Source organism: Pontixanthobacter sp. CEM42 (genome assembly GCF_017812015.1).
In the GTDB taxonomy this organism is placed as follows: domain Bacteria; phylum Pseudomonadota; class Alphaproteobacteria; order Sphingomonadales; family Sphingomonadaceae; genus Pontixanthobacter.
The window spans coordinates 623,942-738,448 of record NZ_JADQTN010000002.1 but is presented as its reverse complement, the minus strand read 5'-3'; the positions used below and the strand labels follow the sequence as shown (position 1 = coordinate 738,448).

Annotated in this window: 114 protein-coding genes and 1 pseudogene (2 of these 115 only partly in view); 56 read left to right on the top strand and 59 right to left on the bottom strand. The window is 56.2% G+C overall.

Annotation, left to right across the window (positions count from 1 at the left end):
* Positions 1-923, bottom strand: the 5' portion of a protein-coding gene (locus tag J9777_RS13565) for a glycerophosphodiester phosphodiesterase (protein WP_245228747.1). 109 nt of this gene lie to the left of the window's left edge; only the first 923 of its 1,032 coding nucleotides appear in the window; it begins with the start codon at positions 921-923; its stop codon lies off the left edge, out of view.
* A 26-nt stretch (positions 924-949) separates the two neighbouring features.
* Positions 950-1,297, bottom strand: coding sequence for an ArsC family reductase (locus J9777_RS13560; protein ID WP_209349331.1), 348 nt, complete (start codon positions 1,295-1,297; stop codon positions 950-952).
* 75 nt (positions 1,298-1,372) lie between these two features.
* On the opposite strand from J9777_RS13560, the gene J9777_RS13555 reads away from it, so the two are divergent.
* Positions 1,373-1,792: a hypothetical protein gene (locus J9777_RS13555; RefSeq protein ID WP_209349330.1), complete on the top strand. Its 420-nt coding sequence runs from the start codon at positions 1,373-1,375 to the stop codon at positions 1,790-1,792.
* Positions 1,793-1,806: 14 nt separating this feature from the next.
* Here the strand turns inward: J9777_RS13555 and ruvC are convergent, their stop codons facing one another.
* The 6 genes from ruvC to J9777_RS13525 form a co-directional block, all read right to left on the bottom strand.
* Positions 1,807-2,283, bottom strand: coding sequence for a crossover junction endodeoxyribonuclease RuvC (ruvC, locus tag J9777_RS13550; RefSeq protein ID WP_209349329.1), 477 nt, complete (start codon positions 2,281-2,283; stop codon positions 1,807-1,809).
* An 84-nt stretch (positions 2,284-2,367) separates the two neighbouring features.
* Complete coding sequence (locus tag J9777_RS13545; protein ID WP_209349328.1) at positions 2,368-3,117, bottom strand: YebC/PmpR family DNA-binding transcriptional regulator; 750 nt, start codon at positions 3,115-3,117, stop codon at positions 2,368-2,370.
* A gap of 75 nt (positions 3,118-3,192) precedes the next feature.
* The gene (locus tag J9777_RS13540; RefSeq protein ID WP_348632007.1) at positions 3,193-3,648 is read right to left on the bottom strand and encodes a GNAT family N-acetyltransferase; all 456 of its coding nucleotides are present in this window, start codon (positions 3,646-3,648) and stop codon (positions 3,193-3,195) included.
* Between the two features lie 4 nt (positions 3,649-3,652).
* Positions 3,653-4,000, bottom strand: coding sequence for a heavy metal-binding domain-containing protein (locus J9777_RS13535; protein ID WP_209349327.1), 348 nt, complete (start codon positions 3,998-4,000; stop codon positions 3,653-3,655).
* Between the two features lie 117 nt (positions 4,001-4,117).
* Positions 4,118-6,436 (bottom strand): S41 family peptidase, encoded by a 2,319-nt coding sequence (locus J9777_RS13530; protein ID WP_209349326.1) that lies wholly within the window; start codon positions 6,434-6,436, stop codon positions 4,118-4,120.
* Positions 6,437-6,509: 73 nt separating this feature from the next.
* The gene (locus tag J9777_RS13525; RefSeq protein WP_209349325.1) at positions 6,510-6,746 is read right to left on the bottom strand and encodes a DUF2312 domain-containing protein; all 237 of its coding nucleotides are present in this window, start codon (positions 6,744-6,746) and stop codon (positions 6,510-6,512) included.
* Positions 6,747-6,958: 212 nt separating this feature from the next.
* Between J9777_RS13525 and J9777_RS13520 the strand changes: the two genes are divergently transcribed.
* Complete coding sequence (locus J9777_RS13520; protein WP_209349324.1) at positions 6,959-7,504, top strand: hypothetical protein; 546 nt, start codon at positions 6,959-6,961, stop codon at positions 7,502-7,504.
* 5 nt (positions 7,505-7,509) lie between these two features.
* The gene (locus J9777_RS13515) at positions 7,510-9,087 is read left to right on the top strand and encodes an FAD-binding protein (protein WP_209349323.1); all 1,578 of its coding nucleotides are present in this window, start codon (positions 7,510-7,512) and stop codon (positions 9,085-9,087) included.
* 19 nt (positions 9,088-9,106) lie between these two features.
* Here the strand turns inward: J9777_RS13515 and J9777_RS13510 are convergent, their stop codons facing one another.
* Complete coding sequence (locus J9777_RS13510) at positions 9,107-9,433, bottom strand: DUF1244 domain-containing protein (protein WP_209349322.1); 327 nt, start codon at positions 9,431-9,433, stop codon at positions 9,107-9,109.
* A gap of 59 nt (positions 9,434-9,492) precedes the next feature.
* Between J9777_RS13510 and pyk the strand changes: the two genes are divergently transcribed.
* Both pyk and J9777_RS13500 read left to right on the top strand, forming a co-directional pair.
* On the top strand, positions 9,493-10,962 hold the full coding sequence (gene pyk, locus J9777_RS13505; RefSeq protein WP_209349321.1) for a pyruvate kinase: 1,470 nt from the start codon (positions 9,493-9,495) through the stop codon (positions 10,960-10,962).
* Between the two features lie 9 nt (positions 10,963-10,971).
* Positions 10,972-11,238 (top strand): hypothetical protein, encoded by a 267-nt coding sequence (locus tag J9777_RS13500; RefSeq protein ID WP_209349320.1) that lies wholly within the window; start codon positions 10,972-10,974, stop codon positions 11,236-11,238.
* Here the strand turns inward: J9777_RS13500 and J9777_RS13495 are convergent.
* A complete protein-coding gene (locus J9777_RS13495) occupies positions 11,235-11,612 on the bottom strand; it encodes a nuclear transport factor 2 family protein (RefSeq protein ID WP_209349319.1) in 378 nt (125 codons plus the stop codon). The genes J9777_RS13500 and J9777_RS13495 overlap by 4 nt on opposite strands.
* Positions 11,609-12,973 (bottom strand): glutamate--tRNA ligase, encoded by a 1,365-nt coding sequence (gltX, locus tag J9777_RS13490; protein WP_209349318.1) that lies wholly within the window; start codon positions 12,971-12,973, stop codon positions 11,609-11,611. The genes J9777_RS13495 and gltX overlap by 4 nt, the downstream gene beginning before the upstream one ends.
* A 63-nt stretch (positions 12,974-13,036) precedes the next feature.
* Between gltX and J9777_RS13485 the strand changes: the two genes are divergently transcribed.
* Entirely contained in the window at positions 13,037-14,188 is a 1,152-nt protein-coding gene (locus tag J9777_RS13485) for a serine hydrolase domain-containing protein (protein ID WP_209349317.1), read from the top strand.
* 80 nt (positions 14,189-14,268) lie between these two features.
* Entirely contained in the window at positions 14,269-15,312 is a 1,044-nt protein-coding gene (locus J9777_RS13480; protein ID WP_209349316.1) for a polysaccharide lyase family 7 protein, read from the top strand.
* A gap of 130 nt (positions 15,313-15,442) precedes the next feature.
* Here J9777_RS13480 and J9777_RS13475 read toward each other — a convergent pair whose 3' ends face one another.
* From J9777_RS13475 to rpoB, 5 genes are all read right to left on the bottom strand, one after another.
* Positions 15,443-15,901 carry a hypothetical protein gene (locus J9777_RS13475; protein ID WP_209349315.1) on the bottom strand — a complete coding sequence of 153 codons (459 nt, stop codon included), beginning with the start codon at positions 15,899-15,901 and terminating at the stop codon, positions 15,443-15,445.
* Between the two features lie 197 nt (positions 15,902-16,098).
* Positions 16,099-17,298, bottom strand: a complete 1,200-nt coding sequence (locus tag J9777_RS13470; RefSeq protein WP_209349314.1) for a S41 family peptidase — start codon at positions 17,296-17,298, stop codon at positions 16,099-16,101.
* Between the two features lie 79 nt (positions 17,299-17,377).
* Positions 17,378-18,097: a hypothetical protein gene (locus J9777_RS13465; RefSeq protein ID WP_209349313.1), complete on the bottom strand. Its 720-nt coding sequence runs from the start codon at positions 18,095-18,097 to the stop codon at positions 17,378-17,380.
* 118 nt (positions 18,098-18,215) lie between these two features.
* Positions 18,216-22,568, bottom strand: a complete 4,353-nt coding sequence (gene rpoC, locus J9777_RS13460) for a DNA-directed RNA polymerase subunit beta' (protein WP_209349312.1) — start codon at positions 22,566-22,568, stop codon at positions 18,216-18,218.
* 54 nt (positions 22,569-22,622) lie between these two features.
* Positions 22,623-26,825 carry a DNA-directed RNA polymerase subunit beta gene (gene rpoB / locus J9777_RS13455; protein ID WP_209349311.1) on the bottom strand — a complete coding sequence of 1,401 codons (4,203 nt, stop codon included), beginning with the start codon at positions 26,823-26,825 and terminating at the stop codon, positions 22,623-22,625.
* A 390-nt stretch (positions 26,826-27,215) separates the two neighbouring features.
* Between rpoB and J9777_RS13450 the strand changes: the two genes are divergently transcribed.
* From J9777_RS13450 to J9777_RS13420, 8 genes are all read left to right on the top strand, one after another.
* Complete coding sequence (locus J9777_RS13450) at positions 27,216-28,247, top strand: 50S ribosomal protein L11 methyltransferase (protein WP_209349310.1); 1,032 nt, start codon at positions 27,216-27,218, stop codon at positions 28,245-28,247.
* A 123-nt stretch (positions 28,248-28,370) separates the two neighbouring features.
* Complete coding sequence (locus J9777_RS14765; protein WP_280842205.1) at positions 28,371-28,502, top strand: hypothetical protein; 132 nt, start codon at positions 28,371-28,373, stop codon at positions 28,500-28,502.
* Between the two features lie 26 nt (positions 28,503-28,528).
* Positions 28,529-29,083 (top strand): DUF2975 domain-containing protein, encoded by a 555-nt coding sequence (locus J9777_RS13445; protein WP_209349309.1) that lies wholly within the window; start codon positions 28,529-28,531, stop codon positions 29,081-29,083.
* On the top strand, positions 29,083-29,337 hold the full coding sequence (locus J9777_RS13440; RefSeq protein WP_209349308.1) for a helix-turn-helix transcriptional regulator: 255 nt from the start codon (positions 29,083-29,085) through the stop codon (positions 29,335-29,337). Before J9777_RS13445 ends, J9777_RS13440 begins: the two co-directional genes overlap by 1 nt.
* Positions 29,309-29,995, top strand: a complete 687-nt coding sequence (locus J9777_RS13435; RefSeq protein WP_209349307.1) for a DUF4386 family protein — start codon at positions 29,309-29,311, stop codon at positions 29,993-29,995. The genes J9777_RS13440 and J9777_RS13435 overlap by 29 nt, the downstream gene beginning before the upstream one ends.
* A 280-nt stretch (positions 29,996-30,275) precedes the next feature.
* Positions 30,276-30,791 (top strand): 50S ribosomal protein L10, encoded by a 516-nt coding sequence (rplJ, locus tag J9777_RS13430; protein ID WP_209349306.1) that lies wholly within the window; start codon positions 30,276-30,278, stop codon positions 30,789-30,791.
* A gap of 83 nt (positions 30,792-30,874) precedes the next feature.
* Positions 30,875-31,249 (top strand): 50S ribosomal protein L7/L12, encoded by a 375-nt coding sequence (gene rplL, locus J9777_RS13425; RefSeq protein WP_209349305.1) that lies wholly within the window; start codon positions 30,875-30,877, stop codon positions 31,247-31,249.
* A 181-nt stretch (positions 31,250-31,430) separates the two neighbouring features.
* A complete protein-coding gene (locus J9777_RS13420; RefSeq protein WP_209349304.1) occupies positions 31,431-33,698 on the top strand; it encodes a DUF305 domain-containing protein in 2,268 nt (755 codons plus the stop codon).
* Positions 33,699-33,716: 18 nt separating this feature from the next.
* Here J9777_RS13420 and J9777_RS13415 read toward each other — a convergent pair whose 3' ends face one another.
* Genes J9777_RS13415 through J9777_RS13405 form a run of 3 tightly spaced genes read right to left on the bottom strand, consistent with a single transcriptional unit; the run spans position 33,717 to position 35,136 of the window.
* A complete protein-coding gene (locus J9777_RS13415) occupies positions 33,717-34,205 on the bottom strand; it encodes a hypothetical protein (RefSeq protein ID WP_209349303.1) in 489 nt (162 codons plus the stop codon).
* 53 nt (positions 34,206-34,258) lie between these two features.
* The gene (locus tag J9777_RS13410) at positions 34,259-34,657 is read right to left on the bottom strand and encodes a hypothetical protein (RefSeq protein WP_209349302.1); all 399 of its coding nucleotides are present in this window, start codon (positions 34,655-34,657) and stop codon (positions 34,259-34,261) included.
* A 47-nt stretch (positions 34,658-34,704) separates the two neighbouring features.
* The gene (locus J9777_RS13405) at positions 34,705-35,136 is read right to left on the bottom strand and encodes a c-type cytochrome (protein WP_209349301.1); all 432 of its coding nucleotides are present in this window, start codon (positions 35,134-35,136) and stop codon (positions 34,705-34,707) included.
* A 154-nt stretch (positions 35,137-35,290) separates the two neighbouring features.
* Between J9777_RS13405 and J9777_RS13400 the strand changes: the two genes are divergently transcribed.
* From J9777_RS13400 to J9777_RS13375, 6 genes are all read left to right on the top strand, one after another.
* Positions 35,291-36,712, top strand: coding sequence for an MATE family efflux transporter (locus J9777_RS13400; protein ID WP_209349300.1), 1,422 nt, complete (start codon positions 35,291-35,293; stop codon positions 36,710-36,712).
* 67 nt (positions 36,713-36,779) lie between these two features.
* The gene (locus J9777_RS13395) at positions 36,780-38,108 is read left to right on the top strand and encodes a hypothetical protein (protein WP_209349299.1); all 1,329 of its coding nucleotides are present in this window, start codon (positions 36,780-36,782) and stop codon (positions 38,106-38,108) included.
* Positions 38,109-38,294: 186 nt separating this feature from the next.
* On the top strand, positions 38,295-38,582 hold the full coding sequence (gene groES, locus J9777_RS13390; RefSeq protein ID WP_160612229.1) for a co-chaperone GroES: 288 nt from the start codon (positions 38,295-38,297) through the stop codon (positions 38,580-38,582).
* A gap of 56 nt (positions 38,583-38,638) precedes the next feature.
* Positions 38,639-40,294: a chaperonin GroEL gene (gene groL / locus J9777_RS13385; RefSeq protein ID WP_209349298.1), complete on the top strand. Its 1,656-nt coding sequence runs from the start codon at positions 38,639-38,641 to the stop codon at positions 40,292-40,294.
* 119 nt (positions 40,295-40,413) lie between these two features.
* Positions 40,414-41,205 (top strand): aspartyl/asparaginyl beta-hydroxylase domain-containing protein, encoded by a 792-nt coding sequence (locus J9777_RS13380; RefSeq protein WP_209349297.1) that lies wholly within the window; start codon positions 40,414-40,416, stop codon positions 41,203-41,205.
* Between the two features lie 73 nt (positions 41,206-41,278).
* A complete protein-coding gene (locus J9777_RS13375; RefSeq protein WP_245228746.1) occupies positions 41,279-43,135 on the top strand; it encodes a DUF885 domain-containing protein in 1,857 nt (618 codons plus the stop codon).
* Here the strand turns inward: J9777_RS13375 and J9777_RS13370 are convergent.
* Positions 43,132-43,923: a sterol desaturase family protein gene (locus tag J9777_RS13370; protein ID WP_209349296.1), complete on the bottom strand. Its 792-nt coding sequence runs from the start codon at positions 43,921-43,923 to the stop codon at positions 43,132-43,134. The genes J9777_RS13375 and J9777_RS13370 overlap by 4 nt on opposite strands.
* 53 nt (positions 43,924-43,976) lie before the next feature.
* Here J9777_RS13370 and J9777_RS13365 point away from each other — a divergent pair, with 53 nt between their 5' ends.
* Together J9777_RS13365 and J9777_RS13360 are read left to right on the top strand one after the other, a co-directional pair.
* Positions 43,977-44,555, top strand: coding sequence for a TIGR04282 family arsenosugar biosynthesis glycosyltransferase (locus J9777_RS13365; protein ID WP_209349295.1), 579 nt, complete (start codon positions 43,977-43,979; stop codon positions 44,553-44,555).
* Positions 44,552-45,289: a glycosyltransferase gene (locus tag J9777_RS13360; RefSeq protein ID WP_348632006.1), complete on the top strand. Its 738-nt coding sequence runs from the start codon at positions 44,552-44,554 to the stop codon at positions 45,287-45,289. The genes J9777_RS13365 and J9777_RS13360 overlap by 4 nt, the downstream gene beginning before the upstream one ends.
* A gap of 2 nt (positions 45,290-45,291) precedes the next feature.
* Here J9777_RS13360 and J9777_RS13355 read toward each other — a convergent pair whose 3' ends face one another.
* Positions 45,292-46,335, bottom strand: coding sequence for an SDR family oxidoreductase (locus tag J9777_RS13355; protein WP_245228745.1), 1,044 nt, complete (start codon positions 46,333-46,335; stop codon positions 45,292-45,294).
* Positions 46,332-47,387: a methyltransferase domain-containing protein gene (locus J9777_RS13350; protein WP_209349294.1), complete on the bottom strand. Its 1,056-nt coding sequence runs from the start codon at positions 47,385-47,387 to the stop codon at positions 46,332-46,334. Before J9777_RS13350 ends, J9777_RS13355 begins: the two co-directional genes overlap by 4 nt.
* Before the next feature lie 115 nt (positions 47,388-47,502).
* Here J9777_RS13350 and J9777_RS13345 point away from each other — a divergent pair, with 115 nt between their 5' ends.
* Both J9777_RS13345 and J9777_RS13340 read left to right on the top strand, forming a co-directional pair.
* On the top strand, positions 47,503-48,924 hold the full coding sequence (locus tag J9777_RS13345) for an FAD-dependent oxidoreductase (RefSeq protein WP_209349293.1): 1,422 nt from the start codon (positions 47,503-47,505) through the stop codon (positions 48,922-48,924).
* Positions 48,921-49,928 (top strand): radical SAM protein, encoded by a 1,008-nt coding sequence (locus tag J9777_RS13340; RefSeq protein WP_209349292.1) that lies wholly within the window; start codon positions 48,921-48,923, stop codon positions 49,926-49,928. Before J9777_RS13345 ends, J9777_RS13340 begins: the two co-directional genes overlap by 4 nt.
* Here the strand turns inward: J9777_RS13340 and J9777_RS13335 are convergent, their stop codons facing one another.
* Positions 49,929-50,486, bottom strand: coding sequence for a DUF2061 domain-containing protein (locus J9777_RS13335; protein ID WP_209349291.1), 558 nt, complete (start codon positions 50,484-50,486; stop codon positions 49,929-49,931). It lies immediately after the preceding gene.
* Between the two features lie 135 nt (positions 50,487-50,621).
* On the opposite strand from J9777_RS13335, the gene J9777_RS13330 reads away from it, so the two are divergent.
* A complete protein-coding gene (locus tag J9777_RS13330) occupies positions 50,622-51,143 on the top strand; it encodes a hypothetical protein (RefSeq protein ID WP_209349290.1) in 522 nt (173 codons plus the stop codon).
* Here the strand turns inward: J9777_RS13330 and mtnP are convergent.
* Positions 51,140-52,006, bottom strand: coding sequence for an S-methyl-5'-thioadenosine phosphorylase (gene mtnP / locus J9777_RS13325; protein ID WP_209349289.1), 867 nt, complete (start codon positions 52,004-52,006; stop codon positions 51,140-51,142). The genes J9777_RS13330 and mtnP overlap by 4 nt on opposite strands.
* A 247-nt stretch (positions 52,007-52,253) precedes the next feature.
* Between mtnP and J9777_RS13320 the strand changes: the two genes are divergently transcribed.
* Positions 52,254-53,282, top strand: a complete 1,029-nt coding sequence (locus tag J9777_RS13320; protein WP_348632005.1) for a serine hydrolase — start codon at positions 52,254-52,256, stop codon at positions 53,280-53,282.
* A 106-nt stretch (positions 53,283-53,388) separates the two neighbouring features.
* On the opposite strand, the gene J9777_RS13315 is transcribed toward J9777_RS13320, so the two are convergent.
* On the bottom strand, positions 53,389-53,649 hold the full coding sequence (locus J9777_RS13315) for a hypothetical protein (protein WP_209349287.1): 261 nt from the start codon (positions 53,647-53,649) through the stop codon (positions 53,389-53,391).
* 274 nt (positions 53,650-53,923) lie between these two features.
* Between J9777_RS13315 and polA the strand changes: the two genes are divergently transcribed.
* A complete protein-coding gene (polA, locus tag J9777_RS13310) occupies positions 53,924-56,785 on the top strand; it encodes a DNA polymerase I (RefSeq protein WP_209349286.1) in 2,862 nt (953 codons plus the stop codon).
* Between the two features lie 468 nt (positions 56,786-57,253).
* On the opposite strand, the gene J9777_RS13305 is transcribed toward polA, so the two are convergent.
* Positions 57,254-58,297, bottom strand: a complete 1,044-nt coding sequence (locus J9777_RS13305; RefSeq protein WP_209349285.1) for a copper resistance protein B — start codon at positions 58,295-58,297, stop codon at positions 57,254-57,256.
* A complete protein-coding gene (locus J9777_RS13300) occupies positions 58,294-59,988 on the bottom strand; it encodes a copper resistance system multicopper oxidase (RefSeq protein ID WP_209349284.1) in 1,695 nt (564 codons plus the stop codon). The genes J9777_RS13305 and J9777_RS13300 overlap by 4 nt, the downstream gene beginning before the upstream one ends.
* Positions 59,989-60,065: 77 nt before the next feature.
* Here J9777_RS13300 and J9777_RS13295 point away from each other — a divergent pair, with 77 nt between their 5' ends.
* The 3 genes from J9777_RS13295 (at position 60,066) to J9777_RS13285 (ending at position 62,538) form a co-directional block, all read left to right on the top strand.
* Positions 60,066-60,338 (top strand): metal-sensitive transcriptional regulator, encoded by a 273-nt coding sequence (locus J9777_RS13295; RefSeq protein ID WP_209349283.1) that lies wholly within the window; start codon positions 60,066-60,068, stop codon positions 60,336-60,338.
* A gap of 44 nt (positions 60,339-60,382) precedes the next feature.
* Entirely contained in the window at positions 60,383-61,096 is a 714-nt protein-coding gene (locus tag J9777_RS13290) for a glutaredoxin (protein ID WP_209349582.1), read from the top strand.
* A gap of 362 nt (positions 61,097-61,458) precedes the next feature.
* A complete protein-coding gene (locus tag J9777_RS13285; RefSeq protein WP_209349282.1) occupies positions 61,459-62,538 on the top strand; it encodes a mechanosensitive ion channel domain-containing protein in 1,080 nt (359 codons plus the stop codon).
* Here the strand turns inward: J9777_RS13285 and J9777_RS13280 are convergent, their stop codons facing one another.
* Both J9777_RS13280 and J9777_RS13275 read right to left on the bottom strand, forming a co-directional pair.
* Positions 62,539-64,863, bottom strand: a complete 2,325-nt coding sequence (locus J9777_RS13280) for a CDC48 family AAA ATPase (RefSeq protein WP_209349281.1) — start codon at positions 64,861-64,863, stop codon at positions 62,539-62,541.
* Positions 64,864-65,121: 258 nt separating this feature from the next.
* Entirely contained in the window at positions 65,122-65,862 is a 741-nt protein-coding gene (locus tag J9777_RS13275) for a methyltransferase domain-containing protein (RefSeq protein WP_209349280.1), read from the bottom strand.
* A 199-nt stretch (positions 65,863-66,061) separates the two neighbouring features.
* Here J9777_RS13275 and J9777_RS13270 point away from each other — a divergent pair, with 199 nt between their 5' ends.
* From J9777_RS13270 to J9777_RS13260, 3 genes are read left to right on the top strand one after another with little or no spacing between them, the layout of a single operon-like run.
* Positions 66,062-66,784 (top strand): CoA transferase subunit A, encoded by a 723-nt coding sequence (locus J9777_RS13270; protein ID WP_209349279.1) that lies wholly within the window; start codon positions 66,062-66,064, stop codon positions 66,782-66,784.
* Positions 66,784-67,917, top strand: coding sequence for a hypothetical protein (locus J9777_RS13265; RefSeq protein WP_209349278.1), 1,134 nt, complete (start codon positions 66,784-66,786; stop codon positions 67,915-67,917). The genes J9777_RS13270 and J9777_RS13265 overlap by 1 nt, the downstream gene beginning before the upstream one ends.
* A 24-nt stretch (positions 67,918-67,941) precedes the next feature.
* Positions 67,942-68,592 (top strand): CoA transferase subunit B, encoded by a 651-nt coding sequence (locus J9777_RS13260; protein ID WP_245228744.1) that lies wholly within the window; start codon positions 67,942-67,944, stop codon positions 68,590-68,592.
* 80 nt (positions 68,593-68,672) lie between these two features.
* On the opposite strand, the gene metK is transcribed toward J9777_RS13260, so the two are convergent.
* The 6 genes from metK to hisS form a co-directional block, all read right to left on the bottom strand.
* Entirely contained in the window at positions 68,673-69,884 is a 1,212-nt protein-coding gene (metK, locus tag J9777_RS13255) for a methionine adenosyltransferase (protein WP_209349277.1), read from the bottom strand.
* Between the two features lie 59 nt (positions 69,885-69,943).
* Positions 69,944-71,518 carry an apolipoprotein N-acyltransferase gene (lnt, locus tag J9777_RS13250; protein ID WP_209349276.1) on the bottom strand — a complete coding sequence of 525 codons (1,575 nt, stop codon included), beginning with the start codon at positions 71,516-71,518 and terminating at the stop codon, positions 69,944-69,946.
* Between the two features lie 33 nt (positions 71,519-71,551).
* Complete coding sequence (locus tag J9777_RS13245; protein ID WP_245228743.1) at positions 71,552-72,241, bottom strand: DUF4167 domain-containing protein; 690 nt, start codon at positions 72,239-72,241, stop codon at positions 71,552-71,554.
* 246 nt (positions 72,242-72,487) lie between these two features.
* Positions 72,488-73,309 carry a peptide chain release factor N(5)-glutamine methyltransferase gene (gene prmC / locus J9777_RS13240; protein ID WP_348632004.1) on the bottom strand — a complete coding sequence of 274 codons (822 nt, stop codon included), beginning with the start codon at positions 73,307-73,309 and terminating at the stop codon, positions 72,488-72,490.
* A 10-nt stretch (positions 73,310-73,319) separates the two neighbouring features.
* Positions 73,320-74,387: a peptide chain release factor 1 gene (gene prfA / locus J9777_RS13235; RefSeq protein ID WP_209349274.1), complete on the bottom strand. Its 1,068-nt coding sequence runs from the start codon at positions 74,385-74,387 to the stop codon at positions 73,320-73,322.
* The gene (gene hisS / locus J9777_RS13230) at positions 74,387-75,658 is read right to left on the bottom strand and encodes a histidine--tRNA ligase (protein ID WP_209349273.1); all 1,272 of its coding nucleotides are present in this window, start codon (positions 75,656-75,658) and stop codon (positions 74,387-74,389) included. The genes prfA and hisS overlap by 1 nt, the downstream gene beginning before the upstream one ends.
* Positions 75,659-75,776: 118 nt before the next feature.
* Between hisS and ppa the strand changes: the two genes are divergently transcribed.
* Positions 75,777-76,304, top strand: coding sequence for an inorganic diphosphatase (gene ppa, locus J9777_RS13225; RefSeq protein ID WP_209349272.1), 528 nt, complete (start codon positions 75,777-75,779; stop codon positions 76,302-76,304).
* A 9-nt stretch (positions 76,305-76,313) separates the two neighbouring features.
* Here ppa and J9777_RS13220 read toward each other — a convergent pair whose 3' ends face one another.
* Both J9777_RS13220 and J9777_RS13215 read right to left on the bottom strand, forming a co-directional pair.
* Positions 76,314-77,660, bottom strand: coding sequence for a TldD/PmbA family protein (locus tag J9777_RS13220; RefSeq protein WP_209349271.1), 1,347 nt, complete (start codon positions 77,658-77,660; stop codon positions 76,314-76,316).
* A gap of 89 nt (positions 77,661-77,749) precedes the next feature.
* Positions 77,750-78,049: a hypothetical protein gene (locus J9777_RS13215; RefSeq protein ID WP_245228742.1), complete on the bottom strand. Its 300-nt coding sequence runs from the start codon at positions 78,047-78,049 to the stop codon at positions 77,750-77,752.
* Between the two features lie 242 nt (positions 78,050-78,291).
* Between J9777_RS13215 and lptB the strand changes: the two genes are divergently transcribed.
* From lptB to J9777_RS13185, 6 genes are all read left to right on the top strand, one after another.
* Positions 78,292-79,068, top strand: coding sequence for an LPS export ABC transporter ATP-binding protein (gene lptB / locus J9777_RS13210; RefSeq protein ID WP_245228810.1), 777 nt, complete (start codon positions 78,292-78,294; stop codon positions 79,066-79,068).
* Between the two features lie 26 nt (positions 79,069-79,094).
* Complete coding sequence (gene rpoN, locus J9777_RS13205) at positions 79,095-80,549, top strand: RNA polymerase factor sigma-54 (RefSeq protein WP_209349268.1); 1,455 nt, start codon at positions 79,095-79,097, stop codon at positions 80,547-80,549.
* Between the two features lie 141 nt (positions 80,550-80,690).
* Positions 80,691-81,386: a response regulator transcription factor CtrA gene (locus J9777_RS13200; protein WP_160604897.1), complete on the top strand. Its 696-nt coding sequence runs from the start codon at positions 80,691-80,693 to the stop codon at positions 81,384-81,386.
* A 330-nt stretch (positions 81,387-81,716) separates the two neighbouring features.
* The gene (locus tag J9777_RS13195) at positions 81,717-82,418 is read left to right on the top strand and encodes a tRNA (guanine(46)-N(7))-methyltransferase TrmB (RefSeq protein ID WP_209349267.1); all 702 of its coding nucleotides are present in this window, start codon (positions 81,717-81,719) and stop codon (positions 82,416-82,418) included.
* Between the two features lie 26 nt (positions 82,419-82,444).
* Entirely contained in the window at positions 82,445-83,125 is a 681-nt protein-coding gene (locus J9777_RS13190; protein WP_209349266.1) for a LytTR family DNA-binding domain-containing protein, read from the top strand.
* Positions 83,126-83,155: 30 nt separating this feature from the next.
* Entirely contained in the window at positions 83,156-84,205 is a 1,050-nt protein-coding gene (locus J9777_RS13185) for an alpha/beta hydrolase (protein ID WP_209349265.1), read from the top strand.
* Between the two features lie 2 nt (positions 84,206-84,207).
* On the opposite strand, the gene J9777_RS13180 is transcribed toward J9777_RS13185, so the two are convergent.
* A complete protein-coding gene (locus J9777_RS13180; RefSeq protein WP_209349264.1) occupies positions 84,208-86,469 on the bottom strand; it encodes an NADP-dependent malic enzyme in 2,262 nt (753 codons plus the stop codon).
* Between the two features lie 122 nt (positions 86,470-86,591).
* On the opposite strand from J9777_RS13180, the gene mutS reads away from it, so the two are divergent.
* The 3 genes from mutS to J9777_RS13165 all read left to right on the top strand — a co-directional run bounded on the left by mutS (position 86,592) and on the right by J9777_RS13165 (position 90,103).
* Entirely contained in the window at positions 86,592-89,219 is a 2,628-nt protein-coding gene (gene mutS, locus J9777_RS13175; RefSeq protein WP_209349263.1) for a DNA mismatch repair protein MutS, read from the top strand.
* A gap of 24 nt (positions 89,220-89,243) precedes the next feature.
* Entirely contained in the window at positions 89,244-89,699 is a 456-nt protein-coding gene (locus J9777_RS13170; RefSeq protein ID WP_209349262.1) for a hypothetical protein, read from the top strand.
* A gap of 80 nt (positions 89,700-89,779) precedes the next feature.
* A complete protein-coding gene (locus J9777_RS13165) occupies positions 89,780-90,103 on the top strand; it encodes a DUF202 domain-containing protein (protein ID WP_348632003.1) in 324 nt (107 codons plus the stop codon).
* Positions 90,104-90,112: 9 nt separating this feature from the next.
* Here J9777_RS13165 and J9777_RS13160 read toward each other — a convergent pair whose 3' ends face one another.
* From J9777_RS13160 to gluQRS, 4 genes are all read right to left on the bottom strand, one after another.
* Positions 90,113-90,982: a 3-hydroxyacyl-CoA dehydrogenase NAD-binding domain-containing protein gene (locus tag J9777_RS13160; RefSeq protein WP_209349261.1), complete on the bottom strand. Its 870-nt coding sequence runs from the start codon at positions 90,980-90,982 to the stop codon at positions 90,113-90,115.
* An 81-nt stretch (positions 90,983-91,063) separates the two neighbouring features.
* Entirely contained in the window at positions 91,064-91,648 is a 585-nt protein-coding gene (locus J9777_RS13155) for a cob(I)yrinic acid a,c-diamide adenosyltransferase (RefSeq protein ID WP_209349260.1), read from the bottom strand.
* The gene (locus tag J9777_RS13150; protein ID WP_209349259.1) at positions 91,641-91,877 is read right to left on the bottom strand and encodes an HIG1 domain-containing protein; all 237 of its coding nucleotides are present in this window, start codon (positions 91,875-91,877) and stop codon (positions 91,641-91,643) included. Before J9777_RS13150 ends, J9777_RS13155 begins: the two co-directional genes overlap by 8 nt.
* Before the next feature lie 9 nt (positions 91,878-91,886).
* Complete coding sequence (gene gluQRS, locus J9777_RS13145; protein ID WP_209349258.1) at positions 91,887-92,717, bottom strand: tRNA glutamyl-Q(34) synthetase GluQRS; 831 nt, start codon at positions 92,715-92,717, stop codon at positions 91,887-91,889.
* A gap of 121 nt (positions 92,718-92,838) precedes the next feature.
* Between gluQRS and J9777_RS13140 the strand changes: the two genes are divergently transcribed.
* Positions 92,839-93,444: an HNH endonuclease gene (locus J9777_RS13140; protein WP_209349257.1), complete on the top strand. Its 606-nt coding sequence runs from the start codon at positions 92,839-92,841 to the stop codon at positions 93,442-93,444.
* Between the two features lie 202 nt (positions 93,445-93,646).
* Here J9777_RS13140 and J9777_RS13135 read toward each other — a convergent pair whose 3' ends face one another.
* From J9777_RS13135 to dksA, 8 genes are all read right to left on the bottom strand, one after another.
* On the bottom strand, positions 93,647-94,024 hold the full coding sequence (locus tag J9777_RS13135; RefSeq protein ID WP_209349256.1) for a hypothetical protein: 378 nt from the start codon (positions 94,022-94,024) through the stop codon (positions 93,647-93,649).
* A 37-nt stretch (positions 94,025-94,061) separates the two neighbouring features.
* Positions 94,062-95,285, bottom strand: a complete 1,224-nt coding sequence (kynU, locus tag J9777_RS13130; RefSeq protein ID WP_209349255.1) for a kynureninase — start codon at positions 95,283-95,285, stop codon at positions 94,062-94,064.
* Entirely contained in the window at positions 95,282-95,908 is a 627-nt protein-coding gene (gene kynB / locus J9777_RS13125) for an arylformamidase (protein ID WP_209349254.1), read from the bottom strand. Before kynB ends, kynU begins: the two co-directional genes overlap by 4 nt.
* Entirely contained in the window at positions 95,905-96,696 is a 792-nt protein-coding gene (locus J9777_RS13120) for a tryptophan 2,3-dioxygenase family protein (RefSeq protein WP_209349253.1), read from the bottom strand. The genes kynB and J9777_RS13120 overlap by 4 nt, the downstream gene beginning before the upstream one ends.
* A gap of 49 nt (positions 96,697-96,745) precedes the next feature.
* A complete protein-coding gene (locus J9777_RS13115) occupies positions 96,746-97,135 on the bottom strand; it encodes a DUF4112 domain-containing protein (RefSeq protein WP_209349579.1) in 390 nt (129 codons plus the stop codon).
* Positions 97,136-97,225: 90 nt separating this feature from the next.
* On the bottom strand, positions 97,226-98,689 hold the full coding sequence (locus J9777_RS13110; RefSeq protein ID WP_348632002.1) for an ABC transporter substrate-binding protein: 1,464 nt from the start codon (positions 98,687-98,689) through the stop codon (positions 97,226-97,228).
* An 85-nt stretch (positions 98,690-98,774) separates the two neighbouring features.
* Positions 98,775-99,149, bottom strand: coding sequence for a PilZ domain-containing protein (locus tag J9777_RS13105; RefSeq protein WP_209349251.1), 375 nt, complete (start codon positions 99,147-99,149; stop codon positions 98,775-98,777).
* 135 nt (positions 99,150-99,284) lie between these two features.
* Positions 99,285-99,743, bottom strand: a complete 459-nt coding sequence (gene dksA, locus J9777_RS13100; protein WP_209349250.1) for an RNA polymerase-binding protein DksA — start codon at positions 99,741-99,743, stop codon at positions 99,285-99,287.
* A 314-nt stretch (positions 99,744-100,057) separates the two neighbouring features.
* Here dksA and J9777_RS13095 point away from each other — a divergent pair, with 314 nt between their 5' ends.
* Positions 100,058-100,387, top strand: a complete 330-nt coding sequence (locus J9777_RS13095) for a sel1 repeat family protein (protein WP_209349249.1) — start codon at positions 100,058-100,060, stop codon at positions 100,385-100,387.
* Here J9777_RS13095 and J9777_RS13090 read toward each other — a convergent pair.
* Genes J9777_RS13090 through J9777_RS13070 form a run of 5 tightly spaced genes read right to left on the bottom strand, consistent with a single transcriptional unit; the run spans position 100,384 to position 103,693 of the window.
* Positions 100,384-101,520 carry a GNAT family N-acetyltransferase gene (locus J9777_RS13090; RefSeq protein WP_209349248.1) on the bottom strand — a complete coding sequence of 379 codons (1,137 nt, stop codon included), beginning with the start codon at positions 101,518-101,520 and terminating at the stop codon, positions 100,384-100,386. The genes J9777_RS13095 and J9777_RS13090 overlap by 4 nt on opposite strands.
* Positions 101,517-102,290: a glycerophosphodiester phosphodiesterase family protein gene (locus J9777_RS13085; RefSeq protein ID WP_209349247.1), complete on the bottom strand. Its 774-nt coding sequence runs from the start codon at positions 102,288-102,290 to the stop codon at positions 101,517-101,519. Before J9777_RS13085 ends, J9777_RS13090 begins: the two co-directional genes overlap by 4 nt.
* Entirely contained in the window at positions 102,262-102,723 is a 462-nt protein-coding gene (locus tag J9777_RS13080) for a RidA family protein (RefSeq protein WP_209349246.1), read from the bottom strand. The genes J9777_RS13085 and J9777_RS13080 overlap by 29 nt, the downstream gene beginning before the upstream one ends.
* The gene (locus J9777_RS13075; RefSeq protein WP_209349245.1) at positions 102,720-103,361 is read right to left on the bottom strand and encodes an HAD family hydrolase; all 642 of its coding nucleotides are present in this window, start codon (positions 103,359-103,361) and stop codon (positions 102,720-102,722) included. The genes J9777_RS13080 and J9777_RS13075 overlap by 4 nt, the downstream gene beginning before the upstream one ends.
* A complete protein-coding gene (locus J9777_RS13070) occupies positions 103,358-103,693 on the bottom strand; it encodes a DUF3572 domain-containing protein (RefSeq protein WP_245228739.1) in 336 nt (111 codons plus the stop codon). The genes J9777_RS13075 and J9777_RS13070 overlap by 4 nt, the downstream gene beginning before the upstream one ends.
* Positions 103,694-103,720: 27 nt before the next feature.
* Between J9777_RS13070 and J9777_RS13065 the strand changes: the two genes are divergently transcribed.
* Positions 103,721-104,089 carry a response regulator gene (locus J9777_RS13065; RefSeq protein ID WP_209349244.1) on the top strand — a complete coding sequence of 123 codons (369 nt, stop codon included), beginning with the start codon at positions 103,721-103,723 and terminating at the stop codon, positions 104,087-104,089.
* Here J9777_RS13065 and J9777_RS13060 read toward each other — a convergent pair.
* Positions 104,086-104,655 (bottom strand): Pycsar system effector family protein, encoded by a 570-nt coding sequence (locus tag J9777_RS13060; protein WP_245228738.1) that lies wholly within the window; start codon positions 104,653-104,655, stop codon positions 104,086-104,088. The genes J9777_RS13065 and J9777_RS13060 overlap by 4 nt on opposite strands.
* A gap of 147 nt (positions 104,656-104,802) precedes the next feature.
* On the opposite strand from J9777_RS13060, the gene J9777_RS13055 reads away from it, so the two are divergent.
* The 3 genes from J9777_RS13055 to J9777_RS13045 are packed head-to-tail and all read left to right on the top strand — an operon-like array spanning position 104,803 to position 107,816.
* Positions 104,803-105,042: an acyl carrier protein gene (locus J9777_RS13055; RefSeq protein ID WP_209349243.1), complete on the top strand. Its 240-nt coding sequence runs from the start codon at positions 104,803-104,805 to the stop codon at positions 105,040-105,042.
* Between the two features lie 2 nt (positions 105,043-105,044).
* Positions 105,045-106,286, top strand: a complete 1,242-nt coding sequence (locus J9777_RS13050) for an aminotransferase class I/II-fold pyridoxal phosphate-dependent enzyme (protein ID WP_209349242.1) — start codon at positions 105,045-105,047, stop codon at positions 106,284-106,286.
* A 54-nt stretch (positions 106,287-106,340) separates the two neighbouring features.
* A complete protein-coding gene (locus J9777_RS13045) occupies positions 106,341-107,816 on the top strand; it encodes a PQQ-dependent sugar dehydrogenase (protein ID WP_209349241.1) in 1,476 nt (491 codons plus the stop codon).
* Between the two features lie 26 nt (positions 107,817-107,842).
* On the opposite strand, the gene J9777_RS13040 is transcribed toward J9777_RS13045, so the two are convergent.
* Positions 107,843-108,691 (bottom strand): sterol desaturase family protein, encoded by an 849-nt coding sequence (locus tag J9777_RS13040; protein WP_209349240.1) that lies wholly within the window; start codon positions 108,689-108,691, stop codon positions 107,843-107,845.
* A gap of 52 nt (positions 108,692-108,743) precedes the next feature.
* Between J9777_RS13040 and J9777_RS13035 the strand changes: the two genes are divergently transcribed.
* Together J9777_RS13035 and J9777_RS14760 are read left to right on the top strand one after the other, a co-directional pair.
* Positions 108,744-109,430 (top strand): Crp/Fnr family transcriptional regulator, encoded by a 687-nt coding sequence (locus tag J9777_RS13035; RefSeq protein WP_209349239.1) that lies wholly within the window; start codon positions 108,744-108,746, stop codon positions 109,428-109,430.
* A 75-nt stretch (positions 109,431-109,505) separates the two neighbouring features.
* Complete coding sequence (locus J9777_RS14760; protein ID WP_280842204.1) at positions 109,506-109,631, top strand: hypothetical protein; 126 nt, start codon at positions 109,506-109,508, stop codon at positions 109,629-109,631.
* Between the two features lie 12 nt (positions 109,632-109,643).
* Here J9777_RS14760 and J9777_RS13030 read toward each other — a convergent pair whose 3' ends face one another.
* Positions 109,644-110,294, bottom strand: a complete 651-nt coding sequence (locus J9777_RS13030) for a YqaA family protein (protein ID WP_245228737.1) — start codon at positions 110,292-110,294, stop codon at positions 109,644-109,646.
* A gap of 378 nt (positions 110,295-110,672) precedes the next feature.
* On the opposite strand from J9777_RS13030, the gene J9777_RS13025 reads away from it, so the two are divergent.
* Positions 110,673-111,509, top strand: a complete 837-nt coding sequence (locus tag J9777_RS13025) for a DUF3800 domain-containing protein (RefSeq protein WP_209349238.1) — start codon at positions 110,673-110,675, stop codon at positions 111,507-111,509.
* Between the two features lie 141 nt (positions 111,510-111,650).
* Here J9777_RS13025 and J9777_RS13020 read toward each other — a convergent pair.
* Positions 111,651-112,565 (bottom strand): annotated as a pseudogene (locus tag J9777_RS13020) (IS1595 family transposase).
* Between the two features lie 163 nt (positions 112,566-112,728).
* Here J9777_RS13020 and J9777_RS13015 point away from each other — a divergent pair.
* The 3 genes in view from J9777_RS13015 to J9777_RS13005 are tightly spaced (at most 2 nt apart) and all read left to right on the top strand, a layout consistent with a single transcriptional unit that may run on beyond the window.
* Positions 112,729-113,544: a DUF2163 domain-containing protein gene (locus J9777_RS13015; RefSeq protein WP_209349237.1), complete on the top strand. Its 816-nt coding sequence runs from the start codon at positions 112,729-112,731 to the stop codon at positions 113,542-113,544.
* A complete protein-coding gene (locus tag J9777_RS13010; protein WP_348632001.1) occupies positions 113,451-113,954 on the top strand; it encodes an NlpC/P60 family protein in 504 nt (167 codons plus the stop codon). The genes J9777_RS13015 and J9777_RS13010 overlap by 94 nt, the downstream gene beginning before the upstream one ends.
* 2 nt (positions 113,955-113,956) lie before the next feature.
* On the top strand, positions 113,957-114,507 hold the 5' portion of the coding sequence (locus J9777_RS13005) for a phage tail protein (RefSeq protein WP_209349235.1). Its footprint extends 1,624 nt past the window's final position; the window shows 551 of its 2,175 coding nt (coding positions 1-551); it begins with the start codon at positions 113,957-113,959; its stop codon lies beyond the right edge, outside the window.

Sequence of the window (114,507 nt, the reverse complement as noted above, 5' to 3'; positions counted from 1 at the left end):
GCGCCGACACCGCGCGGGTTATCATTTGTGCGCAGCGCAGGCGGCATAAAGGTATTCTCGCTGCGCAACGTCCACGGATGGACTTTCAGGTCCAATGCATGTGCGTCAGCAACGAACGGCTTCGCGCTGCCATCATCGTTCAAGACAAAGCTATAATGAGGACCAACGCCATCGGCATATTTGGCAATCTCTGCCAGCCCTGTAGGCGTTGCCATTTCCGCATAGCGCATCGATGGCTCGTCAGCCGGGCTCTCATGTTCGGGGTGGATTAATTGCACCAGACGGACATCGGTGAGCTGATCCAGCCGCTGCAGCGGGCCGACTTCAAAGCACTGAATGAAAATCGGATCAGATGCCTTGGTGTAACCTGCTTTCTTGAGCGCTTGCACCAGCAGATCAACGCTATCGATCCCTTCATCTTGCAACAGAAAATTGGGGTGCTTCAGCTCGGGATAAAGGCCGATCCGCTTGCCCAGTTCAGCCTCTTTGGCTTTCACCAGCTCCACAATCTCTTCAAATGTAGGCACTTGGTAGAGACCGTTATACCGCGCATTTTCGGGACGAATATAGGGGAGCCGCTCCTTCGCGCGCAGCGTGCGCAATTCGGCAAGCGTAAAGTCTTCGACAAACCATCCAGCAGTCAATTGCCCGTCGATGGTCTTGCTGCGGCGGCGGTCTTCGAATTCCTCGCGGCTCTCGACATCAGTCGTGCCCGAAATCTCGTTCTCATGCCGTGAAACCAGCACGCCATCCTTGGTCACAACCAGATCGGGTTCGATATAATCGGCACCCTGATCAATTGCGCGTTCATAGGCGGCAAGAGTATGCTCGGGTCGCTCGCCGCTAGCACCGCGATGCGCGATAATCAGCAAATCATTGCCACCATCCTTTTGGGCGTCTTGAGCAACGGCGGGAGTTGTCATTGCGGCACCCATCAAAATCAAAGCACCTAAGAAAAAGCTGCGGACCATTCGTCTTCCTTAAAGCCGACCAGCAAATCGCCATCAAGTTCGACCACCGGCCGTTTGATCATGCTGGGGTTCTGCGTCATCAATGTGACAGCTTTAGCCGCATCGATGTTAGCCTTGTCTGAATCGTCGAGCTTGCGGAACGTCGTGCCGCGCTTGTTGAGCAACACTTCCCAGCCTTTCTTCTCGACCCATTCAGTCAGCTTATCAGCATTGGCGCCTTCCTTCTTGTAGTCGTGGAAGGTGAACGCGACGCCGTTCGCCTCGAGCCATTTGCGAGCCTTTTTCACAGTGTCGCAATTGGGGATGCCGTAAAAGTGCGTGGTCATATGGAAGTGGTCTTTCGGTTGGACGGTAGGGCCGCACTAGGCCATAGCTAACAGTGACGAAAGAGGGGAAACCGCATGTCATTCTGGCAGATCGATCTGACCACGCGCGCAGGCGCACACACGGCAACATCGCAAGGCGCCATCGGCTGCTTTATCTTTGCCGGTTTGGCCATGCTCGGCATGCTAATCCTTGGCGGCGCGGCTGGCTTCACTACAACCGAAGGCATTACTGCAGTGGTCGCTGTCGGCCTCGAAGTCGTTGTTGGTTTGGTTGCGGGTTTTCGCATGAGAGCTGGCAAAGGTGCATTCTGGGGCATCGCCACAGCGGCATTGCTGGCGTTCGAGATGGTTGTGAAGATCGTGACGCTGACCGGGCTTCTCGGCTTGGTCATCAACGGTGTCGTGCTCGTTCTCATCGTCCAAGGTATTCGCGGCGCGCTCGCTCTGCGCGGCGATGCAGTGTTCGACGATGATGATGTTGAGGTGTTCGAGTAAGCTACAGCGGCTATCTACGTGCGCGGCGTAAGATGCGCGTCGGCAATTGCCACGGCGAGCGCATCTGCCGCATCCGCACCCGCTACTTTCGCTCCGGGCAGTAGCACTTTCAGCATGGCTTGAACCTGCGTCTTGTCGGCTGCACCCGTCCCAACAACTGCTTTCTTGACCTTCCGCGCGGCGTGTTCGTTGGCGCTCAAACCCGCCGCACCGCATGCCGCCAGCACCGCTCCGCGAGCCTGCGCCAATTTCAATGTCGATTGCGGGTTCTTATTGACGAAGACTTCCTCGGCCGCCGAGCGATCGGGCCGGTGCTCGGCAATTACTGCTGCAAGACCTGATTGCAAAGCGGCCAGCCGCTCCGCCATAGGCGCTTTCGCATCGGTCTTGATTTGTCCGTTAGCAATATGCGCAATCCGCGAACCCTCCGACCGGATCACGCCCCAGCCGGTGCAGCTAAGCGAAGGATCAAGGCCGAGGATGATGGTCATTGACGATAGCAATCCGTTCGGTTCGAGCGAAGTCGAGAACCGCTAGCATCGTGTCTCGACTTCGCTCGACACGAACGGAAGGGCTTAGTCTGAGTCCAACTTCTCCATCACCTCGTCAGAGATTTCGTAATTGCCCCACACGGTTTGGACATCATCATCATCGTCCAGCGTATCGATCAGCTTGAGCAGAACGCCGGCATCCTTCTCACCCAGATCGACGGTCAGGTTCGGCTTCCACGCCAGCTTGACCTCTTTGGGTTCACCGAGCGATTTTTCGAGTCCGGATGCAACCTCGTGCAAATCTTCCGCGCCGGTCCAGATTTCATGGCCATCATCGCTGGAAGAAATGTCTTCCGCGCCCGCTTCCATTGCCGCTTCGAGCACGGTGTCCTCGTCACCAGCCTCGGATGAATATTCAATATAGCCGAGCCGCTCAAAACCATGCGCAACCGAGCCGGCGGTGCCCAGATTACCGCCATTCTTGGCGAAGGCAGTGCGCACAGCGGTCGCCGTGCGATTGCGGTTGTCTGTCAGTGTCTCAACAATGACTGCGCTGCCGCCGGGGCCGTAGCCTTCATAGCGAACTTCTTCGTAATTCTCGTCATCGCCGGTGCTGGCCTTATCGATAGCGCGCTGGATATTGTCCTTGGGCATCGACTGGCCCTTGGCAGTGTTGACCGCCAAGCGCAGGCGCGGGTTCATATCCGGATCGGGCGTGCCCATTTTCGCCGCAACGGTAATCTCGCGGCTGAGCTTGGAGAAGAGGTTCGACCGCTTCTTATCCTGCGCACCCTTACGGTGCATGATGTTCTTAAATTTGGAATGGCCTGCCATTGGATACTCTTCAAATTGGGCTTAATCGCTGAGGCGAAGCCCTAGCGAATGCGACGGAGCCGGGCAATGCGGCTCTCAAGGCACAATGTCAAAATGATGTGCCTGCAGCTCGCCAGTCGCCAATTTGCGGTAGAGCGCCCGAGCTGGCTCGTCCTCGGGAAAGACATCGGCTTGGACAAACACAGTCCACGCACCGCGCTCACGCGCGATCCGACGTGTTTCCTCAATCATAGCGGTAGCTGCGCCGCGCCGCCGGTAATTTTCATCGACAGCCAAATCGTAAATATACAGCTCGCTACGATCTTGCTCGAATTTGGGCAGCACATATCCGGCAAGAGCACCGACTGCTTTACCATCCGCTTCCGCAATGATCGCAACATTGGTTGAGTTTTCGAGCCAAGCAGCGACGTAGCTGTCATCCGGTTTGGCATCGGCATAATTTTCTGGTTCGCCGAAAACATCAGAGAACACAGCGTTCATGGCGCGGAATTCGGCGATATCGCCAGATACTAAGCGGCGGACTGCGAGCACCGGATCACACCTTTACCGCCGTGCCGCTTGCGCTGACCATCAGCATTGATCCGGTATCGCCGATCACTTCGTAATCGAGATCGATCCCAACCACGGCATTACCGCCGATGGAAGCGCATTCTGCCTGAACTTCTTCGATTGCCTGTTTGCGGGCATCCGCCAAAATACGCTCGTAAGAGCCCGAACGACCGCCCACGATATCGCGAATATTCGCAAACATATCGCGAAACAGGTTCGCACCGACGATCACTTCGCCAGTGACGATGCCGAGATATTGCTGGATCGGCTGCCCCTCCAATGTCGGGGTTGTTGATACAGTAATGCCGCGCGCGTCTTTCCAAGGGCCTGCCATGGAGTTCCTCCAATTGTTATTAGGGTTGGTGTATTACTATGATAGGTTGGTGTATTACTATGATAGGTTGGTGTATTACTATGATAACGCACCAACCCTATCAATTGTTCCCTAGGGTCAGTCTTGTGCCATTTGGCGCTTCACTTCTGCGATTGCCGCGTCGAGCAACTCGTCACGACCCTCTCGCACACCGGCTAGCGTTCGTTCGACGCGGATGTCTGGCTGGATCCCCAGGATATGATGCTGTGTGCCGTCACGATTTTTAACCTGCATGCCAGTCCAGCGCAGTTGGTAACCGCCGGGTATCCGGAAGGTCGTGACATTGCCATTGGCTCCGGCTGTGGGCGTACCGATGATCGTGCCAAGCCCGTTGGCTTTCACTGTGCCCAAGATCGATTCGGAAAAACTGATCGCTCCGCCATCGGTGATGAAAACCACGTTGTCGGTATAGCGCGGCAATGCCGGCGCGATCCGCCAACCACCTTCGCGCCAGCCATCAAACTGCGCATCAGGCAATGTCTGGAATGCAATATTCATTTCAGCCGAACGGATCGGTTCATCGGTCATGTGCGATAGATAGGTATATCGACCTCTCGGATATCCTCTGAGATCGAACACCAGACCCTTCGCAGCTTCCAGCCGAGATTTTCCGTCTGAAAAATGCGTGTCAGTGAGTCGATCGATATCGACATAGACAATGCCCGGTTCCAACTCGCTGGCGACGTCCGGTCGCGGCTCCCTAATCCATGCGTCGTAGCTCTCTATGTTCAGCGGAAGCGTAATTTCGCTTCGCTCCCCTTCCGCATTCTCGATTCGCAATATGCGTTCGCCCGCTTCGTGGGAATATCGCAACTGGGATAACGCCACGAAGGTCTTCCACTGTTCACTGCCCGAGATGAGCGTCTTCTTGGCAGCGATAGCGTCTTCAACGGGCACTCCGTCGATTGCCTTCACCACCATGCCGGGCGCATATCCCGGCGAATCAAGCGCGCCGGTAGGCGCTGCGGTGATCACCAGCTGGTTCTCAATCCATTCCCAGTCGAGCGGTAGTATCGCCTCGCCTTCATCGCGATAATTGACGCCGCCATGACCGTCATCAAGGCCTTCCACCAAGCGTAGCAAAACATCGCGATAGGCAATGTCATCGGATGCTGACGCCGCGTCCTGCAGCATGGGCACGAGCATCGCGTCCCAATCGGTTTCGACGACATCCCAATAGGGATAGAAATGATCAAACATAGCCCAAGCTGAGAGCAGTCCGGCAATCCGCGTTGTGCGGTCGAACCCGGCAGGTACCCAACCCTCGGGCTTTCCGCTCTCGGGCGGTCCTACTTCGCCGAGTGGTAGCGTCTTCCCGACTTCGCCAACCGGTACACTGAGCGGTACATGTATCACCAAGCCACCCGGTAGCGTCTCTGCAAATATCTCCGGAGCCTCTGTTGCGGGGCTCGCCGAGCGCTCGGAGCTGTACGTACGGCTCAGGTCGGACGGAAAACCGCGATATTCCCACCGCACATGTTGTGCAGCGCCCTCGCGTTGTGTCATTGTTGACGGATTATCGCCCATTGCGATCTGCATGGTCGGCGCAACCGGACCAAAAGCCTCGCGCAAGGCCACTGCAAGCTCTGCTGCATCTTTTGCCGCCTCGACCTTCGGGATTGCCCCGATCAGCAAGCGTCCCCAATCGACATCGGCGGCTTGATCGGTTGGATGAAACCAACGCACCAACCCATAGGTTCTGGCCAACGCCTGGAGATTGACGACGCCGCGATCAGAAATCGGCGTTGCAGCGACATCGCCTTCAATCGACGCATAGCGTGTCGGTCCCACGGGTGTCCCGACACCTTCAAAATTGGGCACGTCAATCGGACCTATGTCTTCGACGAGAAAATCATCCACCCAAGCTTTGCCTTCACCGTGCACCAAGAAGCCAAACACGATCTGGCTCGCATCGACGGCGACATCACCTTCAATGCTATAGCTTTGCCATTCGCCCGAAGTGATCGGCCGATTGCCCATATTGTCGAAGAAACCACTCCGACCGCCGGGACGGTCTACGCGCAGCCAAAAGCCCGCATGCCTCGGCACCGGGAGACCGACCCGAGCTTTGCCGGTTAGTCTGATCTTTCGGCCACGTAGCGTCTCTACATTTAAAGCCCGAGTAATTGTCCCGAACTTGCCCGCATCAATCACGCCTTGCGATTCAATCCGCAAACTGGCCGAGCCCGCCGCCGGATTAACTGCGTCGACCATGGCTTTGTAACCGGCCGCCCCTTCATCAGAAGGCAGCATATTACCGCCCCAGCCGGACGGTCTTGAACCGGGCTCAGTCTCCTCGAAGCCGGCGTTGTCGAGTTCAATCGAAGCAGTCTCGTCCTGCGCCACAACAGTGACGGGCGCAAACAACAACGATGCAAAAATCAGTGACTTACGCATACATTCCCTCTCATCCGGATGCCGTGTATCGGCATCGAAGCTGGATGGAGGATGAACGCGCTAAGAACGCATACTAATCGAGTCCTAGCGCGTTCTTATAAGTGTCGAGAACCATTTCCATCTCGTTGCGGTCGTTGGTGTCCATTTTCCGCAAACGAACGACCTGACGCATGATTTTGGGGTCGTAACCGACCGCTTTGGCTTCTGCATAAACATCGCGGATATCATCAGCGATGCCCTTCTTTTCTTCCTCGAGGCGTTCGATGCGCTCGATCAAAAGGCGCAGGCGGTCGTCAGTGGCATCGGCCATGTGTTCACTCCAAAAATCATGAGAATCGTTTGACCGCGCTGATAGCCGCAGGATGATCGTGGGTGAAGCCGCAACGTGGAGATTTCATCAATTGGTAGCCACACTGTCTACCATCACAACCCAACTATGCTGCACCAGTCTCATTTGCGCCGCAAATAAGTATATAATACCTCTACTTAAGAAGCTGTGATGAACCGACTCGGGAGGAAATAATGAAATATCGGGCGATACTGGCCGTTTTAGCGCTGGGATCACTACCAACTCTGTCCTCTTGCTCAAACCACTTGGCGGTTTCGGGCTATCAAGACGGTTACTGTCCGGATGGTAATTGCTCATCCAAGCAGACATCAATCGCCGGTCGATCAGGATTCAACAGCAATGCCGCCAGCGGCCGCGTTGTTAAAGACAAATGCGGTACCGAGCCAATGACTCGAGTCGAGGTTGATCGCGATTTCGGCCAAGGATTGGTCAGCGTTCTCACTCTTGGCATAGTCAATCAGGCAACCATCAAGTTTCAATGCGCCAAGCCCGATACGTCGCAGCCGCATGTCTCATGCACGACAATAGACGGTACCGGTGACGCGGATACGCCAGTCCAGATTACCTGCACCAAGCCCGGCACCAATGGCGGCGAAGTCATCGAGTATGATTGCACCGCAACGGGCACTCCGGGCGAACCGACCAAGCTGGTGAGCTTCACCTGTAGCGACGTCTCCACCAGCTGGTTCTTGGCCGAACCCGCGTCAGGCAGAGGATAAGCGCGATGTCAGATGATCAAACAATGCTGAAACCGGGCGCGGTCAACACATTATGGGAGAACTGGCACGAAACCGTTTCGGGCCAAATCGCGGGTATGGATGCCGTACTCCCGCCCCCTGACGGTCAGGACTATGGCGCTGACATGATCAATCGTTGCACGCGGCAGATCCAGCGCTCTATCGCCAGTGCAAAAGTCCGGCAGATTCCCTACAAGGCAATTGGCCGTGGTTGGTCTTTGTCCGAAGCGCCGCTGACCGACGGGATCATGCTCAACACTGCTGCTCTCACCGGCAAAAAGCGTATTCATCACACCCAAGTCGTCCCCGAATATCGGGGCGACCGAACCGACAAACGCGGCCTCTGTTTGGTCCAATGCGGCAACTACGTTTCAGAGCTCAATCGCTGGCTTGAAAATTCTACGCAGCGTCTTTCGTTCAAGACCACCGGCGCGGCGAATGGTCAGACCATTGTCGGGGCGACAGCTGCAGGCACGCATGGCTCGGTCCTCGATTTCGGGGCGATGCACGACCAGATCGTGAGCATTCATCTGCTGGCGGGTGATACGGCGCAGTTCTGGCTGGAACGTGCCACCTACCCCGTAGTCAAAGAGTCGGTAGCCGCTGCGTTCGGCGCTACACTGATCCGCGATGATGACCTGTTCAACGCCGTGGTCGTTGGACTTGGCGCGTTTGGAGTGATCCACAATGTTGTGATCGAGGCACGTCCGCGCTTTCTCGTCGATGCGCATAATTATGACAAAGACCGCAATGGCAATCCGCTGACCTATCAGGGTGCGATGCGTGACCGTGTGACCCAACTTGATTTCACAACGGACACCTCGCTCGATCCGGCAGCGCGCTCGGGCAAACCCTATTTCTTCCAGCCTATCATCAACCCTAACACTTCGCCGCCCGAGATATTGGTGACGCAGATGTATGAGGACCCGTGGAAGGAAGATCACGTTCCAGACTACACAATTGAAGAGAACAGTTTCGGGCCTGGATATGACTTCATTACTGTCGCTGGCAGGGCGCTTGATCTGTTCCAGCCATTGGTCCCCATGTTCTCTAACCTGGTCGCGAGCCAGATGTTCAGCCTTGGCCGTCAGGAACGCAGCTGGGGCGAGACATTCGGCTACAAATCGCTCCGCACCAAAGTGGCGAGTGGTACGGTCGCGGTACCTCTGGACCGGGCAGACGACACCATCGAACTGCTTCTGCAGCTTAACCGCGATATCGGGCCGGTTCCGCTGGTGTTCGGGTGTCGTTACGTCAAAAAATCATCGGCGCTGCTGGCGTTCAATCGGTGGGATACGACATTCGTGGTCAGCATCGACGGTGTTCACAATGACGACTCAACCGACTTCTTCAACGCAATCCCGACCGCGATGGAAGCTGCAAACATTCCCTTCACCCAGCATTGGGGCAAGACGCATGGATATACGCCGGAACGTGTGCGAGCAGCCTATGGGGACAGCAATGTTGACACATGGCTGGCGGCGCGGCGCGAGCTGCTGCCCAATCCGGCTGACAGGAAGATGTTCGACAATGACTATTTGCGCGGTTGCGGTCTAGCCGAGTGATATTGCCCGGCCTGCGCGGCTAGTCCGCCTTATTCTTCGCCACGCTTTCCTGCATCCGCTGCAGCTGTTCCTCAGTCGCGGGTGATTGGCGCGTCGTCTTCCATTGGTCCTGCGGCATGCCGTGGATGAGTTCGCGCGCGGCGGCTTTATCACCCTCAAACCCGGCATCGCGGATCCAATCGGCTAGGCAATTGCGGCAAAAGCCAGAGAGGCCCATCAGGTCGATATTCTGCGCGTCATGACGATGCTGCAGATGGCGTACGAGCCGCCGGAATGCCTGTGCCGCTACGGCATCGGGTAGTTCATCCAAGGCAACGTCACTGCTACCGGGCGCATTCGTATCCATCACCAATCCTTTTCGTTTCGTCATTGCGTTGCAACGCGGCTCTGCCATAGGCTTTGCACATGGAAAAGCGTCAAATACCGTATCTCGATCCCCGCGGCCGCAAAGTGAAAATTCTGGCGACCGTCGGACCTGCCAGCCGTGACCCGGAAATGCTGCTCAAACTGATCCGTGCCGGGGCCGATGCCTTCCGCGTCAATATGAGCCATGGTGAGCATGCCACGCATGCGGAAACGATCGCCGCGATCCGCACGATCGAGAAGGACTTGAACCGCCCGATTGCAATCTTCTGCGATCTGCAAGGGCCCAAGCTGCGCGTCGGCAAGTTTAAAGACGGCAAGGCGGTAATCCGCCATTCGGGTCACTTCATACTCGACCGCAATCCGGAACCGGGCGACGAGACCCGCGTGGAATTGCCGCACCCTGAATTGTTCGGCCTGCTCGAAAAGGGTCAGCGACTGCTGATCAATGACGGCAAGATTCAACTCAAAGTTATCCGCGCAGATAAGGATGAAATCCTCTGTTCGGCAGTGGTCGGCGGAGTGATTTCAGACCGTAAAGGTGTGAATGTTCCCGATGCGGAAATTCCCATTCCGGCGCTGACAACAAAGGATCGTAAGGACCTCGCATTCGCAGTCGAGCAGAATGCCGACTGGATCGGCCTGAGCTTTGTCCAACGGCCTGAAGATTTGGCTGAGGCGCGCAAGCTGATGGGCGGTCATGGCGCGCTCTGTGCCAAGATTGAAAAGCCAATGGCAGTCCGCCGTCTCGACGAAATTATCGAGATGTCCGACGGCATCATGGTCGCGCGCGGTGATCTGGGTGTCGAATTGAACCCTGAAGAAGTGCCGCCGCTGCAGAAGAAGATTGTCAACAAAACCCGCATCGCGGGCAAGCCGGTCATCGTCGCCACGCAGATGCTCGAGAGCATGATCGAAAGCCCTGCTCCGACCCGCGCGGAAGTCTCTGACGTGGCTAACGCCGTCTATGATGGCGCCGATGCCGTGATGCTCAGCGCCGAAACTGCTGCGGGCGAATGGCCTGAAGAGGCCGTTACTATTATGGACCGGATTTCCGCGCAGGTTGAAAACGACGAGGCCTATCTCGACCGCGTCCGTTTCCTCGACACCCCGCCCGATCAGACGACCGCCGATGCCTTGGCGCATAGTTGCATGACCATCGCCGACACCGTACCAATTGCGGCCATCACAGTCTTCACCGGATCGGGTAGCACCGCCCGCCGAGTAGCCCGCGAGCGCCCCTCAGTCCCGATGCTGGTGTTAACACCGCGCCTGCAAACCGCCCGCCGCCTCGCGCTGCTATGGGGCGCCCACGCGGTTATGACGCGCGACATCGGCAGCTTCGAAGAGATGATCGCCAAGGGCAAACGCATGGCGCTGCGCCACCGCTTCGGCGTGGCTGGCAATAAACTGATTGCGCTAGCCGGCGTTCCGTTCGGCACACCGGGCAGCACAAACTTGCTGCATGTGGTGACATTGGCGGGCGATGAGCTGGAGAAGTACGAAAATTAGGAACTGACGATGGATTTCGCAGATCTTCTACAGCGCTATTTCGCAACCTCAGATATCGCGGAGCTGACGCCGGCTGCGATGGAGGCTGGCACCGAACGGATGCTGGTTGATCTCGGGATGGAAAAAGACAGCGGCAAGCGCTTTGCGCTATGGTCGCTGCTCTACATGCTGGGTGAAGCGCCGGATCTTGAAGCAACGTTCAAAGGGCATGATGACCGCGAGGCCGCTCGCAACTTTATGGATATGATGGCGTCGATTGAAGGTGAATCCACTTAAAAGGCTAGAGCAGCTGCCAAAGCCGCCGCACCAGCCGGATCGAAATATTCCCGCAGCACGGTTATCTTGCCTCCCTCGACTTCGCCGACGATGCACACGGTCAAATCGATCTCCCCGCCCTTGGTGAAGGTCCCGCGAACGCGGTGTTCTTCGACGAAGCCTGTATCTGTTGTTGAACGCACCGCCTCTTCATAGCGGAAATCGGGTGCGGCATTCTTCACCGCGACTGCGAAGTACAGGACCGTATCCAGATCCATCTTCGGACCGTCATTTTGAATGGCTTTGAGATCGGGAGAGCATAGCGCCCGCGCCGTATCAGCATCGCCCGTAGCAAATGCTTCAAACAGTGCTTTCGCCAACTCAGCCCCGGTCATCCTGCAGCCCGCTCCAAGCGCCGCCGCGCAACATCTTCGCCGAGCACTGGCAAAAGTTCACCCATGTCCGGGCCCGAATTCTGTCCGGTCAACGCCTGGCGCAACGGCAGGAACAAAGCCTTGCCTTTGCGGCCAGTTGCCTCCTTCAAGGCTCCCGTAAGAGCGCCCCATGGATTGTCGCCCCAGGTCAGTGTTTCCACAGCTTGCTTGAGATATTCGCGGTCCTCGTCGGAAAATTCGGGAAGCTCGATCGGGCCAGTGACGATTTTCCAATACTCATGTGCGCCGCGGACCGTCTCCAGATTGGGACGAACGGCATGCCATGCTTTCTCGCCCATACCCTCGGGCAGGCGATCCTTCACATCGGCGTAATCCATCTGGTGAACCAGCGCGGTATTAATCCGCTCTAAGTCGGCATCGTCGAATTTGGCGGGAGCGCGGCTGAATGTTTCCAGCGCGAAGCTTTCGAGCAGAACATTGATGTCAGCAATCGGCTCAACCGGCTGCGACGTACCAAGGCGCGCGAGCAATGCGATAATCGCTTGCGGTTCAATATCGCGGTCCCGGAAAGCATCGCAGCCAAGCGAGCCGAGGCGTTTTGACAGCTTGCCTTCTTTGCCCACGAGCAGAGCCTCATGCGCGAAATGCGGACTTGCGCTGGCGACGGGGCAATCATTGTCGCCAATGCCGGCATCCTTAAGCGCGCGGAACATCTGAATTTGCACCGCAGTGTTGGACACGTGGTCCTCACCGCGCAGGACGTCGGTAATACCCATCTCGATATCATCGACCGCGCTGGGCAGCATGTAGAGCCACGAACCATCTTCGCGGCGAACAACAGGATCGGACAGCATTGCGGGATCAAATTTCTGCGGACCGCGAACGCCATCTTCCCAATCAATGATCTCCTCATGATCGAGCTTAAAGCGCCAGTGAGGGCGAAGCCCCTCCGCATCTCTTGCCGCGTGATCTTCCTCCGTCAGTGCCAAGCCAGCCCGGTCATAAATCGGCGGCTTTCCGCGGCCGAGTTGAACCTTGCGCTTCAAGTCCAATTCCTGCGCAGTCTCATAGCAACGGTAAAGGCGGTTCGCGCCTACCAAAGCATCAAACGCCTTCTCATAATGATCGAGTCGTTGCGACTGCCGCTCTTCGCCATCGGGATGCATGCCCAGCCATGCCAGATCGGCACGGATCGCCTCGACATATTCCTCTTTGCTGCGTTCCGGATCGGTATCGTCGATCCGGAGCATGAATTTGCCGTCATTCTTCTGCGCAAGCATCCAATTGTGCAGCGCGGTGCGGATATTGCCGACATGCAGGCGGCCCGTAGGCGAAGGGGCAAAACGTGTAATTGTTGTCATGCGTGAGCGGTTAGCCTGTGCACGAAGCGGCGACAAGCAACATACTTCCCAAAGGCCTGCACCATGGCTAGCGTTCGCCCGATGAGCACAGAGAAAGCACTCGCCAAGGCGATCGAAACAGCCGGATTGCCCGGTGCCTCCGCAATGATAGTCGACAAGGATGGCATCCGCTTCAGCGGCGCATGGGGTATGCGCGATGCGGTGGCCGGTAAGCCGATGGCGCTCGACACGATTTGCCAGATAGCGTCGATGACCAAAGCCGTCGTGTCGCTCGCCGCGATGCAATTGGTCGAGCAAGGCAAATTGACCCTAGATGGTCCGATTGAAGGCCTATTGCCCGATCTCGCCGACCCACAAGTGCTGACCGGATTTGCCGACGATGGCACGCCGCAGCTGCGCCCGGCCAAAGGTGCGATCACATTGCGCCATCTGCTGACTCACACAGCAGGCTTCGGCTATCATTTTGTCCAAAGCGAAGTGCTGCAATATTTCCAGAACACCGGAATGCCAACGCCGGGTTCCAAAGCGAATTTCCAGATGCCGCTGCTGTTCGATCCCGGCGAAAAGTGGGAATATGGCGTTGCGACCGATTGGGTAGGGATGGCCATTGAGGCGGCAACCGGGATGCGGCTTGGTGATTATTTGGAGGCGAATATCTTTGCGCCGCTGGGGATGACGGACACGGCGTTTCGCGCAGTGCTTCCAGAAGACGCTGCGAAAGTGCACATGCGTATGCCCGGCGGAGAATTCGCAATCATGCCGGTCAGTCTCGGCGCCGGAGAAGTGCAAAGCGGCGGAGGAGGACTGTCCTCGACCGCGCCTGACTATGCCCGGTTCCTGCGTATGGTCCTGCGCGGCGGTGAATTGGACGGTCAGCGGATCATTTCGGAAAAGGCAATCGCGGACATGTCTTGCAACCAGATCGGCGAGTTGCGGGCCGGGTACATGGCTTCGTCCATGCCTGAGTTGGCACCACCTTATGACACTTTCCCCGAGCAACATACGGGCTGGGGGCTTGGCTTTCTGATCAATCCGGAACAGGTCGAAGGACGCCGCTCGGCAGGCAGCCTGGCTTGGGCAGGTATCTTCAATTCCTATTACTGGATCGACCCAAGTAAGGGTATCGCAGGTGTCTTTATCACGCAGCTTTCACCGTTCGGTGATCCCGGCGCACTGGAGGCTTTTGCAACGCTGGAACGCATCGCCTACGCCTAACTTCGATTGGTTAGACAGAGTGTGTTAATTTGGTATACGCTAGGGATATATCAGAACATAAACCAAGGTGAGGAATCGCTATGAAAGCGACACTAGTCAAAGCCGCGCTCTTAGCGGCACCCCTATTTTTAACCGCAACCACAGCATCTGCGGACGACGCGCCAGTCCCGGCATCCAAGTTTGACCTCAGCCAGTGGAAGATCACGCTGCCGATTGACGAGGACGGCGATAAGAAGCCGGACGAAATCAACGTCAAGGCCATTCAGAAATACTCGCATCCAGATTTCTTCTATCTCGATGAAGATGGCGGGATGGTTTTTGCCACGCCGAACAAGGCAACAACAACGGCCAACACCTCCAACACGCGCAGCGAATTGCGTCAGATGCTCCGCGGAACAAACACGCGAATCGGCACGCATGATGGCGGCAATAATTTCGCAGTGGAGGCGCGTAAGGATTCGGACAAATTCGCTTCAATTGGCGGCAAGATGGAAGCGACACTCAAGGTCGATCACGTTGCGAAAAACGCCGGCAATCCCAACAAAGCACCCGCCTATTCTGTGGTAATCGGCCAAATTCACGCGACCAAATATAAGAGCACAAGCAGCGGCTTTGGCTATGGCAACGAACCGATCAAAATCTACTACAAGAAATGGCCCGGCCACGAATATGGATCGGTTTTCTGGACCTACGAACGCAATCTGGCCAGAGACAATCCCGACCGTAAGGACATTGCCGTTCCGGTCTTCGGCAACCTTTGGGACAATCCCGAAGATCCCGGTGAAAAGGGGATCAAGCTGGGCGAGGAATTCAGCTATACGATCAACGTCCATCGCAATACGATGTATGTGAACTTCACCAACGACCGGCTCGGCGAAGTCGGGCATGCGGTTAGCCTGATCAAAGGCGTCGATGAGCTGGATAATCCCTATAGCTACGGCGGCGACACGCTATATTTCAAAGCCGGCGCCTACAACCAGTGCAGCGTCGCGACAAAACCGGGATTTTGGTACGCCGGCTGCGCCGGAACGGGTGATTGGGAAACCGACAAGGCCAATGGCGACTATGCCCAGGCAACATTCTCGCGGCTTGTCGTAAGCGAGTCCACACCGCCTAAGAAATAATCGCGGGTCAAGTACTGTGAAGACAAACGAAACCCGCCTGGAGCGTGCGCTCCGGCGGGTTCGTTTCCTGAATGGGTAGCCCGCCGAACCGGGTCGCAGGTCCAGCGGGCCTCCAGTCGGTCAGGGCCGCCTAGATTTCGTCTTCATCGTCAATTTCGTAACCATGCGTCCGCTCGTTCCACAGCGAGTCACGCCGGCGCAGTTCCTTCTTCGCATCGAGTATCGCCTGGGTCCGGTCGATCCCGAAGCCCAGCGCCCAACGGTTCATATGCGCTCCATCCATGTCCTTCTCGCGGCCTGATTTGATCAGCACGTAGTATCCGCCATCAGCGAATTTTTCTGTGCCCGTGTGCCGGCAATAAGGTGTGCTGTTGGGATAGCTGCGCCTGTGATCGCGCCGCGCGGCACGCAAGGCTGTAAAGCCGTCGACATTGGGGCTTTTACCCCAGCGCATGAAATATTCCATGTCATAGGTGTTACCCGCGCTATTGGTATCTTTCTCGATACATACCGCCGCCGCACCGGCCTGTGCCTGTGTCGATACAGTCATTGCTCCAATCGCAGCGGCAATTGTCAGTAGTTTTTTCATGTCATCGTTCCCTGAAACGAGTGTTGCTTGGGATCCCCTCTAGATCCGCACTCCTTTTGGGATGGTCAGACATGGCCCGCTGTGACGGGGGTCACACGGATTGAATTTTCGAGGGCAGGCGTAGAGCGGCTGTGGGCGCTGGTTATCGGATACCTGCAAACAAGCAAGCTGGCCGCTGCGCTGTCACAAACCGGTGTTCACAACCTATCTAGGAGCGTTTGCATTTCTTGCTTCGCGGTATTGGACCACTGCATGTGGACGTCCGGTGCAAGACCTTCGATCTCATTTGTGCCATCTCGCGTGAAGCGCGAGCAGTTTGGTATCATTACGTGAAGCGGCAGACTGGCGAACTCGACCGTGCTTCCACCACCAATAAACCCGCAACCTGCACCTAGTGTTCTCTCTCCGACAAGTCGGGCCCTGTTGCTGCCATGAAGCCAGACTGCGAATGCTTCGGTCGCCGATGCGGAGTTGCGATCAACCAATATGGCCAGCGCGCCGTCCCAAACCCCTTCGCCTTCAAGTGTCTCGACACCAGCATCTCCAGTCTCAAAGGCGGCAAAAATCGGGCATACAGTTACGCCACGCCAGATGGGCATCCGGTCGCATTGCGGGTCGGGCATGCGCACCGCCGATCGAACCAGTTCGCCGCTAGCAAAAAGAGCGGCTGCTTCACTGGCCCATTCGCTGCCACCGCCATTGCCCGTTACGTCGACGAGTACCGTCTCGACACCGCTCTTCGTAAACTCTTGTAGAATGCTCCGCAGCTCGCTTTGCAGAACTTCGCGCGTAGCGAGCTGCAAATCGCGGCTATCGAGGCCGGGCTTCCAAGCAATTTGGCAAGCGTCCAAATATTGATCTTCGCCAAAGGCGGCGATCCTTACAAAGCCCGTTCCTCCGATAACGCCCGATGGGAAAAACGTACTTTCGGTCGGTTCCCAACGCGCCATATCGGGATAGATCAACGAAGTTGTACGGTCATCTGTTTCATATCCCGCGCTAGCGCAATCGGGGCCATCGGACGCGCGACCGGTGCCTTCGAGCAAAGATACTGTTCCGACACGCTGCACTCCCGCTGGTGCAGTGCCTCGCGCTATAAACAGATGCGGGTCGCCAAAACCGCCAACAAAGTCCCTAATAGCGAAATAGGCCTGTACTCGCCCGAGCGAGCTATCCAACCTCGATTGGGTGGCCGCATCATGCGCGGCCGGGTCGAATTTCCGATGCTCAATGAGCCAATCCAAATTTGAGTAGTTTTGAGCAATCCCCTGCTTGAGCCGCGAATAATCGTTCAAGACCGCTTGCCGGTCATATGTCGTGATATCCAAGACCAGCAGCACGGCGCACAGCGCAACCAGCCCCAATATCAATCGCAAAGCCCATCGTATTGCAGTCATAATACACCAATACGATGGAAAAGCCCGTTGGACAAGATACCGAACCCTACCGGAACCGAAGCTCCCGCAGAGCAGGAAGTTATTTCGGGCTGATCACGAAGCTGTGTGAGATATATAGGAACACCTCGGTCTCGCTCGCCTGCTGCCAGAACAATTCGGAATCGAGACCGCGTATTTCGACGCCATAATCGGATCCGAATAGCGACGCGTAGCGGCGCGATTCCGCAGCAACTGCGCGAACAACATCGATCCGGTACTGGTCGGGGTCATCAATCGCGAGGCTGATCGAACCCGTCTGCAGGAATGACCGCCCGGTCACCGGAATCCCCTTGGCGAAAGTCTCGATCCGTTCATTCGCGAGGCTTGCCCGGGCATCTTCGCCGGATACAGGCAGCCGGGCATAGATCGTTACTCGACTTGTATCGGGCCTTCCGCCGGATCTAACCGACAGCTTCTCCATGTTCTCCAGTGTCAGCTTGCGTAGACCGTAATCGCCCGCGATCAGCGAAATGCCGTCGCGGTTGGCCTGTTCAATCGTTGCGCGCAGCATCGAGAACAGTTCATCACGGCGCAGATCGGCACCGCGCGAGTCCGAGTTCACATAGATCGGTTTGACAAAGTAATCGGCTTTGCGCGTGAAGCCGATTGCAGACTGGTCATCATCATAATACTGAAAGTTGCTCGACCGGTCAGAGCGTTGACCAGTAACCACCACGACATTCTCGTCCTGCGCGGAGACGGGTACGGGCAGTGTCAGCGCAAATGTCGCTGCGACCAAAAGGATTTTGCCAAACTTCATAAGTCCCTCCTTGATGTTCTAGGTGGGCGAAGTCTGTCGCGACCATTTGAAACTGGCAAGAAAAAACCCCGCCGGAACCTGAGTTCCAGCGGGGTCTTTTGTTTGGTTGGCTTGAGGCTTATTCAGCTTCAGGCGTCTCCGGCGCATCAGCGGCTGGAGCTGCTTCACCGCCCCCAGAACCGCCCATGGCTGCAGCCATCGCGGCCTCATCCATGGGTGCGTCGACTGGAGCATCCGTTTCCGGCTCTTCAATCACTTCACCGGCAGCTTCAGCAGCGGCAAGAGCGTCTTGCTGCTTCTTCCATGCGGCGCGGAGTGCGGCATCGCGGCTCGAGGCTGTGACACGCATCCGGTTCATACCCGCGCCGGTACCGGCAGGGATCAAACGGCCAACGATCACGTTTTCCTTCAGACCGACAAGCGTGTCCTTCTTCCCTTCAACCGCCGCCTGCGTCAGCACGCGTGTGGTTTCCTGGAACGAAGCAGCCGAGATAAACGAACGTGTCTGCAGCGAGGCTTTGGTGATTCCGAGCAGAATTGGCTTACCTTCGGCCTTTTCCTGCTTCTTCGTCAGCTTCGCATTGTACTCGTCCATTTCTGCACGGTCGACTTGCTCACCCGCGAGCAGCGTAGTGTCGCCGCCTTTGGTAATCTCAACTTTCTGCAGCATCTGACGAACAATCGTCTCGATGTGCTTATCGTTGATTTTCACGCCTTGGAGTCGGTACACTTCCTGAATCTCGTCAACGAGATACTCAGCCAGTGGCTCGACACCCAGAACATCCAAGATGTCATGTGGGTTCGGGCTACCGGAAATCAGGGTATCGCCCTTCTTCACGTGATCGCCTTCCTGAACATCGAGGACTTTCGTCTTCGCGATCAGATACTCGACGCGATCTTGGTTCTCGGCCTCTGCATCCGGAACAATCGCGATCTTGCGCTTGGCTTTGTATTCGCGAACGAATTCGATCTTGCCCGAAATCTTGGCGATGATCGCATTGTCTTTCGGAATGCGGGCTTCGAACAGCTCGGCAACGCGTGGCAGACCACCCGTAATGTCGCGAGTCTTTGAAGCTTCACGCGATGCACGGGCAAGAATGTCACCTGCCTGTACTTCTTGACCATCATCGACCGACAGCGAGGTGCCCGGTGCCAGCATATAACGCTGGGCATCGGTTTCGCCGTCTTCGCCAATGGTCTCACCTTCGCCGAGCAGTGTCAGACGAGGACGGAGGTCCTCTTTCTTCTTCCGGCCAGTTGCACGGTTTTCGGTAACAACACGCTGGGCGATGCCCGTTGCGTCATCAACGCGCTCTTCCATCGTCGTACCATCGATCAGATCTTGGAACGTCACCTTACCTGAGGTTTCGGTGATGATCGGCAGGGTGAACGGATCCCATTCAGCCAGACGATCGCCTTCCTTGATCTTCGCGCCGCTCTTATTGAGCAAGACGGTACCGTAAGGAACCTTGTGCATTTCACGCTCACGGCCCTCGGCATCGATCACCGCGATTTCACCAGAACGCGCGAGCGAGAGCATACGGCCCTGCTTGTCGGTAATGGTCGGCATATCGCGATATTCGACTTTACCGTCAGAGATCGCTTCGAGGTGGCTGGTTTCGTTAACCTGCGCCGCGCCGCCAATGTGGAATGTCCGCATCGTCAGCTGCGTACCCGGCTCACCGATCGACTGCGCAGCGATAACGCCGACAGCTTCACCGATATTGACCGGAGTACCGCGGGCAAGGTCACGTCCGTAACACTTGCCGCAGACGCCTTGCTCGGCTTCGCAAACCAGTGGCGAGCGGATCTTGGCGGACTGAACTTCGGCCGCTTCGATTTCCTTGACCATGGCTTCGTCAACCAGTGTGCCCGCTTTCACGATGACTTCGTCAGTCTTCGCGTTGACGAGGTCCTCTGCAGTCGTCCGGCCCAGAATACGCTCACCAAGCGAAGCGATAACGCTACCGCCCTGTACGATGGCGCGCATTTCCAGCGCGTTCGACGTTTTACAGTCTTCGATCACGATCGTGCAGTCTTGCGACACGTCGACCAGACGGCGAGTCAGATAACCCGAGTTAGCCGTCTTGAGCGCCGTATCCGCGAGACCCTTACGGGCACCGTGGGTGGAGTTGAAGTATTCGAGAACGGTCAGGCCTTCTTTAAAGTTCGAGATAATCGGCGTTTCGATAATCTCGCCCGACGGTTTGGCCATCAGACCGCGCATACCGGCAAGCTGCTTCATCTGCGCTGGCGAACCACGCGCACCTGAGTGAGCCATCATGTAGATCGCGTTGATGTCTGCCTGGCGGCCATCCTTGTCGACCGGCTGAGCCTTAATCTCATCCATCATCGCGTCAGCAACGGTATCACCACAACGCGACCATGCGTCGATGACTTTGTTGTACTTCTCTTGCTGCGTGATCAGACCGTCCTGGTACTGCTGCTCATAGTCAGCAACCAGCGCCTTGGCTTCTTCGATCATGCCATCCTTGGAATCAGGGATGATCATGTCGTCCTTACCGAAGGAAATACCGGCTTTGAACGCGTGCTTGAAGCCCAGCGACATGATCGCATCGGCGAACAGCACCGTGTCTTTCTGACCGGTGTGACGATAGACTTGGTCGATCACGTCACCGATTTCCTTCTTCGTCAGAAGGCGGTTGATGATGTCGAAAGGAACCTTGTGGTTCTTCGGCAGACATTCGCCGATCAGCAAACGGCCCGGCGTCGTGATGAAGCGTTTGAGGACGATCTTGCCGTCTTCATCAGCTTGCGGGACGCGGGTGATGACTTTGGAGTGGTACGTAACCGCACCGACTTCGAGAGCCTGGTGCACTTCGGCCATATCGGTGAAGCGCGGCAGTTTCTCGATCTTCTCGCCATTCTCTTCGACGTACTCAGGGGTTTTCTCCTGACGGTCCATCGAAAGATAATAGATACCCAGCACCATATCCTGCGAAGGAACGATGATCGGCTTGCCATTGGCTGGCGAGAGGATGTTGTTGGTCGACATCATCAGCACGCGTGCTTCGAGCTGGGCTTCCAGCGAGAGCGGCACGTGGACGGCCATTTGGTCACCATCGAAGTCGGCGTTAAACGCAGAACAGACCAGCGGGTGAAGCTGGATAGCTTTACCTTCGATCAGAACGGGTTCGAATGCCTGAATGCCAAGACGGTGAAGCGTCGGCGCACGGTTAAGCATGACGGGGTGTTCACGGATAACCTCGTCGAGGATGTCCCACACTTCCTTACGCTCTTTCTCGACCCATTTCTTGGCTTGCTTCAAGGTCATTGAAAGACCCTTCGCGTCCAGACGGGCGTAGATGAACGGCTTGAACAGCTCGAGCGCCATCTTCTTGGGAAGACCGCACTGGTGCAGTTTCAATTCAGGGCCGGTAACAATGACCGAACGGCCTGAATAGTCGACACGCTTACCGAGAAGGTTCTGACGGAAACGGCCCTGCTTACCTTTGAGCATGTCGCTCAAAGATTTCAGCGGACGCTTGTTCGCACCGGTGATGACACGGCCGCGACGGCCATTGTCGAACAGCGCATCGACGGCTTCTTGAAGCATACGCTTCTCGTTCCGGACGATGATGTCAGGAGCACGCAGTTCGATCAGACGCTTCAGACGGTTGTTACGGTTGATCACGCGGCGATAAAGATCGTTGAGATCCGACGTCGCGAAACGGCCACCATCCAGCGGCACCAGCGGGCGCAGCTCGGGCGGAATAACCGGCACAACTTCGAGGATCATCCACTCAGGACGGTTGCCCGAGTCGATGAAACTTTCAACGACTTTCAGACGTTTGATGATCTTGGCTGGCTTGAGCTTGGACTTGGTAGTCCGCAGCTCTTCCATCAGATCGTCACGCTCTTGCTCCAGATCGAGATCCATCAGCATGAATTTGACCGCTTCCGCGCCGATACCGGCAGAGAAAGCGTCTTCGCCATACTCGTCCTGCGCTTCGACCAGCTCGTCTTCAGTCAGTAGCTGGAACTTCTCCATCGGAGTAAGGCCAGGCTCGGTGACGATGTAGCTTTCGAAGTAGAGAACGCGCTCAAGCTGCTTGAGCTGCATATCGAGCAGCAAACCGATGCGCGAAGGCAGCGATTTGAGGAACCAGATGTGGGCAACCGGCGCAGCCAGTTCGATGTGACCCATCCGCTCGCGGCGGACTTTGGTCACAGTCACTTCAACGCCGCACTTCTCACAGACGACGCCTTTATACTTCATGCGCTTATATTTGCCGCACAGGCATTCGTAGTCCTTCACAGGACCGAAGATGCGCGCGCAGAACAGGCCGTCACGCTCTGGCTTGAACGTCCGGTAGTTGATCGTTTCCGGCTTTTTGATTTCGCCGAAAGACCAGCTGCGGATACGCTCTGGCGAGGCCAGACCGATCTGGATCTGGTCGAAGGTTTCCGGCTTAGCCAGCTGGTTGGTGAATTTGGTTAGATCATTCATAATTTAGCTCCGTTTCCCTCGCTCGGGAGGGTCAGGGTCAATCCTTCAGTCGGCTTATTCTGCGGCAATCTGCATATCGTCATCGCCATCTTCTCCATCGGAGAGAGAGGACAATTCGACATTGAGACCCAGGCTGCGCATTTCCTTGACGAGAACGTTGAAGCTCTCCGGAATGCCCGCTTCGAAAGTGTCGTCGCCTTTGACGATCGCTTCGTAAACCTTGGTCCGTCCGATCACGTCATCCGACTTCACAGTGAGCATTTCCTGCAACGTATACGCGGCGCCGTAGGCCTGGAGCGCCCAGACCTCCATCTCACCGAAGCGCTGACCACCGAACTGCGCCTTACCACCCAGCGGCTGCTGCGTGACGAGGCTGTAGGGGCCAATCGAACGGGCGTGGATCTTGTCATCGACCAAGTGGTGCAGTTTGAGCATGTAGATGTAGCCCACTGTCACCTTACGGTCGAAAGCATCACCGGTGCGGCCATCATACAATGTCACCTGACCCGAACCGGGCAAATCAGCCCGCTCAAGCATGGTGGTAACATCGCCTTCGATCGCGCCATCGAACACTGGCGTACCCATCGGAACACCATTGGTCAGATTGCCCGCCAGTTCTACGATTTCCGCAGTAGAGCGGGCATCGATTTCGCCGTGGTAATCATCGCCATAAGCATTCTTCAGACGGTCGATCACGGCTTCCGGCGGTTGTGCCTTGGCATAGTCTTCAGCCGCATTCGGGTTTGCGCGCTTCCACTCTTCCAGAGCTTCAGTCACCTGATGCCCCAGACCACGAGCGGCCATGCCGAGGTGCGTTTCGAAGATTTGTCCAACGTTCATTCGCGAAGGCACGCCCAGCGGGTTCAGAACGATATCGACTGGTGAACCGTCTTCCAGGAACGGCATGTCTTCTTGCGGGAGAATCCGCGAGATAACACCCTTGTTTCCGTGACGGCCGGCCATCTTGTCGCCCGGTTGCAGCTTGCGCTTCACCGCCACGAAGACTTTGACCATCTTCAGAACGCCCGGCATCAATTCGTCGCCGCGCTCCAGCTTTTCCTTACGATCTTCGAACTTGTCTTCGATGCCTTTGATGGCTTCGTCATACTGGCTCTTAATCGCTTCCAGCTGCTGCTGGCGCTTGTCATCGGCAACCGCGAATTTGAACCATTCGTGCTTCTCGACGCCTTCTAGAACGGCTTCGTCGATCTTCGATCCCTTCTTGACGCCTTTCGGCGCGGCAGAAGTGGTCTGACCGGTCAGCATGTCACGCAGGCGGTTATAGGTTGCACGGTTCAGGATACTGCGTTCGTCGGCGCTATCCTTGCGCAGACGCTCGATTTCTTCCTGTTGGATCGCACGTGTACGGTCATCGACTTCAATACCGTGACGGTTGAACACACGCACTTCGACGACCGTACCGGCGACGCCGGGTGGTAGACGGAGCGAGGTATCGCGAACATCAGAAGCTTTCTCACCAAAGATCGCACGGAGGAGCTTTTCTTCCGGCGTCATCGGGCTTTCGCCCTTCGGTGTGATCTTACCTGCAAGGATATCGCCCGGATGCACTTCTGCACCGATATAGACGATACCCGCCTCGTCGAGGTTGCGCAGAGCTTCCTCGCCGACATTCGGAATATCGCGTGTGATATCTTCAGGGCCGAGCTTCGTATCGCGGGCCATGACTTCGAATTCCTCGATATGGATCGAGGTGAACACATCATCCTTCACAATACGCTCGGAGATCAGAATAGAATCTTCGTAGTTGTAGCCATTCCAAGGCATAAAGGCGACGAGGCTGTTCTTGCCCAGTGCCAGTTCGCCCAGATCAGTCGACGGACCATCAGCGATGATATCGCCTTGCTCAATCGTCTCACCAACTTTCACCAGCGGACGCTGGTTGATGCAAGTGTTCTGGTTGGAACGTTGGAATTTCTGCAGTGTGTAAATGTCGACGCCCGACTGGCCGGGCTCAACATCACCGATTGCACGGATCACGATCCGGGTCGCGTCGACTTGGTCAACGATACCGCCGCGTGTGGCCGAAATCGCAGCGCCGGAATCGCGCGCCACGGTTTCTTCCATGCCGGTTCCGACAAACGGTGCTTCGGCTTTCACCAATGGCACAGCCTGGCGCTGCATGTTCGATCCCATCAATGCGCGGTTCGCGTCATCGTTTTCCAGGAACGGAATGAGCGAGGCAGCAACCGAAACCAGCTGCTTGGGCGAAACATCCATCAGCGTGATTTGATCGTTTGGCAGCATTACGAACTCGCCAGCCTGACGGGCCGAAACGAGGTCTTCCACGAAAGTACCGTCGTCGTTCAGGGCAGCAGAGGCTTGCGCAACGGCGTGCTTCTGCTCTTCCATCGCTGACAGATAGGCAACTTCACCGGTTACTTTGCCGTCTTTGACAGCACGGTATGGTGTTTCGATGAAGCCGTATTTGTTGACGCGGCTGAACGATGCCAGGCTGTTGATCAGACCGATGTTCGGGCCTTCCGGCGTCTCAATCGGGCAGATACGGCCATAATGCGTCGGGTGAACGTCGCGGACTTCGAAGCCAGCGCGCTCACGCGTCAGACCGCCGGGGCCGAGTGCCGAAACGCGGCGCTTATGCGTCACTTCGGAAAGCGGGTTGGTTTGGTCCATAAACTGCGAAAGCTGTGACGAACCGAAGAATTCACGAACCGCAGCAACTGCTGGCTTCGCGTTAATCAGATCGTTCGGCATCACAGTCGACACATCGACCGAGCTCATGCGTTCTTTAACGGCACGCTCCATCCGGAGCAAACCGACACGGTATTGGTTTTCCAGAAGCTCACCGACCGAACGAACACGGCGGTTGCCGAGGTTATCGATATCATCAACCTCGCCCTTGCCGTCTTTCAGATCGACCATTTCCTTCACAACCGCGAGGATGTCTTCCTTGCGCAGCGTGGTCACGGTGTCTTCAGCGTCCAGTTCCAGACGCATGTTGAGTTTTACGCGGCCAACAGCCGAAAGGTCATAACGGTCGCCGTCGAAGAACAGGCCTTCGAACAGAGCTTCCGCTGTTTCCTTGGTTGGCGGCTCACCCGGGCGCATAACTTTGTAAATGGCTTCGAGACCTTCGTCGCGATTTTCAGCCTTATCGACTGCCAGAGTGTTGCGGATCCATGGGCCAGTGTTGATTTCATCAATGTCGAGAAGTTCAAGGCGGTCGATGCCAGCGGCGTCGAGCACTTCGAGGTTTTCGGCAGAGACTTCATCGCCTGCTTCGATGTAAATGCGGCCGGTTTTCTCGTCGATCAGATCGCGAGCGGCGTAGCGTGCAAAGACTTCTTCGGTTGGGATCAGCAGGTCCTTGAGACCGTCCTTGGCTGCTTTGTTGGCAGCGCGCGGGGAAATCTTCTGGTTTGCAGCGAAGATTTCTTCGCCGGTTTTGGCATCGACCAGTGCGAAGGCAGGCTTGGCATTGCGCCATGCTTCAGGGTCGAATGGCATTTTCCAGCCATCTCCCTTTTTGCCCGATACACGCTCCCAAGTGACAGTGTCATAGAAGTGATCGAGAATGCCCTCGTGATCGAGGCCCAGCGCGAATAGCAGGCTAGTGACCGGCAGTTTACGCTTACGGTCGATCCGAACATTGACGATGTCCTTGGCGTCGAATTCGAAATCAAGCCACGAACCACGGTAAGGAATGACGCGCGCAGCGAACAGAAGCTTGCCCGAAGAGTGGGTTTTGCCGCGGTCATGGTCAAACAGCACACCCGGCGAACGGTGCATCTGACTGACAATAACGCGCTCTGTACCGTTGATGATGAACGTACCGTTCCCGGTCATCAGTGGCATGTCGCCCATGTAAACGTCCTGCTCTTTAATATCGAGCACGGAGCGTGTTTCGGTTTCTTGGTCGACCTCAAACACGATCAAACGCAGCGTCACCTTCATCGGTGCGGCGTAAGTGATGCCGCGCTGGCGGCATTCGGTTGTGTCGTATTTTGGCGGCTCAAGTTCGTAATTCACGAAGTCCAGCTCGGCAGTGCCGGCGAAATCGCGAATCGGGAACACGCTGCGAAGCGTCTTTTCGAGGCCCGAAACATAATCGATCGAAGGATCAGAGCGGAGGAACTGTTCGTAGCTCTCGCGCTGAACCTCGATCAGGTTCGGCATCTTGGTGACTTCGTGAATATCACCGAAGATCTTACGGATACGCTTTTTTGCAGTACCGGTGTTTGCACCCGACTTGCGGATGGGTTTTGCCTTGGTCGCCATGGAGGTATTTGCCTCTTAAATAATAGGCCGGTCTTACGCGTTGACCAGCGTCATCAGTGTGTCTGCGCGGGAACACACCATAACCCTCGACCCTTTGGCCAATGACCTTCCGGCCAAACGCAAAAAGGCCGCAGCGAATCGCACCCGTTTCAGGGGGCTGCTGCAGCTTCAAAAGCGTCGCGGGCTATGGAAAGCTACTTCCGTTCTTGGACTTACCACCGCGCAATGGTCTGTCTCGCTCGAAGTAGCGGTTGACGGCCATATAGGAATGCGGCCCGCGCCTGTCAAACGGGAACGGGCTACTCGCTAGTGGCTCACCTCCACCACTAATTGACCCATTCCGTCAATCGCGATAGCGCCCCCTTTCTTATTAAAGGTATTGGCAAAGAAATGACGCAATCAGGCAAGTCTATTTTCGACGATCCGGCCGTATTTCTCAGCATGGCCATGTCCCTGAAAGAAAGCGGATCGGCGGACCAAGCTGTCAAAATGGCCAAAGCCGCTTTGCTCGAACGTCCTGATGACGCAGAATTGAACGCTGTCGCCCGTACGGTCCTGTCAGACGGAGTGCACACCTATCATCAAGTCATGTTGGCCGACATTCCGCGCAATGTCGCCTATCGTGAAGCGATTGATCGGTTTTCCGAAGGCAAGACGATCTTGGATATCGGCACCGGGACCGGTCTTCTTGCGATGATGGCCGTCCGCGCTGGCGCAAAGCATGTCTATGCCTGCGACCGCAACGCAACCAAGGCCGATCTCGCGCGCGATATTATCGAAGCCAACGGCATGTCGGACAAAATCACCGTCATCAACAAAATGTCGCTCGATCTGGATCGTGACGCCGATCTGGGTGGCGGCGTCGATATGGTTATTTCAGAACTGTTCTCCGCCAATGTGGTGGGTGAGACTTTGATGCAGGCGCTCGCCCATGCGGCAGAAGAACTGACCAATCCCGGCGCAACCTTTGTGCCTGAACGGTGCGCGATTATGGGGGCCTTGGCTGAATGCAATGCTCGCCCTGACGTAACCGATGTCGAGGGGTTCGATCTCTCGCTGCTCAACGAACGGCTGAAAAAGGATACAATGGTCAGCGTCCCGCGCGGCGACAAATTTCAGCGCGGCCCCGCCGTCTCATTGTATGATTGCGTGTTTGAACCCGACAGACCCGCACCGAATGAGGACCGCCAGCGCACAACGCTGACCTCCAACGGCGGCACTGTGAATGGCGTTCTGCAGTGGCTCCGGATCGAGTTTGCCGAAGACATTATCTACGAAAATATGCCCGGCGGCGACCCGCTATCCCACTGGGGCCTGCGGTTTGAACCGTTCTTGACCCCTCGCGAAACCGAGGCCGGAGACGGGATCGAAATTGGCTGCATGCACGCCAATGGCGAGCTGGTAATTTGGGAAGATGGTTGACGATTGCCTTCCATAAGATCACGAAAAACGATGCGGTACATATTGTTTTTCGATATTATTGATTGACAATAAATCGACTCGCCCTTATTGATTTTCGATATCAAACATATTGGAGATCAACAAATGACACGTTTCTATCGAAATTCCGCCGCTGCGATGGCCTCTCTGCTCATCGTCGCAATGACCTTCGCACCGCTGTTGAGCGTTCCGCCAGCGCAGGCTGCAAGCGTCCTAACTATGCCCGTTCTGATCTGAAACCGAAAACATAGGGGACCAAATCCATGACCAACCAGTCTCACACAAAGCCGCAGCGGGACCAGCTTCTCGCCGCTGGCAAGATACTGACCGTACTTTTGCAAGCCGTCACAGCGATCGTATCCATAGGGCTTACAATTCTGATCCCGGTTATCCTGTTTAACTCCGATCAGGTCGCGAGCTCATTGGCCGATAGCGGCAGCACTGCAAGCGTAGCGACCATCCTTACGTTGATCGTCGTGTTCCTCGCCGCAGTCATTGTCGTCGTCGCCACCGCATTCCACTTCTTCCAGTTGCTCGGTAGAATTATCGATACGGTCCGTGACGGCGAGCCATTTGTCGAAATCAATGCCGACCGCCTGAGTCGGATGGGGTGGATTGTGCTTCTCTTCCAAGTGGCCTCGTTTCCAATCGGGGCGGTTGCCTCTTATCTCGCAGCGCAAATGCCGGATCATGTGGATGTGAGTGCAGATATCGAGTTTTCTTTAACCGGTATCCTGATGGCAATCGTGCTGTTCATCCTCGCCCGCGTTTTCCGCCACGGAATAAAGATGCGCGAAGATCTGGAAGGAACGGTCTGATGCCCCCAGCCAATAGTGACGAAACCACAAACGGGAGCATTACCGTGAAACTCGATGACCTTCTGCACGACCGCCGCATGACTCTGACCGAGCTGGCAGAACGCGTTGGCTTAACTCTCGCCAATCTGTCGATCCTCAAAACCGGCAAAGCCAAGGCAATCCGTTTCAGTACGCTGGAAGCAATTTGCCGAGAGCTGGAATGCCAGCCAGGGGATTTGCTGGCCTATGAAAACGGACAACCGAATGACGCATGATCTGGACCGCGCAGGCGGCATCGCTGCGGCGATAATGGCTGCGTCCTATATCTTCGGGTTTGCGCTGTTTATCGGCGTGATTGATGGCACGGGATATGCCGGGCCAGCCGGCAACATCGCGTTCATCACCGACAACCAATCGGTGCTCTCGATCGCAATGCTCGTTCTGTATCCGATGGCCGGCTGTGCGTTGGTTGCTCTGGTCATAGCAATGCACCGCCGGGCATCGGTCGAGATTGAAGGCTGGATGCAAATTACCACCACCTTCGGATTGATGTGGGCTGCAATCGTCATTGCGAGCGGCATGATTAGCTTGGCCGGGATGCATGCAATTGTCCCATTAGCGACCGAGTTTCCCGATGAGGCGGCGAGCGCTTGGGTGGCCATCTCTCTGGTGCAAGACGCACTGGGTGGCGGCAACGAGCTGCTCGGCGGTATCTGGATGGCGATGGTCAGCGGGCTCGCGATGCGGACAGACCAAATGCCGAAACTGCTCGCTTGGCTGGGCATTGCCCTCGGTCTGGTCGGGATCGCCACCATTATTCCAAGTTTGGGAGATTTGGTCGATGTCTTCGGACTGGGTCAGATCATCTGGTATCTGTGGGTTGCGGTAATGTTGCTGCGCTCCGTCCCGCAGCCCAAATCGGTTGACTCCTGACCGCAATCGGCTATTTGCGCCCTCGTTCGCTGGGCTGACGGGTCCAGTGAACATCCGTCCAAGACAGTTGGTGACCGGAATATGCCGGTCTTAATTTCCAGCCTAGACGGGGATTAGAGATTTTCACGAAAGCCAATTGGCCTTCGTATCGCGGATCGCTTTCGTAGCCCCGCACCCTCCTTCCCCATCAATGGACTCGCCCGTGATGCTTCTGGTGTCATGGACAAACGTAGCCGGTTGCGGGGCATGTTGTGCCGCAACCATAGTGAAGGAGTAAGACATGGATCGTTCGCAAAAATCCGAAGCGGTCGCTGGTCTTAACGCAACTTTCAACGAGAGCGGCGTGGTCGTTGTGACCCGCAATCTCGGCCTGACAGTGGCTCAGTCCACTGAACTGCGCGGAAAAATGCGTGAAGCCGGTGCATCGTACAAGGTTGCGAAAAACCGTCTTGCCAATCTCGCCCTGAAAGACACGGATTATGAAGGCCTGAGTGACTTGCTCACTGGCCCGACTGCTCTGGCAACATCAAGCGACCCTGTCGCTGCTGCCAAAGCTGCCGTGGAATTCGCCAAAACGAACGACAAGCTCGAAATCGTTGGCGGATCGATGGGCGGTCAGATGCTTGATGAAGCTGGCGTAAAGGCACTTGCCTCCATGCCAAGCCTCGACGAGCTTCGTGGCACGATTGTTGGCCTCGTTAACGCACCTGCGACGAAAATCGCTCAGGTCGTCAACGCACCCGCCAACAAGCTTGCTCGCGTCTTTGGTGCATTTGCAGCCTCAGAAGCGGCGTAAGCGGTTTTTTGAATTGAACATTCTGGGGCATTTTTCGCCCTGCCCGATTATCTATCGGGGTCATTTATTTGGAGTATTAAGTCATGGCCGATATCGCCAAGCTTGTTGAAGAACTATCAAAACTGACTGTCCTCGAGGCAGCTGAACTCGCCAAAGCACTGGAAGAAGAGTGGGGCGTTAGCGCCGCTGCTGCAGTTGCTGTTGCTGGCCCAGCCGCTGGCGGCGGTGAAGCTGCTGCTGAAGAGAAAGACGAATTTGACGTCGTTCTCACCGGTGACGGTGGCAAGAAGATCCAAGTGATCAAAGAAGTCCGCGCCATCACTGGCCTGGGTCTGACTGAAGCGAAGGGCCTCGTTGAGAGCGCTCCTAAGCCGATCAAAGAAGGCGTCAACAAAGCTGAAGCCGAAGAAATCAAAGGCAAGATCGAAGCAGCCGGCGGTACTGTTGAACTCAAGTAATTGGGTGAGACAGGCTGCTTGAGCACGCTCAAGTGATCTTGTTACAAGTTTTGTAGGTGACTTGAAGCGCCTGCAGATGGAAGGGCGGTACCGCAAGGTGCCGCCCTTTTCTGTTTGTCCTTGGCATCGAGTCAATTCTGGGCCAGCACAGCGCCACTAAGATTTAGAGGATCGCTTCGACATGCTGACCAAGACTCGTCTATTCGCCACAGTCGCCGCAACTGCGCTTTTGAGCAGCGTATCGGCAACCGCTCAAGACGCGCGGATCGTGCAACCGGGCGCGCCTGGCCAGCCAACGAAGCAGCTTACTGCGGAACAAGCTGTCGCGCTCGCCGATAATTCTTATGCGCATGCTGATGTGATGTTCATGCAAGGGATGATCGTCCACCACCAGCAAGCGGTCGATATGTCTGCGTTGATTGCTGAGCGGACGAACATGGAAGAGGTTGTCGCGATTGGCGGCAAGATCAGCGGTTCTCAGAAAGACGAAATTGAGTTCATGAGCAATTGGCTTACCGAGCGCGGTGAGTCGCTGGAAATGGCAGGCATGGGCCACGCGCATCACATGGGAATGATGGGCATGGCCACACCCGATCAAATGCAGCAACTTGCCGCTGCACGCGGGACCAATTTCGACCGTCTGTTTTTGGAACTGATGATCCGTCACCACCAAGGTGCGATTGATATGGTCGAGGACCTTAAGGATCAGCCGGGCACCGCTGCCGATCCTGTATTTCTGGAGTTTACCGATGAGGTGGTGAACGATCAGAACACCGAAATCGAGCGGATGAATGCCATACTTGCCAGCCTATCGAGCGATCCGCGCGCAACCTTGACGGCGGGTTTCAGAGACGCAGGCCAATCGATCAGCAATCTGAGATTGGTAACGGCGCTGCCTAAGCCAGCGGGCTTTTTCGATCCTGCCAACCCAGCCGGCTTACGTCCTGAAATTAAGAAGGACGAAGAAGAGAAGAGCGATGTCAAAGCGGTCACCGATGTGCTCGCTGCGATGATCGAGCGCGGACGTGATCGGGACGAACAAAATACCGATGAACAGGAAGAAGAGGACGAACCACAATTTGCAGAACGCAGCCCGCTGCTGAGTTTCGCCAATACCGATATGGCTTTCTCCGGCGACATTCTGGTCGCGGGCAATTACCACGGTTTCAACGCTTACAAACTCGGCCAAGACGGTATGCCGTCGCTGGTCAGCTCGACCGTTTGCCCCGGCGGGCAAGGCGATGTTTCGATTGTCGGTGATCTACTGCTGATGAGCGTTCAGGACACCCGCGCACGGGTAGATTGCGGACTGCAAGGTGTAGCCGAACGCGTCAGCGAAGAACGCTTCCGCGGCCTGCGTATCTTCGACATTTCCGACATCACCAATCCTGTGCAAGTCGGGCAGGTCCAGACCTGCCGCGGATCGCACACCCATTCGGTTGTCTCGCAAACCGATGAGACTCTGATTGTCTACAACTCCGGCACGTCGCGCATTCGCGATGAGGAAGAGTTGACCGGCTGTATCGGCGATGTGCCCGGCGATGATCGTACGGCCCTATTCCGTATCGATGTGATCGAAATTCCTGTGGCTGATCCATCCAAGTCACGGATCGTGGATAGCCCCGCAGTCTTTGCCGATCCGGACACGGGACGCCTCGCCGGTCTATGGCAGGGCGGCGACCATGGCGAAGGAACGCAGGACACCAATTCCACCAATCACTGCCACGACATTACCGTGTTCCCGTCGCTAAAACTGGCCGCAGGCGCATGTTCGGGTAACGGTATCATTTTTGATATCTCCGACCCCCGTGCGCCCAAGCGGATCGATGAGGTGGTCGATAAAGGCTTTGCCTATTGGCACTCTGCAACGTTCAACAATGACGGCACCAAAGTGCTGTTCACCGACGAATGGGGCGGCGGCGGTCGTCCGCGCTGCCAAGCCGCCGATCCGCGCAATTGGGGCGCCAATGCGATCTATGAAATCGTCGATGGAAAGCTGGAATTCCGTAGTCTCTACAAATTGCCCGCGCCGCAAAGCGACAAAGAAAACTGCGTCGCCCACAATGGCTCGATCATACCCGTTCCGGGCCGCGATATCTTTGTGCAGGCATGGTACCAAGGCGGTATTAGCGTGATCGACTTTACAGACGCGCAAAACCCGTTCGAGATCGCATATTTTGACCGCGGCCCTGTCGACAAAGATCAGTTGATCACGGGCGGTTACTGGTCAGCCTATTGGTACAATGGGCGCATCTACGGAACCGAGATCAGCCGCGGGCTGGACGTGTTCGCGCTGGAGCCGAGCGAGTTTCTGACCGCTGAAGAAATCGCCGCAGCCGAAGCCGCCGATATGGGTGAAACCTTCAATCCGCAAACGCAGTTTCCGGTGACATGGCCAAAGGATGTTGTGGCAAACGCCAAGCCCTTGGCGAGTCTCGGAGAAGAGTAATGGCTAGATTATAACCGCTTAGTCAGTCATGGGTTCAGGCGACCCTGCGGCGCAACGCGCGGTAATTCGGTCCGCCATGTTGCGTAGATTTAAATCAGCTTCGCCAAACCATTCCCTCTCGTCAGCGATGGAAGGAATGCTTGCAAAGTGCTGTTTTGCGAGGCTGAACTGCGCACAAACGGGTTTGGTCAGAGTCTCACCAGCGGTCCGAAATTCCTTCTGGGCGATCAAAATACGTAGAAAACCGTATTTCTGCTGAACGTAAGCATCCGCCCAAATCTGGTTTTCTTCGTACCGGAATTTGGGGCGATAGTCCTCGCGCAGCCCGCTGATTTTTTCGAGAGCAGCCTGGCAAATTGCGATCTGCTCCTGAAGCTGCGGGTTCCCTTCGTCGGACTTTGCGCAGCCGTCGACCGGCTTAAACACGGCCACTTTTGCAGTGCTCGGTGCAAAAGTGGCTGAGGCAGCAGCTAGAAGAGTTCTTGTTGGCGACAACATCTCAACCATCAGGATGGTCCTCCGCTTCTGCTGGTTCGCTCTGCATCGCACAGGCCGGTGACCTATTCCTCGTCTTCTTCAAAATCGATAGCGTCATATTCTTCTGCGACGCTTTCGCGGAACGTATCACACCGAGTGATACCGGAGGCGATAAACGCCTCTATTTCAGCGTCTTCTTCCATCCCATTGACCTTCTCGATCAGGCCATCAAGGATCATGTTCAAATCCTTTTCGGCGTTCTGCTCGTTCCGGACGAGCGCCAACGTGAAGAACCGCGTTCCGCTCTCAAAAAACTCTTCCGCTGTCTCGTCATCTTCGCCTTCAAGGGCACCGCTGATATAAGAATGTAAAGCGGAGCAATTCACCGCGCCTTCATAAATTTCTTCATCACTCTGCGCAGTTGTAGGAACAGCGAACGCCACCACAGCAACGAGCGGCAAATATCTAAGCGTATTGAGCATGGTCGGCAGGTCCTTGTCGAAAGCCCGCCGTCTAACGCAGGCTGTCGCTAAAGCGTTTGTAAATACGCGACAATACGTGCGCGATCTTCCGCACTGCGCATCCCGCCATAGCTCATTTTGGTGTTAGGCACAGTCGTGCGCGGGTTCTCAAGGTAGCGATCCAGCGTCGCCGCATCCCATACCAGACCGGACTCGCGCATCGCCGGGCTGTAAGCATAGTCGCCGACATGCCCTGCCTTGGCCCCATACACGCCCGCAAGCGAGGGACCTATTCCGTTCTTGCCCGGCTCTACGCGGTGGCACGCCACGCATTGCGCGAAACTGGCAGGGCGAGCGCCGACGACATTGGTCTGCTCTGTTGCCACCGAGGTTGTTTCACTTGAAGCAACAGTAACGCTGTCGCTGGAACTGTCAGCCTGCTCTCCGCATGCCGAGAGTAAGGCTGCGCCCATGCCAATCGTCACAAATTGAACTCGCATCTATCACTCCTCAAGAATGCGCGCTTTGTGACGCGAAGGCCGCGCGATCGCAAGATTGCTTTGTGGCGGGATAGACGCGGCCGCAACTGAAATCTCTTACCGGGCGAATTTCCACTTTGTATGATTATACCGCGCGCCTATCCGGGACAGCTTTATGACGCAGATCGACTCCATAAATGCCGGGCATCCGACTGATCGGACACCCTGGCGCACAGAGCTAGCAGCAACACTCAAGCTGTCCTGGCCGCTGGCGCTCGCCAATATTCTGCAGATGCTGACTTACGCCGTCGATGTGATCTTTATCGCGCGACTGGGCGAAGCGCCGCTGGCTGCTGCCGCGCTCGCAGTGTCATGGTTCGGCATGCTACTGTGGGCCTTATCCTCGCTGGTCGGGGCAGTCGCGCCGATCATTGCGGCAGAGCTCGGCGAACGCGCCCCTGCATTGCGTCCGATCCGCCGCGCAACGCGCATGGCACTGTGGCTGGCTGTGATCGTCGGCATCGCCGCTATGGCCGCCTGTATGGCTATCGTGCCGATTGCCCGCGCGACCGGTCAGCAGCCTGAGATTATTGCACTCGCCAGCGAGTATATGATTGTCATCATCTGGTCGATGATCCCGATGCTGCTGGCAGCGGTGCTGCGCAATTTTGTCTCGACATTGGGCAGGCCGATCTTCGCGACGGCAATTTCGGCTCTGGGTATCGGCGTGAATGCACTGGCAAACTATGCGTTTATCTTCGGCAATTTCGGCGCGCCCGAACTGGGCCTTCAAGGCGCAGCGATTGCGACGATCATCACGGCGCTGTTTACGCTTGGCTGCTATATTATCGCGATCCGGCTCGATCGGAACATGCATCGCTATCACATCTTTGGCCGCTGGTGGTCGCCCGATTGGGCGCGCCTATGGTCGATCCTGAAAATCGGTACACCGATTGCGCTGACTGTCTCTGCCGAGGCTGGCATCTTTGGCGCCGCCGCGTTCCTGATGGGCAACATTGGTACGCCGCAGCTGGCGGCGCATACGCTCGCTTTGCAAATCGCTGCTCTCGCCTTCCAAGTCCCGTTCGGGGTAAGCCAAGCGGCCACCATTCGTGTGGGTTATTTCTACGGCGCACGCGACAAGGACGGTATGAAACGCGCAGGCTGGTCCGCGATGGTGGTCGGCACGGGCTTTATGGCGATATCCTGCTCGGCAATGATATTGATGCCGCGCACGCTGCTGCACATCTATGTGGATCCCGATGCTGCGAAGAATGCGGTACTGGTCGGTTTCGCACTGCAGTATCTGGTGATCGCAGCGGCGTTCCAATTGGTCGACGGCCTGCAAGCCGTAGCCGCCGGTGCGCTGCGCGGTTTACAAGATACGCGCGTCCCGATGTGGATCGCGATCTTCGCCTATTGGGTGCCCGGATTTGGTGTCGCAATGTGGCTCGGCTTCTGGACACCGCTCGAGGGGATCGGCGTGTGGATCGGTCTGGCTACAGGTCTAGCGGTCGCTGCCGTGCTGCTCACGTGGCGCTGGATCAGACGCGATGCAATTGGATTGACAGAACGCGGGACCAAGCAGGCGCAATAGCAAGCTTTGCATCTTTCCCGACAGGACGTCCGTATTTAGATTGGATGTTCACTAGAGGGAGTTTCTAATGTCGGTCTTTGTCTCATCACGCCTAGCACTCGCTACTGGCGCTCTGCTCTGTGCAAGCATTGTCGGCGCATCCGCCACGGCTTCCGACACTGAAAATGAAACCATCCGTTATACCAATGGCTACTGGTTCAATGGCGAAATATTTGTCGCTGGAGACCGAGTTACGAGCAATGGCCGCTTCGTTGGGGACGGCGTAGCAGAAGACCGGATCGTCGATCTTGGCGGCAAATATGTTATTGCACCACTTGGTGATGCACACACCCACCAGTTTGATGGCAGCTACTCATACAATACACACAATGAGAACAATTTACGCAGCGGCGTCTTCTACGCTCTGACAACTACCGCGCCTGCATCATCGGTAAGCGCAATTCGGCCAAAATTTGATGATTGGAATACGGTCGATGTAGCCACTGCACTCGGCGGTGTGACTGGACCATCCAGCCATCCTGCGGAGATTTACGAAGCTACAGCCCTAAGAATTTATGGCTATGAGCAGCAAGTCGCACGGCAGGCCGAAATTCGTGCGAGCAAACGCCGGCTCGGCAATGCGTATTGGGTCGTCGAAAGCGAAGATGATATCGCCGCTGTTTGGCGCGGTCTCCTGCGCGACACCCCCGATCTTGTGAAAATCTATCTCCGTCACAGCGCAGAATATGCCAACAATAGCTATGATAGCTGGGCAATTGGCGGCGTGGACCCAGCTTTGCTGCCAATGATCACTGATCGCGCGCGCAGTAGCGGGCTCAGAATCGCAGTTGCAGTCAGTGATATTTCCGATGTTGAGGCAGCGGTCGCCAACGAAGCGGACATATTGACCCACCTACCATGCTATCAAGACACGTCGGAGCCGAATTTGTATTTCTACGCTCAATCCGATGCGGGGTGTCTGATCAGCAAAGAACTGGCGGAAAAAGTGTCCGAGGCTGGCAGCGCCGTCACGCTGATCGCATCTGAGTGGGCGAAAAATCAGAATCCTGAGGTGCGCCGCCGTGAAGATGCCAACACGCGTGCTTTGCGCAATGCGGGCGTGCGTTTTACGATTGGATCGAACGCTTATTCCGCTACAATATTGGACGGCTTGATTGCCGAAGCGAGCCGGTCGCTGTTCACTCGTTCGGAATTGCTGCGCATCGCCACAATCGACACGCCACAAGTGATTTTTCCGGATCGCGCAATTGGGTGCAATGCGCCGGGGTGCGAGGCGAGCTTCCTAGCGCTTACTGCAAATCCGTTGGAGGATTTCGGTGCACTCGGCGCTATCGGGATGGCCGTCAAACAAGGCCGCGTTCTTGACCTTCCCGTCCAGAACGAACCGTCACCCTGATCTAGTGTTTGCCTAGTAAACATTGCACACTGGCAAGCCTGACGCACATCTCGGCGAATGGTGTGAAACTTTTTCGCCTCTCCACCTGTTGACTCCCTGAAGGTGCATCCCCAAATGCGCCGTGCTGGCACTCTATGTATGAGAGTGCCAAGTTTGTTTTATCACTCTAACGAAGAGGTCATCATTATGGCATTTCGTCCGCTACACGACCGCGTTCTGGTCCGTCGCATCGAAGCCGATCAAAAAACCGCTGGCGGGATCATCATCCCTGACAGCGCGCAGGAAAAGCCAAGCGAAGGCGAAATCGTCTCCGTAGGCAGCGGCTCCAAAGCCGAAGACGGCACTGTAACTCCACTCGACGTCAAAGCTGGCGACCGCGTGCTGTTCGCCAAATGGGGCGGCACCGAAGTCAAGATCGACGGCGAAGACCTGCTGATCATGAAAGAAAGCGACATCATGGGAGTGATCGGCTGATCGCCGACCTACCCCAGCGCTTTTCATTCAACGAACACAATTAAAGGAATTTCACCATGGCAGCCAAGGACGTAAAGTTCTCGCGTGACGCACGCGAAGGCATCCTCAAGGGCGTTGATACGCTCGCAAACGCAGTCAAAGTAACGCTCGGCCCCAAAGGTCGTAACGTCGTTATCGACAAAAGCTTTGGCGCACCGCGCATCACCAAGGACGGCGTTACCGTCGCCAAGGAAATCGAACTGACAGACAAGTTCGAAAATATGGGCGCGCAAATGCTCAAGGAAGTTGCGTCAAAGACCAACGACCTCGCCGGTGACGGCACCACCACTGCAACCGTTCTGGGCCAAGCGATTGTTCGCGAAGGCATGAAATCGGTTGCAGCGGGCATGAACCCGATGGATCTGAAGCGCGGTATCGACCAAGCGGTCAGCACTATCGTTGACGATCTGGTAAAGCGTTCGAAAGACGTTGCTGGCACTGAAGAAGTCGCTCAAGTCGGCGTTATTTCGGCCAATGGCGACAAGGAAGTCGGCGAGAAAATCGCAGAAGCGATGGAAAAAGTCGGCAAAGAAGGCGTCATCACCGTTGAAGAAGCCAAGGGCCTCGAATTTGAGCTCGACGTTGTTGAAGGTATGCAGTTCGACCGCGGTTACCTGTCGCCATACTTCATCACCAACCCTGACAAGATGACTGTGGAACTCGAAAATCCATACATCCTGATCAACGAAGGCAAGCTGTCGAACCTGAAAGACATGCTGCCGATCCTCGAAGCAGCCATGCAATCGGGCCGTCCTCTGCTGATCATCGCAGAAGACATCGAAGGCGAAGCGCTGGCTACTCTCGTTGTCAACAAGCTGCGCGGCGGCCTGAAAGTTGCTGCGGTCAAGGCACCGGGCTTCGGCGATCGCCGTAAAGCGATGCTGCAAGACATCTCGATCCTGACCAAAGGCGAAATGATCAGCGACGAGCTGGGCATCAAGCTGGACAGCGTTACTCTGGGCATGCTCGGCGAAGCCAAGCGCGTCACGATCGACAAGGATAACACCACAATTGTCGACGGCGCAGGTAGCGAAGACGACATCAAGGCACGTGTCGCTGAAATCCACGCTCAGATCGAAGCAACCACTAGCGATTATGACCGCGAGAAACTGCAAGAGCGTCTGGCGAAACTCGCCGGCGGTGTTGCTGTGATCAAGGTTGGCGGCGCTTCGGAAGTTGAAGTGAAAGAACGCAAGGACCGCGTTGATGACGCGCTCCACGCTACCCGCGCTGCGGTTGAAGAAGGCATCGTCCCTGGCGGCGGTACTGCGCTTCTCTACGCTTCGAAGGCTCTGGCTGGCGTCAAAGGTGACAATGACGACCAGACCCGCGGCATCGACATCGTTCGCAAAGCAATCCTGGCACCAATCCGCCAGATCGCCGAGAACGCTGGCCATGACGGCGCTGTGATCTCCGGCAATCTCCTTCGCGAAGATGACGAAACGCAGGGCTTCAACGCTGCGACCGACACTTACGAGAACCTCGTAAAAGCCGGCGTGATCGACCCGACAAAGGTTGTTCGTACTGCTCTGCAAGACGCAGCATCGGTAGCTGGTCTGTTGATCACCACCGAAGCAGCAATTGCTGACGCGCCTGACGACAGCGCAGGCGGCGCTCCTGCAATGCCTGATATGGGCGGCATGGGCGGCATGGGCGGCGGTATGGGCTTCTAAGCCTACCGTTTCTCAGCACAGAAACTTGAAAGGGTCTGACGGAGCAATCTGTCGGACCCTTTTTGCATTTCGTCGGAATTCTACAAAGTGGGTGAAGCTATTCGTGCTATAAGCTGCGCATGGCCAACGCGACTAACAACCGCGACAAACGCCCAACCGCTTCCGAGACGTCCCGACCGGAAGACGCCCCTGCTTACACCAAATCCAAGCAGACTGCGGCAGTTAGGCTCGGTAAAAAACTGCGTGATCCCGTCAATGGTTTCCTTGCAGGTCAATCACTTGTTGGCGACCAACCAATTATCGATCCTGCACTGGTTCCGGGGCTATGCGAAGTGGCCCCCCGGTGGCGCGAATTCCGCGAAGAGATCCAACCGCTGATGCACGAGCGGGAGAGCATCCCGCCCCTTGGGAAAATCTCTCCTGATCACCGCCGGATTGCCTCCACACCCGCATGGAAAAGCTTCTTCTTTCGCGGCTACGGCTATGAGTCGCTCGCCAATCAAGGGCGCTGCCCCAAGCTGACGAAGGCCATTGATTCCATTCCGGGAGTAGTCGTCGGCTTTCTGTCGATCATGGAACCCGGCACGCATGTTCCGTTACATCGCGGGCTGACAAAATCATGGCTCAATTGCCATTTGCCGCTGATGCTACCTGATGATGGCAAGCGCTGCGAAATCGCTGTGGACGGCAAAATACAGCAATGGCGCTATGGCGAATGGCTCGTATTTGATGAAACCTATCCGCATGAAGTGTGGAATGAGTCCGATCAGCCGCGTGTCATGTTGCTATTGCAGGTTCAACGGCAAATGCGCTGGCTCGGCAGGATGGTTACACGCGGCATCTATCACGGCGTACGGAATTCTAGCTTCGTGAATGATGTGAAGGCGGCAATCGGCGCAAGCAAACGCTAGGCGCACTTCACTTTCGGCCAATCCTGCCGCATGTAACGGCCCAACAACAGAATTTGGAAGAGGACCGCTTGCTATGACCCGACTGCCCAAGACAAAATTGATCGCTCTGCTGATGGCTTCGGCCGCAGTTGCGAATTGCGGCGGGTTATCCGAGCCAGTCGTGGCAAAGATCGAGTGCACCACCACACAAACCGAATGCATCAACACTTGGTTTGACGCCAAATTTGACGAGTTGGTTGCTTTCAGTCCGATGCTGCAGACGTCGCTCGGAATGAAATCCGATTACGACAAGATCGATGATATGAGCGTCGAAGCCGAACAGAAGCAACTCGAATGGTGGCAGAATACCGCTGCCGAGATGGAAGCCAATTTCGACTATGACGAGCTGTCGGACGATGCCAAGCTGTCTTGGGACATGTGGCAATTCCGTAAAGATCAGGCCGAAGCGTCAGCCAAATTCCGTAATCAGGCGTATATTCTCAACCAAATGAACGGAACGCATTCGGCGCTGCCCAGCTTCCTGATCAGCCAGCACAAGGTCGAAAGCGAAAGCGACATGACCGCTTTCATTGCACGTTTGGGCGGGATTGGGACGGCTATGGACCAATTGCTTTCCCGCGCTCAGGCCAATGCGGAGGCAGGCACGCGGCCTCCGCAATTCGCTTATGATGCTGTGATCAAGGAATCCCAGAATATCACCTCGGGCGAACCTTTCGACAAAAGCGATAAGCCCTCTGCTCTTTGGACAGCGAGCGAAGAGCGTATAGCCAAACTGGTTGATGCTGGCACAGTCACTGCAGAACGCGGCGAAGAGTTGCGTGAAGAGGCGCGCACCGCGCTGACGGAGCAGCTGGCCCCCGCTTACACCCGGGTAATCGAATGGTTCACTGAAGACCGCGAAAATGCCGATGCCGAGGCGCGCGGGGTCAGCGCACTGACCAATGGCACCGACTACTACAATCACCAGCTCCGCGTGATGACCACCACCGATCTGACGGCAGATGAAGTGCACGATATCGGGCTGTCAGAAGTCGCGCGCATTCGGACCGAAATGGGAGCGATCAAAGACAAGGTCGGATTTGACGGCGATCTGTCAGCTTTCTTCACATTCATGCGCGAGGATGATCAGTTCTATTTCTCCAACGATGACAAGGGCGCGCAGGACTATATCGACGCCGCGAAAAAACATCTGGCATTCATCGATACCAAACTGCCCGAATATTTTGGCATTTTACCCAAAGCGCCGTTGGAAGTTCGCCGGGTCGAACCGTTCCGTGAACAAGACGGTGCGGCGCAGCACTATCGCACGGGCACGCCCGATGGTTCGCGGCCTGGCATCTATTACGCGCACCTTTCCGACATGCGCGCGATGCCGATTCCGCCGCTTGAAGTCATAGCCTATCATGAGGGCAATCCAGGCCATCATATGCAATTGTCAATCGCGCAGGAACTGACCGGGATCCCGAAATTTCGATCGCAAGGTTATTACCTGTCTGCCTATGGCGAAGGCTGGGCGCTCTATTCCGAATTGCTAGCGAAAGAGATGGGCGCCTACGCTGATCCCTATTCCGACTTCGGCCGCCTGACGACAGAGATGTGGCGTGCAATCCGGCTAGTCGTCGACAGCGGTATCCACTCCAAAGACTGGAGCGAACAACAGGCGGTCGATTATTTCCTCGCCAATTCACCAATGCCGGAAACAACCGTGCGCAACGAAGTGCGGCGCTATATCGTATGGCCCGGCCAGGCGACCTCGTACAAAATCGGCATGATCAGAATCCTTGAGCTTCGTGCCAGAGCGAAAGAGCAGCTCGGCGATGCCTTCGATATTCGCGGCTTCCACGACACGGTTCTGGGCGGCGGTTCTGTGCCTTTGAGTCTGCTTGAAACACGCGTGGATCAGTGGATCGCGAGCCAGAAAGCGAGCTAGGCCTGCTGCTTATGCGTATCGCGGAACGGTGCGCCTAAGGCACGATCTAGAGGCACGTCTTTGCTAGCGAGCGGATCATAAACGCCGATATCCACTTCGTCCTGCGGGATCTCGTCGCGGAACGTCCCGTGCAAGCGGTCCCAGAAGCTTAGGCCGCTGGTGTAATTGCTATCGCGCTCGGTCTTGATGCTCGAATGATGGATGCCGTGCATTTTCGGCGTAGTGAATGCGCGCGCCAGCAAATCATCGGTCTGACCTGGCAATCGCATGTTCGAATGATGAAACAGGATCGAGAAATTGAAGAAGTTGCGCCACCACCGTAGCGCTTTCGGGCTCACACCTGACACGCGCACTTGAACCAGCCGCCACGGCAGCGAGACAAACATATCGAGCGGATGAAACCGCACCGCCGTGCTCGCATCCATGTCCGGATCAATGTGGTGGACGCGGTGGAAACGCCACAGGAACGGGACTTTGTGCGTGGCGACATGCCACCAGTAAAATCCGTAATCCATTGCCGCGATACCGCCGACCAACCGCAACGGACGCGGCAATTTTTGCGCTAGCCCGCGGCCTTTCTCCAAATTCTTGGCCGCAATCATCTGTGTCAGCGGCTCTTCCACTGCAGCCACGATCACCGCGCACCCCGCGCCCATTGCGGCGTTGCGGATATTGCGCGGGATCGCGGGCGTTTTGGCCTCACGCAGCGGCTTCTTGCGCTCGGCCAGCAAGATGCCGCCAACTACCGCGCTCGCGGCTGCCACCATTGCGATCTTGCCAAGCTTCATCAGGCTGCATTGCCCCATAGCGCTGCCGCAGTCGAGCGGTTACAGCAGCGTATATGACCGCTCCGTTGATTTCGATATTTTGCCGCTGGCCTACTCCGGGTGAAGCCAAGACCCGGCTGATCCCAGGCTTTGGGCCAGAAGGCGCTGCGGCAATCTACACCAAGCTGCTCGCTCATACGGTCGAGGTGGCGCGCGCAAGCGGCATTCCGTTCGAATTGCGGGTAACCGGTGCGCCCGTTGAGCGGTTCCATGCCGGACTAGGCGATGATCTCACTATCGTCGAGCAAGGCGATGGCGATCTGACCGATAAGCTATCGCGTGTACCCGCGCCTGCGATTGTGATCGGCAGCGATTGCCCGGGACTGACCCCTCAGATACTCCGTGCAGCGCGCGATACGTTGGCTACCGATCCGATGGTGATCGGCCCAGCAAGCGATGGCGGCTATTATTTGCTGGGCTATAACGAACCGTCAGACTTCGCTTTCACCGATATGGAATGGAGCACCGAAACCGTATTTGCAGAAACGCTAGAGCGGTTCGTTGCGCGCGGTATTAGGCCAGCGGTGCTGCCTGAACTAAGCGATGTCGATACTGCGGAAGACCTCGCAAACTGGCCGGACTTCCTGCCGTGATCGCGGACCCGAGTAGTGTTGGAATTGTCCTGCCCGTGCTCAATGAAGAACGCGCACTGCCCGAAATGTTTGAAGTGCTTGCTGTACTTGATCCCCAACCCGCCGATATTCTGTTTGTTGATGGTGGCAGCAGCGACCGTACCTGTAATCTGATCCGAGAGGCTGGCCACCAATTGCTTGAGACCGAAACCGGGCGGGCTATCCAGATCAACGCAGGTGTTGGGGCAGCGCAGACTGAACTCGTTTGCGTACTTCATGCTGATACGATCCCGCCAAGCGACATGGTCGCTGTGATCGCTGAAACGCTTAACGATCCGAAAATCGCGCTGGCCAGTTTTACGCCGCTGATCAAAGGGCCGGATAAGACGCGCTGGTTCACGACTTTCCACAATTGGATCAAGACCTGGTACGCGCCGATTATCACACGGCCACATCTGTTTGTGCGCGGTGTCCGGTTGCTGTTCGGCGACCACGCGATGTTTTTCCGCCGGTCGCAGTTTCTCGAAATTGGCGGCTGCACGCCCAGCGATGCGGTTATGGAAGAAGCCGATCTGTGCGTGAAATTTGCGCGCCTCGGCAAGATCAAGCTGGTACGCCGCTGGGTCGAAACATCGGACCGGCGAATTGCCGCTTGGGGACCGCTGAAAGCAAATTGGATCTATTTCAAAGTCGGTATTCTATGGGCCGTCGGCGCACGCAGCCGGATGGCAAAGGATTATCCGGACGTGCGGTAGGATTATTCTGCCGGAACCTCAGCGCCTTTCAAGAAACCGACCTCGATACAATGCGCGATCAGCCGGTGCAGGAACTCTGGACCCGTGGGCGGGCAGACCAGTCCGGTCATCTCCTGCGCGGCACGGTCGTCAAATTCAGGATTGCGTTGGAAATAGCTGGCATAGAGACCCGCGACCCGTTTGTAGAGACGTCGCTCCAAAGCGGGCAATCCGGCGGGGTCAAATTGGTCCGGTTCGACCAGTTCAGGTCGGTGGAATTGCGGAAAGGCCGCAATGCCATCGGTAAAGGTCGATACCGGTATCGGTCGGCCCGAAACCAAATGATACGTTCCGCCAGTCCTGTTGCTTTGGGCACGCCGCATGTTCTGCGCCAATGCGGTTATCCCGGCTGCAACGTGATCGAGCGGGACGAAATCCAGCGTTGCACCGGCCTTGGCCGGCATGTGCTTCACTCTGCCTTCGGCGATCAATTTGAAAGCAGCGTAGGTCGTATCAAACTGCCGGATCAGCCCAGTCGCACTTTCGCCAACCACAATGCTTGGCCGCGCAATGGCGAAAGGAACGCCGCTGGCACGCACAAGCTTTTCCGCTGATGCTTTGCTGGCCTCATAGCCATTGGCGAAGCCGCTATCGGGCACACGGTCGCTCTCCAGAATTGGCCCATCGCGGGTTCCACAAACATAGGCCGTGCTCACATGCAGGATCGGCATATCGCCAGATCGGGCAAACTCGATCGCATTGGCTGCGCCGCCTGTGTTCACCCGGCGATATGTCTCGTCATCCAAGTCAAAGCGCACGGTCGCAGCGCAATGGATAAGCAGATCGTGGCTCGCTGTCAGCCGGTCAAACTCGGCCTTGTCCCAGCCGAACAGCGGAGCGGAAACATCTCCCGCAATGACTTCATCAGGTACAACTTCACGGCCATCATTGGCCCGAATGTCGCGATTATTGTGGACGAGCGCAGTAACGCTGTGTCCCGCCGCGATCAGGCGCGCAGCCACTTCGCCGCCGATCAGTCCGGCGGCTCCGGTCAGGAATATTTTCAACAGCAGGCTGCCGGCGACTCAGACGAATTATCGGTACCGTCAGTGAATGGAACAGCTACGCCGCAATCGGGAAAGATGCCGTAATGCCGGCTAAAGTCGCCGAAGAAATCAAAATGCTCTGCAAAGCGGGTGTCGGCGAGCATTTTCCAGCTATTCCCGCAGATCGGGAACATCTTGCCTGCTTCGATATGATGGTGATCGTCTAGCTCGAATACGCGTTCCTGACCGCGCACGGTGCCCTTGTAGCGGACCGCTTGGCCGTAATCTTCACATTGCATTTCCAGTTCAGGCAGCTTGAACAAACGATAAGTTGCCGAGTGGAAATTGATGCCGTCCAGCTTTGCCGCAACCGCCGGATCGCCGATACCCAATGGACGGCTAAACACCAAACGCGGGTCGAGGAAACCGGCTTCCTTGGCGTGGTCGATAAAGTCGCCCCAATAGAGCGCGCCAGAGAGGCATTCGCCATGCAGCACAGGATCATTGTGCAGCTCGGTCGGTACGCGGCGGTTAGAATAGACGTCCGAGAAATAGAGTTCACCGCCCGGTTTCAGAAGCCGATACGCAGCGGAAAACACAGCTTGCTTGTCCGCCACCAGATTGATCACACAGTTCGATACGATCACATCATAGTGGTTTTCGGGCAAATCAAGCTGGTCAAGCTTTTCGATGTCACCTTCCACGAACGTCACATTCGATTTGGCATAGCCGAATTTCTCACGGTGCCATTCAAGGTGCTCGTTCGCGACCGCAAGTTGCTCTGGCGTAGTATCAACACCGGTTACGCTGCCCTGCTCACCTACGATCTGCGCAAGGATATAGGCATCTTGTCCACTACCTGATCCGAGGTCGAGGATATCCGCACCTCCGATAGCCTGAGGGGATACCAAACCGCAGCCATAATAGCGCGCCCGGACTTCCTCATGCACGTTGCGCATCGCGTCCAAAATCGCCGGTGGCGGTGCTTCGGTTGTGCAGCAAGCGTCGGTTTTCAGATCATCCGATCCGCCCAAAACTTTGCCGTAATAGTCACGGCTGTTTTCGATGTTCATGTAACTTCCAGTCCCTTTTGGCCGAATGACAGGCCAAGCATTGCATGTTGCTTGGCACAATTCAGTTCGCCTTGCAGCATCAATTTGTTACAGTTGGAAAAAACCGGGGGACCCCATGAAATTCACACATGATGCCATCGTGATTGGCGGCGGCGCAGCAGGCCTGACAGCAGCCGGCGGTTGCGCTCTGTTTGGCCTCAAAGTCGCACTGATCGAAGGCAACAAGATGGGCGGCGAATGCCTTAATAATGGCTGTGTCCCCTCCAAGGCCATTATCACGGCAGCAAAGCGGGCACAGGAAGCGCGCGAAGAGAAGCGCTACGGCGTCCAACTCGCCGCGCCGAAAGTCGAATGGGCTGGCGTGCACAAGCATATCCACGATGCCATCGCGCATATTGAGCCGCATGATTCGAAAGAGACTTTCGAGGAGATGGGCTGCGAAGTGATCATGGATTACGCCAAAGTCACCGGCAAGCACACCGTCGAGGTTGGTGGCCGTGTTCTCAGTGCCCCGCGCATCGTGATCGCCACCGGGTCTGAGCCATTTGTCCCGCCCATCGATGGGTTGGACGGCGTTCCTTATCTCACCAACGAGAACCTGTTCGATCTGACTGAGCAGCCAGAGCATCTGGTCATCATCGGCGGCGGCGTGATCGGCATGGAAATGGCGCAAAGCTTCCGCCGATTGGGCAGCGAAGTGACCGTGATCGAACCGGGCAAACCGATGGGCCGCGATGATCGCGAGTCCGTTCAAGTCGTTGTCGATGTCATGAAAGACGAAGGTGTCCGCTTTGTCGAAGGCAAAGGCCAGAAGGTCGAAGGCTCCGAAGGCAACATCACCGTACACACCGACGGCGGCGACACAGTCACCGGATCGCATTTGCTGATCGCTGTTGGGCGTTCGGCACGTGTATCCGGCTATGGACTCGAAGAGCTGGGTATCGAACTCGGCCGCAATGGTATCAAAGTCGATGCGCGACGCCGTACTTCGGTGAAGAATATCTACGCGATTGGCGATTGCCGCGAAGGCCCGCGCCTTACGCATGTCTCGGGCTATGAAGGCTCCAACGTCGCGCTCGAAATTACCACCGGCCTGCCAACCAAAGTCGATTGGAAAGCGTTGCCGTGGTGCACATACACCGAACCCGAAGTCGCGCAGATCGGTATGACCGACGAGGAAGCGCGCGAGAAATTCGGTAATGACAACATCACAGTGATCAAAGAAGGTTTTGACCATAATGAGCGCGCCATTGCCGAGGATTCAACCAAGGGGCACCTCAAGGTCATCCTGAAAGGCAAGAAGGTTCTGGGAGCGAGTATCTGCGGCAAGAATGCCGGCGAATTGCTGTTGCCATTCACGCAATCGATCACTGGCAAGAGCAATACTTTCGCGCTTGGCTCCGCAATTATCTCCTACCCGACACGCAGTGAAATTCTGAAAGCCGCGGCGTTTTCCGCTTGGGAACCAACCGTGTTTGGATCGCTTCCTAAGAAATATGCGGCATTTGTCGCAAAGATGCGCAGGACTTTTAATTGACCGACACCGCGACGAGCAGCCGCAGCAAATCCCGCAATGCCCCCACTGGAGCCTCACCGTTTCAGATCGAAGCAGATGCGCTGCCGGAAGAGAAATTCTCCGATCCAGTCTGGACGGCCAAGGGTGAACGCCGCGCCTCGGTGCCGCTGACCACACTTGAAACGCTCTGGTTCAATACCGGTACGCTATGCAATCTTGCTTGCATCAATTGCTATATCGAAAGTAGCCCGACCAACGATGCCCTAGTCTATATCAGCCGCGACCATGTGGCGCGCTATCTCGCTGAAATCGCCGAGAAGAACATCGCCACCAAGGAAATTGGCTACACCGGCGGCGAGCCATTCATGAACCCTGAATTCGTAGCGATCCTGACCGATACGCTGGAGCGCGGGTTCGAGGCTTTGGTGCTCTCCAATGCTATGAAACCGATGCGGCGGCATGAAGCGGCGCTGCTCGACCTGCGCGAACGGTTTGGCGACAAGCTGACCATTCGTGTCAGCCTCGATCACTATACCAAAGCTGCGCATGAAGCAGAGCGCGGTCCGCGCAGCTGGGAGCCTGGGACCGAGGGGCTGAAATGGCTTTCAAGTAACGGCTTCTCCATCGCAGTAGCAGGTCGGATGCTGCCAAGCGAAACGATGGATCAAGCGCGAGAAGGCTATGCGGCATTATTCTCAGAGCTAGGCATCCAGATCGATGCAAGCGATCCAATGCGGCTCGTTCTCTTTCCTGAAATGGATGAAGCGAAGGACATCGCTGAGATAACCACCGAATGCTGGGGCATTTTGAATCAGAACCCCGCCGACATCATGTGCGCCACCAGCCGCATGGTCGTCCACCGCAAAGGCGAAGCTGAACCCCGCGTCGCGGCATGTACGCTCATCCCGTATGATGACGGTTTCGATATGGGGACAACTTTGGAAGAGGCGTCACAAGACGTTTCGCTCAACCACCCGCATTGCGCTCGTTTCTGTGTTCTGGGCGGTGCTAGCTGTTCTGCCTAGCTAAGCACCCGGCGGCGGCGCTACGGGCTGATGGACGATACCAAACTGAATATTCGACCAGATTCGTTCATGGAAGAAATACAGCACCAGCTTGGTAATCACTTCCAGACCGCCAATCGAAACCGCTGTGGCGATATTCCCTGTAAAGAACCACGCGAGTAACATCGTGTCGAGCGATGCTATGGTCCGCCATGTTGCGGTCTTTGTGGTGGTCCGGGAATAGGTCTCTTTGCGCTTCCCGTTGACTACCGATGTGCCCCAAGCAAGCCAGACCCAGAACCGTTCATGCAGGAAGTAAAGCACCATCTTGGTCACGACTTCGGTGATCGCGATATAGCTCGCCGCTTGCAACGCCTCGCCCTGATCCTTCTCCATCCCGAAGACCGGACCGAGATAGGTGATCAGCAGGTAAGACAGGATCAGCGTGTCAATCGTCCCAATCACACGCCATGAAATCGCTTTCGCTACCGAGCGCTTGGCTTGGATGCGGGGTGGGTTCTTTGTCTCTGACGCAGCGGTTTCGGGGCCGAAGATCGGCTGTTCTGGCTTTTCGCGCATCGGTAGCTTGTGCCTTCAACAAACAAAGATGTCGAGTGAGCCGCGCCGTTTTTGGCGCAGTACGCCGTCGCCACTTGATTGTTTCCAGCAATTTGCCAACGTGGATATATTGCAGTTTGGAGAGGGGTAACCACGATGCACATTACGACTTGGACGAAGGTGCTGGCACCGATTGCAGTGGTGACAATGGCAGGCTCAGCTCAGGCTGCTCCGCTAACCTTCGACTGTGACGCACGTATCGACGCGACCGCATCAGTGAAGAATATCGCCCAAACAACGCCATCCGTCAGCGGTACGATCACCGCTAAGCAGTTTCGGCGCGGCAGGGTGAAGCCATCGGTTGGGGCCAGCATCACCGCCGCTGATGGCAGTAGTGTTGCAGTGATGCGGTTGGTCGCAGCGTCAGCTGATGCAACCGAGTTCGACATCATGCTGAATACCAATGTCGAGGGCATTCGCGAAGAGTTCAACCTGGGCAAATTACCGGTAGCTGAGCCAGTGTCCTTCCGGATGTTCATTGATGGAGAAGGCGTTGCTAACCTATTCATCAACAATCAGTCATGGCGCGCTGCGTTCACGGCACTGCCGAACGGACAGGAATCCACCTTCTGCTCAACCGGACAGTTCGAATTCAGCGATTTGCGTTTTTCTGACTAGAGAACACGTCCAGCAACAGCATCCAGTTTCGCGAGTGTCTCGGGATCACGTGCATCAGGTGATGTAATCATTGCAAAGTCGAGGACCGTGTCCAACGGCGATGCTACGCGCTTCTTTGGTAACGCTGCGACAAATGCCTCGACTGTCTTTCTGGCAATCTCACCGTTCGCATTCATCTGCGCAATGACTTCGCTCACCTCAACAAAGGCAGCGTCTTCGCGCCAACAATCATAGTCGGTGACCATGCCAACCAGCGCATAGGGTAGCTCTGCTTCGCGTGCCAATTTCGCTTCAGGCATCGCGGTCATACCGATAATATCCGCGCCCCATTCACGATAAAGGTGGCTTTCGGCGCGAGTGGAGAATTGTGGGCCTTCCATAGCGAGGTAAGTCGCATCTTTGCTGACGTTGCCGCCAGCCTTCTTCACGGCTTTTGCTGCAATCTTGGACAGCCGCTCGCACACGGGTTCAGCCATACTGACATGGGCCACCATACCGGTACCAAAGAAGCTGGAACTGCGCGTTTTGGTTCGATCAATGAACTGATCCACCACCACGAACTGGCCGGGTGGCAGTTCTTCCTGCAAACTGCCGACCGACGAAATCGCCAGAAGATCGGTGCAGCCGGCCCGCTTCAGCGCATCGATATTGGCCCGCGCGTTCACGTCGCTTGGTGGGATCCGGTGGCCACGTCCATGGCGCGGCAGGAACCGCACTTGTACTTCGCCGATACGGCCGCACAGGATTTCGTCAGAAACCTCGCCAAAGGGTGAATTCACACGGATCCATTGCGTATCTTCCAGCGCATCGATTTGGTAAAGGCCGGAGCCGCCAATAATTCCGATTGTCCAGGTGTCGCTCATGATGTGGTCCTAACAGCAGAATGCGACAGCGAAAACACTATGATGGCAGTTTGTCGGATCGCTCAAGCAGCTCGTCAGACTCAATATTGTCGGATTCCGTAAGGTTTTGTCGCCCGAGCGACACTTTTCGTCGCTATATTGCTTGCGCCTGCGAATCTTCGCCCGTTAAGGTTATCCAAACCAAGATAGGGGTACGACTACGCTTATGCGATTTGGACTCAATACATTAGCGCGGCTTGGAGCTGTCGTGGCACCCGCCTTAGCTCTCGGCCTTGCAGCCGCTTCACCAGCACAGGCCCAAACAACCAGTTTCGAAGCCGCTTTTGATAGCACGTTCGGCACCAAAACCCGCGCGCCAGAGCAGTTCGATGCGGTTTATGAAACCGATTTCGAACGGCGTATCGCGCAGATCGCGGATGGAGATAAAGGTCGGATCGGTGTTGCCGCGATTGATCTGGCGACCGGGCGCGAAATCTCCGTGCTCGGCGATCAGCGCTTCCCGATGGCCAGCACCAGCAAAGTCGCCATCGCTGCCACTTTCATGGCTGGCGTTGATGAAGGCCGCTGGAGCCTGACGAGCGAATATGCATTGCTGCGCCCTGTGCGCTCTGCAAAATATTCGAGCAAGCGTGCTCCGGTGCGCGAAGGCAAGTATATTTCCGCGCGCGAACATCTCGATCTTATGATCAGCAAGAGCTGCAACGCGTGCACCGATACGCTGCTACGCGTCGTCGGCGGCCCGGCGGCGGTGAATGCGTGGATGCGCAAGGCTGGTATCAAAGATTTCGAGCTGTCGCGCGATATTGCCACTTTGGTGCGCGACGATGGCGAGTATGATCCGGCAACTGTGATCGACAACCGTGACAGCGCCACTCCGATGGCCATGGCTCGGCTGCTTGCAGGCATCTATCAAGGCAAATGGCACAGCGACTTCAGCCGCGACGTGATCATCACTGCGATGGAGCGCACCACTACCGGCAAGAAGCGGATGCGTTCCGGTTTGCCGCTGAGTGCAAATGTCGCGCACAAGACCGGGACGTTGAATCGCACAGCTAGCGATATCGGCATTTTCCGCACGCCAGACGGCCGCACAATTGCTGCTGCGATTTACGTGACCGGCCAGAGTATTTCCTCTGCCCATGAGGCCCGAAACAAGCGCGAGGCGCGGAGGATGCGCGATGAGCGAATCGCGCAGATCGCAAGAGCTCTCTACAGCGGGTATGCCGGATCGAGTGAACGGCAATGGACCGACGCTGAGTATCGTACTGGCGGATAACTGGGGCGTAAGCCTGCTTCGACGAAGCGGGCGTTTCCCTTCTCAGCACAAACAAAAAGGGCGGCACCTTGCGGTACCGCCCTTCTTTATTCGCTAAGCGAATGGCTTATTCAGCAGCAGGTGCTTCTTCAGCAGGTGCTTCTTCTTCGCCAGTCATTGCTTCTTTAGCAGCGTCAGCGCCTTCGGCGACAGCTTCAGTAGCTCCTTCAGCAGCTTCAGTTGCGCCTTCAGCCATAGCTTCAACGTTTGCTTCTGTGTCAGCAGCAACTGCGTCAGCAGTTTCACCAGCTTTTTCAGCAGTTTCCGAGCAAGCAGCCAGAGTCAGAGCAGCGCCAGCAGTTGCGGCAGCAAGTACGATCTTACGCATGTATAAATTCCTTAAAACAGCGAGTGGATGTCGCAAGGCCTTTGTGGCCTCACGCGAAATCTCCCCCCTAGGACAGACTTCGTGATTGCTAAATAATGGCGGAATTGTGGCAGCGCAAGAGGGTTTGCGAAAAATATGCCTTTTTTTGGCCACATTTAACCGAAAGCGGCGGAATCCCGTGCCTTTTTTGCGGTCAGCTGCAGAAGCAATTGAGTGGGGGAATGCCCGATTCAACTTGGCTGACCGCAGGATGTTGCGCTGCTAGGCTGCACATATGTCCGATAAAAAGCACCTCTATCTCGTCGATGGCTCCGCCTATATTTTCCGCGCGTACCATCGCTTACCGCCGCTAACCAATCCCGAAGGGACACCGGTGGGGGCGGTTTATGGTTATACAACAATGCTTTGGAAGCTCGCGGACGATCTTGATGCTGCTGAGGGGCCGACTCACTTGGCAGTGATTCTCGACAAGTCGTCCCACTCGTTCCGCAACGAGATTTACGATCAGTACAAAGCGAATCGCCCCCCTGCACCCGAAGATCTGGTTCCACAGTTCCCTCTGATTCGCGATGCGACACGCGCCTTCTCGCTCCCATGTATTGAGGAGCCCGATGTCGAGGCGGATGATGTCATCGCGTCCTATGCCCGTGCCGCCCAAGCCCAGGGGTGGGACGTCACTATTGTTTCGTCTGACAAGGATCTGATGCAGCTTGTTGGCGAGGAAGACGGCCCGAACGGACCAGCACGGATCGACATGCTCGACACGATGAAAAGCGCGCGAATTTATATCGAGGAAGTCGAAGAGAAGTTTGGTGTAACGCCCGATAAAGTCGGCGATGTCCTCGCGCTAATGGGTGACACTGCAGACAACATACCCGGCATCTATGGCGTCGGCCCAAAGACTGCGAGCAAGCTAATCGCTGAACATGGCGATCTCACTGCCGCCTTGGATTCGGCGGAGGACATGAAAAAGTCCAAGCTGAAAGAGCGCCTTCTGGAACACCGCGCGGATGCCGAACTCAGCCGAATTTTGGTGACGCTGAAGGAAGATTGCGAACTCCCCGTCCCGCTTGAAGAGATGGCGCTCAAGACCATCCCGCCAGAGCCTCTTACCGCGTTCCTGCAGGAGCATGGCTTCACCAGCTTGCTCCGGCGACTTGATTCCGGGAGTGGTAGCCCGGAACGCCCCAACGACCTCAATCCGGCCAAAGCCCAAAAAGCTGGTGACGAGGGTACACCCGACGGCAATCGTCAGCCCTTGCCCGATATGCCTGCAGTGGATCGCACATCCTATGAGTGCGTCCAGACACCCGAAGCGCTCGACGCGTGGATTGCCAAATGTGTGAATGCCCGGGTCGTCGCGGTCGATACAGAAACAAGCGCTCTCGATGCGATGCAGGCCGATCTGGTCGGGATCAGTCTGGCCGTTGGGCCGAATGATGCGTGCTACATCCCGCTTGATCACCACAATGAAGGCGGCGGCGGCACCGATATGTTCGCCGAGCGCCCCGAACAGATTGCGCGCGACGACGCCTTGGAAGCGCTCAAGCCGATGCTCGCCAGCGATGCGGTTCTAAAGATCGGGCAGAACATCAAATACGACCTGAACGTGCTTGCGCGTTACGGAGTCGAAGTCAGCCCAATCGATGACACGATGATTATCAGCTTCGATCTCGACGCCGGACGGGGTGAAGCAGGCATCGGCGGCGGGCACGGTATGGATGAACTGTCCAACCGCCATTTGGGCCATACACCGCTATCGTTCAAAGAGGTGTGCGGCACTGGCAAGAAGCAAATCCCGTTCGGCGAAGTACCGCTTGACCGCGCAACCGAATATGCGGCGGAGGATGCTGACGTTACGTGGAGGCTGCACAAACATCTGAGACCACGCTTACCAGTCGAGGGCGGTACTAAGATCTATGAACGCGTCGACCGTCCGCTAGTTCCGGTCGTTGCGATGATGGAGCGCAACGGAATCAAGGTGGATCGTGCGCGGCTTGCCAAACTGTCAGAGGAATTCGCCACTGAGATGGGCAAGCTTGAAAAGCTGATCCATGAGGAAGCTGGCGAAGAATTCACTATCGGCAGCCCGAAACAGTTAGGCACCATCCTGTTCGAGAAGCTCGGCTACAAAGGCGGGCGCAAAGGCAAGAGCGGACAATATTCGACCGACCAGACCATACTTGAAAAGCTGGCCGGACAAGGTGCCGAGATCGCCACGCGCGTCTTGGAATGGCGGCAACTGAGCAAGCTCAAGTCAACCTATACCGATGCTCTGCAGGCAGCGATCAATCCCGACACCGGAAGGGTTCACACGAGTTACTCTTTGGTCGGCGCGCAGACCGGGCGGCTGTCCTCCACCGATCCAAACTTGCAGAATATTCCGATCCGCACCGCTATCGGCCGTCAAATCCGCGAAGCATTTGTGGCAGAGAAAGGCAATGTCTTGCTCGCCGCAGACTATTCGCAAATCGAATTGCGCCTCGCCGCGCATATGGCCGATGTCCCCTCGCTCAAGGAAGCGTTCGAACAAGGCGAGGATATCCATGCACGCACTGCGAAAGAAATGTACGGCGAAGTCACCCGGGATACGCGGGCGGCGGCCAAGACCATCAATTTCGCGATCCTGTACGGCATTTCGCGCTGGGGACTTGCAGGCAGGTTGGGCGTAGAGGCCGACGAAGCTCAGGAGGTGATCAACACCTATTTCGACCGCTTCCCGGGGATCCAGAAATATATCTCCGAAACGCTGATACAGGTGAAGGAGCGCGGTTATTCGGAAACACTGTTCGGCCGCAAAACCTGGTTCCCGCGGATCAACTCCAAGAACCAGACCGAACGCCAAGGCAGCGAGCGCGCCGCGATCAATGCTCCGATCCAGGGCACCAGCGCCGACATCATCAAACGCGCGATGGCCAGGATGATGCCAGCGCTAGAGGAGGCCGGGCTAGGCCATGTCCAGATGCTGCTGCAGGTCCACGATGAACTGGTATTCGAACTGCCCGAAGGTGACGTCGAGGCGGCGAGCAAAGTGATCGAAAAAGTCATGGCTGAAGCGGCAGAGCCTGCCATGTCGCTGTCGATCCCGCTGGGCATCGATATCGGATCGGGCAGTAGCTGGGGCGAGGCGCATTAGAGGGAGGGCGGCGATATCGGGAGCCAATATCCGAATGTCTGAGTTTGGGGTGGAAAGCTGACGTCGCGCCTCAATCAGAGGAACAGTTACTTTCGGCGAGCGAACTCAAATAACTAGCGCGCTGATCGCCCATTCTTAGACGCTTTCTTCTGGAAAAAATCCCAGCGGCTAAAGTCGACAGGGGGCCTAAAATAGCTGTAGCGAACCCAAGCGAGGAGTTTGTGAATGCTGTCCAATAGACCACACAAACAATGATCATTGTCATTGTGCAAGCAAAGTAAAATAGCTCCATCGTCCGATCAGCGACTTCTGTCTCTGAAGGTATGCGCATTTCTTCCCGGGCAGCCGCTACACCAAGTCGCTTGTTAATTTTCGAAAGCACAATCTTCTCCAGTACCTTTGGTAGTGCATTTTGCTATCTGTTACCAACGTCCGCGATTGGGGTGGAAAGCCGACTTCGCTCGCAGTCTAAAACCACGCTCGAAGACCGACAATCAACTTGAAACCATCCGGGTCCTCACCAGCTAATCGCGCCAAGTTTGCTGTCTGGCCCACCTTGGCTTCGTATTCGACGCCGATATAAGGCGCGAACTCTGGCTGAAGCTCGTATCGCAGTCGAAGACCCGGCTTGATTTTGGTAATACCCGCGCCAATGTCGCGCTCCGGGATGTCTTGCGCAGCCAATTCAATCTCAATGCGCGGTTGCAGAATTAGCTGCTGCGTTATCTTCTGATCGTATTCGCCCTCAATGCGGGCCGTCAGGTCGCCCCTGTCGGATAGGAACAGTGCGCTATCAACATGAAACATATAAGGTGCGAGACCTTGCACTCCGACCACCAAATGCGTGCGTGTATTAGGTTCAGGATCAAAGCGGACACCTGCCTGCAAATCGAAGAAAGGCCCGATGGCACGGCTGTAGATAGCCTGTATCTCGGCGTCCTCGACCGTGCCGCCAAACTCGCCTTCACCTTCTGTTTTTACAACGAAACGGTTAATGTCGCCGCCATACCAGCCTTGCGCATCCCAGACATATCCATCTTCACCGCCATCAGCAGCGAAACGCGCCTCCAGCCGCTCAAGGAGTATCATTCCGGTTTTCATATCGCCGTTTTCGCGGGCCAGTTGCTTGCGCGAAGGGGCCATAGCTTCTGCGCCCCAAATGCTATCTGCTGCGTGGCGCGGACCTTCTAGCGCCCTCGCCGGGACCGCAGTTTCGGGTGCTGCGCCTTTGGCCGATTTATCATCAGGTGCAGAGTGCCCACCGTGCCCCATGGCCGAATGGTCCATTGGAGGCGTGTCTGCTGCGTCGGAAGTAGAATGCGCCATCGAGGCGTGATCTGCTCCCTCAAGAGGTTTCTCATCGTTTTGCGGAGGGCATTGATCGGCTGGCATATGACCCATCGCGCAATGATCCACCTCTGGCGCGGTTTGTTTGCCGTGCGCACTATGATCCTGCGCGGCAAGCGGCGCGGACGCCAGCGCAACTGCTGCGAGAATGCAAATCCGGATCATTCGCCATCACCTTTAGGAAATGGCCGAACGGTAACCACCTGCATCATGCCTGCGTGCATATGGTAGAGCAGGTGGCAGTGAAACGCCCAATCACCCGGCTCATTGGCAGTCAAGTCGAATGTTGCTGTGCCGCCCGGCTGCACCACCATGGTATGTTTGAGTGGTTGATGCATATGGTCTGCACCGTTCACCATTTCAAAGAAATGGCCGTGCAAATGGATCGGGTGCGCCATCATGGTCTGATTGACCAGCTTTACCCGAACGCGCTCATCATAGCCGAACCGGATCGGGTCATCGGTGACGGAAGTGAACTTCTTGCCGTCAAAGGACCACATGTAGCGTTCCATGTTTCCGGTGAGATGTATCTCCATCTCTCGCTCGACCTCGCGGTGCGGGTTCATGCGCTTGGCCTTGAGATCGGTATAGCGCAGCACGCGGTGTGGAACTTTGTCGAGGCCAAGACCGGGGAAGTTCATCCGGTCCATTGGCATCGGCGCAACCATATCGACGCCCGGTCCGGCTTTGACATCATCGGGCAGCAGTGAAGTGTCGCGCATGTCATGATCCATGCCGCCCATGTCGTGCCCCATAGCTGCATGATCCATCATTCCCATATCTGTCATGGTGAGGGTCGGAATTTCGCGTAGCGGCGGAGGGGTTGCAATATGGCCTTTATGCGAAGTCAGACTGGCAACACCCATGCCGCTTCGATCCATCGCTTCCGCTACAATCGCATGGCTTCCGGCGGGCGGGGCAACGATCACGTCGTAAGTTTCAGCCACCCCAATCTGGAATTCATCGACCGCCACTTCATCGACATATTGCCCATCAGCCTGAATGACCGTCATCGACACGCCGGGAATGCGCAGGTTGAAGAACGTCATTGCGCTGCCGTTGATGATGCGCAGACGAACCCGCTCGCCGGGTTTGAACTCCAATTCCAGATTGTCAGCGGGTCCGTGTCCGTTGATCAGAAATGTGTAGGTGCTGCCCGTCACATCGGAGATGTCACGTGGGTTCATTCGCATCTGGCCCCACATACGCCGTTCTGCGCCGGACATCTCACCCTCACTGGCGGTCTGCATCTGACGTTGGAAATAGTGCTCGCCGACTTTCAGCTTCCGCATGATTTCATGCGGATGCATCGGCGTGAACTCGGATAGCAGCACGACATAGTCGCGGTCATAGCGCGGGTCGGGTTCGGCGCTCTCAATTATGATCGGGCCATAATGCCCAGCCTGTTCTTGCAAGCCGGAATGCGAATGCCACCAATAGGTGCCGTTCTGCCGGATCGGAAATTCATAGGTAAAACGCTGACCCGGCTTGATGCCGGGAAAGCTGACACCGGGAACGCCATCGAACTGGAAAGGTAACAGCAAACCATGCCAATGGATCGAACTATCCTCATCCAGATTATTGGTGACGTGCAGCCGGACATCCTGCCCTTCGCGCAAGCGAATGAGAGGACCGGGGACAGTGCCGTTGACCGCAAATGCGTGCCCAGAGCGCCCACCTGTTGAAAAATGGTGATCGCCGATGGCGAGTTCGATGTCCTCACCGGAAAACTCTCCGAAGCCTCTCCTAGCGTGCGTTAGAGAGCGCCCCTTAGCCCAACCCGGCATTGGAAGTGACGTCGCAGCAGCAAGTGCTGCGGTGCTGGTAATCAAGCGTCTTCGTGTAAGTTCGGGCATGAATGCTCATCGCTATTGTTGATCCGCTACAGGTTCCTATATATACCCCCCTAGGGTATTTCAATGGGATCGAACTTATGAGCGACAAAAACAATGCAAAGGTCAATCGGCTGAACCGAATTGCTGGCCAAGTCCGGGGCGTCGCGCAGATGGTCGAAGACGACCGCTACTGCATCGACATCCTGCACCAGATACAGGCGGTCAAATCCGCTCTGGCAAAAGTCGAAACTCAGGTTCTCAAGGATCACGCGGCCTGTTGTGTGGCCGAAGCAATCGCGAGTGGCGACGAAGGTGAGCAGCGAGAGAAATTTCAGGAACTTGTCGATCTGCTCGAACGGACGCGGAAGTAGGAGCCGTTAACGTGAAGCAACTAAAAAACGCCAAACTCTATCGCATGGTCATGGAAGATCACGTGTGCCCTTATGGCGTAAAATCCAAGTGGCTACTTGAACGTCAAGGTTTTGATGTCGAGGATCATCACCTCACGACCCGCGAGGAAACGGATGCCTTCAAGATGGAGCATGGTGTCGAAACGACCCCGCAAGCATGGATCGATGGCGAACGCATCGGCGGCTACACCGATCTGACGGCGCATTTTGGCAAGCCAGTCGAAAAGAGCGGAACTACTTATCAGCCAGTTGTCGCCCTGTTTGCGATGATGGCACTTATGGCTCTCGGCGCTGCGTGGGTAGCGACTGGTAGGCCGCTATCGATCCTTTCTGCGGAGTGGTTTGTCAGTTTCTCAATGTGCGGCCTTGCTTACTTGAAGCTGCGCGATGTCGAGAACTTCTCAACGATGTTCCTGAATTATGATCTGCTCGCCAAACGGTGGGTGCCCTATGGCTATATCTATCCCTTTGCCGAAGGTCTCGCCGGAGTGCTGATGACTGCGCATATTCTCAATTGGATTTCCATCCCGGTTGCGCTGACCATTGGTAGCATTGGTGCCATAAGCGTCTTCAAAGCGGCCTATATCGACAAGCGAGAACTGAAATGCGCCTGCGTCGGCGGCGATAGCAATGTTCCACTAGGCTTTGTCTCTTTGACCGAGAACTTGTTTATGATCGGTATGGCTATTTGGATGCTCATAAAGCCTGCATTAGGCTGAATGCAGACTAGAGCTTTCACAACGGCTGCAATTGGGTCGCAAGCGGACGCCATATTTTCTGCTGTCCTACAGGCGCTGCAAGCTGCATCGTAGCCGCATGGTCCACCTGCCAAACTCTTGCAGCGCTGCCGTCCATCCGCAATCCGTTCTGGGCGGAGCAAACGCCGGGAGTGCGCCCCGGGGGCGGAGCACTCGTGTCGCCTTGCGGCCGAGAAGCAGGTTTTTCTCGATTTTAGAGATATTTAGGGCGACTTTTACGCGGTTGACACCGTGTCGCCTTTGTCAACCATCTGTCACCCTGGCCAGTCCCGCCAGCGACGCACGGGGTTGTAAGTGCTTCGGCGCATCCATAGGTGGCGGCTATGTTAGAACAGTATAACCCGGCAAACTGGGACATCATTTGGAGCGATGCGGCCAGCGCCGCCATCGCGTTGGCTGCAGCCGTCGTAATCGCCTATGCGATCTATCGAATCGTGTTCGCAATATTGCAGCGCGTGACGCGGCAGTCGGAAACAACGACTGATGATCTCATTATCGAAGGTATCAGGCGGCCGATCAAATGGTCGCTGATCGCCATCGGCGTCACGATCGTGGCCCAGGGCAACGACACGCTCGCTTTGGTTTGGGAGCCTATCGCGCGCTTCGTTCGCCCGGCTTTGCTGGGTTGGATCGCTTACACGATTGTCAAAGCCTTCACTGCGGCGATGGAAATCAAGCTTGAGGCATCGGAAGACCCCGTCGCTGTCCGCAGTCGCCGTACGCGTATCGCGATTTTTTCGCGCACGGCCACGTTTGTGATCATCTTTGTCACGGTAGGCCTGATGTTGTTCAGCATCCCGGCGGTAAAGTCGATCGGAACCACCTTGCTGGCTTCCGCTGGTTTGGCGGCACTGGCGGTTGGTGCCGCAGCGCAACCTGCGCTGAAATCGCTTATTGGCGGATTGCAGATCGCCTTTACTGAACCGTTGCGATTGGGTGATTTGGTCGTGATTGATGGACATACGGGCCGGGTGGAGGAGATCCGCATGAGCTTCATCACTATACGAACATGGGATGAAAGAGCGGTTATCGTCCCGACCACATCCATTCTCGATGAGAGCTTCGAAAATTGGTCGCGCAAGAGCGAGAAACTGACCGGACCCATTCTGCTTCACCTCGATCCCGCAACCAAAGTCCAGCCAATCCGCGCGGAATTGGTCCGCTTCGTTGAAGAGAACCCGCTTTGGGATGGCCGCACTGTCCAGTGCTTGATGACCGAAGCCTATCCGGAGAGCATTGAGCTACGCCTTGCGGTCAGCGCCAGAACCATTGGTGATCTGTGGCAATTGCGCTGCCATGTCCGCGAGCACATGCTCGAGTGGCTGCGTGAGGAAATGCCAGACGCGCTCATCCGCCACCGACTCGAAGTCGAAGCGGCGAACGAGCGCGTGAAGGGCAAATAATTATTCCTCGTCAGCGCCGTGCTTCTTGTCGCGCACGGGTTCGACCATTCCATCGGTGAGGAAGCCGATTGACGGTTTGACTGCCGCGGCGCGCTTCTTCAATTCGCCGCGCATCTTTTTATACTCGGCTTCCATCTTCGAAGTGACCGTTGCGCGCGAGTCTTTGATGGCTTCCATAAAGTCGCTTTGTGTGACTTCTTTGACATCGCCGCCTGCACGGCGCAGCGCGTTTAGGCCCGCACGGCGTACTACATCTTCCAGATCAGCGCCGGTAAAGCGCCCGGTGTGTTCTTGCGCGATTTTCGGCAGATCAACGTCTCCCGACAGCGGCATATTGGCCGTGTGGATTTTAAGAATATGTTCGCGACCCGCAACGTCGGGTGTGCCGACATAAATGAGTTCATCAAACCGGCCAGGTCTCAGGATGGCAGGGTCGACGAGCGTGGGGCGATTGGTTGCCCCGATCACGATCACAGATTGTAGATCCTCCAGACCATCCATTTCGGCAAGAATAGTATTGACCACGCGGCCGGTAACCTGCGGCTCACCTTGACCGCTTCCGCGCGCCGGGACGAGACTGTCGATCTCATCGATGAATACTACGCACGGCGCGACCGAGCGCGCACGGGCAAACAAGCGGGCGATCTGTTGCTCGCTTTCGCCGTACCATTTGCTCAAGAGATCGCTGCTCTTGATCGAGATGAAATTGGCTTCCGCTTCTTTGGCGACAGCTTTGGCCAGCAAGGTTTTGCCGGTACCGGGAGGGCCGTAGAGCAAGAAGCCTTTAGCCGCACGAATGCCCAAACGCTCAAATGCTTCGGGATTCTTGAGTGGAAGCTCAATACCCTCCTGCAGCTTCTCGATGGCATCATCGACACCGCCAATGGCATCCCAGCCGACATCCGGCATCTGCACCATCACTTCGCGCATCGCGGATGGTTGCACACGCTTGAGTGCAGCGAGGAAATCTTCGCGAGTGACGCATAGATCGTCGAGAACTTCTTGCGGGACCGTGCGTTCGTCGAGATTGAGCTGCGGCATGATCCGGCGAACGGCTTCGATCGCAGCCTCTCGGGCAAGAGCAGCAATATCAGCGCCCACAAAACCATGCGTCGTCTTGGCCAATTCGGTCAAATCGACTTTGTCACCAACCGGCATTCCGCGGGTATGGATAGAGAGGATTTCGCGGCGGCCCTTCTCATCCGGCACGTCGATCACGATTTCACGATCGAACCGGCCCGGACGGCGTAAAGCCTCATCCATCGCATCGGGACGATTTGTTGCCGCGATCACCACAAGGTTGGAACGTGCCTCGAGCCCGTCCATCAAGGTAAGCAATTGGGCTACCAGTCGCTTCTCCGCTTCACCCTGCACCTGCGTACGCTTGGGTGCGATAGAGTCGATTTCGTCGATAAAAATGATCGATGGAGAAACTCTCGTTGCTTCCTCGAACACTTCGCGCAGTTTCTTCTCACTCTCACCATACCCAGATCCCATGATCTCCGGGCCGTTGATGGTGAAGAATTCGGCATCGCTTTCATTGGCAACCGCTTGGGCAAGCCGGGTCTTGCCGGTTCCCGGAGGGCCATGCAGTAACACACCTTTTGGCGGATCAACGCCTAGGCGGGTGAACAATTCGGGATAGCGCAGCGGCAGTTCCACCATCTCGCGCAATTGTTTGATCGTATCACCGATCCCGCCAACGTCATCGTAATTGACACCCGCACGCGGATCACGTGGCTCCTCATATTCCGCGCGTAGCTCGACCTCGGTATTCTCATCGATATGGACGATGCCCTTCGGGACAGTCGAAACCACACTCAGGCGAATCTGCGTAAGAGCATAGGCCGGCGCGTTGAACATCCGCTGGACTTCCGCAGGCATGTTCTGGACCGGCTGTTGACCAGTCGTTGCAACCAAGTCGCCTGCAACAACTGGTTTGCGGAAGAAGTTCCGTTTGAGTGCTTGTGTCGGGCCCTGCAACCGCATTTCACGCTGCGCAGGCGCGAACACGACGCGCGTTGCGGGTTGCGATTCAGCCTTGGTGATCTGAACATGTTCGCCTGATGCAGCCTCGGCATTGCCCCGCTGGAGGCCATCCAGACGGATCACCGCCAGTGATTGATCTTCATCGTAAGCAGCCATGGCGACCGCAACGGTGCTCCGCTTGCCGGTGATTTCGACGACATCGCCTTCGGTAATGCCAAGCGCCTGAAAAGCAGACCGCGGCATACGGGCAATACCTTGACCGCTTTCCTCCTGCCGTGCCGCCGCGACTTGTAATCGAGTCGTCTTTTCTACTGTCGCCGCGTCGGTTTTCGCCATCAAGCACCTGTTCCTTAGGTCAGAATCAACTTCGTTCGGCTCTAGCTAGGAAGAGGGCGCGCAGGATGCAAATGCGAAAGACCAATCAGGGCCTTGCGGGCGCACAAGAAAAAAGGCCCAGTCGTTACCGACCGGGCCTAAAAAGTTTGGGAGAGGATGCCTAAAAGGCACCGTCTAAATGCGTCACAACCGTTTATTGTGCAAGTGCGAAAAGATCATTGTTTGTTGCACAAAGCGCAACAATCTTGCCAAATACGCTTAGGGTCTGCGAAATTTCATCACAAATCGGTCGGTCTTGCCCCGAATTGACGGGTCAAAAACATTCAATGATTGATCATCTGTGCTGCGGCGCAGCATATCCGACTGGGCCTCCAACACGAAGCCCGCCTTGGTCATATCGGCAATAACACGCGCGGGATCGATCCTATGAAGCTTGGCCGTCACTTCGCGTGGATCGCCAGCTGGCCCAACATGGTCGACGACAATCACCGACCCGCCCGATTTCACGCCTGCAAACCAATTTGCGAGCATCATCTCGGGGTCGAGCCGGGGAAATCTGAACTTTTCCGATTCCCAATAGAGGTCGTGGAACACCAGATGCGTGAAGACGCTATCCACGCTGCCGGGCGCGATCATCATCTGCCGCGGGTCAACCGGCATCGTCCGGATGTTGGAATGCCTCCGGGAAATCGGTGCCCATGCCTCAGCATCGTGGAAGCCCTGCGGGTTAACGGCGTAAACCCGCCCGTTCTTCCCAACAACGTCGGCAATCAACTCGGTGTAATAACCACCGCCTGCCATAAAATCAGCCACGACATCACCGCTCTCGATTCCGGAGAATTCCAGAACTGCCGCAGGTTGTCGACTTTCATCAAGCGCGCGGCTCTCATCGCTGCGTGCGGAGCTGGCGACAGCCGCATCGATGCTCTTCGATCCTGCATGAGATGGCCCAGTGGCCAACATACCCGCCATGGCGAGTGCTAAAACAATAGCCCGCATTGAATTTCCCCCTCAGTTACATTTCCGCTGATGGTAGCAAAGCATGATATTGATCAGCCGACCAGTCGACCTCGACCAATCCCTCGCATCAATCGACTAAAGAGCAACCGCTTCTCAGGATGACACGCGCCCAGCCAATCGCTATGCGCAAAGCAGAACATTCTCTGCTGCAGAACCCAACCGTTCTTCGAGGTGAAATATGCAAAAACTGTTTCCTGACGCCGCATCCGCTCTCGATGGCGTCCTTCGCAATGATATGCTGATCGCATCCGGAGGTTTCGGACTGTGTGGAATTCCCGAACGGTTCCTTGATGCGATCCGCGATAGCGGTGTTACCGGACTGACTTTCGCCAGCAATAATGCCGGGGTCGATAATGAGGGTATCGGTAAGCTGCTGCGTACCAAACAGGTGAAGAAGATGATCTCCTCCTATGTCGGGGAAAACAAGGAGTTTGAACGACAATTCCTTTCCGGCGAGCTCGAAGTCGAGTTCTGCCCACAAGGCACTTTAGCCGAGCGGATGCGCGCTGGCGGAGCGGGCATCCCCGGCTTCTATACCAAGACCGGTGTCGGAACGCAGGTTGCAGTTGGTAAGGAGGTAAAGAGTTTTGCCAAAGACGACGGAACGAACGAAGAGTACATCCTCGAACGGGGAATCTTCGCTGATCTAGCCATTGTCAAAGCATGGAAGGCCGACGAAACCGGCAATCTGGTGTTCCGCAAAACAGCGCGCAATTTCAATCTGCCCGCGGCAACCTGCGGCAAAGTTTGCGTCGTTGAAGTTGAAGAGATTGTACCGGCCGGCTCACTCGATCCAGACTGCATCCATTTGCCTGGTGTCTATGTTCAGCGGATGGTCCTAGGCGCACCCTACGACAAGAAAATCGAGTTCCGCACGATCACGGAGCGCGAGGACGCCTGATGCCACGCAAGACGGCCAACGCTATATTCGCGCTCGGTTCAGCCCTGCTCCTCAGCGGCTGCGTGGTGGCTGCCATCCCGGTCGTCGCCAGTGGTGCGCTGCTTGGCAGAGAAGCGCTTGAATCAGACGAGAACGAAGAACGCGACGGCGTTGTGGCGGTCGAAGACACAGCGGCTGCAGAGCCTGTTTCCGAAACTACGGTTGCTGAGGTACCAGTTCCGACACCGCCACCTGCCGCCGTCACCGAGGAACCGATCGCCGAAGTTCAAATGGCAGAAGTGGCAGTCGAAGAATTGCCGGCATCACAGATTTCGATTCCAGACGAAGAGCTGGCTGTCGTCGAGCGGCCGTCTGCTGACTTCATCGGTCCCGTGGATATCGAGCAGAAAGAGGCGCTCGGCGGAGTGACTGCGGTCGCCGAGGATGCCGAGCTTGTTGAAACGGCTCCAACCGAAGTAGCCGAAGTACCGACAGCACGCGCTGAGATGCCAGCGCCCGTTCCAGACCTAACGGTTGCGGAATCACCAGCGGTTGCGACAGCCTCACCACCTTCACTGCCAAACGGTCCAACCGATTTCCGCGCCTATGATGCGCTCTATAGCTATGTGGATTCACAAGCGCGGCGCGATCCGGTTCAAAGCCCTCGTCAGTCGGCCATATTGGCCGCTCCCGGTTCGCTTAGTCCGACGCGTACAGATTGTAGCATTCGCCCGCCAGCTGTGCTGATTGATCTTGATCCCGGCGATCAGACGTTTGACTCGTCAATCACACCTCAAGCCAATCCGGCATTAGGACAAATTCTCGCATCACTCAGACTGCAAGCGGTCGATATTTTCTGGATCTCCAAGCAGCCTGCGATTGCCGCTGGCGCGATCCGCAAATCGCTCGTTGCCAGCGGGCTGGACCCCCGCGGTGACGATGCGCTGCTTCTGATGCGGCGGGCCGATGACCGTAAGCAGGCGCGCCGCAAGGAACTCGCCGAAACGCACTGCCTGCTGGCTATAGGCGGCGATACGCGTGCCGATTTTGATGAACTCTATCTCTACTTGAAGGACACAAGTGCCGCCCAACCGCTCGAAGAGTTGATCGGCGCAGGCTGGTTCCTGACCCCATTACCGCTGACTGCCCAATAATTTGAAATAGAAAGACAGTAAGACATGGCAGATACCGCCACAGGCTGGACACGCGACCAGATGGCCGCCCGCGCCGCGCAGGAATTGCAGGATGGCTATTACGTGAATCTGGGGATCGGCATCCCTACACTGGTCGCCAACCACATTCCCGAAGGGATGCAAGTGACACTGCAGTCCGAGAACGGAATGCTGGGTATCGGCCCCTTCCCCTATGACGAAGACGTCGATGCGGACCTGATCAATGCAGGGAAACAGACAATCAGCGAACTGCCGCACTCTGCCTATTTCGATAGCGCGTCCAGCTTCGCCATGATTCGCGGCGGACATATCGATTTGACCGTTCTTGGTGCGATGGAAGTCGCGCAGAATGGTGACATCGCCAACTGGATGATCCCGGGCAAGATGATCAAAGGCATGGGCGGCGCGATGGATCTGGTCGCGGGTGTCAAAAAGATCATCGTTGTTATGGATCACAACAGCAAAGCGGGCGATCCGAAGTTTATTCCCGAATGCTCCCTACCGCTGACCGGGCAGAATGTGGTCGATATGATCATTACCAATCTGTGCGTATTCCACCGTGCTGATCATGAAAGCCCTTTCAAACTGATCGAACTCGCCCCCGGCATTACGGCAGAGGAAGTCGCCGCAAAAACGACGGCGCATTACGAGAGCTGATTGGACGCATTCTTGCAGATGACAAAACGGGCGGCTCGTTTCCGGGCCGCCCGTTTTGTTGTTTCTACTGATGCGAATTCTTAGGCGAGAGCCGCTTTCAAATCGTCCACCAGATCGGTCTTTTCCCATGGGAAGTGATCGCCGGCAGGCGTCCGGCCAAAGTGACCGTAGGCTGCGCTGTTCCTGTAGATTGGCTTGTTGAGACCAAGATGGGTGCGGATGGCACGCGGGGTAAGGCCACCAAGCTTCTTGATGCCTTGGATGGCTTTTTCCATCGCTGCATCATCGACGCTGCCGGTGCCGTGCGTGTCGACATAGAGCGACAATGGCGAGGATACGCCAATCGCATAGGCGAGCTGGATCGTACATTTGGTCGCGAAACCGCCAGCAACGATATTCTTCGCCAGATAACGCGTGATGTAAGCAGCCGAACGATCAACCTTGGTCGGGTCTTTGCCGCTAAATGCGCCGCCGCCATGTGGGGCTGCACCACCATACGTGTCGACGATGATCTTGCGGCCAGTAAGGCCCGCGTCGCCATCTGGACCGCCGATTACAAAGGAGCCGGTCGGGTTGATATGCCATGCGGTATCACCCGAAATGAAACCGTCCGGAAGAACGCCTCCAACGACTTTCTTCACATAGTCTTTGAGCGCGATCTCTTCAGCGCCTGAGTCATAGCCCTCAGCATGCTGGGTCGAAACAACCACTGCTGTGCAGGCGACGGGCTTACCATCTTGGTAACGTAGCGTGACTTGGCTTTTGGCGTCTGGCTCCAAAAATGGCGCAGTGCCATCTTTCCGATCCGCCGCCATCTGCTCCAAAATTTTGTGGCTGTAATCGATTGGCGCGGGCATCAAATCCGGCGTTTCGTCACATGCGTACCCAAACATAATGCCTTGGTCGCCGGCACCTTCATCCTTGTTGCCACTCGCATCGACGCCTTGCGCGATGTGTGCGGATTGGCCGTGAAGGTGGTTTTCGAAGGTCAGTGTTTCCCAATGAAACCCGTCTTGCTCGTAACCGATTTCGCGAACTGTCTTGCGAACAGTGTCTTCGATTTCTTGCTCAACACCAGATGCCCAATTGCCATCGGTGTCCATGATGCCCCGACCACGAATCTCGCCGGCCAAAACAACGCGCTGCGTTGTCGTCAACGTCTCGCAGGCAACGCGTGCTTCGGCGTCTTTTGACAGGAACAGATCGACAATCGCGTCGGAAATTTGATCGGAAACTTTGTCGGGATGGCCTTCGGAAACGCTTTCCGAAGTGAACAGATAATCGCTACGCATGATGCCTCATATGAAGAAAGCCCAAGGATATAAAGAAATCCTTATGTCTGTGCGGCGTCCTAGCCGCGTCGCAACTGAGTGGCAACCAGCGAAAGCAATATTGCGAGAATTGCCCAACCCATTGGTAGCCAATTGCCGAGCTTGGAAAATAGTGTCGGCGCTTTGGCTGGCGGAACGAACCCGTCAATTCGGGCGTCGCGGCGCATGCCAATATAATCGCGCACAACACCATTGGCATCGATCACTGCGCTGATACCGGTGGTGGTTGAACGGAGGACTGGTAGCCCCTCCTCAATTGCCCGCATCCGTGCCTGCGCCAGATGCTGTGGCGGTCCCCATGAACCGAACCAGCCGTCGTTGGATGGATTGAAGATGTAATCGGGCCGGGTTTCCGAATCTACGACATCGCCTGAGAATACGATCTCGTAACAAATCTGAATCCCTGCATTGCCCCATTCACCAAGTTCCAGCGTTTGCGGACCGGGGCCGGGCCAAAAGTCGATACTTCCAGCAACCAACCGTGTTGCACCAAGCGGTTCCAGCAGCCAGCGCAGCGCCAGATATTCACCATAGGGGACCAAATGCGCTTTGTCGTAACCTGCGACAAGTTCACCCTGCTCACTGATGGCGGTCACTGCATTCCGCGCGCCTGCAGCGCGGCCATTTTCAATCTCCAGATCGACATTACCAGTGAGCAGCATCCCGCCCTTGTCCGCGACCCGGCCTAACCTGAACCGCGCCAAAGCCGGGTCCGCATTGACAGTCATCTGCCTATAGTAGCGCTGCGGATAGCCATCACGAATGTAATCGGGAACGCCCGACTCCGGCCAGAGGACCAGACGTTTCTCAACTTCTCGCTGCTTCCGGGACAGCAACGCCGAGCGGATAAAATGCCCCTCGAATTTGGACGAATCGTTCAACTCTTCCTGCCGGATATCAGGTTGGATCAGCGTAAACGCCAGTGTGCCTTCTTGCTGTTCTGGAAATATTCCGTACATGCCAGCGACTAATGGCGCTGCAACCATGAGTGCCGTCAGAGGCTTGCGGCGAAATGCGAGCGACAGGAATATTGCGGCGAGTGCGATCACTAAGCCTGACAGCGCATAGGTGCCGAACCATGGCAGAGCGATGGCTAAGCCTGGGCTATTGAACGGCCCCAACAAGACCAAGCCTAACGGATCCCATGCGAAGCCAGTAAATACCCAGCTGCGCAGCCATTCGGCTATCGCCCAAGTGCCCGCAAACAACAGGCCGAACCAGCCGATGCTTTGATTGCGGGACAGCAGTTTGGCGGAAGCTGCTGCGAGTGCCGGATACACCGCCAGATATAGTGATAACAGTGGAACTGCGACCCAGCCAAGCGCGGTCGGCATTTCCGATTGATAAGTGAAGGCCGTCGCTATCCAATTGTTGGCCAGCGTGAAATGGCCGACACCAAACAGCCAACCGCGCATTGCCGCGTCGCGCCACCCCTTGGCGGTGAATATCAACCACATCAGCCCGGCCATTGCCAGCAACGTAAGAGGCCAAAGCGCTAACGGCGGAAAACCGGTTGCCGCAAGCGCCCCTAAAATCAGCGCAAGCCAGCGCGGTCTTGCCAGCGCAAATCCTGTAAATCGGGCGAGAGCAGTCATCGCGGAACCCTCTCCCAGCCCGTTATTGTGCGATTACGCCTCTGCCGAAGCTTCGGCGGCACCATCGCTGTCTTTATCAGCAACCTTGCGGCGGCGCGGAGCACGTTTCGGCTTGGGCGCTTCTTCCTCATCCGCTCCACCGATGGCTGGCGGGAGCGCACTCACGTCGAGCTCACCATTATCGGCCGAAGGCTTTGCAGCACGCGGCTTGCGCGGGCGTTTGGTTTCGCGAGTGAATGGGTTTTCACCTTCATCACCTTCACTGCCCCGGTTACCTTGGTCGCCATCGCCATCATCCTGAGCGCGATTGCCCCGACCGCGTCCGCGCCCGTTCGGCTTACCGCCATCATCATTCTGATCATCGCGGCGACCGCGTGATAGGCGGTTATTCTGCTTACCGCCATCATCATCGTTGCCGTCAGAATCGTCACCGGAATCTCCGCGCTCTTCCTGACGTTTCGCGCGCGCTTCTTCCTGACGAGCCTTATTATCGGCGATGACGCGGAAATAGTGATCGGCGAATTGCAGATAGTACTCCTGCTGCACGCGGTCGCCATTGTGATAGGCATCCTGCGCGAGCTTCTTGTACTTATCGAGCAGCTGCGGCGCATTGCCGCGCGCACGATTATCAATCCGGTTCTGTGCGTTCGGATTACCGCCCTGATTGCGGTTGTTGTTGCGACCACCACCGCGGCGACGATTGTTATTACGATTATTATTCAAGGAATTCTCTTCCCGGTAACGACCCATGGCGGCGTTGTTCATGCCGCCCGGCCAAATGACCTAACCGCGCCCACATTATCGCGAAACGCGGAAGCCCCATTTGCATTTTGCCTGTTTTCCGGTCGCATTGGCGCCGAAGCGCAGGCCGTTCGCAAATGTTGGAGCTAGACCGGATTGAGGGCGAAATCGCCGAAAACCGCTGATCTGTTTGTAGGGGTAACCCCTGTTTTCAGCTTTGCCAAGCCCTTATCTCAGCAGTAAGGCGCGCGGCCTGTGGGCAAGATCGCGGTGAAGCCCGACAGAGAAGCCAGATTTGGAGGCGATTTCAGAGACCGCAGCGTCTTGAGTATGGCCGATTTCGAGGACGGCGATGCCCCCATCGGTAAGCAAGTTGCGTATTTGCGGAATGACAATGCGGTAGTCATCCAGACCATCAGGACCGGCGAAGAGAGCTTGCGCTGGTTCGAAGTCGCGCACTGACGGATCCAACTCCGCAGCGGTTTCGACATAGGGCGGATTGGCGACGATCAGATCGAACAGGCCAAGATCATCGGTCCAGTCTGCATCTTTCCAGTCGCGATGTAAAATGTGAGCGCGTTCCGACACGCTCAACCGCGCAGCATTTGACGCAGCGATTGCAACAGCGCTCAGCGACGCATCGACGCCTACACCGCTGGCATTCGGCTTTTCAGCGAGCAATGTCAGCAGGAGTGCTCCTGACCCCGTACCAAGATCGAGCATTCGCGCATCATCCGTGCATTGCGAGAGCGCTACATCGACAATAGTCTCACTATCACCGCGCGGGATCAGAACATCTGGCGTCACCAAAAATTCGCGCCCGTAAAACTCCTGATGACCCAGGATGTGGGCAATCGGTTCGTGCTGAGCCCGTCGCTCGACCAATCGTTCGAAACGCAATGGCACTTCGAGGTCAACTGCCCGCAGCAACATATCGGAACGTGAAATCTCCATGGCTTCCGCCATCAGCAACTCCGCATCGAGCCGCGCGGTATCAGATGTCTCGCTGAGCAGTTTTGCAGCGTCACGCAACGCGTCTGAGACTTTCACTGCCCCAGCTTCACGAATCGAGCGAGGCCAAGCGCTTTGCCTCATCCTCAGCGATCAAGGCATCGACCAATTCGGTGAGGCCTGCCCCCTCGAGCACTTCCGGCAGTTTATGCAGCGTCAATCCAATCCGGTGATCGGTCACGCGGCCCTGCGGGAAATTATAAGTGCGGATGCGTTCGGAGCGGTCGCCCGAACCGACCATTGCTTTGCGCGCTTCCGCCTCTGCGCCATGAGCTTCTGCGCGCTTCAGATCATACAGCCGCGTGCGCAGCACCTGCATCGCCTTGTCGCGGTTTTTGTGCTGGCTACGTTGGTCCTGCTGGATCACCACTAGGCCAGTCGGCAAGTGTGTCAGACGTACTGCGGAATCGGTCGTATTGACGTGCTGACCGCCTGCGCCAGAGGCGCGATAGATATCGACCTTCAAATCATTCGGATCGACATGGACATCGACTTCATCCGGTTCAGGGAGAACCGCTACAGTCGCCGCCGACGTATGGATGCGTCCGCCGCTTTCGGTCACGGGCACACGCTGCACGCGGTGGACACCGCTTTCGAATTTCATCTTGGCGAACACGCCGGTACCGGTGACATTGGCAACGACTTCCTTGAAGCCGCCGACTTCCGAGGCGCTCATGCTGACCGGCTCGACTTTCCACCCCTGCTCAGATGCGAATTTCTCATACATCCGGTAGAGATCGCCTGCGAAGAGTGCCGCTTCATCACCGCCGGTACCAGCGCGGATTTCCAGCATCGCTGGACGGCTGTCGGCAGAATCGCGCGGAAGCATGGCAATGGCAAGCGCGCGTTCTTTCCCGGGCAGGCTTTCACGCAATCCGCGAAGCTCTTCCTCGGCCATCGCTTTCATTTCAGGATCAGAGAGCATGTCCTCCAGCCCGGCAATTTCCTCACGAATCGCCTGCACATCCTGCGCACTACGCGCGACAGGTTCCAACTCCGCATAATCGCGGCTCGCCTTGACGAATTCCTCTCCCTCGAGCGTACCCGACGCCATCCGCGCTTCGAGTTCAGCGAATCGGTTCACAATTTGGACAAGGCGTTCTTCGGGGATATTCATTATATCTCAGATGCGCTCTGAAATTCGCTCAAGAACGCCTTGGCTTCTTCGACACGACCTGAAGTACTCTCGAACCAAGCAAACTTCGTTGTGTCTTTACCCTCTCGAACATCGAATGATACTAGAACTGCTGGCTCGGCTTTCCTCGCTTTGTCGAACCGCTTTCTCGGACTCCCGGTCGCAAACAGTTCTGTCTGAAAACCACGCCGTCGGCAGCGCGCGACCAACTCAGCGGCTTCCGACTCGCGTGCAGCATGCTCGGCAACGATTGCGACTTCAAGCAAGTCGTCCGCTCGATCACCAACCAACATAGCCAGCCGCTCAATACCTGCAGCCCAACCCACCGCGGGCGTGGCCGAGCCACCGAGGTTCTCAATCAACCCATCATAGCGCCCGCCACCGAGCACCGTGCTCTGGCTGCCCAAAGCATCCGCAGACACACTCCCCTCGTCCGGAATAAATTCAAACGCCGTGTGGCGGTAATAATCCAGACCTCGCACCAAAGCTTCAGCGCGTTTCCATTTGACGCCTGCTGCATCCAGCCCGCTGGTCACCGCTTCAAAAAACGCGCGTGCTTCGTCGGACAGAAAGTCATCAATCTTCGGTGCATCAGCGAGGAAGGGTTTGTCCTTACGATCCTTGCTGTCGAGAATTCGCAGCGGGTTCTTCTCCAGCCGCTCTTGCGAATCTTCACTCAACTCGTCTTTGACCGCGCGGAAATACTCCACGAGTGCCGCGCGCCATGCTTCGCGACTTTCCCCATCGCCCAGCGTGTTGAGATGCAGCGTGACATCCTCAATACCCAGTTCTTTCAGAAGCTGATCGGCCATCGCCAGCAATTCGACATCAGCCTGTGGTTCACCCGCGCCGATAATCTCCGCATCAATCTGGTGGAACTGACGATAGCGGCCTTTTTGCGGGCGCTCATACCGAAACAGGGGGCCGTGCGTTGCCAGCTTCAGCGGCGCGTGCTGCTGCCAACCATTGGTCAAATAAGCACGCGCAATCCCAGCCGTAAATTCCGGGCGCAGCGTCAGCGAATCCCCGCCGCGATCTTCGAATGAGTACATTTCCTTCGAAACGACATCGGTTGTTTCGCCGAGCGAGCGCGCGAACACTTCGGTCTTTTCAAACACCGGCATTTCCGCGCGGCGGAAGCGGTAGAGTTTGCGGACGCGCTCGAATGTCTCAACGACAAAGGCAAATGCCTCCGCATCGGGGCCGAAAATATCCTGCGTTCCACGTATCGCTTTGGGCGTATTCTTGCTCATGGGTGCCGCTTAGGCGGTTGCCGCGCCGCTCGCAATATAGCCTGCGATATAGTCACTTTGCCGCAGTGCAGCATTTTCTTTGTTGGCGGAGCCGCTGCCCGTCGCTATTGAGCAGTGCATGGATATCAGCAAACTCAGCATCGGCGACAATCCGCCCGAAAGCCTCAACGTCATCATCGAAGTGCCAACCGGCGGCGAGCCGGTGAAATATGAATTCGACAAGGATTCAGGCGCTTTGTTTGTCGACCGTATTCTGCACACGCCGATGCGCTATCCCGCCAATTACGGGTTTATTCCGCACACCCTATCGCCCGATGGCGATCCGCTGGATGCGCTGGTCATTGCCCGCACGCCCTTCATCGCGGGTTCGGTAGTGCGCGCCCGCCCGATTGGCGTTCTTAATCTGGAAGACGAGCATGGCGGTGATGAAAAGCTAGTCTGCGTGCCAGTGGATACGACGTTCCCATATTATTCGGATGTCGGTGAGACCAAGGATTTACCCTCGATCATCTTCCAACAAATCGAACACTTCTTCACCCACTACAAAGACCTGGAGCCCGAAAAATGGGTCCGCGTCGGCAATTGGGGTGATGCCGAGGAGGCGAAGCGAGTGGTGTTGGAAGCCATCGCACTGGCCGGAAAGTAAGCCAGCGGCTCAGCCGCCAGCTATCGTCATGCCATCGACCCGCAACGTCGGGGCATTAATGGCGCGGTACATTTCCAGATCATTTGCTGGCGTTAGGTTCGCGAACATAGCGATCAGATTGCCGGCTATTGTGAAGTCGGAAACCGGGCCAGCAATTTTGCCGTCGCTGATACGGAAGCCTGATGCACCGCGGCTATAGTCACCGGTAATCCCGTTGACGCCTTGCCCGATTAGCTCGTTGACGAGCACGCCATCCTTGATGTCCGCGATCAGCTCATCGCGTGTCACATCGCCAGCCTCAACATGAACATTGCTCGCCGAGACACCCGGTGAGCCTCCGGCACCGCGAGATGCGTGGCCGGTTGGTGCTAGCGCCAATTGCTTGGCCGACGCGACGTTGAGCAACCACCCGGTTACTCTGCCATTCTCTACGATTGCACGAGGCGCGGTTGGCAAACCCTCGCCATCAAAAGGTCGCGAACGCGGCCCTCGCATTTTGTGCGGATCATCCATGATCCGGATCGACTTGGCAAACAGATCATCGTCCAACCGGTCGAGTAAGAAGCTGGATCGCCGTGCGATGGCCATCCCGCTCATCGCGCCGAGAAGGTGAGAGACAAGTGTGCCGCCTACACGCGGATCGAACACGACCGTCATCGCGCCGCTGGGCAGAGTTCCAGGGTTGAGCCGCGCAACCGAGCGCTCACCCGCATTTTTGCCGATCGATTCGACTGATGGTAGATCGGACAGGTGCCGAGCGACGCGATAGTCGTAGTCGCGTTGCATCGTCTCGCTTTCGCCTGCGATCATACTTGCGCTCAGACTGTGGCTGGTGGCTTCGTAACCCGCCGAAAAACCATGGCTGGTGACCAATGCCGAGATCGACCGCGAGAAGCCTGCACTTGCGCCATTGCTATTGGTCACACCCGAAACGGCGCGGGCAGCATCTTCGACGTGCAAAGCACGCGCTTTAATCTCGCTCGGCGTGGGTTCTGCAGGGTCACACACGTCGAGATCGCGCGCTGTGCCGGTTGCCAGCAAGTGCTCAGGGGCAAGCCCTGCATAGGGATCTTCGGGCGCTAGCTTGGCCATGGCGACCGCGCGTTTCGCCAAATCACTCAACCCGCTTGCGGAAAAATCGCTGGTGCTGGTTGTTGCAAAGCGCCGGCCGACAAACACCCGCAAGCCGATTTCCTCGCCTTCGGATCGCTCAACATCTTCCAATGCACCAAGCCGCACTGAAACACTCTCGGACGCACTCGCAGCGGTCACTGCATCGGCAGCATCCGCACCGGCTTTGGTCGCAAGATCGATCAATTGCGCGCAGCGATCCTGCGCCTCGGAGGAGGTAATCATGTCAGAAACTGGCCCGTAATGTCATTGTCCGGACCTAGAGTGGCAGATGAGCAGAGGCAACGCCCCCGCACTAATTCAGCGCTTACAATTCAACCCGCCATCGCCCTGAACATAAAGGTCAGCGCGAAAGGCAGACCAATTGCCAGAATCCACAGGAAGGCCAGATCACGCCGGAAGGCCGGAGCATAATCGGGGTCGACCGCCTGCTCATCGCTCAGCGTCGTCCAGCGACGCTCAAACTTGCGCAATGCAGGAATAATCGCTGCGACTAGGAAACACAGCGCAAACAATGCGCCTGTTTTGAGACCGGTCGCCTTCATGGCGCCAACGGTCGCGAAAATATGGATGCCAGTATAGACCAACAGCGCAAAGGCCACATGATCGCTCATGCTCTTTCGCCAATCTTTGCCCCGCCCCGATGTCTCGTGAGCGTCATTAAGCGCCTTGTTCATACGCTTTCTCCCAATGTCCTCGTCCCGAGTCGGAGTATTTCAAAGTCTGGCCCGACAATCAAGCGCAGTAACCACAAGGGGCTTTGACCATGCCCCGATACACCATGCACGAATCTTGCCAGTTTGCAGAAAACGGCTTCTCAACGGGACTCGGAATGCTACATGGGCAGTCTATGAGCATGCAGGAAACCGCAGAACGAACTGAGCCGGTCGCAGCGACGGCCCCGATGCCCAATGGCGGATTGGAAGTCATTTCCATCGCCAAGAGCTATGATAAACGCGCCGTCCTCACCGATATCTCGCTTACTGTCGGCAAGGGTGAAGTCCTTGGCCTGCTCGGCCCGAACGGCGCAGGTAAGACAACCTGCTTCTACTCCATCATGGGATTGGTGAAGCCGGATTCGGGCCGGATCCTGATGGACGGCGACGATGTTACCAAACTGCCGATGTATCGCCGTGCAATTCTCGGGCTCGGCTACCTGCCGCAAGAAACGAGCATTTTTCGCGGAATGACGGTTGAACAGAATATCAACTGCGTGCTCGAAATGGTCGAGCCTGATGCTGACACACGCAGCGCAGAATTGGAGCGATTGCTCGACGAATTTGGATTGGAGCGTCTGCGGACATCGCCGGCAATGGCGCTCTCGGGCGGTGAACGTCGCCGCTGCGAAATTGCCCGCGCACTGGCAGCAAAGCCGTCAATCATGCTGCTGGACGAGCCCTTCGCCGGAATTGATCCACTGTCGATCAGCGATATCCGCGATCTGGTCAAAGATCTGAAGACACGCGGGATCGGCGTGTTGATCACCGATCACAATGTTCGCGAGACACTGGAAATCGTCGACCGTGCCTGCATCATCTATGGCGGGCAGGTTCTGTTCGCTGGAACTCCGCAAGACTTGGTCGCTGACGAGAATGTAAAGCGCCTCTACCTAGGCGAAGGCTTCACTCTGTAATGAGCAGGATGGCGGAAACCTGATCCATGGCCTTGGGCCCGCGCCTAGACCTCAGACAGTCGCAATCGCTGGTAATGACGCCGCAATTGCAGCAGGCGATCAAGCTGCTGGCGCTGTCCAATCTGGAAATCGAAACCTTCATCGGTGATGCGCTCGAAGCCAATCCGCTGCTGGAAGCAGGGGAACTTCGGAGCGAGGATGCACCCGTCAAAGACGAATCCATGAACGAACCGGCGGCCGATGCACCTGTGGGTGAAGAGGCAGCGCTCGACATCGACAAGACAGCAATTGATGTGGACCGTGACACCGGAGACGGCGAATGGGGTGCCGCAGGATCAGGTGCAACTGCAGATGACCTGCCAGGAATAGAGGAAAGCAGTGCGGACTCGATATCGCTCGCTGACCATCTGCACGAGCAAGTCGGTGCCGCCTGCTCCGATGCCCGCGAAGAGTTCATTGCCCGCAATCTTATCGGCCAGCTTGACGAAGCCGGATATCTACGCAGTCAACCGCGAGAGATCGCTGCCGAGCTGGGTGTCTCACTCGTGGAAACCGAACAAGCGCTAGAGGCTGTCCAAACCCTCGACCCGACCGGTGTCGGCGCTAGAAATTTAAGCGAATGCCTCGCGCTGCAAGCGAAAGAAATTGATCGCTACGATCCCTGTATGGAGCGACTGATCGAGAACCTCGATCTTGTTGCGAGGGGTGAATTCGCCCGGCTCAAGCGAATGTGCGATGTCGATGACGAAGATTTTGCCGATATGCTCGGCGAGCTACGCGAGTTCGATCCAAAGCCGGGCCTAGCCTATGGCGGCACACCAGAAAGCGCAGTCGTGCCGGATATTCTTATTGCGCAGAATGATGCAGATGGCTGGGACATAAAACTTAATGAAGCGACGCTTCCGCGCCTTGTTGTCAATCGCGGCTACTTCATTGAACTCAAACAGGGTTGCACTGATAAAGAGTCACGCGGCTGGCTTAATGAGAAGCTCAATGATGCAAACTGGCTGATCAAAGCGCTCGACCAGCGACAAAAGACAATCCTCAAGACGGCGGCCGAGATTGTTAAGAAGCAGGACGGCTTCTTCCGCAACGGCGTATCCGAATTACGTCCGCTGACGCTGCGCGAAGTCGCTGAAGAGATCGAAATGCATGAAAGCACGGTCAGTCGCGTAACTTCCAATAAATACCTCCATTGCGATCGCGGCACGTTTGAACTCAAATACTTCTTTATGAGCGGGGTCGGCGGCGGCGCCGATGGTGAAGGCGGTGCCTCGTCTGAATCAGTAAAGGCCCGGATCAAAGCGCTCACCGATGCCGAAGACCCGAAGAAAATTCTCTCCGATGATAAGCTTGTTGAAATGCTCAAAGGCGAAGGCTTCGATATTGCCCGCCGGACGGTAGCGAAATATCGCGAAGCTATGGGCATCGGCAGCAGCGTGCAGCGCCGAAGGGCGAAAAAGCTGCAGGCTTTGGGGTGAGTCCCGAAGGTCACACCAAAAAAGTGTTAACGGTGTTTACCGCGCGTTAACCTTTTTTGTTCAGATGTTGTGTGGTTAATCCACGGCAACACCTCTTAGCGAAGTGTTACCAGACTGATTTGGGCAAGAGGGGAGCCACCCATGCGTGTACTGTTGATCGAAGACGAGCCAACAACGGCCAAAGCTATCGAGTTAATGCTAACCACCGAAGGCTTTAATGTCTACGCGACCGATCTGGGCGAAGAAGGGCTCGATCTGGGCAAGCTGTATGATTACGATATCATCCTGCTCGACCTGAACCTGCCAGACATGCACGGCTATGACGTGCTCAAGAAGCTGCGCGTCGCCAAGGTACAAACACCCGTTCTCATCCTTTCCGGCATTGCCGAAATGGACAGCAAGATCCGCAGCTTCGGCTTCGGCGCTGACGATTATGTAACCAAGCCTTTCCACCGCGAAGAGCTGGTTGCCCGCATTCATGCCGTTGTGCGCCGTTCGAAAGGCCACAGCCAATCGATCATCCGCACCGGCAAACTGGCCGTGAACCTCGATGCGAAGACTGTTGAAGTCGACAGCGCCCGTGTTCACCTGACCGGCAAAGAATACGCCATGCTGGAGCTGCTTTCGCTCCGCAAAGGCACAACGCTCACCAAGGAAATGTTCCTCAACCACCTTTATGGCGGCATGGATGAGCCCGAACTCAAGATTATCGATGTCTTCATTTGCAAGCTGCGCAAAAAGCTCAGCCACGCATGTGATGGCGAAAACTACATCGAAACGGTGTGGGGCCGTGGTTACGTCCTGCGCGATCCAGAAGCAGCCGCAGAAGCTGCCTAAGTTTTTAGTCTCCTGATACAGCGAGAGCGCGCCCCGAGTTGAAGAACTCTGGGCGCGTTTTTGTATGTGGTTTACTTGTTTTCCGTACGCCATCCGGCGCGCGATATCCTCGCTTTCGCTCCCTGTGGCTACCGCGGCCAAGATTCAAAACGAATATCGATGGCTTGGAACGGTTCGGTTCACGACCAGTGAACCGCAAGCGCGACTGCGCGCCCGAGCTTATGCGAGGTAGCCAAGGAATGCGGATGCATTCCGCCCGGCGACTGAGGGTCTAAACAAACAGACCCCCGCTGCTTGAGACCATACACAAAGCCGCCTAAACGCTCCACCATGACTGCTCACAAGCCCGGCGATCCAACGACACTCAACCGCTTGTACGGCCGTAGCCAAGGCAAACCCCTGCGCGCGAGCCAACAAGATCTGGTCGAGAATTTCCTGACTAAGATTGCTGTACCATTGGAAGGCGACGTCACGTCGCAAGGCTTGTTCGGCGACGACCGGCCGATGCATTTTGAAATCGGCTTCGGTTCTGGCGAACATATGGCCGACCGCGCCGATATGCTGCCCGATCACGGATTTATCGGGGCCGAGCCGTTTTTGAATGGTGTCGCAGGCGCGCTCACCCATACGAAAGAGCGCGGCTTACCCAATATCCGCCTCCACCACGGGGACGCGCTGCAAGTATTGGCGCGCATTCCAGATGGTGCGCTTAGCTTCGTCTATTTGCTGCATCCTGACCCATGGCCCAAAGCCCGTCATGCCAAGCGGCGGATGATGAATGACGGTCCGGTGCAAATGATCGCAGCGAAACTCAAACCTGGCGGCGAATTTCGTTTCGGCACCGATCATGATATCTATCTGCGTCACGCTCTGATGGTAATGCGCCGCCACACAGACGAGTTCGAATGGCTCGCTGAAAGCCCGTCAGACTGGCAAAACCGCCCCGGCGGCTGGAGCCAAACCCGCTACGAGAAAAAGGCGCGCGAAGTGTTCGGACATGAAGTGTGGTATTTCCGGTATCAGCGGAAATAGAACGACGGTTTGGTTGGAGAAGGTCGGTGCTCGCAGCATATCAAAACTATCCGATAACGCTAAGGCTGACGGCCCTATGCTTCGCTGCAGTTGCCTTAAATGCGGTCTATTGTCTGCTCTACAATTACTTCGCCGGCAATCCGGAAACTCTTTTCAACGCGGTTGCGTGGGGTGTCATCAACATCGTGCCGTGGATCGCGGCTGTCGAAACTGCGCGCCACTTCCACAAGCTGAGGACAGTCTGCTGCGCACTGACCGTAGCCATGATCGTCTCGCTCGCCATCGAGTTACCAATTTACGGGGAATACCGCACCGATTTGGACTTTGAGATCGTGCGTCGGCTACCCGGATTGGCAGTTTCAGCTACGGTCCTTGGCATACTGGCCCTAAGAACTCGCGAGAACCGAACAAAGAGCACTACAAGTGATGGGCACCTGCAGGATTTCGATTGGGCCCGTGCCGCAGGCAATTATGTGGAACTGCACCGCTCTAACGGTCCGCCCGTACTTGTTAGATCGACGCTTGCTGCATTGCTAGAAAGCGACGCCAGTGCGCTTTGTCAGATACACAGATCTTACGTGGTCCGGCGCAAATCAGTTGCACGACTGGACCGGCAGGGAGTGCTGCTCACAAATGGCAAGCGTTTGCCGGTTGGCAACGCGTATCGCAATCTGCTGGATTTCGTCCCTTCGTCCCGGCGAGCTTGATCCACCCCTGATCCGCGGCATTCTCGCCGCATGATTTACCGTATTCTAGCATCCGCCCTGTTCGTTTTTACTTTGGCCCATTCGGCCCATGCATCAGCGCAAGAGGCTTCCGCGCTTGAGCATAAGACAGTCTCCGTCTCGACGACCGAGGGCCTTACCCTGTCTGGCTATGTTAGCAGACCGACAGGCTCGCAGGCGCCATTGCCCGCGCTGTTTCTTACCCAGTGGGTATCGTGCGGTTCCGTCGCGCCTCGCGAGAATCGTGTCAGTTCAGAAGAACGGCTGGCGCTGGCTGCTGGCTATGCCCTCATCCGCGTTGATAGAGCGGGTGAAGGATCAAGCGAAGGGCCGGGCTGCAACGCGCTCGATTACAATACCGAGGTACGCCACTACCGCGAGGCGTTGGCCCAAATATCGAAGGATCACTGGGTCGATTCGGACCGGATCGTGATATATGGCAGCAGTTTGGGTTCGACGACAGCACCGCTTGTCGCAGACGGAAATGATGTTGCTGGAGTTATTGTCCAAGGCGGCGGGGCCCTGACATATCTCGAGCGGATGGTGCATTTCGATAGGCAGCAGCTCGAACGACAAGCCGATTTCGCACCTGACAAGATCCACGCAGAGATGCTGCGCCGGATGGAATTTCAGCGCTACTATCTGCTCGACAAAATGACGCCCGAAGCCATTGAAGAGGCTCATCCTCATCTAGCAGGCGTCTGGAACTCACTGCTCGGGACAGATACCAAACCGCATTATGGCCGCCCTCACGCATGGCACTGGCAAGCTGCCGAAAAAGACTGGCTGTCGGCTTGGGTCCGGATCAAGAAGCCCGTGATGGTGATCTATGGCGAATACGATCAGTTCGAACCCCGCCAAAGCCATCGCGTCATTGTCGATACGATCAATCGGTTGCGCCCCGGCTCTGCGACATGGCTCGAGATTCCGCATGCTGGCCATGGGCTACGCATCTACCCAGACCCAGTTTCCGCCTATGCTTGGAGCGACGGGGAAAGTCGGCCAGAATTGTTCGTGGAGCCAGTCAGTAAATGGCTACGCTCCGTTGCTGGCGGCGAGTAAGCTCACCCCACCACCCCCGCGGCAGCCAACACCGCCAGCGTCAGTACATCAGGTGCGATTGCGGTCATCGGAACGATCTGCACCGGTTTCTCCATCCCGATCAACATCGGGCCAATCGTATCATCTCCGCCCAATTCGCGCAGGATTTTTGCAGACAGGTTGGCCGATTGCAGACCGGGCATAATCAGCACATTGGCGGGGCCAGACAGGCGATTGAACGGATATAGCTCCATGACTTTCGGGTTCAGCGCAGCATCGGGTGCCATTTCGCCTTCATACTCAAAGCCAGGATCTTCCTGATCGAGGATCGCTACCGCTCCGCGAATATTGTCGAGCCATTTCCCACTCGGATTGCCAAAGGTCGAATATGACAGGAACGCTACACGCGGTTCGTGGCCCATCCGGCGTGCAACGGCAGCGGTTTCGCGTGCAATATGCGCAAGCTCTTCAGCGCTCGGGCGTTCGTTGATGGTCGTGTCGGCAAGGAATGTCGTGTGGTTCTTGCCGATCATCATATGGATACCGAAAGGCAGCGCGTCTTCTTTTGAATCGAGCACCAGATTAACTTCGCGCGCTGTCTGCGCGAAGGTTCGCGTGACGCCCGAAATCATCGCATCGCCATGACCCAGCGCCACAAGCAGCGCGGCAAAGACGTTCCGTTCCTGATTGACCATCCGGCCAACATCACGGCGCGTATGACCTTTGCGCTGCAGTCGCTCATAGAGATAGTCGACCATCGCAGGAACATGTTCGCTGTCTTTCGAGTTCTGGATTTCGAAATCGCGATGATCCTCGACGCCCAACATATGCATTTTGTCGGCGATAGCTTTGGTCCGGCCCACCAGAACCGGTGTGCCGTATCCAAAGTCACGGAATTGGATCGCCGCGCGCAGCACGACTTCTTCTTCTGCCTCGGCAAACACGACACGTTTTGGATTGGCCTTTGCTGTCTCATAGGTGTTCGTAAGAACCGATGTCGTCGGATTGAGACGCGCCTTAAGAGACTGCCCATAGGCTTCAAAATCTTCGATCGGCGCGAGCGCAACGCCCGAATCCATCGCTGCTTTCGCGACGGCTGACGAGACAACTTCCATCAGGCGCGGATCGAATGGCGCAGGGATGATGTAGTCGGTGCCGAACTTGTGGTTCTTGCCGTAGGCAGCGGCCACTTCCTCGGGCACTTGGCGGCGGGCCAGCTCGGCAATCGAATGCGCCGCGGCGACTTTCATTTCCTCGTTGATCGCAGTCGCTTGCACATCCAGCGCGCCGCGAAAAATGAATGGGAAACCGAGAACATTGTTCACCTGATTGGGGAAGTCCGAACGGCCCGTTGCGATAATCGCATCGGGACGGACGGCTTTGGCGTCGTCCGGCGTAATCTCGGGGTCAGGATTGGCCATTGCGAAGATGATCGGCTTATCCGCCATTTTCTTGACCCATTCCGGCTTGAGCGCACCAGCGGCAGACAGCCCGAGGAAAATATCGGCACCGTCTAGCGCTTCTTCCAGCGTACGCGCTTCTGTCTCGACCGCGTGGGCGCTTTTCCACTGATCGACCTTTTCGCGGCCCGGGTAAATTGGCCCAGACCGGTCGCACACGGTCACATTCTCATGCGGTACGCCGATGCTCTTTATCAGCGCAGTACAGGCAAGCGCAGACGCGCCCGCCCCGTTCACAACCATCTTCACGTCTTTGAAATCACGCCCGGTCAAGTGACAGGCGTTGATCAGGCCAGCGGCGGCAATAATCGCCGTGCCGTGCTGGTCATCATGCATGATCGGAATATTCATCCGCTCGCGCAGCGCTTGCTCAATAATGAAGCATTCAGGCGCGGCGATGTCTTCCAAATTTATCCCGCCGAAGCTCGGCTCCATCAGGGCAACCGCTTCGATAAAGGCGTCCGGATCTTCTGTTGCGAGCTCGATATCGATAGAATCTACATCGGCGAAACGCTTAAACAGAACCGCCTTGCCCTCCATCACGGGCTTGGATGCCAATGCACCCAAATTACCCATGCCAAGAATGGCCGTACCGTTTGAAATCACCGCGACCAGATTGCTGCGCGCGGTGTATTTCGCTGCATTGGCCGGATCATCCGCGATGGCCTGAACCGGTACAGCAACACCCGGGGAATAGGCCAGCGCCAGATCGCGCTGCGTTGCCATCGGCTTGGAAGCGACAATCTCGATTTTGCCGGGCCGGATTGTCTCGTGGTAAAACAATGCTTCGCGTTTGGTGAACCCTGCATTTTTGTCGTTTGCCACGTAGGTAATCCCTCTGCTGTAAACTGCTGATCGCCGTTTAAACCAGCTTGGCGCAATGCGATAGGGGAAAGGCATCACCCTGCCCCTTCCCGAATCGAGCCGCCCGCGCGTAACCCGATCCTATGGCGGGCAAGTCCACACCGATGATGGAGCAATATCATGCTTTGAAGCAGGAGGCCGAAGGCTGCCTGCTGTTCTACCGGATGGGTGATTTCTTCGAGCTGTTTTTCGAAGATGCGAAGATCGCATCGGGCATTCTCGATATCGCCCTAACCGCACGTGGCAAAGATCAGGACAATCCCGTCCCGATGTGCGGCGTGCCGGTGCACGCTGCCGAAGGGTATCTTGCAAAGTTGATCAAAGCCGGATGCCGCGTTGCGATTGCCGAGCAGGTCGAGACGCCCGAAGAAGCCAAAATCCGTGCCAAGAAAGAAGGCACTCCAGTTTCAAAAACGCTGGTGAAGCGGGACATTGTGCGGTTCGTAACCGCAGGCACGCTGACCGAGGAAGCATTGCTCGAACCGCGCCGCGCCAATGTTCTTGCCGCCATCTGCGAAGTGCGTGGAGCTATCGGAATAGCCAGCTGCGACATCTCTACTGGTCAGATGATTTTGCAACGCTGCGAACCATTAGATGTGAATGCTTCGCTCGCACAGATCGGAGCCAGTGAAGTCGTTGCGCCCGAGGGGTTCAATCGTGCAATCGACGATGTGATCGAGAGGCCTCGAGGTGACTTCGGAAGCGACGATGGAGAGCGGCAACTCAAAGCGATCCATGAGGTAAAAACCCTCGATGCATTTGGTGATTTTACGCGCGAAATGCTGGCCGCCGCAGGGGGGCTGATTACCTATCTCGATCATGTCGGCCGCGGGAATTTACCGCTGCTGCTTCCTCCGCAACTGCGCGCGAGCGACGCGCAAATGGCAATGGACGAGGCCACGCGGGCAAGTCTGGAAATTCTCACCTCTCAACAAGGCGGGCGCGCAGGTAGTCTGATTGCCGCCGTGGATCGCTGTGTTACCGGCGCGGGTGCACGGCAACTGGCTGACGATCTGGCCGCGCCGCTTTGCGATCTGATCGCTATTTCGGAGCGACTCGCGCTGGTGCAGTATTTGCACCAAGACCCACTGCTACGCGCCGATCTGCGCGAAGTACTTCGCGCGCTTCCCGATATCGGACGAGCTTTGGGTCGAGTGGTAGCGGGCCGAGGCAGCCCGCGTGATCTCGGGCAAATTCGCGATGGCTTGGCCGAAGCGCGGCGCATTCGTGACTTCCTGAGCCAAAAGAGCGATCACCCTACCCTGCTCGAAAGGCTTCTTCCTGCGATGGGCGGTCACGGGGCGTTGGTTGATCTGATGCAACGCGCGCTGGTCGCATCACCACCAACCGAACGGCAGAATGGCGGATTCATCGCTGAAGGATATGACGCCGCGCTCGACGAGCTACGCCAAGTTTCGGGCAATGCGCGGCGCGCAATCGCGGCGCTCGAAGCGCGCTATCGGGAAGATACCGGCATCGCCTCGCTTAAGATCAAGCATAATGGCGTGCTCGGCTATTTCATCGAAGTGCCACCCAAACATGCCGACGCACTAATGGTGCCAGATAGCGGGTTCACGCACCGGCAGACTATGGCCAGCGCAGTGCGCTTCAACTCACTCTCTTTGCATGAAGAGGCAGGACGCATTGCCGAAGCGGGCGGACATGCGCTGACGGCGGAGGAAGCGCATTTTGAAGACCTGACTGATCAGGTCATTGCCGCGCGCCAAGCCATTGCAGCAACGGCATCTGCCCTAGCGAGGCTGGATGTCTCCGCCGGACAAGCCGAACGCGCTGCTGAAGGCGATTGGTGCAAGCCGGATATTTGCAAGGATAGTTGCCTAGATATCGCAGCAGGAAGGCATCCCGTGGTGGAGGCGGCTTTGGCCGCCAGCGATGATCGCTTTGTCGCCAATGATTGCGCGCTGAGTGAAGAAGATCGCCTGTGGCTAATCGGCGGCCCCAACATGGGTGGTAAATCGACTTTTCTGCGGCAGAATGCGCTAATCATACTGCTTGCCCAAGCAGGCGGCTTTGTACCTGCGTCCAGCGCGACAATCGGTCTGGTGGATCGGTTGTTCAGCCGCGTGGGCGCGTCGGACAATCTGGCGCGCGGACGTTCGACTTTCATGGTTGAGATGGTCGAGACGGCCGCGATCCTCTCGCAAGCAACCGAGCGGAGCTTTGTGATCCTAGACGAAGTCGGGCGCGGCACGTCGACCTATGACGGCCTGGCCTTGGCATGGGCGGTAGTCGAGGCAGTGCATGAAACCAATCGCTGCCGATGCTTGTTCGCCACCCACTATCACGAACTCGCACGATTGGCCGATAGCTGTGATGCGTTGTCGCTGCACCATGTCCGGGCCCGCGAATGGAAGGGCGATCTGGTGTTGCTGCACGAACTTGCGGAAGGTCCCGCAGATCGCAGCTATGGTCTGGCCGTAGCCCGACTGGCGGGCATTCCCAAGCCGGTCGTCTCTCGGGCTAAGTCGGTTCTCGACAAGTTGGAGAAAGGCCGTGCGGAAACGGGCGGATTGGCCGCAGGACTTGGTGATTTACCGCTGTTTGCAGCTGTTGCAGAGCCAGAAGAAGAAAGCGCCGATACCAAGCTCCGCCAGCAATTCGAACAGCTCGATCTAGACGCCCTGTCTCCGCGCGACGCCCTCGAATTGCTCTACGAATTGAAGCGCACAGCCGAGTCTACCGAAATTTAAGGAATTTTCGGCTAATATCCCTTCATGGGTTCATTTATCTCTCGCAACGGCCTCGCTTCGCTGGTTTTTCTTGGCCTGATCATGTTCGGCCTCTCCCGGCTTGTCGGCTCGGAGGGTGAAGACGGCTTGCTGATGAAGATATCCAAAGACTTCACTGGAGAGAACGAAGCCCAAGTCGCTGACGAAGCTAAGCCCGCCACGGTGGTGCAATCCGAAGCGGCGGCTCCACAAGCCAACCCTCCGATATCCGAGTTTTTTGAGGACGACGAGCTCATCGATACGGCTGAAGGCTTCGATCCCAGCCCGACTACGAAGCCAAGTGCCAGCAATAACGACAATGACGAAGCCATGATCGTGCAGCAAAGCAACGCTTCACAATCCGTTCAAACGCGCCCGATACGGACCACTTCCGAACGCCCCCCGGGCAGAGCTGCGGACGAACCCATTGAGCGTATACGTGTTGAAGACGACATTCATTGATCTATGTAGTTGGGATGGCGAAAAAGAGTGATTCTAACGATTTAGCTGAACAACGCACCGATTGAGCCGAAGACCGCACCGTGCAAGCGACTGAACGGACCTATGCCGGATGGATGCGTACCGCCTTCGCAGCAATTGGTATCGGACTGGGCTTCAGAGCCCTGTTCGGTGAGTTTGATCCACCGTGGCTAGCAAAAGCAATCGCCACGGTATTCATACTGATCGGCGGACTGGTAGCTTGGTCGGCGCAGCGCAACGCCTGCAAGACGCTTACACGTCTTTCCACCCATGACATTGATGCCCCCCGCGTGCTGCATATGCGGTGGCTGAGTTATATTGTAACAGCACTCGCAGTCGTACTCGCCGCAGCGTTATGGCTACTGCGAAAGAGCGCTGCTCTTTAGGCCGTTTTCCTAACGCGTAGGAACTGGCGCTTCGCCCGAGTAGTCATAGAAGCCGCGTCCGGTTTTGCGGCCCAGCCAACCGGCCTCGACATATTTCACCAGCAATGGCGCAGGGCGATATTTGCTGTCGCCTGTCGTATCATAGAGCACTTTGATAATCTCGAAGCAGGTGTCGAGCCCGACGAAATCCGCGAGCTGCAACGGCCCCATCGGGTGGTTCAAACCCAGCCGGCAGCCTTTGTCGATGTCTTCGATATTGGCGGTACTTTGGCCAAGAACGAAAATCGCCTCGTTGATCATCGGCAACAGGATGCGGTTGACAACGAAGCCAGGTTCATCCTGAGAGAGAACAACTTCTTTGCCGAGACTTTCAGCAAAAGCCGTGATCTGATCGGTCGTATTCTGAGCGGTAGCAAGACCGGGAATGACCTCTATCAAACCCATCACCGGCACGGGATTGAAAAAGTGCAGCCCGATAAAACGCGCCGGATCGGGCGCGAAGTTGGCCATGCGAGTGATTGGTATCGAACTGGTGTTGCTGGCCATAATCGCGTCATCGCGCAGGACTTTGCCAGCCGCTTCAAAAATCGCTTTCTTGATGTGCTCCTGCTCGGTTGCTGCTTCGATAATCAAATCAGCTTCAGCCATCGGCGCATTCTCGCCAATTGGGGTAATCCGCGACAAAGCGGATTCGGCATCGGCGATTTCGATTTTTCCGCGCCCGACCAGCTTGCCGAGCGACTTTTCGATGCCGTCTTTGGCTTTCTCGGCCACTGCCAGATCGATATCCGACAGCATGATCTGAATACCATGCTGCGCCACAGTCTGGGCAATGCCCGAACCCATTTGACCCGCACCGATTACCGCGACTTTCCGCATCAAAATATTCCTTCGCAATTGCAGCAAAGGCGCCTGTTAACGGCTTGATCCAGCCCTGACTAGCGGTTTGCGATCAGCCTGTTATCGATTAGCTCCGGGCACCCACTGTACGTCTGCGGCGCCATTGTCGTTCAGCACACGCGCGAGGACGAAAAAGTAGTCCGACAAGCGGTTGATATAGGCAATTGCTTGCGGATTGACCGGCTCGGCATCAGCCAGTGCTGTTACCGAACGCTCTGCCCGGCGCACCACGGATCTTGCGATGTGCGCACGCGCTGCGGCTTCTGTACCGCCAGGCAAGATAAAGCTGGTGAGCGGTTCCAGATTTGCGTTCATATCGTCGATCGCATTTTCCAGCCAATCAACTTGTGCGGCAACCACGCGCAGCACCATCTCGGTCGGCTCGAAGTCCTCACTGCCAAATTCGCCGAGCGGAGTTGCGAGGTCCGCGCCAAGATCGAACAGATCATTCTGGATTCGCGAGATCGAACGGTCATGCCCGCTGCCATGAAGCGACCCGGATGCCAGTCCAATGACGCTATTGGCCTCGTCAACATCGCCAATTGCAGCAATCCGAGCCGAATGCTTCTTCGCGCGCGCCCCGTCGACCAGCCCGGTCGTGCCGTCATCGCCAGTGCGCGTGTAAATCTTGTTGAGCTTAACCACCGCGTGTGAGGCCAAGCAGAATAGCAACAACAACAATCGCAAGCGCTTGATACTTGATCCGCGCGAACATCATCTTGTTCTGCATCAACTGCATATCAGTCGCGTCTTGGCTCTCGCCGGTTTCAAGATCGATCTTGGTGCTCTTCATGAAAGCGACGATCCCGCGGACCAGCGACACGAGCACGAGGATCAACAGAATGATCAGAGCGGGTATAAGAATATAGTTCATGCCGAGTATCTAGTCCTTCGCCAGCGACATTCCAATGGGAAAGCTGCTTGATCGAATATCGCTTGCAATCTTTGCACCATCCACGCCTTGTTCGCGCAGGTCGGCTAGCGATGGGGAGCCACGACGTTTCGCTAATTTCTTTCCTGTTTCGTCGAGCAATAACGGGTGGTGATGCCACTTTGGCACCGGCAGATCGAGCAGGGCCTGTAACAGCCGGTGGATATGCGTGGCAGCGAACAAGTCCTGCCCGCGTGTCACTAGCGTTACGCTATCCGCAGCATCGTCAATGGTAGCCGCAAGGTGGTAACTCGCCGGAGCGTCCTTTCTCATAACCACGACATCGCCAAGCTGTTTTGGCGTTGCAATCTGCATTCCCGCCGATGCATCAGCCCATTCGAGCAATCCAACGAAAGCAACAGCTCGCCAGACGTCCAGCCGCCATGCGACCGGCTTCGAGTGGTCGATCTTCTGCTCCTTGCAAGTGCCGGGATAGATCGGACCTTCGGGTCCAAATTCTGTCGCGACTGCTTTGATGTCGGTCCGCGTGCATCGGCACGGATACAGCAAGCCCTCCGACTTTAACCGCTCGGCCGCTGCCTCATACTCAGCCAAGCGCGTAGATTGCGCCGGAACCTCTTCCCATTCCAAACCCAGCCATTCCAGATCCGCACGGAAGCTATCTGCCAGTTCGGGACGACTGCGCGCCCCATCGATATCCTCGATCCGCAGCAAAAACCGGCCGCCAGCATCCCGCGCCAAATCATGCGCCGTGATCGCCGACAATGCGTGGCCGACATGCAACGGACCGTTCGGACTGGGGGCGAAGCGGGTCACTACCATGTCCGTTCTCCTCTCCCTTGGCCGCACCGATCAAAATTGCCTGTGGATTCGCACCCTGTAACAGGGTTGACGCTTTTTGGCGCAAATGCTCCTCTCATGTCCATCAGGAGGGAGCACCAACGTGTTCAAAGCTGAACTGATTGATCAAGCGGCGCAATTCAAAAGCGCCAATGAAGATGGAAGCCGCAATCTGGCAGGCTGCCCGGCGCTCGTCTTGAATGCTGACTACACACCCTTGTCGTATTACCCGCTGAGCCTGTGGCCGTGGCAGACCGCGATCAAGGCGGTGTTCCTCGATCGCGTCGACATTATCGAATGTTATGACCGCGAGGTTCACTCGCCCTCGCTCGATATGAAAATCCCCTCGGTGATCGCACTGCGTCAATATGTGAAGCAGAGCGAGTTTCCCGCTTTCACCCGCTTCAACCTGTTCCTGCGCGATCGCTTCACGTGCCAATATTGCGGCAGCGAGGAGAATCTGACTTTCGACCATGTGATCCCTCGCCGTCTGGGCGGGAAGACAACATGGGAGAATATCGCGAGTGCCTGCGCGCCCTGCAATATGAAGAAAGGCGGTCGCACACCCAAGCAAGCGGGCATGACCATGGTCAATCCGATCCGCCCAACCAGCTGGCAGTTGCAGCATATCGGCAAGGGCTTCCCGCCCAACTACCTCCACGAAACATGGCGCGACTGGCTCTATTGGGACATCGAGCTGGAGGGGTGATTCTAGCTCGCAGTGGGGCGCAAACCCTACACGATGGAACACATGGAACAGGGTCCAAGGTAAGGAAAATCGCAGCGAGTTTCGAGGTGGTTCAAACGAAGACTTGTGAAAACAAGATGGATATCGCATCGGATCGATATGCCGCTATAGTTGAGTTGTAGGACAGCCAATTCTGACCCGAAACGTTCGGTAATACCGCGCGCTACAAAGAAGCAACGATTGCGGCACCAAAAGAAAAAAGCAGAAATGCGAGGGCTATGCCCCATCCCCATCCGACCAACGCACTAATCTTACGCCAGGGATGCCCCTCCAGTATTAGCGGACTATCAGGCGACAGTGTTTTCGGGTCCACTGCAGTTTCTTGAGAAAGCGCAACGGCAAATTTGTCCCAAAGTTCGCTTTCAAGGTGGACGCTGTCTGGCAACTTCTTTTGAAGAGAAGCGAAAACATCGCCAGCGGTCACCCAATTTGGCGCATCTTCCTTGTCCAGCTTAACATCGAAAGCGCGCTCAACTTCCTCGATCGCCCAGATTTCATCGCCGTCTCCAGCAAGACCAACAGAATGTACTATCGTTTGCATCTATGTGGCCTGATTTTCGGTACAGCATCGCAGAACATCACGTCACGGCAGCACGCTGCTTGAATCCGGCTCGATCCCAATCGCCGGTCTCAATAATCTCGCCCAACGCCTCAACCGCCCGCGCAACATCCTCAAAACTCACATAAGCAGGCGCGAAGCCGAACCTAAGAATATCAGGATCGCGGAAATCGCCAATGATGCCGCGCGCGATCAGGGCTTGGCAGATCGCATAAGCTTCTACGTGGCGGAAGGATATTTGACTGCCGCGCTGGGTCGGGTCTGTCGGGCTGACCAGTTCCAGATCGGGCAGACGTTCGGATATGGCTTGCCGGAAGAACTCGCTTAGCTCGCGCGACTTCGCAATCAGCCGGTCGATACCGATTTCGGCGATCATATCGACACCGACTTCCAGCGCGGACAATCCCAAGATCGGCGGGGTTCCGGCGAGCAACCGGTCAACCCCCGGCGCGGGCGCGTAATCATCATCGAAGGCAAAGGGCTGCGCGTGGCCCATCCAGCCGGTGAGCGGTTGTTGCAAGTCGCCGTGATGCCGCTCCGCGACGTAGGCATAGGCGGGCGCGCCCGGCCCACCATTGAAATATTTATAGCCGCAACCGGCCGCGAAATCCGCGTTACACTTGTTCAATTCAACCGGCAGCGCACCGCCGCTATGCGACAGATCCCACAGCACCAAAGCGCCGGCATCATGCGCAGCTTTGGTCAGAGCTGCCATGTCAAACGTTTCGCCCGTCTTATAATGCACGTGAGTAAGCATCAGCAGCGCCACGTCTTCATCGAGAGCGTCGATTAGAGCATCGCGTTCGGCGAGTTTGCGAGTCGCCAGACCCTGTGCTTCCAGCCCCTCGACCATGTAAATATCGGTTGGGAAATTGCCGGGTTCGGACAGGATCGCTTTTCGGCCAGAACGCATATGCAGCGCCGCCGCAATCAGTTTTGACAGATTCACGCTGGTGGAGTCGCAAGCAATCACTTCATGCGGTTGCGCTCCGATCAGCGGCGCAATCTTCCCTCCGACACGCTGCGGTAGGGCGATCCAATCCGCGCTGTTCCAGCTGCGGATCAAGCCCTCGCCCCATTCCTGCCCGACCACTTCGGCAATGCGAGCTTTGGTGGCTCTCGGCAAAGCACCGAGCGAATTGCCATCAAGATAGATCACACCTTCAGGCAAATCGAAGCGATCACGAAATTCGCGGAGCGGAGCGGCGCCGTCTAGTTGCTGGGCAGCGTCAACGAGGCTCACGGTAGTTCCCTCAATATCGCACGAATAGGCGAGGCATCAGCGCCAACAATTGGCAGTGGCAAGGCTATCAACTCGTATCGGCCCTCCGGTACATCATCGAGGACTAGGCCCTCCAGAATCCGCATATCAGCCGCAAGTACCGCCTTATGCGCATCCATCGTCTTGGAGTTTTGCGGATCGATAGAAGGGGTATCAATGCCCACCAATTTTACACCCTGCACCGCAAGCCATTTTATCGTCTCAGCTGCAATCGCAGTGAAACCTTCTTCCCACTTATCGTGAGGGAATTTCTCATAAGTCCGGAACAATACGCGGTCCGCAGAATCGATATGTGGCAAATCGCCAACATCAATTTCCGAGCCTACGCCGCGTGCATCAATTACCAGACATTCGCCGATATAGGGCGTCAGATCGCTCGCAGCACTATCCAGTCCTGCCTCATCATAATGCAGCGGAGCATCGGCATGGGTGCCGCTATGCGTGGACATTGCAAGCTTCGAGACATTGACCGGCGATCCGTCATCCATCGCCCAAGTACCCTCATGCGCGAATTCAGTATCACCGGGCCATACCGGCAGCCCGGGCCGCAATTTCTGCGAGATGTCCCAGATTTGCCTGCTCATATAGCTGTCCGGACAGAGAGCAATTCGGGGAAGAACGTCTGTTTCAGAACGGCTTCGAGGTAGGGCACGCCAGCCGTTCCGCCAGTGCCCTTTTTGAAACCGATAATCCGCTCAACGGTTTTGAGGTGTCCAAAGCGCCAACGCTGGAAATGATATTCGAGATCAACCAATTTCTCGGCCAGCTCGTACAAATCCCAATGCTTGTTGGGGTGGCGGTACACCTCCGCCCATGCAGCCTCGACAGCCTCAGATGCTGTCCACGGTAAATGCATTTCGCGCTCGAGAACTTCACTCGGGATATCAAAGCCGCGTCGCGCGAGCAGGCGGACAGCTTCATCGTAAAGACTGGCCCGATCCAGTTCCGCATGAAGTTCTGCCGCCACATCAGGCGTGGCTTCGTGCATCGTCACCATATCCGGATTGCGCCCACCCAGCAGGAACTCCATCAATCGGTATTGTGCAGACTGAAAGCCAGACGACGATCCCAAATGCGGGCGCACCAATGAATAATCATGCGGTGTCATTGTCGACAGCACATCCCAGCTCGAAATCAGCTGATTCTGCGCCCGTGCAACGCGCGCCAGCATTTTGAATGCCGGGCTAAGCGTATCGGCAGCAATATGCTCACGCGCTTCGACCAGCTCGTGCAGGCACAGCTTCAGCCACAACTCACTGGCCTGATGGACCACGATGAACAGCATCTCGTCATGCGCGTCAGACGCGGGATGCTGTGAGGAGAGGATCTTTTGAAGATCGAGATAGCTCGAATAGGTAACGCTCTTGGTCATGCGTGCCCTATAACTGCAATCTGGTTTAATTTGAAACTATCTCGCTCGCTTAGCCATCAATTGTGCGGGCGGCGGGATGGTGCTTGTCCAAGTGCTTCTTCACAATCCGCAAATTGCGCGTGTTCGAGCGGAACAGGAAGTCGGCCGCATCGCCAACCACCGGAACAACGCCGAGCAAGGCATCGAAACCGACATTGCCCATCATCCGCCAGATCTTCCACTTGGGTAGGCCAAGGTTCTTGGCTTCCCAAACAATGTAAGCGCCCATTGCGGTCGTTACGATATCGCCCAGCACCGGCACCAGACCGATAATCGAATCAAGCCCGATTGGGTAATTCACCCCGGGGATGCGAAAGCTGCGCTCGAGCAATTGCTCCATCGCTTCAATCCGCTTGCGGATCGAAACGGGATCAGTCCCAACGGGTAGCTCAAATCCCATGGGTTGCGCCTGACCGGACTCCGTCCGTTCCGGGCGAAATATCTCAGGCTGATTGCGGTCACTATCGACCATAATGCTCTCCTTCCCCCTCTAATTGGGGCGTGAAGCCATCGGGAACAAGGGATGCAGGCCCCAGCTGTTCTCTGCAAAACCGTCTACACCCCCCCGGATCAGCGACCACCGGACCGGCGCACCGATCGGGATATAGGCCTGAGAGGCAAGCAATTCTTCCTCCGCTTCGGCCAGCAATTGCGCAGTGGTGGCAGGATTTGCTGCCGAAATGGCATCCAGCACCAGCGCATCAGCTTCCGGCGAACATAGTCCACGTTCCAGCGCACAGTTAAACTGGTTCAGAAACCATCGCTTGTCGGCATAGCGCGCCAGCGTATCGACAAGCACAATGTCTGCTCTCTGTCCGGCCTCGGCGCGCTCCAATAATATGCCGATATCGTCAAAATCGCTCACCAACTCAGAAAATAGAATATCCGACCCAGGACTATCGGGCAGAGAAAGCGATAGCTGCGCTTCGACAGACAGATTTTGCGCACGCCAGGCAATCACTCGGCGCTTCGCCTCGGCTCGGCGCTCTTCAAAGGTCATATCTGTCCAACGCTCGGTCGGAACTACGGGATTGTTCGGTAATTCGGCCGGAACTATTCGCGTGGTCGGCGACCAGCCGCCCAAATTAAACGCCTGAAGCAGAGTCGTGCGATCAATGCCCATTGCGACCGCTTCTCTAAGCGGCGCATCGTCAAGCAGGCCGTTTGAATTGGTAAAACGCAGGCCGAACAGTCCGAACACACCGTCGAGCCTCAGCGTGCCGCTGGAAAGCGGCCCGGTTTCAGCCACCGGCAGATTCAGCAAATTTCCGCTAAACACAGCATCTGCTTCGCCCGCTTCAAAACGGTCAGCCGCTGCTTGCGCAGGCAGGCTAAATATCCGGATCTGGCGAAAATCATCCTGCCAGTCTTCCTGTGTCGATTGTCCACGTTGTTCAGGGGGCAAAACAGAGAGAATAATCGTATCATCCTCCCGCTCCGCGATCATTGGTCCCTTACCAACTCCTCCTCTGCGCAAGCCCAACTCCGGTTGAGCAATAAGCTGGAGGAACTGCGGCATCGGACTTTTCAAGCGAAACTCGATGACTCGTCCAGTCATCGCGCGAATATCAGAGATAATCTCCAGATCAACGCCGAGGGAGGTGCCCTGCAATTGGGCCAAATTTTGTTCGATCGACTGGAGCGCGTTCTGGCTGGTGATCGCAGTACCGTCTTCCCATTTCGAATTTCTCAATCGGAAAATGTAGCTGAGGCCGTCTTCGGTCACGATCCAACGTTCGGCTAATGCAGGAACGACTTCACCGATTGCGTTTAGAGCAACCAGTCCTTCTGCAGTCGCAGAGCGGAGATGCTGCCCAGCGGGTGCCAATCGAACACCATTGGTAGCAATGTCATCGGAAGTCCCGATGAACGCGACTCTGGTTACGTCATCGTCGAAACTGTTGCCGCAACTAGCGAGCGAAACCAACATCGCCGAGATGGACAGGATACGCACGAAAGAGCTCATACCTGCGGAGATAGCAGCTTATTGGGGTGTCGTCAGTGTAGAAAAGGTAGGCCAGTGGCCGATTGCGAAGGCGTCAAATGTTCCGAAGCCGCGCGGGGTCAGCGGATTGATCGGCATATATCCCAGAGGGCCGGGTAAATCGCGGTGAGCTTTTCTCAGCACTGCCGACAGGCGCGCGCGCTAACTTGGGTTCAATCTCTTTCGCGAAGGCAATCCCAAAGCGTTCATCCTGAACCCAGGCAATAACGCCTTCTACCCAACCTATATTGCGAAGCTGAATAGAAACGTTGCCGCCGCGCACCACAGACGGGCCCCCTTCGGCCATCATGCCGCCCGAAGACAAATTGCGCACTTTCACACGGTGTTCGCTCTGCTCTCCCTCAAGGCGCACTTCGGCCATCAGGAACAGGCTGTCTCGCGAGATATTACGGGTGTCTACTCCAGACATAATTGCAGTCAGACCCTCTTCGTCATTCGATGCACACAATCCTCATCAGAGGAATTGCGATTCTCATAGAGGAAGAGTGGCTAACGAAGCTTTAATCTTGATCGGAAGAATTTTAATGCGCCGAACGGAGGCGATTTAATCGTCGCGTGATATCTTTTCGCGGCGTTCATGCGCTTCCTGTGCCTCAACCGTCATAGTGGCGACCGGTCGGGCCATCAAACGCTTGAGGCCAATCGGATCGCCTGTGACTTCGCAATAGCCATATTCGCCTTCGTCAATCCGGCGCAGAGCGGAATCGATTTTGGATATCAGCTTGCGTTGGCGATCGCGGGTGCGGAGCTCAATGCTCCAATCGGTTTCACTGGAGGCGCGATCATTCAGATCGGCTTCGCGGATTGGTCCGTCTTGCAGTGATTGAAGAGTGACCGAGGAGTCCGAATGAATCGATTTCTTCCATTCGAGCAACAGCATCCGGAAATAATCCTGCTGCTTCTGATCCATATAGGGATCGCCCTCCGCCGGGATATAATCCGGCTCGAGAGATTTCTTCACTCTTTCAAGGACTTCGATATCGTCGATCGACACAGCGGTCATTAGGTCCAAAACTCCCGGATCAAGCCAGTACAATGCAATTTCAAGGCGAATGCCCCGCAAAAGCCGGATTTTTCCGGTCATTCCATTCGACCAATTCCGCGGGCCTATAGGCGGCACATTTTTTTGGCACAAGATGCAATCCACGAAAGGCGCATAAGTAGACTCGAAAGCTCAGTGATCGACATCACGATTTGCCCGGAATTTCCAGCCATTCGGTGATTTATTTGCATCCACGTTAACCATTTGTTGACCATGTTCGGGTGAACCAAGGATCACTGGCGAAAGGGATCAGCCAGACGAATGGGGGAATAGACATGCAATTCACTGCAATCGACGGCGGAAACGCCACTCCGGTAGATACTAAAGCAGCCGACCTTCTGGTCGCAGAATGCTTAGCCGCCGCATCACAAGGCGAAGATATCGCCTATTTTGATCTGGGCGTCGCTTTCTCGACCGGTAGCCACGGCGCACCTTGCGATCTGATTGAAGCGCATAAATGGTTCAATCTGGCCGCCACTAAGGGCCACGAAGAAGCTGCTTGGTGCCGTGCCGATATTTCCGAAGAAATGACCGCTCGCGAAATCGCCGAAGCACAGCGCCGCGCTCGCGAATGGCTCCGCGCAGGGCAACGCAAAGTCGCTTAAGTCTTCTTGAACGGCGTCCTTTCGCCCAGATACATCTGGTCGACATCGATACCTTCGCGTTCGCGCTCAAGAAAATCGGATACTGCGTCCCGGAAACCGGGATCAGCGATCCAATGGGCTGACCACGTCTTGCAGGGCTCATAACCTCGGGTGAGTTTGTGACCGCCCTGAGCGCCAGCTTCGACCTTCTCCAATCCGCGCGCAATCGCCGCGTCAATGGCTTGGTAATAGCATAGCTCGAAATGCAAGAAGCGCTTCTCGCGGCTGCATCCCCAATAACGGCCATAGAGCGCAGTCCCGCCCACAAAGTTAAGGGCGCCAGCGATTGGCACACCCTCTTCCAGCGCCAGCATCAATAACACTCGGTCGCCCATCCGTTCGCTAAACAGGCTGAAAGCTTGCCGTGTTAGATAGGGCTGCCCCCATTTGCGCGCGCCGGTGTCCTGATAGAATTCCCAGAACGCATCCCAATGACCTTCTGTGATCTCGGCACCCGAAAAGTGGACGATCTCAACGCCGTCCTGCGCTGCAGCGCGCTCTTTGCGGATCGCCTTGCGCTTGCGTGAAGCCAACGCGCCAAGGAAATCGTCAAACGACTGGTAGTCACGATTGTACCAATGGAATTGAATATCACTCCTCAGCATCCACTCGGCCTGTTCGAACAGCGGCAGCTGATCCGGTTCTAAGAAGGTTGCATGGGCCGAGGAAAAGCCGTTCGCAGCGCATAATTGTTCGGCAGCTCGCAGTAACGGCACTGCGTATTTTTCGTCTGCGTACAACAAGCGCGGTCCGGTTGCGGGCGTGTGCGGTGCCGCGATCTGCACCTTCGGATAATACTCGCCGCCAGCGCGCTGATAGGCATCAGCCCAAGCGTGATCGAAGACAAATTCGCCGCGACTATTGCCTTTCAGATAGGATGGCATCGCCGCCAGCAATTCGCCGTTTTCACCTTCAATAATGATCGGCGCACTTTGCCATCCAGTGCCGGGGCCAACGCTACCCGATTCCTCCATGATTGTGAGAAAATCATACGACATGAAGGGGTTATCGCTGCCTGCCAGCGCGTCCCATTCGGCTTTATCGAGCGCGCCAACCGATCCGGCGACTTTGGCTACCAACGGCGCTTCGCTCACGCCGTGCTTTCGAGTTCGGCGATCAGAGCATCAGCATGGAGCAAAGCTGTCGCTCGCCGCTCCTCCGAATTCACGGTCCAGGTTAGGACAGGAATGCCCCGCTTGCGCTGCGACTCGGCAAATGTGCTGGGCAGATCACGCACATCATACGCCAGAAAATCGGGCTTCGCGTGCCATAGCGCAGCACGGCGTTCCCACTTTGCTTTGAGCGATTGGCGGCCCGCTTCTTTCACCACCAGACCGCACACTGCCTTTGGCGTGTTTTTGTGAAACCAGCTGGATACCCGCGGATCATAGCTCATCACTGCATAGTGTCCTCGATACCCCTCAAGCGCACGCTTTACTGCCAAGCATAGCGGCGTGATCCGACGATCGAATGCAGATTTCAGCTCGATCAGTACCGGCACTTCACCGCCAATTTGATCGAGCAGGCGGCTCAGTTGCGGAATCGCATCGTTCGATCCTGACAGCAGAATTTTCTCGATGTCGGCCGCGTTGCGGCGATCGACCGGCCCGGTCTCATCCGTCAACCGGTCTAATTCCCAATCGTGAAACACCACCGCCTGACCATCGCGGGTTCGCTGGACATCGCACTCAATCCCGAGCCCTCGCCCAATAGCCTCTGCAAAAGCGGACGGAGAATTCTCAGGCGCGCCATCGCCGTGTAAGCCGCGATGGGCATAATCCCATTTGCTTAACCAACTGATCCGCTCCGGATTCGGCGCGGGCGCGCGCCATGTATCAAGCAGGGTGAAGAGCAATGATTGCATCCACCTCTACTGCAGCATGTAACGGCAGGACGGGTACGCCCACCGCACTGCGCGCATGGCGGCCCGCTTCGCCAAACACATCAAACATCAGCTCGGATGCGCCATTGGCGACTTTCGGCTGGTCTGAAAAATTACTGGCCGAGCTGACGAACGCGCCGAGCTTCACAATTCGCGCCACTCGATCCAGCGAGATTTGCGCATTCACCAGTTGCGCCATGATCATGAGGCCGCAAGCGCGCGCAGCAGCGGTACCGCGTTCCAGGCTGACATCTTCGCCCAGCGTTCCGGTTACCAAGTTTCCGTCAATGAATGGCAATTGGCCGGAAATATAAGCGACATCATTTTGCACCACGACCGGCACATAGCTCGCGACCGGTGCAGCAGCGTTGGGCAGCGTGATACCCAGCTCCTTCAAACGTGCTTCGATACTCATACCGTCTCTCCGTGTAGTTCTTTTTGGAGCCATGGCAGGGCCTCTGCCCAATTGTCGATCCGCGCATGAGCGTGGCCCGCTTCATGCGCACAATCTATCAGCGGGGCCAGCATCGGCTCACCGCAAAGGTGGAGCCGTTTCACGTCTGGCACCACTTCGGAAACCGATTCATGATGTTGCGGCAGATCATCGATGAAGATGGCGCGTTCCGGCTGATACTTTTCGATAATACTGGCAAGCGCAGGCCCTTTCGGTCCTTGATTGGTGAATACGCGTGCATGCACGCCATGCTCGGCCAATTGCTCGGCCCGCATCTGTTGACGCGCGTCATTGAGATTGGTGAGAATCACCACGTCGGCGTTCTCTGCGATGGTGTTGATGCCCGCAATCGCACCCTCGATTGGCGTCTGCCGGTACATTTCAGTGTCGAAAAATCCACCTAGCAAACGCCAGATATCTTTTTCGTCAACCAGTTCACCGCTTTCCTGCCAACGCATCGACTTGGCAAAATTGTTGCCGGCCATACGGAACTCCACACCTTCGTTCTCGGCAAGCCAATCACGAAATGGCGCAACCATGTGGAGCAGCACTTCGTCGCAATCGGAAATTAGAAGGGGCCGGTTTTGGGGTGAATTCATTGGGTCAGTCTTTCATGGGCAGCGATGATGTCTTCGGGCTGCGCTTGCAAATCCTCTGCAGCCGCAATCAAATCCGGTTCGTGGTTGATCAGGAATTCGAGCACTGCCGCCTGCACGCCCGCTTCGCCCAAGCCGTCGCGCAGCACATCGGGTGTTAGACCGGTGAGCGATAGGAGCCGGTCAGCGCGCGGCTGATCTCCGAGCACCCAGCCAAGCGCCGAAAGGGCCAGAGTGCTGGCACTACCAAGATCAGGCGGGGAATTGCGACGGTCTAGAATTGTAAGATTCCTGCTGGAGCCATAAGGGCTATAGAGAGCAATCGACATGCTCATGAGATATGGGGCCGTATGGCAGAGGCAATGGCAAAGAGAATACTGGTTGTCGAGGACAACGATCTAAACCGCAAATTGTTCTGCGACGTACTGAAGGCCAATGGCTTCGAAGTGGAGCCGGTCGCCGATGGTGAATTGGCACTCAACGCCGCACGGGCCTTTGCGCCCGATCTGGTCATTATGGATATCCAACTGCCCAATATCTCCGGCATGGATCTGATTGTGGCGTTTAAGCAGGATGCGTCACTAACCGATACGCCAATACTAGCGGTCACGGCATATGCCGGGAAAGGCGATGAAGATCGAATACGCGACGCCGGGGCAAGGGACTATTTATCCAAACCGGTTTCGATCAGTCCATTTATGGCAGCGGTGAAAAAGCTGCTCGAGGACTAGGCAGCCATAGCTTCTATCGCGAATGAGATCACCGTCGCGAACAAGCCCACCACGAATATCCGGTATGCCAAGGCGAGGAACTTATACTTGCGTTGCGCGAGCACCTGACCATTCTGATAGATGTCATGCATCATCGCGCGGAACACGGTTTCGTCGGATTTGAGATCTTCCAGAACTTCTTCCGCCCAGCTCTCTTCATCCATTCCGGCGAAATGGCCGAAGAACAGCTTGTTGGGTGTCGTCACATCCGGATCAGGTTTCTTGATCGAGGGCAGAACCGCCATCACCGCGCAGAGCGAACTCAAGAACGAAAAAGCCGCCAGCAACATCAACGAAGGCGGAATATCGCCAACAAAGGACCGGCTAACTGACAGCGAGAACACGAGAAAGGTCGCGCCCATCAGGATCGACGCTTTCTGATCGGCCATCTGCGACAGTGTTAGCGTATTGAGCTGCGCGGTACGCATCATATGCACTGCATGCGCCGAATATGCCGGTTGCGCAGGCGTAGTATTTATCGTTGTTGCCTCTCCAGCCGGTGCTTGTTTATCCGTATTCTCGGTCATATTTTTCATCCTTGCGGGGTATCGCAACAGCAGATGCAGGCTTGCCAGCGCACCTAACGCTTGACAAGCAGGGGTTTGAGCCGCTTTTCCGCCCCATTCACGTGGCAAGCGCCTTGCTGAGAAACAAAATTGATTGGAAATATCCAAATGGACCGTGCCGAAGTCGACAGCAAAATCCGCGAATTGATTGGCCCTTTCAACAAGAAGGGTGTCGAGATTCAGGACAGCACAACCTTCGTTGGCGATTTTGAATTCGATAGTCTGACCGTGATGGATTTCGTCGCCGAGATCGAAGACGAGTTCGACATCATCATCAGCATGAACCAGCAAGCCGAGATCGAAAATTACGGTCAGCTTGTCGATGCTGTAACCAAGCTGCAGGACTAATCATGAGCGACACTAGCAGCCCCGAAGGCACTGCTGACTCTGGCGGCGATCTGTTCAGCAAATTCGACGACATCATCGCGATGCGCGAAGGCTTGCTCGCTACCGGCGTGGAAGATCCTTTCAATCTGGTGATGGAGAAAGTTCTCTCCCCCACTCGTGCAATTTGTAATGGCCGCGACACAATTCTGCTCGGCACGTACAACTATATGGGCATGACTTTCGATCCCGACGTGGTGGATGCCGGCAAGCAAGCACTCGCTGATTTCGGCACCGGCACCACCGGCAGCCGCGTTCTCAATGGCACCTATCAAGGCCATAAGGAATGCGAAGACGCGCTGCGTGAGTTCTACGATATGGACCACGCGATGGTCTTCTCGACCGGCTATCTGGCCAATCTCGGAATCATTTCGACCATCGCTGGCAAGGGTGATTACATCATCCTCGATATCGATAGCCATGCGAGCATCTGGGATGGTTGCGCGATGGGCAATGCCGAAGTCGTGCCGTTCAAGCACAACGACATCGAAGCGATGGAAAAGCGCTTGCGCCGTGTACCCGAAGGTGCCGGTAAGTTGGTTATTTTGGAAGGCGTTTATTCGATGTTGGGCGACCTTGCTCCGCTCAAAGAAATGGTCGCTATCGCCAAAAAATATGGCGCGATGGTGCTGGTCGATGAGGCGCATTCGATGGGCTTTATCGGCGAGCATGGCCGTGGAGTAGTGGAGGATGAAGGCGTTCTGGATGATGTCGATTTCATCATCGGCACGTTTTCCAAAAGCGTCGGGACAGTCGGCGGTTTCTGTGTGTCCAACCATCCAAAGTTCGAGATTATGCGGCTGGTCTGCCGGCCCTATGTGTTTACCGCCTCGCTTCCGCCCAGCGTTGTCGCGACTGCCGCGACCAGCATCCGCAAATTGCAGCACGCCGGGAACAAGCGCGGGCATCTATGGGAAAACTCCCGGCGGCTTCACAAGGGGCTGACGGATCTCGGGTTCCAGCTTGGAACCGAAGAATGCCAAAGTGCAATCGTTGCGGTTATTATGCCTGATCTGGAACGCGGCGCCGGGATGTGGGAGGCGCTCCTGAAGGAAGGCCTCTACGTCAATCTGGCCCGCCCGCCAGCAACTCCCGCGAATATGACCCTGCTCCGCTGTTCGCTTTGCGCGGAGCATAGCGATGAAGAAGTTGGGACGATTCTGGGGATGTTTGAACGTGCTGGAAGAAATACCGGGATCATTTCATAGACTTTAGAAGTGCTTAGCGCCAAGCCCCTAAGTGCAAACAATATAGGGGTTGTGATGTTAAAGAATACGCTCATTCCGTTTCGTGCGGCACCGATCTCGGTAGCACTTGCCGCGCTTTTGCTTGGCTCCTGCGGAGGAGGTGGATCGTCGCCCACGCCAACGCCACCACCAGCCGCAGTTAACAATGCGCCACAATTTACTTCGACGGGAAATGCTTCTGCGAACGAGAATAGCGCGGGCATTGTGTACAATGCGTCTGGCAGCGATGCGGACGGCGACGCCATCACGTTCAGCATCAGCGGCGGGGAAGATGCTTCGCAGTTTCAAATCTCTCCGAGTGGCCAGTTGCGCTTTGTGTCCGCACCAAATTTCGAAAACCCTTCGGATGCAAATGGCGACAATTCCTACCAAGTGACTCTGTCCGTTTCGGACGGTCAAGCGAACGCAAGCTTGAATCTGTCCCTCCAAGTCGACAATATTGCAGATGCCGCTCGATTGACCCGAATTGGTGCCGGGCTTGGTGACGTCGTGTCGATGTCAGCCGCCCCAGCAGGAGACGTTCTCATCGTAGCGAACTCTAGCGGTGATGTGTTCGAAGTGGATCCAGGTACCGGCACAGTGTTAAACACAGGAAATATCCTCAACGAGCCAGGGACGGGCGACTACAGGATACTGACGCTCGCGCCGTTGGGGGAATATCGCGAGAACAGCAGGCGGGTATTTGCATTAATCATCGGGTTTGGTGGTAATCTATTCATCAGGCGATACACCAAGAATCCAGGACTTTGGAGCAGCCATCGCGATGACGTTGGGGCAGCGGTTATCAACCCGGACATAGCCGCAAATTTGGTCGCGTCGAGTGTGATGGCGCCCGACGGCTCGGTCTACATAATGGCTGGTGATGGAGGAGCATCAGACCGCGCACAAGACGGCGGTCCGCTTGGTGGTATCATACGCGTACTGCGCAATCCCAACACCTTTAGTGGTGCCGGGGTTGTATTTTTTGTGAGCGAAAAGTTGGGTAACGGGCTGCACGCTCCAACTGGCGGGAGCTTCATTGGTGATACGCTGATCTTTTCCGATACAGGCGATACACAGTTTGACGAGCTTAATCGGTTAGAGCCGATGATGGGCCAAATGAACTTTGGCTGGCCGTTCAAAGAAGGGCGAACAACCGTTTCCCAAGGTGCTACAGGTGATCTTGTTGAACCGGTACTGGAATTTGACCGCGCCGCAGGAGCGATGGCGGCGCAACCGATCGTAGCTGGACAGTATTACGAAGGGCCGCTGGTCAGTCTGAACGAACGGTTTGTCAGCGCAACCGCCGATGGCCGGTTTTTCGTCGCCAAACTAGGAGATCTCCAAGCTGGCTCAGTTTCGACGAACGATCAGTTTAGCGAGGTCATCAATGAATTTCAGACCGACGCGGGCACGTTGGATGAAGTGATTGCGATCACACTTCTTGGGTCAACGCTCTGCGTGCTCGATGCGGACGGAGAGGTATACCGGGTCGATCTTGAGACAGTCTAGCTCTCCTGGGCACACTGGAATTGTACTTATCCGGCGCTACTGGTCGCCGCTTTTGTTTCGTCGGCGGCTTCAACGTCCGCACCTTCCTTGAACAACGGCCATGCCAGTTGTTGACCCAGTGTCGCTTTTGGTAAGTTCTCGACGCCGTAGCTCTCGGGATAGGTCCGGGTGATCTTGGCGGTGCCGAACAGCACGTCCCAGAAGAATAGCAGATTGCCGAAATTGCCTTTGTACTGGACTGCCGGATCGCTTGCGTGGCGGCCATGATGGGCGTGGTGTGTTGCGGGCGTGGAGATGGTGCGTTCGACCACCCACATGACCGGTGAGAGCCAGCCGATCTTATAAAGCGGCTTGTCCCAAGCGAGGTCCGAATGGGCACCAGTAATGACCAACAGTTTGACCACGATATAGCCCGCATACACCCAGCCAAGGCCGAGATAGATCAGCACTCCCGAGAACCACAGGCCTGGCATCATCATGTAATAAAAGAGATTATTGCGATAAACGAGCCGGATCGACATGTATCTGGCGTTATGATGAGCCCGGTGGAGATTGTAGAGCCACGCATAAGAATGCGACGCGCGGTGCCAGAAATATTGGGTCATATCGTCAAAAATGAGGAAGAGCGCGATCGCAGCTATTATATTTATGCCTGCGAGCGCGCCCTCCCATTGCGGTGCGATGACCCCCATCAAGGCAGCCGCAGAAAACAGAATGGCAGGTTGTGTCAGCGTCAACAGAACCCCGGTGCTTACCAATTCAACAATCCCGTCATCGCGGGTTTGCTCGTCTTTGCTGAACAGGTTTGATCGCCACAGCTCGAGCAATGCAAAGCTGAAATAGATAGCCAGAATCACGATTGTCGAAGTGGGCATCGCCTGTTCTCCTCTTGTGGCCCGAAGGGTTACGCGATAGTTCGAGCAAAGAATGTCAAATAGTATACAATCTGAATCGCATCTTCGATCGCTGGTGGTGCCGACGCTTTTTCGTGAGCTTGAGGAGAATGTCCGCTCTCGCCTGCTCACCGATGCGCCGCGACGGTCATTTGGAGATGGGAAGATCATCCAGCAGCGCGGCGACGATGCGATCGGTTTTTGGGTGATCGAGGCTGGCCAAGTGAAGATCGGTCAGTTTAGGCTGGATGGAGAATTTCGCGCCATCGCGCTGCTTTCCGATGGCGATTCGTATGGTGAACTTGCGTTATTTGCTGCCAACCGCCGCGTTGTAGATGCAGTTGCGGAAGGACCGGTGGAGCTTCGTTGGATTGAAGCACAATCATTCGAGCGTGAGATCAGAGCCAACCCTGACACAATGCGGCGCTTGGTGGGGAACTTGGCCGCACAGCTACAAGAGGTACTCGATCTGGTTGCGGGTCTTGGCAAAAACTCCAGCCTTTCGCGAGTGGCCTCAGTGCTCAGCAATATGGCACCCAAGTCACGGGGCGTGGCGACAATCGCACTGGGTCAGCAGGAGCTTGGCGAACTGACTGGCCTGACCCGCGCGACCGTCAATAAGTGTCTCGCGATTCTGGAAGCTCGCGGCGCACTCAAGCGGCACTATGGGCGTATTGAGATCCTAGATCGCAAACAACTCAAACTCGCCGCAATGGGCTAGGCAGCAGCTCTGTAGTGTAACCTTTGATCGATCCATCCGAATAACATGGCACTACCTATTCGAAGGAGACGATCAATGACTGCTGCTACTCGCGCCCAAACCTCGGGCGCTTTCGCAATGATTTTCGGCACTGGTGTGGCTTTTGCCGCGATGCTTGGTTTGGCCGCGACTATTGCACCGACCATTGCCGCAATGATGTAACTCTGCCGCGGATTAGCTGCCGGGAATGATTTCGGTAGCGGCCTCGCATTTGTCCTGAACCTCTTCGCTTCCTCCGCTGAATGATGTCAGCGCAAGGAAGCCGCCGACCAACAGCACAACAAACACCGCAGTGACCGTGCCGAGATATTTGTCGATGATCCGCTTGATCGGTGCTCCGAACAGGCGGAACAGAATGCCGACTGTCATAAAGATCATCGCACGTGCGGCGAGGCTGGCGAGGATAAACGGCACAAGCGCCATTTCTATGAAGCCGGCAGTGATGGTCAGCAGTTTGAACGGTATTGGCGTCGCGCCCGCGATCAGAATTGCTTCCACATCATATTCGCGCAGATAGCAGGCGGCAACGGGGAAGCTCTCGCTGAGGCCCAAAAGCGAAATCAGCTGCGCCCCGACTGTATCGTAGAGCCCCCAACCAATTGCGTAACCAAGCAATGCGCCTGCAACCGATGACAGCGTAGCCACCGCCGCAAAGCGGATCGCTTTCTTCGGTTCTGCCAAACACATCAGGCCTAGCAACGGATGCGGCGGGATCGGGAAGAAACTCGATTCGATGAAGCAAAAGAACGCCAGCCACCACACCGCGTGCGGGTGCGCTGCTTTGTCCATCGTCCAATCGTAAAGCCCGCGGAGTAATTTCATCATATTGGTGAGCGCTTTAGGGAACGGCACCAAGTGCGGCAATGAGCATCTTTTGTTTTCCGCACGCCATCCGGCGCGCGATTTCCTCGCTTTCGCTCCCTGACGGTCGCTTCGCTGCGGGCGGGCCGCGTGGCCCTATGGCTGCCGCGACCAAGAAAAGTTGCCAGATAGATGGTTAGCGCTGATCCGGTCAGCGACTAGCTGACCGCAAGGCCGACCGGCCGTCCACAGGCGCCCTGAAGCGAAGCGGAAGGATCAGCGCCGAGGACGCGAGCGCGGATGCGCTTGCGGAAAACAAGCAAACCCTCCGACGCTTGAGGTCAAACAAACAATTTAGGCATTATTATACGAAGCGTACCCAAACCAGCTTGGAGGTGTTAGATGAAAGCTGCCGAGGATTGTTTTCGACTATTTGACCTCGGACGAAACGAACGTTCGGGGATGGTACTTGTGCTGGTTTGCTATTTAGACGACAGTGACAATGACCAAGGCCCAGTTATGGGTGTGGCGGGTTACGTATCATTCGTGGATAAATGGGTCGACTTCGAGAGAGCGGTTGAACCGTTCCTGCAGTCCTTTGGAGTGGATGTTATTCGCGGCAAGGACTTTCACCACGAGAAAGGCTGCTACAAAGGGTGGGATGGCCACAAAAAGCGTGACTTTGTCGATGGGCTTTATGGCATTGCTGGCGAATGCGTTATTGGCGGCGTTAATTCGGTGGTGCAAAAGTCTTGGCTTGCTGAAAACAGGAAGACCCGCCCTGCTCAAAAATTCCTCAGTCCACTTGGCACGGCCTTTGGAAATTGCCTTGCTAGCTTAATGTATAAGGATGCGGTTTCGCTCATGCCAAATGACATTAGGCTCTCGGTTCTAGTAGAGCTTGGGAACTCGAATAACGGGAACATCTTGAAATATTGGAATTGGATAAAGCAGAATTGGGAACCGTTGCCGCGCCCCTTAGGCTCCCTTCAATTTGTTGACAAACATAGCTGTCGAGCAATCCAATTAGCAGACTTCCTAGCCTTTCACGGTCGACGAGAAGGTGAGAAGTGGGACCGCGAAGGCCATCCAGAAATTGAAAATGAAGGGTACGCGCTAGAAACCATGATCAAGTATATCCCGCACAGACATAACAGGTATTTCAAGAACGAGTCAGCTACCGGACTTTCTGCAGATCGCTCGAACGCCCTGTTTGTGCCCCTTGATGGCAAGCTTTAGTCCGTTGAGAGGCTACCATGGCATCAAGCGCCTTATCGGCCTCGGTGGGGTTTAGTTCGCCATCCTCGATCAGCTTTTCGGCTTCTTCTTTGAACCTTTTGCTTTGCTCCGCTGGAGTCTCTTTGCGCTTTTTCTTTGGCATTATGCTCTCGCAGCTGTTTCATAGGTCAGGCGCTTGCCTACTACACCGCGTAGCAGAATGTCAGCCCGTTCGGTGTCCTCAATACCGACACCCGCACGGTTAGTGTAGCGGAAGTCAAACTCGGCAAGGTAGCGGTGCAAATGCTGCTCCGAACAGAACTGGTAAACGCCGCGCATCCCACGCTTGAAGATGCTGAAATAGCCCTCAATATCGTTGGTAGTGCTGCCGTTATTCACATAGTTGCCGATGCCGTGAAACACGGTCTTGTGACCGACATACTCACGACCGACCTTCTTGTAGAACAGCGCTTCGTCAGTCACGAGAACGCTCTCGCGCGCAACGTTATCACGAACGATATTGGCGACTTCATCCTTGACCATCGCGTTGGCGTCAATTGAGCGGACTTTGCCGGTGCGCTTGTCGAGAAGTGAAACTACGCGCATCTTGTGTCCAAAGCCGCACTAACGCTCACTGCGCTTCTTTGGACCGATGTAGGTTTCATCCGCTTGGACTTCGCTACCGAATCCACCGAACATATCCATTTCGGCATCACGCATTGCCTCGCGGATACGGTGAGACATAAACCATGCGGTTTTGAGGGTGACGCCAAGGATGCGATGCAGTTGATTGCTGCTAAGGCCCTTCTTGCTGCCAGCGATTAGAAACATCGCTTGCAGCCAGATACGCATCGGAACCTTGCTGTCTTCAAAGATGGTGCCGATCTTCACGGTGAAGGGTTTGCGGCACTGGTAGCACTTCCACAGGCCGGTGCGGGTGGTTTTGCCCTTTAGCTTGCCAACACGGTCAACGCCGCCGCAATGAGGGCAGGCAGCGCCGTTCGGCCAGAGGCGCTTTTCAACATAAGCGTAGGCAGCTTCTTCATCGTGGAAGTGAGGGGCGGATAGGTTCAACATTTCTGGTTAACTCCTTACAGAGTTTGTAACCGAAATGGCTGGGTATGTAAAGTATAATAACGCCGCCGGTTCGCTTTGCGGAGGACAATCTCGACATCACCGGAGCGAATTTCGCTGCCGGAGAAGCGCCTTCGGTCCCTCTGATCGAAGTTCGGGAAGCCTCATGAGCCGGGTATTCTTCCGAAAAGAACTTGAAGGTGTCGCCACGTTCTGGCGCGTGTTTCGCCGCGACGGCGTTACACTGGGTTTCACCAGTCATGACCGTGACCTCTACTTCGATGGCATCCTGCATCGCGCAGCGCCCGGCATGATTCCTAGTGCGATCCGGCGAACCACCAATCTCTCGCCCGACAGTGCAGAGGTTCAGGGTGTGCTGTCACACGAATCAATCGGTGCGGATGATCTGGCGGCAGGCCGGTTTGATGAGGCAGAGATTGTGATTGGCGTGGTCGATTGGGAGACGCTTGATCGCGAAAGCCTTTACGCCGGATCGTTTGGTTCCGTGCTTCAGGAAGCCGGTGAATTCACCGCCGATCTGCTGTCGGCCAAAGCGAAGCTCGATATCGATCTGATACCGCGAACCAGCCCAACATGCCGCGCGCAATTCTGCGGGCCAGGATGTACTCTTTCTGCGCAGCGCTTCACATTCGACGCCACTGTTTCCGGCATTGATTGGGACAACAATGCTGTGAGTTTCGCGGATATCGATATGCAGCTTTACCTCAGGGGAGAACTGCGCTGGTTTGACGGCCCACAGACTGGCACGCGGATGCAAATACTAGACACAAATGCGACTGGTCTGGTCGTTGATATTCCTATCGCCGCCAATTTGGAAATCGGCACAAGGGCGCGGCTTTTGCAAGGGTGCGACCACTTGCTGGCGACATGCCACGGGCGATTTGGCAATGCTGTGAATTTTCAAGGCGAGCCCTTCCTGCCTGGCAACGATTTACTTGCACGCTATCCGGCACCGCAATGACCTCAACCGCAGACGCTTTTGCTAGCGCTGCCGAGAGCCTCGTTGGCACCCGCTTCCGGCTCTATGGCCGATCACGGGAAGCAGGCGTGGATTGCGTCGGCCTAACAGCGCATGCGCTTAGCAAGGCTCGGCAAAAACCCTGCTCGATACCGCGATACGGACTGCGAAACGCTGGCTACGGCTTTGTTCTCGATTTCGCAGAGAGAAACGGACTCGTTTGCGTCTCCGAACCAGTGCTGCGCGGAGATATCCTGCTTACGCGGCCCGGCCCGGCGCAAAGACATTTGCTAGTCGCACTTGGGCCTAATCGGTTTGTCCACGCCCATGCGGGTTTGCGAAGCGTGACCGCCATGCCGGGGCCGCTTCCTTGGCCGCTCATCCATCAGTTCCGAATTCTGGAGAAGTGCTAGTCATGGCAACGATTGTATTAAGTGCCGTCGGGACATTGGTCGGCGGGCCCATCGGTGGTGCCATCGGCGCATTTGCAGGTCAGCAGATCGACGCCGCGATCTTTGGCGGCGGATCGCAAGAGGGGCCGCGCATCGATGATCTAAAGATCACAACGTCCAGTTACGGCTCACCACTACCAAAACATTTTGGTCGCATGCGCACGGCGGGAACTATTATCTGGGCGACTGACCTGCGCGAAGATAACGAAACCAGCGGGGGAAAGGGCAAGCCCAAGACAACTTCGTTTAGCTACTCGATATCAATGGCGATCGCGCTCTCAAGCCGTCCGATAATGCGGCTGGGGCGCATTTGGGCGGACGGGAACCTGCTGCGCGGCGCAAGTGAAGATCTGAAAGTTGGAGGGACGCTGCGTCTATATACAGGTCATGGCGATCAACCGGTCGACCCCCTGCTCGCGGCCGCCCAAGGTGCGGACTGTCCAGTGTTTCGGGGCAGCTCTTACGTTGTATTCGAAGACCTGCAGTTGGAGGACTTTGGCAATCGGGTCCCCGC

Coding starts and splice junctions, on each gene's coding strand:
- J9777_RS13560 (WP_209349331.1), bottom strand. CDS start 1,297: ATGACCACGCACTTTTACGGCATCCCCAATTGCGACACTGTGAAAAAG.
- J9777_RS13555 (WP_209349330.1), top strand. CDS start 1,373: ATGTCATTCTGGCAGATCGATCTGACCACGCGCGCAGGCGCACACACG.
- ruvC (WP_209349329.1), bottom strand. CDS start 2,283: ATGACCATCATCCTCGGCCTTGATCCTTCGCTTAGCTGCACCGGCTGG.
- J9777_RS13545 (WP_209349328.1), bottom strand. CDS start 3,117: ATGGCAGGCCATTCCAAATTTAAGAACATCATGCACCGTAAGGGTGCG.
- J9777_RS13535 (WP_209349327.1), bottom strand. CDS start 4,000: ATGGCAGGCCCTTGGAAAGACGCGCGCGGCATTACTGTATCAACAACC.
- J9777_RS13530 (WP_209349326.1), bottom strand. CDS start 6,436: ATGCGTAAGTCACTGATTTTTGCATCGTTGTTGTTTGCGCCCGTCACT.
- J9777_RS13525 (WP_209349325.1), bottom strand. CDS start 6,746: ATGGCCGATGCCACTGACGACCGCCTGCGCCTTTTGATCGAGCGCATC.
- J9777_RS13520 (WP_209349324.1), top strand. CDS start 6,959: ATGAAATATCGGGCGATACTGGCCGTTTTAGCGCTGGGATCACTACCA.
- J9777_RS13515 (WP_209349323.1), top strand. CDS start 7,510: ATGTCAGATGATCAAACAATGCTGAAACCGGGCGCGGTCAACACATTA.
- J9777_RS13510 (WP_209349322.1), bottom strand. CDS start 9,433: ATGGATACGAATGCGCCCGGTAGCAGTGACGTTGCCTTGGATGAACTA.
- pyk (WP_209349321.1), top strand. CDS start 9,493: ATGGAAAAGCGTCAAATACCGTATCTCGATCCCCGCGGCCGCAAAGTG.
- J9777_RS13500 (WP_209349320.1), top strand. CDS start 10,972: ATGGATTTCGCAGATCTTCTACAGCGCTATTTCGCAACCTCAGATATC.
- J9777_RS13495 (WP_209349319.1), bottom strand. CDS start 11,612: ATGACCGGGGCTGAGTTGGCGAAAGCACTGTTTGAAGCATTTGCTACG.
- gltX (WP_209349318.1), bottom strand. CDS start 12,973: ATGACAACAATTACACGTTTTGCCCCTTCGCCTACGGGCCGCCTGCAT.
- J9777_RS13485 (WP_209349317.1), top strand. CDS start 13,037: ATGGCTAGCGTTCGCCCGATGAGCACAGAGAAAGCACTCGCCAAGGCG.
- J9777_RS13480 (WP_209349316.1), top strand. CDS start 14,269: ATGAAAGCGACACTAGTCAAAGCCGCGCTCTTAGCGGCACCCCTATTT.
- J9777_RS13475 (WP_209349315.1), bottom strand. CDS start 15,901: ATGAAAAAACTACTGACAATTGCCGCTGCGATTGGAGCAATGACTGTA.
- J9777_RS13470 (WP_209349314.1), bottom strand. CDS start 17,298: ATGACTGCAATACGATGGGCTTTGCGATTGATATTGGGGCTGGTTGCG.
- J9777_RS13465 (WP_209349313.1), bottom strand. CDS start 18,097: ATGAAGTTTGGCAAAATCCTTTTGGTCGCAGCGACATTTGCGCTGACA.
- rpoC (WP_209349312.1), bottom strand. CDS start 22,568: ATGAATGATCTAACCAAATTCACCAACCAGCTGGCTAAGCCGGAAACC.
- rpoB (WP_209349311.1), bottom strand. CDS start 26,825: ATGGCGACCAAGGCAAAACCCATCCGCAAGTCGGGTGCAAACACCGGT.
- J9777_RS13450 (WP_209349310.1), top strand. CDS start 27,216: ATGACGCAATCAGGCAAGTCTATTTTCGACGATCCGGCCGTATTTCTC.
- J9777_RS14765 (WP_280842205.1), top strand. CDS start 28,371: ATGACACGTTTCTATCGAAATTCCGCCGCTGCGATGGCCTCTCTGCTC.
- J9777_RS13445 (WP_209349309.1), top strand. CDS start 28,529: ATGACCAACCAGTCTCACACAAAGCCGCAGCGGGACCAGCTTCTCGCC.
- J9777_RS13440 (WP_209349308.1), top strand. CDS start 29,083: ATGCCCCCAGCCAATAGTGACGAAACCACAAACGGGAGCATTACCGTG.
- J9777_RS13435 (WP_209349307.1), top strand. CDS start 29,309: ATGAAAACGGACAACCGAATGACGCATGATCTGGACCGCGCAGGCGGC.
- rplJ (WP_209349306.1), top strand. CDS start 30,276: ATGGATCGTTCGCAAAAATCCGAAGCGGTCGCTGGTCTTAACGCAACT.
- rplL (WP_209349305.1), top strand. CDS start 30,875: ATGGCCGATATCGCCAAGCTTGTTGAAGAACTATCAAAACTGACTGTC.
- J9777_RS13420 (WP_209349304.1), top strand. CDS start 31,431: ATGCTGACCAAGACTCGTCTATTCGCCACAGTCGCCGCAACTGCGCTT.
- J9777_RS13415 (WP_209349303.1), bottom strand. CDS start 34,205: ATGGTTGAGATGTTGTCGCCAACAAGAACTCTTCTAGCTGCTGCCTCA.
- J9777_RS13410 (WP_209349302.1), bottom strand. CDS start 34,657: ATGCTCAATACGCTTAGATATTTGCCGCTCGTTGCTGTGGTGGCGTTC.
- J9777_RS13405 (WP_209349301.1), bottom strand. CDS start 35,136: ATGCGAGTTCAATTTGTGACGATTGGCATGGGCGCAGCCTTACTCTCG.
- J9777_RS13400 (WP_209349300.1), top strand. CDS start 35,291: ATGACGCAGATCGACTCCATAAATGCCGGGCATCCGACTGATCGGACA.
- J9777_RS13395 (WP_209349299.1), top strand. CDS start 36,780: ATGTCGGTCTTTGTCTCATCACGCCTAGCACTCGCTACTGGCGCTCTG.
- groES (WP_160612229.1), top strand. CDS start 38,295: ATGGCATTTCGTCCGCTACACGACCGCGTTCTGGTCCGTCGCATCGAA.
- groL (WP_209349298.1), top strand. CDS start 38,639: ATGGCAGCCAAGGACGTAAAGTTCTCGCGTGACGCACGCGAAGGCATC.
- J9777_RS13380 (WP_209349297.1), top strand. CDS start 40,414: ATGGCCAACGCGACTAACAACCGCGACAAACGCCCAACCGCTTCCGAG.
- J9777_RS13375 (WP_245228746.1), top strand. CDS start 41,279: ATGACCCGACTGCCCAAGACAAAATTGATCGCTCTGCTGATGGCTTCG.
- J9777_RS13370 (WP_209349296.1), bottom strand. CDS start 43,923: ATGAAGCTTGGCAAGATCGCAATGGTGGCAGCCGCGAGCGCGGTAGTT.
- J9777_RS13365 (WP_209349295.1), top strand. CDS start 43,977: ATGACCGCTCCGTTGATTTCGATATTTTGCCGCTGGCCTACTCCGGGT.
- J9777_RS13350 (WP_209349294.1), bottom strand. CDS start 47,387: ATGAACATCGAAAACAGCCGTGACTATTACGGCAAAGTTTTGGGCGGA.
- J9777_RS13345 (WP_209349293.1), top strand. CDS start 47,503: ATGAAATTCACACATGATGCCATCGTGATTGGCGGCGGCGCAGCAGGC.
- J9777_RS13335 (WP_209349291.1), bottom strand. CDS start 50,486: ATGCGCGAAAAGCCAGAACAGCCGATCTTCGGCCCCGAAACCGCTGCG.
- J9777_RS13330 (WP_209349290.1), top strand. CDS start 50,622: ATGCACATTACGACTTGGACGAAGGTGCTGGCACCGATTGCAGTGGTG.
- mtnP (WP_209349289.1), bottom strand. CDS start 52,006: ATGAGCGACACCTGGACAATCGGAATTATTGGCGGCTCCGGCCTTTAC.
- J9777_RS13315 (WP_209349287.1), bottom strand. CDS start 53,649: ATGCGTAAGATCGTACTTGCTGCCGCAACTGCTGGCGCTGCTCTGACT.
- polA (WP_209349286.1), top strand. CDS start 53,924: ATGTCCGATAAAAAGCACCTCTATCTCGTCGATGGCTCCGCCTATATT.
- J9777_RS13305 (WP_209349285.1), bottom strand. CDS start 58,297: ATGATCCGGATTTGCATTCTCGCAGCAGTTGCGCTGGCGTCCGCGCCG.
- J9777_RS13300 (WP_209349284.1), bottom strand. CDS start 59,988: ATGCCCGAACTTACACGAAGACGCTTGATTACCAGCACCGCAGCACTT.
- J9777_RS13295 (WP_209349283.1), top strand. CDS start 60,066: ATGAGCGACAAAAACAATGCAAAGGTCAATCGGCTGAACCGAATTGCT.
- J9777_RS13290 (WP_209349582.1), top strand. CDS start 60,383: ATGGTCATGGAAGATCACGTGTGCCCTTATGGCGTAAAATCCAAGTGG.
- J9777_RS13285 (WP_209349282.1), top strand. CDS start 61,459: ATGTTAGAACAGTATAACCCGGCAAACTGGGACATCATTTGGAGCGAT.
- J9777_RS13280 (WP_209349281.1), bottom strand. CDS start 64,863: ATGGCGAAAACCGACGCGGCGACAGTAGAAAAGACGACTCGATTACAA.
- J9777_RS13275 (WP_209349280.1), bottom strand. CDS start 65,862: ATGCGGGCTATTGTTTTAGCACTCGCCATGGCGGGTATGTTGGCCACT.
- J9777_RS13270 (WP_209349279.1), top strand. CDS start 66,062: ATGCAAAAACTGTTTCCTGACGCCGCATCCGCTCTCGATGGCGTCCTT.
- J9777_RS13265 (WP_209349278.1), top strand. CDS start 66,784: ATGCCACGCAAGACGGCCAACGCTATATTCGCGCTCGGTTCAGCCCTG.
- J9777_RS13260 (WP_245228744.1), top strand. CDS start 67,942: ATGGCAGATACCGCCACAGGCTGGACACGCGACCAGATGGCCGCCCGC.
- metK (WP_209349277.1), bottom strand. CDS start 69,884: ATGCGTAGCGATTATCTGTTCACTTCGGAAAGCGTTTCCGAAGGCCAT.
- lnt (WP_209349276.1), bottom strand. CDS start 71,518: ATGACTGCTCTCGCCCGATTTACAGGATTTGCGCTGGCAAGACCGCGC.
- prfA (WP_209349274.1), bottom strand. CDS start 74,387: ATGAATATCCCCGAAGAACGCCTTGTCCAAATTGTGAACCGATTCGCT.
- hisS (WP_209349273.1), bottom strand. CDS start 75,658: ATGAGCAAGAATACGCCCAAAGCGATACGTGGAACGCAGGATATTTTC.
- ppa (WP_209349272.1), top strand. CDS start 75,777: ATGGATATCAGCAAACTCAGCATCGGCGACAATCCGCCCGAAAGCCTC.
- J9777_RS13220 (WP_209349271.1), bottom strand. CDS start 77,660: ATGATTACCTCCTCCGAGGCGCAGGATCGCTGCGCGCAATTGATCGAT.
- J9777_RS13215 (WP_245228742.1), bottom strand. CDS start 78,049: ATGAGCGATCATGTGGCCTTTGCGCTGTTGGTCTATACTGGCATCCAT.
- lptB (WP_245228810.1), top strand. CDS start 78,292: ATGCAGGAAACCGCAGAACGAACTGAGCCGGTCGCAGCGACGGCCCCG.
- rpoN (WP_209349268.1), top strand. CDS start 79,095: ATGGCCTTGGGCCCGCGCCTAGACCTCAGACAGTCGCAATCGCTGGTA.
- J9777_RS13200 (WP_160604897.1), top strand. CDS start 80,691: ATGCGTGTACTGTTGATCGAAGACGAGCCAACAACGGCCAAAGCTATC.
- J9777_RS13195 (WP_209349267.1), top strand. CDS start 81,717: ATGACTGCTCACAAGCCCGGCGATCCAACGACACTCAACCGCTTGTAC.
- J9777_RS13185 (WP_209349265.1), top strand. CDS start 83,156: ATGATTTACCGTATTCTAGCATCCGCCCTGTTCGTTTTTACTTTGGCC.
- mutS (WP_209349263.1), top strand. CDS start 86,592: ATGGCGGGCAAGTCCACACCGATGATGGAGCAATATCATGCTTTGAAG.
- J9777_RS13170 (WP_209349262.1), top strand. CDS start 89,244: ATGGGTTCATTTATCTCTCGCAACGGCCTCGCTTCGCTGGTTTTTCTT.
- J9777_RS13160 (WP_209349261.1), bottom strand. CDS start 90,982: ATGCGGAAAGTCGCGGTAATCGGTGCGGGTCAAATGGGTTCGGGCATT.
- J9777_RS13150 (WP_209349259.1), bottom strand. CDS start 91,877: ATGAACTATATTCTTATACCCGCTCTGATCATTCTGTTGATCCTCGTG.
- gluQRS (WP_209349258.1), bottom strand. CDS start 92,717: ATGGTAGTGACCCGCTTCGCCCCCAGTCCGAACGGTCCGTTGCATGTC.
- J9777_RS13135 (WP_209349256.1), bottom strand. CDS start 94,024: ATGCAAACGATAGTACATTCTGTTGGTCTTGCTGGAGACGGCGATGAA.
- kynB (WP_209349254.1), bottom strand. CDS start 95,908: ATGAGCAGGCAAATCTGGGACATCTCGCAGAAATTGCGGCCCGGGCTG.
- J9777_RS13120 (WP_209349253.1), bottom strand. CDS start 96,696: ATGACCAAGAGCGTTACCTATTCGAGCTATCTCGATCTTCAAAAGATC.
- J9777_RS13115 (WP_209349579.1), bottom strand. CDS start 97,135: ATGGGATTTGAGCTACCCGTTGGGACTGATCCCGTTTCGATCCGCAAG.
- J9777_RS13105 (WP_209349251.1), bottom strand. CDS start 99,149: ATGTCTGGAGTAGACACCCGTAATATCTCGCGAGACAGCCTGTTCCTG.
- dksA (WP_209349250.1), bottom strand. CDS start 99,743: ATGACCGCTGTGTCGATCGACGATATCGAAGTCCTTGAAAGAGTGAAG.
- J9777_RS13095 (WP_209349249.1), top strand. CDS start 100,058: ATGCAATTCACTGCAATCGACGGCGGAAACGCCACTCCGGTAGATACT.
- J9777_RS13085 (WP_209349247.1), bottom strand. CDS start 102,290: ATGCAATCATTGCTCTTCACCCTGCTTGATACATGGCGCGCGCCCGCG.
- J9777_RS13080 (WP_209349246.1), bottom strand. CDS start 102,723: ATGAGTATCGAAGCACGTTTGAAGGAGCTGGGTATCACGCTGCCCAAC.
- J9777_RS13075 (WP_209349245.1), bottom strand. CDS start 103,361: ATGAATTCACCCCAAAACCGGCCCCTTCTAATTTCCGATTGCGACGAA.
- J9777_RS13070 (WP_245228739.1), bottom strand. CDS start 103,693: ATGAGCATGTCGATTGCTCTCTATAGCCCTTATGGCTCCAGCAGGAAT.
- J9777_RS13065 (WP_209349244.1), top strand. CDS start 103,721: ATGGCAAAGAGAATACTGGTTGTCGAGGACAACGATCTAAACCGCAAA.
- J9777_RS13060 (WP_245228738.1), bottom strand. CDS start 104,655: ATGACCGAGAATACGGATAAACAAGCACCGGCTGGAGAGGCAACAACG.
- J9777_RS13055 (WP_209349243.1), top strand. CDS start 104,803: ATGGACCGTGCCGAAGTCGACAGCAAAATCCGCGAATTGATTGGCCCT.
- J9777_RS13050 (WP_209349242.1), top strand. CDS start 105,045: ATGAGCGACACTAGCAGCCCCGAAGGCACTGCTGACTCTGGCGGCGAT.
- J9777_RS13045 (WP_209349241.1), top strand. CDS start 106,341: ATGTTAAAGAATACGCTCATTCCGTTTCGTGCGGCACCGATCTCGGTA.
- J9777_RS13040 (WP_209349240.1), bottom strand. CDS start 108,691: ATGCCCACTTCGACAATCGTGATTCTGGCTATCTATTTCAGCTTTGCA.
- J9777_RS13035 (WP_209349239.1), top strand. CDS start 108,744: ATGTCAAATAGTATACAATCTGAATCGCATCTTCGATCGCTGGTGGTG.
- J9777_RS14760 (WP_280842204.1), top strand. CDS start 109,506: ATGACTGCTGCTACTCGCGCCCAAACCTCGGGCGCTTTCGCAATGATT.
- J9777_RS13030 (WP_245228737.1), bottom strand. CDS start 110,294: ATGATGAAATTACTCCGCGGGCTTTACGATTGGACGATGGACAAAGCA.
- J9777_RS13025 (WP_209349238.1), top strand. CDS start 110,673: ATGAAAGCTGCCGAGGATTGTTTTCGACTATTTGACCTCGGACGAAAC.
- J9777_RS13015 (WP_209349237.1), top strand. CDS start 112,729: ATGAGCCGGGTATTCTTCCGAAAAGAACTTGAAGGTGTCGCCACGTTC.
- J9777_RS13010 (WP_348632001.1), top strand. CDS start 113,451: ATGCCACGGGCGATTTGGCAATGCTGTGAATTTTCAAGGCGAGCCCTT.